Origin of the sequence: Barnesiella sp. WM24 (assembly GCF_004570975.1) — a bacterium.
Lineage (GTDB): Bacteria > Bacteroidota > Bacteroidia > Bacteroidales > Muribaculaceae > Muribaculum.
Genome location: NZ_SPPC01000008.1, coordinates 57,672 through 173,014, shown reverse-complemented (window position 1 = coordinate 173,014; position 115,343 = coordinate 57,672). Strand labels below are relative to the sequence as shown.

The 115,343-nt window shown below is 47.6% G+C and carries 93 protein-coding genes, 12 tRNA genes, 1 pseudogene and 1 riboswitch (2 of these 107 cut by a window edge); of the genes and pseudogenes, 64 read left to right on the top strand and 42 right to left on the bottom strand.

What is annotated here, in order from left to right; genetic code table 11:
- Positions 1-433: the final stretch of an NAD(+) synthase gene (locus E4T81_RS10360; protein ID WP_256371514.1), read on the top strand. The gene continues 1,463 nt to the left of window position 1, outside the view; the window shows 433 of its 1,896 coding nt (coding positions 1,464-1,896); its start codon lies off the left edge, out of view; its stop codon occupies positions 431-433.
- 1 nt (position 434) lies between these two features.
- Here the strand turns inward: E4T81_RS10360 and E4T81_RS10355 are convergent, their stop codons facing one another.
- Both E4T81_RS10355 and E4T81_RS10350 read right to left on the bottom strand, forming a co-directional pair.
- Positions 435-1,838 (bottom strand): sodium:alanine symporter family protein, encoded by a 1,404-nt coding sequence (locus E4T81_RS10355; protein ID WP_135044223.1) that lies wholly within the window; start codon positions 1,836-1,838, stop codon positions 435-437.
- Entirely contained in the window at positions 1,813-6,402 is a 4,590-nt protein-coding gene (locus E4T81_RS10350) for a translocation/assembly module TamB (protein ID WP_135044221.1), read from the bottom strand. Before E4T81_RS10350 ends, E4T81_RS10355 begins: the two co-directional genes overlap by 26 nt.
- A gap of 168 nt (positions 6,403-6,570) precedes the next feature.
- Between E4T81_RS10350 and tsaD the strand changes: the two genes are divergently transcribed.
- The 17 genes from tsaD (at position 6,571) to E4T81_RS10265 (ending at position 26,634) form a co-directional block, all read left to right on the top strand.
- The gene (gene tsaD, locus E4T81_RS10345; protein ID WP_135044219.1) at positions 6,571-7,587 is read left to right on the top strand and encodes a tRNA (adenosine(37)-N6)-threonylcarbamoyltransferase complex transferase subunit TsaD; all 1,017 of its coding nucleotides are present in this window, start codon (positions 6,571-6,573) and stop codon (positions 7,585-7,587) included.
- A gap of 19 nt (positions 7,588-7,606) precedes the next feature.
- Entirely contained in the window at positions 7,607-8,854 is a 1,248-nt protein-coding gene (locus E4T81_RS10340; protein ID WP_135044217.1) for a CinA family nicotinamide mononucleotide deamidase-related protein, read from the top strand.
- Between the two features lie 120 nt (positions 8,855-8,974).
- Positions 8,975-9,045: transfer RNA gene (locus E4T81_RS10335), tRNA-Cys, on the top strand.
- 11 nt (positions 9,046-9,056) lie between these two features.
- A tRNA-Lys gene (locus E4T81_RS10330) sits at positions 9,057-9,129 on the top strand.
- Between the two features lie 212 nt (positions 9,130-9,341).
- Positions 9,342-10,331, top strand: a complete 990-nt coding sequence (locus tag E4T81_RS10325) for a DUF6043 family protein (protein ID WP_135044215.1) — start codon at positions 9,342-9,344, stop codon at positions 10,329-10,331.
- Between the two features lie 375 nt (positions 10,332-10,706).
- On the top strand, positions 10,707-11,024 hold the full coding sequence (locus E4T81_RS10320) for a helix-turn-helix domain-containing protein (protein ID WP_160631494.1): 318 nt from the start codon (positions 10,707-10,709) through the stop codon (positions 11,022-11,024).
- Positions 11,005-12,378, top strand: a complete 1,374-nt coding sequence (locus E4T81_RS10315) for a DUF3987 domain-containing protein (RefSeq protein WP_245207057.1) — start codon at positions 11,005-11,007, stop codon at positions 12,376-12,378. Before E4T81_RS10320 ends, E4T81_RS10315 begins: the two co-directional genes overlap by 20 nt.
- 89 nt (positions 12,379-12,467) lie before the next feature.
- Positions 12,468-13,553, top strand: a complete 1,086-nt coding sequence (locus tag E4T81_RS10310) for a DUF6371 domain-containing protein (RefSeq protein WP_135044211.1) — start codon at positions 12,468-12,470, stop codon at positions 13,551-13,553.
- A complete protein-coding gene (locus E4T81_RS10305; RefSeq protein WP_135044209.1) occupies positions 13,550-14,029 on the top strand; it encodes a DUF3408 domain-containing protein in 480 nt (159 codons plus the stop codon). Before E4T81_RS10310 ends, E4T81_RS10305 begins: the two co-directional genes overlap by 4 nt.
- A gap of 178 nt (positions 14,030-14,207) precedes the next feature.
- Positions 14,208-14,594 carry a hypothetical protein gene (locus E4T81_RS10300; protein ID WP_135044207.1) on the top strand — a complete coding sequence of 129 codons (387 nt, stop codon included), beginning with the start codon at positions 14,208-14,210 and terminating at the stop codon, positions 14,592-14,594.
- On the top strand, positions 14,575-15,531 hold the full coding sequence (locus tag E4T81_RS10295; RefSeq protein WP_135044205.1) for a relaxase/mobilization nuclease domain-containing protein: 957 nt from the start codon (positions 14,575-14,577) through the stop codon (positions 15,529-15,531). The genes E4T81_RS10300 and E4T81_RS10295 overlap by 20 nt, the downstream gene beginning before the upstream one ends.
- A gap of 2 nt (positions 15,532-15,533) precedes the next feature.
- Complete coding sequence (locus E4T81_RS10290; protein ID WP_135044203.1) at positions 15,534-16,268, top strand: hypothetical protein; 735 nt, start codon at positions 15,534-15,536, stop codon at positions 16,266-16,268.
- 614 nt (positions 16,269-16,882) lie between these two features.
- Positions 16,883-20,047 carry a helicase-related protein gene (locus E4T81_RS10285; RefSeq protein WP_135044201.1) on the top strand — a complete coding sequence of 1,055 codons (3,165 nt, stop codon included), beginning with the start codon at positions 16,883-16,885 and terminating at the stop codon, positions 20,045-20,047.
- A 2-nt stretch (positions 20,048-20,049) separates the two neighbouring features.
- Positions 20,050-20,892 (top strand): hypothetical protein, encoded by an 843-nt coding sequence (locus E4T81_RS10280; RefSeq protein WP_135044199.1) that lies wholly within the window; start codon positions 20,050-20,052, stop codon positions 20,890-20,892.
- The gene (locus E4T81_RS10275; protein WP_135044197.1) at positions 20,892-21,575 is read left to right on the top strand and encodes a DUF4391 domain-containing protein; all 684 of its coding nucleotides are present in this window, start codon (positions 20,892-20,894) and stop codon (positions 21,573-21,575) included. The genes E4T81_RS10280 and E4T81_RS10275 overlap by 1 nt, the downstream gene beginning before the upstream one ends.
- A gap of 14 nt (positions 21,576-21,589) precedes the next feature.
- On the top strand, positions 21,590-23,590 hold the full coding sequence (locus E4T81_RS10270; RefSeq protein ID WP_135044195.1) for a site-specific DNA-methyltransferase: 2,001 nt from the start codon (positions 21,590-21,592) through the stop codon (positions 23,588-23,590).
- The gene (locus tag E4T81_RS10265; protein ID WP_135044194.1) at positions 23,587-26,634 is read left to right on the top strand and encodes a type III restriction-modification system endonuclease; all 3,048 of its coding nucleotides are present in this window, start codon (positions 23,587-23,589) and stop codon (positions 26,632-26,634) included. The genes E4T81_RS10270 and E4T81_RS10265 overlap by 4 nt, the downstream gene beginning before the upstream one ends.
- A gap of 307 nt (positions 26,635-26,941) precedes the next feature.
- On the opposite strand, the gene E4T81_RS10260 is transcribed toward E4T81_RS10265, so the two are convergent.
- From E4T81_RS10260 to E4T81_RS10245, 4 genes are all read right to left on the bottom strand, one after another.
- Entirely contained in the window at positions 26,942-27,223 is a 282-nt protein-coding gene (locus tag E4T81_RS10260; RefSeq protein ID WP_135044192.1) for a hypothetical protein, read from the bottom strand.
- A gap of 18 nt (positions 27,224-27,241) precedes the next feature.
- The gene (locus E4T81_RS10255; protein WP_135044190.1) at positions 27,242-28,264 is read right to left on the bottom strand and encodes a nucleotidyl transferase AbiEii/AbiGii toxin family protein; all 1,023 of its coding nucleotides are present in this window, start codon (positions 28,262-28,264) and stop codon (positions 27,242-27,244) included.
- Positions 28,248-28,859 carry a DUF6088 family protein gene (locus E4T81_RS10250; protein WP_135044188.1) on the bottom strand — a complete coding sequence of 204 codons (612 nt, stop codon included), beginning with the start codon at positions 28,857-28,859 and terminating at the stop codon, positions 28,248-28,250. Before E4T81_RS10250 ends, E4T81_RS10255 begins: the two co-directional genes overlap by 17 nt.
- Before the next feature lie 245 nt (positions 28,860-29,104).
- Entirely contained in the window at positions 29,105-30,490 is a 1,386-nt protein-coding gene (locus E4T81_RS10245) for a site-specific integrase (protein ID WP_135044186.1), read from the bottom strand.
- Between the two features lie 401 nt (positions 30,491-30,891).
- On the opposite strand from E4T81_RS10245, the gene E4T81_RS10240 reads away from it, so the two are divergent.
- The 5 genes from E4T81_RS10240 (at position 30,892) to E4T81_RS10220 (ending at position 36,075) form a co-directional block, all read left to right on the top strand.
- On the top strand, positions 30,892-32,211 hold the full coding sequence (locus tag E4T81_RS10240; protein ID WP_135044184.1) for a hypothetical protein: 1,320 nt from the start codon (positions 30,892-30,894) through the stop codon (positions 32,209-32,211).
- Positions 32,208-32,939, top strand: a complete 732-nt coding sequence (locus E4T81_RS10235; protein ID WP_135044182.1) for a hypothetical protein — start codon at positions 32,208-32,210, stop codon at positions 32,937-32,939. Before E4T81_RS10240 ends, E4T81_RS10235 begins: the two co-directional genes overlap by 4 nt.
- 408 nt (positions 32,940-33,347) lie before the next feature.
- Positions 33,348-34,982 carry a hypothetical protein gene (locus E4T81_RS10230; protein ID WP_135044180.1) on the top strand — a complete coding sequence of 545 codons (1,635 nt, stop codon included), beginning with the start codon at positions 33,348-33,350 and terminating at the stop codon, positions 34,980-34,982.
- Positions 34,979-35,185 carry a hypothetical protein gene (locus E4T81_RS10225; protein WP_135044178.1) on the top strand — a complete coding sequence of 69 codons (207 nt, stop codon included), beginning with the start codon at positions 34,979-34,981 and terminating at the stop codon, positions 35,183-35,185. Before E4T81_RS10230 ends, E4T81_RS10225 begins: the two co-directional genes overlap by 4 nt.
- A complete protein-coding gene (locus tag E4T81_RS10220) occupies positions 35,182-36,075 on the top strand; it encodes a hypothetical protein (RefSeq protein ID WP_135044176.1) in 894 nt (297 codons plus the stop codon). The genes E4T81_RS10225 and E4T81_RS10220 overlap by 4 nt, the downstream gene beginning before the upstream one ends.
- 37 nt (positions 36,076-36,112) lie before the next feature.
- Here E4T81_RS10220 and E4T81_RS10215 read toward each other — a convergent pair.
- Together E4T81_RS10215 and E4T81_RS10210 are read right to left on the bottom strand one after the other, a co-directional pair.
- Positions 36,113-36,186 (bottom strand) — tRNA-Arg (locus E4T81_RS10215).
- A gap of 29 nt (positions 36,187-36,215) precedes the next feature.
- Positions 36,216-36,289 (bottom strand) — tRNA-Arg (locus E4T81_RS10210).
- A 170-nt stretch (positions 36,290-36,459) separates the two neighbouring features.
- Between E4T81_RS10210 and E4T81_RS10205 the strand changes: the two genes are divergently transcribed.
- The 3 genes from E4T81_RS10205 (at position 36,460) to E4T81_RS10195 (ending at position 36,764) form a co-directional block, all read left to right on the top strand.
- Positions 36,460-36,532: transfer RNA gene (locus tag E4T81_RS10205), tRNA-Gly, on the top strand.
- Positions 36,533-36,583: 51 nt separating this feature from the next.
- Positions 36,584-36,656, top strand: a tRNA-Gly gene (locus tag E4T81_RS10200).
- A 24-nt stretch (positions 36,657-36,680) separates the two neighbouring features.
- Positions 36,681-36,764: transfer RNA gene (locus E4T81_RS10195), tRNA-Leu, on the top strand.
- Positions 36,765-37,077: 313 nt separating this feature from the next.
- Here the strand turns inward: E4T81_RS10195 and E4T81_RS10190 are convergent.
- The 3 genes from E4T81_RS10190 to E4T81_RS10180 all read right to left on the bottom strand — a co-directional run bounded on the left by E4T81_RS10190 (position 37,078) and on the right by E4T81_RS10180 (position 39,493).
- Positions 37,078-37,539 carry a DIP1984 family protein gene (locus tag E4T81_RS10190; protein WP_135044174.1) on the bottom strand — a complete coding sequence of 154 codons (462 nt, stop codon included), beginning with the start codon at positions 37,537-37,539 and terminating at the stop codon, positions 37,078-37,080.
- A 152-nt stretch (positions 37,540-37,691) separates the two neighbouring features.
- Positions 37,692-38,297 carry a peptide chain release factor H gene (gene prfH, locus E4T81_RS10185; RefSeq protein WP_135044172.1) on the bottom strand — a complete coding sequence of 202 codons (606 nt, stop codon included), beginning with the start codon at positions 38,295-38,297 and terminating at the stop codon, positions 37,692-37,694.
- Entirely contained in the window at positions 38,294-39,493 is a 1,200-nt protein-coding gene (locus E4T81_RS10180) for an RtcB family protein (RefSeq protein WP_135044170.1), read from the bottom strand. The genes prfH and E4T81_RS10180 overlap by 4 nt, the downstream gene beginning before the upstream one ends.
- Positions 39,494-39,588: 95 nt before the next feature.
- Between E4T81_RS10180 and E4T81_RS10175 the strand changes: the two genes are divergently transcribed.
- On the top strand, positions 39,589-40,617 hold the full coding sequence (locus E4T81_RS10175; RefSeq protein WP_135044168.1) for a YafY family protein: 1,029 nt from the start codon (positions 39,589-39,591) through the stop codon (positions 40,615-40,617).
- Between the two features lie 405 nt (positions 40,618-41,022).
- Positions 41,023-42,276 (top strand): RtcB family protein, encoded by a 1,254-nt coding sequence (locus E4T81_RS10170; RefSeq protein WP_135044166.1) that lies wholly within the window; start codon positions 41,023-41,025, stop codon positions 42,274-42,276.
- A gap of 26 nt (positions 42,277-42,302) precedes the next feature.
- On the opposite strand, the gene E4T81_RS10165 is transcribed toward E4T81_RS10170, so the two are convergent.
- Positions 42,303-42,686 carry a nuclear transport factor 2 family protein gene (locus tag E4T81_RS10165; protein WP_135044164.1) on the bottom strand — a complete coding sequence of 128 codons (384 nt, stop codon included), beginning with the start codon at positions 42,684-42,686 and terminating at the stop codon, positions 42,303-42,305.
- Positions 42,687-42,879: 193 nt separating this feature from the next.
- Here E4T81_RS10165 and E4T81_RS10160 point away from each other — a divergent pair, with 193 nt between their 5' ends.
- The gene (locus E4T81_RS10160) at positions 42,880-43,254 is read left to right on the top strand and encodes a helix-turn-helix domain-containing protein (protein ID WP_245207056.1); all 375 of its coding nucleotides are present in this window, start codon (positions 42,880-42,882) and stop codon (positions 43,252-43,254) included.
- Positions 43,255-43,358: 104 nt separating this feature from the next.
- On the opposite strand, the pseudogene E4T81_RS10155 reads toward E4T81_RS10160, so the two are convergent.
- The 3 genes and pseudogenes from E4T81_RS10155 to E4T81_RS10145 all read right to left on the bottom strand — a co-directional run.
- Positions 43,359-43,850 (bottom strand): annotated as a pseudogene (locus E4T81_RS10155) (efflux RND transporter permease subunit); the annotation flags it as partial.
- A gap of 107 nt (positions 43,851-43,957) precedes the next feature.
- Positions 43,958-44,044: transfer RNA gene (locus E4T81_RS10150), tRNA-Ser, on the bottom strand.
- A 120-nt stretch (positions 44,045-44,164) separates the two neighbouring features.
- Positions 44,165-44,241 (bottom strand) — tRNA-Met (locus tag E4T81_RS10145).
- A 141-nt stretch (positions 44,242-44,382) separates the two neighbouring features.
- Positions 44,383-44,490: riboswitch (TPP riboswitch) on the top strand.
- A gap of 13 nt (positions 44,491-44,503) precedes the next feature.
- Here E4T81_RS10145 and E4T81_RS10140 point away from each other — a divergent pair.
- The 4 genes from E4T81_RS10140 to E4T81_RS10125 all read left to right on the top strand — a co-directional run bounded on the left by E4T81_RS10140 (position 44,504) and on the right by E4T81_RS10125 (position 49,259).
- On the top strand, positions 44,504-46,732 hold the full coding sequence (locus E4T81_RS10140; protein ID WP_135044364.1) for a TonB-dependent receptor: 2,229 nt from the start codon (positions 44,504-44,506) through the stop codon (positions 46,730-46,732).
- Between the two features lie 4 nt (positions 46,733-46,736).
- Complete coding sequence (gene pnuC, locus E4T81_RS10135; protein ID WP_245207055.1) at positions 46,737-47,363, top strand: nicotinamide riboside transporter PnuC; 627 nt, start codon at positions 46,737-46,739, stop codon at positions 47,361-47,363.
- A 114-nt stretch (positions 47,364-47,477) separates the two neighbouring features.
- The gene (locus E4T81_RS10130) at positions 47,478-48,374 is read left to right on the top strand and encodes a methyltransferase domain-containing protein (RefSeq protein WP_135044160.1); all 897 of its coding nucleotides are present in this window, start codon (positions 47,478-47,480) and stop codon (positions 48,372-48,374) included.
- A 366-nt stretch (positions 48,375-48,740) separates the two neighbouring features.
- Entirely contained in the window at positions 48,741-49,259 is a 519-nt protein-coding gene (locus E4T81_RS10125) for a hypothetical protein (RefSeq protein ID WP_135044158.1), read from the top strand.
- 152 nt (positions 49,260-49,411) lie between these two features.
- On the opposite strand, the gene E4T81_RS10120 is transcribed toward E4T81_RS10125, so the two are convergent.
- Together E4T81_RS10120 and E4T81_RS10115 are read right to left on the bottom strand one after the other, a co-directional pair.
- Positions 49,412-50,233 (bottom strand): outer membrane beta-barrel protein, encoded by an 822-nt coding sequence (locus tag E4T81_RS10120; RefSeq protein ID WP_135044156.1) that lies wholly within the window; start codon positions 50,231-50,233, stop codon positions 49,412-49,414.
- Positions 50,234-50,728: 495 nt separating this feature from the next.
- Positions 50,729-50,802: transfer RNA gene (locus tag E4T81_RS10115), tRNA-Arg, on the bottom strand.
- Positions 50,803-50,982: 180 nt separating this feature from the next.
- Here E4T81_RS10115 and E4T81_RS10110 point away from each other — a divergent pair.
- The gene (locus E4T81_RS10110; RefSeq protein ID WP_135044154.1) at positions 50,983-52,002 is read left to right on the top strand and encodes a porin; all 1,020 of its coding nucleotides are present in this window, start codon (positions 50,983-50,985) and stop codon (positions 52,000-52,002) included.
- Positions 52,003-52,006: 4 nt separating this feature from the next.
- A complete protein-coding gene (locus E4T81_RS10105) occupies positions 52,007-52,429 on the top strand; it encodes a Fur family transcriptional regulator (RefSeq protein ID WP_135044152.1) in 423 nt (140 codons plus the stop codon).
- A 69-nt stretch (positions 52,430-52,498) separates the two neighbouring features.
- Here the strand turns inward: E4T81_RS10105 and E4T81_RS10100 are convergent, their stop codons facing one another.
- On the bottom strand, positions 52,499-54,940 hold the full coding sequence (locus E4T81_RS10100; protein WP_135044150.1) for a TIM-barrel domain-containing protein: 2,442 nt from the start codon (positions 54,938-54,940) through the stop codon (positions 52,499-52,501).
- A 172-nt stretch (positions 54,941-55,112) separates the two neighbouring features.
- Between E4T81_RS10100 and E4T81_RS10095 the strand changes: the two genes are divergently transcribed.
- The 4 genes from E4T81_RS10095 (at position 55,113) to E4T81_RS10080 (ending at position 59,289) form a co-directional block, all read left to right on the top strand.
- Positions 55,113-55,988: a nucleoside phosphorylase gene (locus E4T81_RS10095; protein WP_135044148.1), complete on the top strand. Its 876-nt coding sequence runs from the start codon at positions 55,113-55,115 to the stop codon at positions 55,986-55,988.
- Between the two features lie 177 nt (positions 55,989-56,165).
- Positions 56,166-57,530, top strand: coding sequence for a histidine--tRNA ligase (gene hisS / locus E4T81_RS10090; protein ID WP_135044146.1), 1,365 nt, complete (start codon positions 56,166-56,168; stop codon positions 57,528-57,530).
- 32 nt (positions 57,531-57,562) lie between these two features.
- Entirely contained in the window at positions 57,563-58,018 is a 456-nt protein-coding gene (locus E4T81_RS10085) for a LexA family transcriptional regulator (protein WP_135044144.1), read from the top strand.
- A gap of 8 nt (positions 58,019-58,026) precedes the next feature.
- Positions 58,027-59,289, top strand: coding sequence for a Y-family DNA polymerase (locus tag E4T81_RS10080; protein WP_135044141.1), 1,263 nt, complete (start codon positions 58,027-58,029; stop codon positions 59,287-59,289).
- 55 nt (positions 59,290-59,344) lie between these two features.
- Here the strand turns inward: E4T81_RS10080 and E4T81_RS10075 are convergent, their stop codons facing one another.
- The 5 genes from E4T81_RS10075 to E4T81_RS10055 all read right to left on the bottom strand — a co-directional run bounded on the left by E4T81_RS10075 (position 59,345) and on the right by E4T81_RS10055 (position 65,739).
- Positions 59,345-60,202 (bottom strand): RNA polymerase sigma factor RpoD/SigA, encoded by an 858-nt coding sequence (locus E4T81_RS10075; RefSeq protein WP_135044139.1) that lies wholly within the window; start codon positions 60,200-60,202, stop codon positions 59,345-59,347.
- Positions 60,203-60,429: 227 nt separating this feature from the next.
- Positions 60,430-61,959, bottom strand: a complete 1,530-nt coding sequence (locus E4T81_RS10070; RefSeq protein WP_135044137.1) for a Do family serine endopeptidase — start codon at positions 61,957-61,959, stop codon at positions 60,430-60,432.
- A 260-nt stretch (positions 61,960-62,219) separates the two neighbouring features.
- Positions 62,220-63,152 carry a ribose-phosphate pyrophosphokinase gene (locus E4T81_RS10065; RefSeq protein WP_135044135.1) on the bottom strand — a complete coding sequence of 311 codons (933 nt, stop codon included), beginning with the start codon at positions 63,150-63,152 and terminating at the stop codon, positions 62,220-62,222.
- A gap of 38 nt (positions 63,153-63,190) precedes the next feature.
- Positions 63,191-64,942, bottom strand: coding sequence for an alpha-amylase family glycosyl hydrolase (locus tag E4T81_RS10060; RefSeq protein ID WP_135044133.1), 1,752 nt, complete (start codon positions 64,940-64,942; stop codon positions 63,191-63,193).
- 17 nt (positions 64,943-64,959) lie between these two features.
- Positions 64,960-65,739: a patatin-like phospholipase family protein gene (locus E4T81_RS10055; RefSeq protein WP_167761838.1), complete on the bottom strand. Its 780-nt coding sequence runs from the start codon at positions 65,737-65,739 to the stop codon at positions 64,960-64,962.
- A gap of 234 nt (positions 65,740-65,973) precedes the next feature.
- On the opposite strand from E4T81_RS10055, the gene dnaN reads away from it, so the two are divergent.
- The 6 genes from dnaN to rlmB are packed head-to-tail and all read left to right on the top strand — an operon-like array spanning position 65,974 to position 72,478.
- Positions 65,974-67,104: a DNA polymerase III subunit beta gene (dnaN, locus tag E4T81_RS10050; protein WP_135044129.1), complete on the top strand. Its 1,131-nt coding sequence runs from the start codon at positions 65,974-65,976 to the stop codon at positions 67,102-67,104.
- A 15-nt stretch (positions 67,105-67,119) separates the two neighbouring features.
- The gene (locus tag E4T81_RS10045; protein ID WP_135044127.1) at positions 67,120-67,881 is read left to right on the top strand and encodes a 3'-5' exonuclease; all 762 of its coding nucleotides are present in this window, start codon (positions 67,120-67,122) and stop codon (positions 67,879-67,881) included.
- A gap of 21 nt (positions 67,882-67,902) precedes the next feature.
- Complete coding sequence (gene coaBC / locus E4T81_RS10040; protein WP_135044125.1) at positions 67,903-69,099, top strand: bifunctional phosphopantothenoylcysteine decarboxylase/phosphopantothenate--cysteine ligase CoaBC; 1,197 nt, start codon at positions 67,903-67,905, stop codon at positions 69,097-69,099.
- Positions 69,096-70,013 carry a DUF4835 family protein gene (locus E4T81_RS10035; RefSeq protein ID WP_135044123.1) on the top strand — a complete coding sequence of 306 codons (918 nt, stop codon included), beginning with the start codon at positions 69,096-69,098 and terminating at the stop codon, positions 70,011-70,013. Before coaBC ends, E4T81_RS10035 begins: the two co-directional genes overlap by 4 nt.
- A 15-nt stretch (positions 70,014-70,028) precedes the next feature.
- Positions 70,029-71,696, top strand: coding sequence for a DNA repair protein RecN (gene recN / locus E4T81_RS10030; RefSeq protein WP_135044121.1), 1,668 nt, complete (start codon positions 70,029-70,031; stop codon positions 71,694-71,696).
- Between the two features lie 26 nt (positions 71,697-71,722).
- The gene (rlmB, locus tag E4T81_RS10025) at positions 71,723-72,478 is read left to right on the top strand and encodes a 23S rRNA (guanosine(2251)-2'-O)-methyltransferase RlmB (RefSeq protein ID WP_135044119.1); all 756 of its coding nucleotides are present in this window, start codon (positions 71,723-71,725) and stop codon (positions 72,476-72,478) included.
- An 87-nt stretch (positions 72,479-72,565) separates the two neighbouring features.
- Here the strand turns inward: rlmB and E4T81_RS10020 are convergent, their stop codons facing one another.
- Together E4T81_RS10020 and E4T81_RS10015 are read right to left on the bottom strand one after the other, a co-directional pair.
- Positions 72,566-73,342, bottom strand: a complete 777-nt coding sequence (locus E4T81_RS10020) for an ABC transporter ATP-binding protein (protein WP_135044117.1) — start codon at positions 73,340-73,342, stop codon at positions 72,566-72,568.
- On the bottom strand, positions 73,339-74,088 hold the full coding sequence (locus E4T81_RS10015) for an ABC transporter permease (RefSeq protein ID WP_135044115.1): 750 nt from the start codon (positions 74,086-74,088) through the stop codon (positions 73,339-73,341). Before E4T81_RS10015 ends, E4T81_RS10020 begins: the two co-directional genes overlap by 4 nt.
- Positions 74,089-74,241: 153 nt before the next feature.
- Between E4T81_RS10015 and udk the strand changes: the two genes are divergently transcribed.
- Together udk and lptB are read left to right on the top strand one after the other, a co-directional pair.
- The gene (gene udk, locus E4T81_RS10010; RefSeq protein ID WP_135044113.1) at positions 74,242-74,880 is read left to right on the top strand and encodes a uridine kinase; all 639 of its coding nucleotides are present in this window, start codon (positions 74,242-74,244) and stop codon (positions 74,878-74,880) included.
- Positions 74,881-74,998: 118 nt separating this feature from the next.
- Positions 74,999-75,736: an LPS export ABC transporter ATP-binding protein gene (lptB, locus tag E4T81_RS10005; protein ID WP_245207059.1), complete on the top strand. Its 738-nt coding sequence runs from the start codon at positions 74,999-75,001 to the stop codon at positions 75,734-75,736.
- On the opposite strand, the gene E4T81_RS10000 is transcribed toward lptB, so the two are convergent.
- The 7 genes from E4T81_RS10000 to ilvA form a co-directional block, all read right to left on the bottom strand.
- Positions 75,708-76,568, bottom strand: coding sequence for a CPBP family intramembrane glutamic endopeptidase (locus tag E4T81_RS10000; RefSeq protein ID WP_135044111.1), 861 nt, complete (start codon positions 76,566-76,568; stop codon positions 75,708-75,710). The genes lptB and E4T81_RS10000 overlap by 29 nt on opposite strands.
- 68 nt (positions 76,569-76,636) lie before the next feature.
- Positions 76,637-78,004, bottom strand: a complete 1,368-nt coding sequence (locus tag E4T81_RS09995) for a TrpB-like pyridoxal phosphate-dependent enzyme (RefSeq protein WP_135044109.1) — start codon at positions 78,002-78,004, stop codon at positions 76,637-76,639.
- 42 nt (positions 78,005-78,046) lie between these two features.
- Positions 78,047-78,340: a PG0541 family transporter-associated protein gene (locus E4T81_RS09990; RefSeq protein WP_135044107.1), complete on the bottom strand. Its 294-nt coding sequence runs from the start codon at positions 78,338-78,340 to the stop codon at positions 78,047-78,049.
- Positions 78,341-78,352: 12 nt separating this feature from the next.
- Positions 78,353-81,484 (bottom strand): efflux RND transporter permease subunit, encoded by a 3,132-nt coding sequence (locus E4T81_RS09985; protein ID WP_135044105.1) that lies wholly within the window; start codon positions 81,482-81,484, stop codon positions 78,353-78,355.
- 21 nt (positions 81,485-81,505) lie between these two features.
- The gene (locus E4T81_RS09980; protein ID WP_371683045.1) at positions 81,506-82,549 is read right to left on the bottom strand and encodes an efflux RND transporter periplasmic adaptor subunit; all 1,044 of its coding nucleotides are present in this window, start codon (positions 82,547-82,549) and stop codon (positions 81,506-81,508) included.
- Positions 82,550-82,574: 25 nt separating this feature from the next.
- On the bottom strand, positions 82,575-84,044 hold the full coding sequence (locus E4T81_RS09975) for a TolC family protein (RefSeq protein WP_135044103.1): 1,470 nt from the start codon (positions 84,042-84,044) through the stop codon (positions 82,575-82,577).
- Positions 84,045-84,183: 139 nt separating this feature from the next.
- Entirely contained in the window at positions 84,184-85,380 is a 1,197-nt protein-coding gene (gene ilvA, locus E4T81_RS09970; protein ID WP_135044356.1) for a threonine ammonia-lyase, read from the bottom strand.
- Between the two features lie 131 nt (positions 85,381-85,511).
- Here ilvA and pyrE point away from each other — a divergent pair, with 131 nt between their 5' ends.
- From pyrE to E4T81_RS09935, 7 genes are all read left to right on the top strand, one after another.
- Positions 85,512-86,162, top strand: coding sequence for an orotate phosphoribosyltransferase (gene pyrE / locus E4T81_RS09965; RefSeq protein ID WP_135044101.1), 651 nt, complete (start codon positions 85,512-85,514; stop codon positions 86,160-86,162).
- 17 nt (positions 86,163-86,179) lie between these two features.
- Positions 86,180-86,605 (top strand): hypothetical protein, encoded by a 426-nt coding sequence (locus tag E4T81_RS09960; protein WP_135044099.1) that lies wholly within the window; start codon positions 86,180-86,182, stop codon positions 86,603-86,605.
- Positions 86,606-86,644: 39 nt separating this feature from the next.
- Entirely contained in the window at positions 86,645-87,988 is a 1,344-nt protein-coding gene (argH, locus tag E4T81_RS09955) for an argininosuccinate lyase (protein WP_135044097.1), read from the top strand.
- Between the two features lie 3 nt (positions 87,989-87,991).
- Positions 87,992-89,008, top strand: coding sequence for an aldo/keto reductase (locus E4T81_RS09950; protein ID WP_245207054.1), 1,017 nt, complete (start codon positions 87,992-87,994; stop codon positions 89,006-89,008).
- Complete coding sequence (locus tag E4T81_RS09945) at positions 89,005-89,499, top strand: hypothetical protein (protein ID WP_135044095.1); 495 nt, start codon at positions 89,005-89,007, stop codon at positions 89,497-89,499. The genes E4T81_RS09950 and E4T81_RS09945 overlap by 4 nt, the downstream gene beginning before the upstream one ends.
- A 113-nt stretch (positions 89,500-89,612) precedes the next feature.
- Positions 89,613-89,696 (top strand) — tRNA-Leu (locus tag E4T81_RS09940).
- Between the two features lie 57 nt (positions 89,697-89,753).
- Positions 89,754-90,509, top strand: a complete 756-nt coding sequence (locus E4T81_RS09935) for a lipopolysaccharide kinase InaA family protein (protein WP_135044093.1) — start codon at positions 89,754-89,756, stop codon at positions 90,507-90,509.
- Here the strand turns inward: E4T81_RS09935 and E4T81_RS09930 are convergent.
- From E4T81_RS09930 to E4T81_RS09885, 10 genes are all read right to left on the bottom strand, one after another.
- Positions 90,489-91,175: a hypothetical protein gene (locus E4T81_RS09930; RefSeq protein WP_135044091.1), complete on the bottom strand. Its 687-nt coding sequence runs from the start codon at positions 91,173-91,175 to the stop codon at positions 90,489-90,491. The genes E4T81_RS09935 and E4T81_RS09930 overlap by 21 nt on opposite strands.
- Positions 91,176-91,257: 82 nt before the next feature.
- Positions 91,258-92,709 carry a family 43 glycosylhydrolase gene (locus E4T81_RS09925; RefSeq protein ID WP_371683044.1) on the bottom strand — a complete coding sequence of 484 codons (1,452 nt, stop codon included), beginning with the start codon at positions 92,707-92,709 and terminating at the stop codon, positions 91,258-91,260.
- 5 nt (positions 92,710-92,714) lie between these two features.
- Positions 92,715-93,413 (bottom strand): acetylxylan esterase, encoded by a 699-nt coding sequence (locus E4T81_RS09920; RefSeq protein ID WP_135044087.1) that lies wholly within the window; start codon positions 93,411-93,413, stop codon positions 92,715-92,717.
- 94 nt (positions 93,414-93,507) lie between these two features.
- Positions 93,508-94,749 carry a carboxypeptidase-like regulatory domain-containing protein gene (locus E4T81_RS09915; protein ID WP_135044085.1) on the bottom strand — a complete coding sequence of 414 codons (1,242 nt, stop codon included), beginning with the start codon at positions 94,747-94,749 and terminating at the stop codon, positions 93,508-93,510.
- Positions 94,750-94,971: 222 nt separating this feature from the next.
- Positions 94,972-95,046: transfer RNA gene (locus E4T81_RS09910), tRNA-Pro, on the bottom strand.
- Between the two features lie 59 nt (positions 95,047-95,105).
- Complete coding sequence (gene carB, locus E4T81_RS09905; RefSeq protein ID WP_135044083.1) at positions 95,106-98,336, bottom strand: carbamoyl-phosphate synthase (glutamine-hydrolyzing) large subunit; 3,231 nt, start codon at positions 98,334-98,336, stop codon at positions 95,106-95,108.
- A gap of 21 nt (positions 98,337-98,357) precedes the next feature.
- Positions 98,358-99,428, bottom strand: a complete 1,071-nt coding sequence (gene carA / locus E4T81_RS09900) for a glutamine-hydrolyzing carbamoyl-phosphate synthase small subunit (RefSeq protein ID WP_135044081.1) — start codon at positions 99,426-99,428, stop codon at positions 98,358-98,360.
- A gap of 169 nt (positions 99,429-99,597) precedes the next feature.
- On the bottom strand, positions 99,598-101,376 hold the full coding sequence (locus E4T81_RS09895) for a HAMP domain-containing sensor histidine kinase (RefSeq protein ID WP_167761836.1): 1,779 nt from the start codon (positions 101,374-101,376) through the stop codon (positions 99,598-99,600).
- 322 nt (positions 101,377-101,698) lie between these two features.
- The gene (locus E4T81_RS09890; protein WP_135044077.1) at positions 101,699-102,445 is read right to left on the bottom strand and encodes a nitroreductase family protein; all 747 of its coding nucleotides are present in this window, start codon (positions 102,443-102,445) and stop codon (positions 101,699-101,701) included.
- Positions 102,446-102,500: 55 nt separating this feature from the next.
- Positions 102,501-104,090, bottom strand: coding sequence for a DUF6377 domain-containing protein (locus E4T81_RS09885; protein WP_135044075.1), 1,590 nt, complete (start codon positions 104,088-104,090; stop codon positions 102,501-102,503).
- Between the two features lie 365 nt (positions 104,091-104,455).
- Between E4T81_RS09885 and E4T81_RS09880 the strand changes: the two genes are divergently transcribed.
- From E4T81_RS09880 to E4T81_RS09835, 10 genes are all read left to right on the top strand, one after another.
- Positions 104,456-105,310 carry an NgoPII family restriction endonuclease gene (locus E4T81_RS09880; RefSeq protein WP_135044073.1) on the top strand — a complete coding sequence of 285 codons (855 nt, stop codon included), beginning with the start codon at positions 104,456-104,458 and terminating at the stop codon, positions 105,308-105,310.
- Positions 105,310-106,320: a DNA cytosine methyltransferase gene (locus E4T81_RS09875; protein ID WP_135044071.1), complete on the top strand. Its 1,011-nt coding sequence runs from the start codon at positions 105,310-105,312 to the stop codon at positions 106,318-106,320. The genes E4T81_RS09880 and E4T81_RS09875 overlap by 1 nt, the downstream gene beginning before the upstream one ends.
- A gap of 133 nt (positions 106,321-106,453) precedes the next feature.
- The gene (locus E4T81_RS09870) at positions 106,454-107,332 is read left to right on the top strand and encodes a helix-turn-helix domain-containing protein (RefSeq protein WP_135044070.1); all 879 of its coding nucleotides are present in this window, start codon (positions 106,454-106,456) and stop codon (positions 107,330-107,332) included.
- 61 nt (positions 107,333-107,393) lie between these two features.
- Complete coding sequence (locus E4T81_RS09865) at positions 107,394-109,322, top strand: LptF/LptG family permease (protein ID WP_209308181.1); 1,929 nt, start codon at positions 107,394-107,396, stop codon at positions 109,320-109,322.
- Positions 109,323-109,329: 7 nt separating this feature from the next.
- Complete coding sequence (locus tag E4T81_RS09860) at positions 109,330-110,550, top strand: bifunctional 3,4-dihydroxy-2-butanone-4-phosphate synthase/GTP cyclohydrolase II (RefSeq protein ID WP_135044068.1); 1,221 nt, start codon at positions 109,330-109,332, stop codon at positions 110,548-110,550.
- 322 nt (positions 110,551-110,872) lie between these two features.
- The gene (locus E4T81_RS09855) at positions 110,873-111,148 is read left to right on the top strand and encodes a co-chaperone GroES (protein ID WP_135044066.1); all 276 of its coding nucleotides are present in this window, start codon (positions 110,873-110,875) and stop codon (positions 111,146-111,148) included.
- Between the two features lie 19 nt (positions 111,149-111,167).
- The gene (gene groL, locus E4T81_RS09850; RefSeq protein ID WP_135044064.1) at positions 111,168-112,805 is read left to right on the top strand and encodes a chaperonin GroEL; all 1,638 of its coding nucleotides are present in this window, start codon (positions 111,168-111,170) and stop codon (positions 112,803-112,805) included.
- A 106-nt stretch (positions 112,806-112,911) separates the two neighbouring features.
- The gene (ligA, locus tag E4T81_RS09845) at positions 112,912-114,927 is read left to right on the top strand and encodes an NAD-dependent DNA ligase LigA (protein ID WP_135044062.1); all 2,016 of its coding nucleotides are present in this window, start codon (positions 112,912-112,914) and stop codon (positions 114,925-114,927) included.
- A 38-nt stretch (positions 114,928-114,965) separates the two neighbouring features.
- Positions 114,966-115,286 carry a metal-sulfur cluster assembly factor gene (locus E4T81_RS09840; protein WP_135044060.1) on the top strand — a complete coding sequence of 107 codons (321 nt, stop codon included), beginning with the start codon at positions 114,966-114,968 and terminating at the stop codon, positions 115,284-115,286.
- On the top strand, positions 115,252-115,343 hold the beginning of the coding sequence (locus E4T81_RS09835; RefSeq protein ID WP_245207053.1) for a UDP-2,3-diacylglucosamine diphosphatase. It continues 727 nt past the right edge of the window; the window shows 92 of its 819 coding nt (coding positions 1-92); it begins with the start codon at positions 115,252-115,254; the stop codon falls past the right edge of the window. The genes E4T81_RS09840 and E4T81_RS09835 overlap by 35 nt, the downstream gene beginning before the upstream one ends.

Here is a 115,343-nt window from a genome sequence, read left to right as displayed (position 1 = left end):
CCTTGTAAGGTGGTTTGCCTTGAATTCCGCGACCGAAAGCGAGCGTGATACACTTCTTGATATAGTTGACACCCCCATCAGCCCTGAGTTGATTCCGGCTGACGAACAAGGCAACATAAAGCAGAAGACTGAAGACCTGGTAGGTCCCTACGAACTGCATGATTTCTTCCTGTATTATACACTTCGCTATGGATTTTCACCACGGCGCATATTTAAAATGGCTTGCAAGGCATTTGACGGAGTGTATGACCGGGAGACAATCAAACACTGGATCACTACATTCTTCCGCCGTTTCTTCAACCAGCAGTTCAAGAGGTCATGCCTGCCCGATGGACCAAAAGTGGGAAGCGTGTGTCTTTCGCCAAGAGGCGACTGGAGAATGCCATCTGACGCGTCGTCGCGCCTATGGCTTGACGAGTGTGAGAAACTTTGATTCAATCCCAACATTCTGTCTTGTCGGCAATCCGGGGTATTGTGGTGCTATGATACACCGGATTGTAGCCTTTGGTGCGTTGAGACGTGTAATCATCGAGCAGTATAATGGCATATTTGCCAAGAAACGCCAAAGCAGTGAGATTGCATAGAGTCATGAGTCCCATGAACACATCGGCAAGCCCCCATACAAACTCCAGCGAAGTCACAGCCCCGACCATTACCATTGCTCCCACGACAAGGCGATATATTATAATCAACGGTCGTGAATCGTATATGAAACGGAGATTTGTCTCACCATAGTAATAATTGGACACTATGCTTGTAAAGGCGAAGAAAAACACTGCTATGGCAACAAATGTCGACCCTGCCTTACCCACCTCTCCTTCAAGCGCAAGCTGTGTAAGCTGAATTCCCGACACCCCACTGTCAAAGATACCGCTACACAGTATTATAAATGCAGTACAAGTGCATATCAGTATTGTATCGGTAAATACGGCGAATGCCTGTATAAGTCCTTGCTTGACAGGATGACTAACCGACGCGGTGGCTGCGACATTAGGAGCAGATCCCTCTCCTGCCTCATTACTGAATAGTCCTCGCTTTATTCCCATCATAAGAGCAGAACCGACACCTCCGCCAAGCATCGCACTACCATGAAAAGCATCGTGAAATATCATCGCGATTATTGACGGAATACGGTCAATACTTATAATTATGACCGTCAGTGCAAGCAAAATATATAATACTGCCATCACCGGCACCACAACCTCACTGAATTTTGATATGCGCTGAATGCCACCCCAGATGATAACTACGGTCATGATTGTCAATATGATGCCGACCCATACCGGGGAGAAACCGAATGACATCTTTGCTGCAGCCGCTATGGTATTGGATTGTACAGAATTAAACGCCAGACCGAAGGTAAGTGTTATCAGCACGGCAAACAATACAGCAAACCAACGTTTGCCAAGACCTTTCTGTATATAGTATGCCGGACCGCCACGAAACGAATCGGCGCCGCGCTCCTTATACAACTGAGCCAACGTTGACTCGATAAAAGCCGTCGATGCTCCCAACAACGCTATTACCCACATCCAGAACACCGACCCGGCTCCTCCTATGGCAATAGCAGTAGCTACTCCGGCGAGGTTTCCTGTGCCGACACGACTGGCGATTGAAACGGCAAACGCCTGAAATGAACTGATGCTGTGACGGGCGTCGGAATGTTCAGAACCGGTGTGTTCACGCTTTCCTGATGAACAAAGAAGCCTGATCATCTCACAGAACATACGGAACTGTACACCTTTAGTGCGGATTGTAAACCAAATGGCGGCAAAAAGTAATACGACAATAAGGACATAGGTCCAAAGAATGTCATTGATTGTGTTTAGAAATGTCATTGTCAATGTCTGCTTTTATTGAGTCAGCAGGCGCGGTGGTGTCGACAGGATTTTTATCTTTTTTCTTGCGCAAACGCTTCAAGAATGAAAATATATCATCAAAATCACGCCTGAACATTACCCCTACTCCTTGGGTTGTAAGAGCTGACTTTACATAATAGTTCTGGTCGTTGTAACGGTTGTATGCTTTAAGCCGGATGTTGCCCGACTTGTTTAATAAGTATTCAAGATCGAAATCCCCGATAAATGAATTATTGTTTAACGCATTGTCCCTATATCCGAAATTACCGTTAAACAGCAATCGGTTGTTCAGGAGATAGCTCGACAGGGCGAGATCCACTTCCATGTCACTGAAGTCGCCTTTGTCACTTCTTATATTGGGGGCGATGCTCCAGTTTTCGCTTAACTGCCCGAGCATCGAGCTTAACTGAGACGATATGGTTGACGACGCCACTGACACAAGTTCATTGCCTTTTGTCGTCGAAGCCATGTAATCGGGTGTGTAGAAACGATTGAGAGCAAGCAGATATATTATCTGCCTGTTCATCATCTCATCAGTGCTGACGATACTCTTTACTTTTCGATATGTGTCTTGTGTCAAGGTCGGAAATTCCAAATCAAAACTTATGTCAGGCTGCTGCATGTCGCCTGTCACTTTCAATAACGCATGAACCGGCACATTTGTGCGGTTTAGCTCGCGGTCTTGCAGGAATGACTCATCAAGGTCACTTAGATTGGCATTTACCGCGTAGACCGCCTCTATATTAAGCATAGCAGCAAGAGGGTCGCCATGAAACGAGATTGAGCTGCCCGGCTTTATCGTAAAATCCTTGAGGATTATGTCCTGAAGTGTAAAATTGTAACTGCCGTGGGTGAGCGTATATGTTCCAAACATCCTCATGTCTTCATCGGCAGAATTATATTCTATACGAAGATTGCCGTTGCCGCGCGCCTTGATGCGGTCACCGCCTACAGGATCCATAACCAAGACAAGCTCGCCATCAGGCGTGGCATTTACCTGCAGGTTAATGCGATAAAGAGTCGGGGTGCTTTCCTCTTGCTTGAGACGCGCGTAGTATTCCTTCAGCCTGTTTATTGCCGCTTTCTGAGGATTCTCGACCGATAGCAGAAGGTCGCCTTTCATCTCTTCGCGATCATGGAATGTCATGAACGTATACTCATCGGCAGCCTCTGAGTCAGACAGCACAAAAGTAAATACCGATTGCGGTGCGGTCGCCATGTCGACATTAATATCTATGAAGCCGGGGATTCCCTTTACATGAGCCACTCCGTTGCAGAATATGTGGCCATACCAGTCGGGACTCAGTTTTTCATTTATATCGAAACACAAGAAATTGCGGGCATCAGTGACATTGAACTCAAATTCAGGCTCCTTAAAGCATTTGTGGGTCACCCACCCGTCAAGTTTAGCCTTGTTGCCATACATATCTCGCAGAATCACGTCATCAAAAGCAATACGACCCGGCGTAAGATGTATCGAATCGGAAGTCGTATAATAAGTATTGGTGAAATCAAGCTTCATCTTTAAATCCTGCGCATAGATGTCACCGGTCATATCGATAAGCTTGAATGTGCCAAACAATCTCGCGTCACCTGAGGCATATCCGCTAATCTCCGATGTGAACGCTTCCATATAAGGCTTCATAAATCCGACATCAAGTTTATCAGCCTTAAACCGGAAATCAAGTGATTGTGCGACAGGATATATCGCTCCGTCTACATAGGAAGTGGCTCCGTTTGGCTGTGTTATGACAGCATCTATTGTTACGGCCTTAGTGTCATTATCCCACTCGCTTTTTATCGAGGCATCGCCAAGCAAGGAATGATTGTAGCTCAAATTCTTAACATCAAGTCCCGGAGTCGAAAGACGTGGCGCTTTGCTAAACAGGTCGGATGCAAAAAATGTGCCGGTAGCGACACCTCCAAACATTACATTGTTAATATCAAGTGTCTCAAATACATAGTCAAGACTTACCTCATTCAAGTCAAGACACAACACATCAAGCGCACTGGACGACGCCACACCCGTAATTCGTATAAATTGCCCGGGACGGCTTATGTCTATATCGTTGACAAGCAAATGCTTGTCAGCCCATATGACGCTTGCCGGATGGACAGTCCAGGCGGTGTCGTTAAGCACTATGCGGCTTTCTTTTATGTCGACATCAACATTGTATCCACCGTCGGTTGCAGCTCGTGACAGCAAGGAAGAGAGATCAATAGTCCCGCTGAATTCCTTTTCTCGATCAATATCCCACATAATGCGCGTGTCAACACGATCTGCCATTCCATGGCCATAAATATTAAGAGTAGCATTACCTTTTTTTGTCGGATATAGAGTGGTGACAAACAGGTCGGCTTTATGTTCAGCGCCATCAACAGCAATCTGCAATTTTGTGTTATCGATAAACTTATCATTCTGCAACAGATAAGGCGCGTCAATATCAAGCTGCACAGTACGGTCGACAGTATTCATCGCGGCATTAAGGCTGACATCATGCAGTATCTTTGCCGGTGACTTAAAAAAGTCAAGCCAGGCATTAGTCACTTCGTTGCCCTTTATATCAAGATTAAAGTCAAAATCAGCCAAATACTTTATGTCTGGCTCTTTTTTTGACAATCGGTCAGAAGGAAACATCACAGGCATTACTTCAGCAAACATCTCTTTCGCCGCCGGCACAATGTCTTTAAACTTATAGGAGCCTTTAAGCTGCGCATCAAAAATATCGGAATGCACAAGAATGTATTGTGGGGTTGTACTTCCCGATGACATAATTACAAAATGAGGCAGCTCTATCCCTTTATCGTCTTTGTTAACAAACTTGAAACGATTTATTTCCGCCCTGCCATCCATATTCTCCGGATGACCGCCCCTCATGTCAACCGATATATCAGCCGACATGCGATATTCCTCATATTTGTCAGTAAGGTTGAGCGCATATGGGCTGAAATCGCGCAGCGTGGCATTTATGTCAAAAACCTTATCCTGAGAAGCAAGGTCGGCATTACCTTCAATCAGGAGCCTTACATTGTCATCGTCAACAGCCACCTTCCCTGAAAGCCTTTTACCGTCGACATCAACTTCTGCCTTGATATTGTTATAGTTGTAATTTTTATAGTCAAATTCGTCGATTACGGCATTTATTGCTCCACTCAGCGACTTCCCGACAATCTCTGTGTCGGCGTTTATGTGGGCGGTAAGAACCCCGAGCCTGTTGTCGCCTGTAATATGTCCAAGCTGAAGATTTTCCACAACGACCTCTCCATCAAGGTGACGTGGCGAATGGTCGCCGGTGCTTGAATACGTGGCGTTCATGTCAATATTGCCTGCCGATGTAAGTATCGTGCCATTATAAAATGCAGTACCCATATTACCTGCAGCTTCCCCCGCCATTCTTACTTTGCCGAGATTCTCAAGCATCTTGACAACATGAGGCGGGACTGACGTGAAAGCCGTGATAAAACCACTTGCCTGCTTCCCTTCGACATCGAGCGTCAGTGATTCAATTTCGGCATCGGCCTCCTTGATTGACGGCAAGCCCTTTACATGACCTTTCACTTCCAGATTGAAAAGTCCGTCGGATGAGCGCAGCATACACTTGACTATATTGAAATTATTTATGCTGCCTGCTATATCAATGCGGGTGTCTATGTGCTGGTCAAATTTAGCCAAAAGCGGCTCCATTGACTTGAAATCAGACGGCGTGATCACTGTGCCGTCGAGGACTCTCAAGTCTATAGGTAACGTCATCAGATTTGACGACAGGTCATCCCAACCATCATATTTTAACTCGACATCACCCAAAAGCAGACGTGACTGAGGCAGTTCAAGACTGAAATCCCGAATGGCAAGCATCGAATCGGAAACCATGAATACACCGCCTAACGCATCAAGCGACAAGCCGGCTTTCTCTCGCAAGGCAAGCCGGTGAAGCTTGACTACATAATCATCATTTTTAATCCGTGGCAACAATAGGTCGGCACGCAAGCCTGACAACGAAATGTGATTTGGGTCAAACCGCCCGCTGAGTTCCGGTTGATTTCCTACGTCATATCTAAGCGCGCTCTGGCGGATGACAATATTATTGATTCGGAGATCATAAGTCGTAGGAGGCTTGTTTTTATCCTTAGGAGATAGACGGTCGATAATCGGCTGAATATTTAATGGGGCGCCTGCCGAATCACGATAGAGACGCGCGTCAAGGCCTATGATTTCAGCATACGAGAACACTACCCTACGCTCAAAAATCAGCTTGCTTAACACGACGCCTGCACCAAGCCTGTCAACACGCAATACAGTGTCTTCAGGAGAGACTGTTACAGACACATCTTTTAGAAGCACCTTGTTGAACGGGCTGACTGTCAATTCGCCTATTGCTACATCGGCACCCAGCAACTTAGCCAATTCATGTTCAGCCACTTTACCCACCTCTCGCTGTACAGCACCTATCGACAATACCACATACAAGACAACCGGTATAAAAACGGCTATTGCAAGAATGGATACTGTTAATGCACGTAGTATATTGTAGACTCTGGTCATTTATGGCTCTGAAATTATTTGCAAATTTACCATAAATCTACGGAAATATGTAATTTTGCATAATAATTAATATAATCAAGAGGTTAAAATTAATGAACGTAAAAACAAGTTTTTTATTCAATAGTTTTACTCTTAATCATGTCGTATAATCTTACCCCTAAGTAATCTATGAGTGTAATAATACTTGGAATCGAATCATCCTGCGACGACACTTCTGCCGCTGTAATCCGTGACGGCATTCTTGCCAGCAATGTAATAGCCGGGCAGAAAGTACATGAAGAATATGGCGGCGTCGTTCCGGAACTCGCATCCCGCGCCCATCAGCAAAACATCGTGCCGGTTGTAGATGCCGCGCTTAAACGTGCGGGAGTCAATAAATCCGACTTGTCGGCTATAGCATTCACAAGAGGCCCGGGGCTGTTAGGCTCTCTCCTCGTGGGGACATCTTTTGCCAAGGGGCTTTCGCTCGGACTTGACATCCCCATCATAGATGTCAATCACCTGCATGGCCACATATTGTCACACTTTATACGAAAGGAGGCAAATGATGTCGTCCCGGAATTCCCTTACATATGCCTGCTTGTATCGGGCGGCAACTCTCAGATAATCCTTGTGAAAAGCCCTTCTGACATGGAAGTGCTTGGACAGACAATTGACGATGCGGCAGGAGAAGCCTTCGACAAGTGTGCTAAAGTGATGGGACTTCCCTACCCCGGCGGCCCCCACATTGACCGCCTGGCATCGGAAGGAGACCCTCACAGATTTAAATTTTCAAAGCCACGTATATCAGGGCTGGATTACAGTTTCAGTGGGCTCAAGACCTCATTTTTATACACTTTGCGCGACAATATAGCCTCTGACCCCGATTTTATAGAGAAAAACAAAGCTGACCTTGCAGCTTCTCTACAAGCCACAATAATAGACATCCTGCTCACAAAGCTGAAAAAGGCGGTGGAACAGACAGGTGTGCGCACAGTTGCAATCGGCGGCGGCGTATCGGCCAATTCCGGTGTCAGAAATGCCGTGGCTGATTATTGCAAGCAGAAGGGACTTACAGCATTCATTCCTGAACGCGCATTTACCACTGACAATGCGGCAATGGTCGCAATCGCAGGATATTTCAAGTATCTTGACAACCAATTCTGTGAATATGATGCTGCGCCTTACGCAAGAGTGCAGGTATGATGGTTTCAAACTATAGATTATGAATATCTCAATTATAGCAATCGGGACAGAGCTCCTTATCGGTCAGGTAATAGACACTAATTCGGGTGATATAGCACGCCGATTCGCTCCTCATGGATGGAGAGTCAACGATGTGCAGGTAGTCGATGACGATGCCTACCAGATAACGCGCGCAATAGATCGCGCGTTTGAATCAAGCGACGTAGTGATTACCACAGGTGGACTTGGACCCACAAAAGACGATATAACCAAAACGACATTATGCGGCTACTTCGGCGGAGAAATGCGCGAAGACCCGTCGGTACTTGAAAACATCAAACGTGTATTTGCCGGCAGAGGACTTACGCTTAATGCGCTCACATCTCTACAGGCAGTTGTCCCGACTTCATGCAAAGTCATACAAAACACAGTCGGCACAGCGCCGATAATGTGGTTTGAGAAAGACGGGAAAGTGCTTGTGTCAATGCCGGGTGTGCCCTTTGAGACTCGCGAGATGCTCGATTCGGCAGTCCTGCCGGCATTACTCGACAGCTACAAAAGCGAAATAAACATTGAACACCGCTGCGTACTCGTCACCGGCTACACCGAGTCACTTCTCGCCATGACCATATCAGACTGGGAAGACTCACTCCCTCCCTATCTGCATCTTGCCTATTTACCAAAGCCGGGATTGGTGAGACTACGCATTGATGGCATGCACCACGACAAAAACTTCCTTAAAGAAGAAATTGACAAGCGACATGCTGAACTATGCGACATGCTTGGCGACCATGTGCTGTGCAAAAGCGACACCCCAATTGAAGCGCTACTTATCGAAGAACTCCGCTCCCGCAATCTTACCATCGCCACGGCAGAGAGCTGCACCGGAGGCAACATAGCTCATCTGATCACGTCAGTTGCCGGATGCTCCGATTCATTCAACGGCAGTGTCGTCGCTTATAGCAATCAAGTCAAAGAACACCTGCTCGGAGTGTCTCGCGCCACAATTGAAAAATGCGGAGCTGTAAGCGAAGAAGTAGTCTCGGAAATGGTCGAAGGCGCCTGCAAGGCCATAGGCACAGATTGTGCGATAGCGACTTCCGGAATCGCAGGTCCGGGAGGAGCGACTCCCGGCAAGCCCGTAGGGACAGTATGCATCGGAATCAAAACTCCTGCCGGTACATATAGCCAAACCTACCACTTTGCAGGCTCAAGAGAACGCGTAATTGAACGCGCATCAATGACAGCGATAATAAAAGCGATTGAATATATTCGCAGTAATTCATAAAAACCGCACAACCCAACACCCTAACCCACAGCATAATACAATTTTTCAATGCAAAAACTTTACTAAATATTTGCAAAATAAAAATATTGCTACTAACTTTGCACTCGCTAACCAAAACAAGGTTCCTTGGCCGAGTGGTTAGGCACCGGTCTGCAAAACCGTTTACAGCAGTTCGAATCTGCTAGGAACCTCAAAATAGGATGATTCGCTAGCTCAGCTGGTAGAGCACAACACTTTTAATGTTGGGGTCCTGGGTTCGAGCCCCAGGCGGATCACTTGAAATTAAACCCAAACATCTATATATCAGATGTTTGGGTTTTCTTATTTTTGAAGATTGTCCACAAATTGTCCACCAAATGAAGAGCTGCGCTGATGTGGACAAAAATTTTTCGATGTTGAGTGTTAAATTTTCTCAAACATTATGGCCGGGGTGCTTGTTTTGTATTTCGGTGCGAATTTTTCGTGCTGCAACAACTATCCCCCATTTATGAACAACGAGGAAAAAATTGAACACGCAAAAGGGCTTCTCCGCGAATGGAAAGCCACACACCACGAGGAATACTGCAACTTCACCGACTGGATGCATGACCGCGAAGGCCCCGGATTCATCGCGGTATTCAACCATGCCAAGGCTTTCATGCCGCAATTTGAGACAGCCGTGCTGCTGCATCTTAAAGATGACAGCTCGAATGATGTGGGCCATCTGGAAAAGATGCTTGTCGAGGGAGGCATGGAGAACCATCTGCTGGCTGGGCTGAATACTCCCCATATACCCGGCAACATTTTCCTGCCGATGTTGGCATGGATGTTCTACGGGCGCAGCTTCGAGTGTATGGTGGAGTACGGAGAAGACCTTATCAGAAATCCCAAGACTAATTTTCTTATACGCTTGGGAGCGAAACACCATATCAAGTGGATAATCAAGAGCAGCATAGCATTGAAAGGCCGAACAGAAGAGGACTGGGCTAACTTTGTCGAGGAACAGCGCGAGATGGGCAGCGAACCTAACGTTACAGCCAAGACCATCGCCAAGTTGAAGACAGCTTCGGAAGAAATACGGGAATTTGTAAAACCCGCAGGAAAGAAAGGTGCTCCGGGCAGAGCCGCCCGTCGTCGCCCGTTAACCGAGCTTTTGCCCAATGGCGACAATTATCTCTTTGACTGCATCGACAACCATGTGAAGATACGCAATAGCGGCAAGGATTTCGCCATGCTATTTATCGTGCTTAACGAGGGGCAGGCGTTGGCGAGAACCAATATCGTCGAGTTTCATTCCGCTCTCTCCGAAAGATACAAGGATAATCCCGGAATACCAATCCCAACCCCGCGCAGCATACAGGAGGGTCACAAGAGCTATATGGAGCTTACCGAGTACAAGGGCAACAAAATCCGAATGTTCGAGCGGCCGGAGTATATTTCCGAATATAATGACATCCGGGAGAAGCTGAGTGTAGCCGATTATATGTTTGCCGACTGACATAAGCGCTCGACCAAAACCATAATGCAGAAGCCATCTGACAATTTTGTCGGGTGGCTTTTGTCGTTTTTGGCAGTTTGGTTTACCCCTATTTCAGACAAATTTCTTCGTTTTATTTCGTTACGAACCAAAACGAATTTAACCCACTATCTATCAGCGTTATACATTTGCAAGGACACGAGATTTGTGCTTTCTTTGCACCGCTGTAACGCTGAAAACGCATAGTGGTAACGAGGCTCAACGGGGAAAAATAGACCGGTCGCCCCCAACGCCTCAATACGATTGCCGATGCGTCAGGCTGAACAGCCTTTGACTGCATTTAACTGTTGTCGGTGCGGTCAATGTCTTAACCCAGACGACGCGAATAAAATCAACATGACAGGTTTATCCGAACTTTTGCAGGAAGGAGTGGCTGGGCTTACACTGGCCATCCCTCTGTGCGACCTCAAGGAATTTGCCGACTATATAGTAGCAAAGACCAAGGAGGAACTGCTGCCTACGTTGAAGGCGGCGGACACAGATCCGCTTATTCCCCGTTTGGAAGTGATGCGGATGCTTGGTGTATGCGCCAACACCCTTAGAAACTGGCGTAGGAGCAAATATCTTGAAGCCGTGCTTGTGGGCGCGAAAGTGTATTACCGCACGTCGGCTGTTAACAAAGTCCTTAATGAGTATGGAAAAGAGCGTATCTGACAGAAAAGGTATCGACCCGATGCTCGTGCTCGGCAAGGCTGTTGACATGAGCGTGAAGATTAAAGGCGGCGATTTCCCTTTGGGTGCCATGCCTATGAAGATTCAGCGTATCGTGCGGGAGGCGAACGAGTGCTATGGTTACCCGGTGGATTATCTGGCAGGAGCTATGCTTGTGGCTGTCGGGCTGGGTATCGGCAATACCCATTTCGCCCGGCTCAAAGGGAAATGGGATGAGAGCGCGATTCTTTTCATGGCTCTTGTCGGCAGACCCGGTGCCTGTAAGTCGCATCCGCTGAATTTCGCCATACGTCCGTTCACGGAGCTGGACGGTAAGGCAACACGCGCATACGTCAAGGAGTGCGAGGAATTTGAGCGTCAGCGCGAACTGCCGATGAAGGAGCGTACAGACCCGCACCCTGTGGCCCCGGTATGCAAACGTTTTCTTATTTCTGACGCCACTCCGGAAGCCATGCTGCTTATTCACTCGCAGAATCTGCGTGGCATACTTATGTGGAATGACGAGCTTGCAGGATGGTTCAAGAACTTCAACCGCTACAACAAAGGCTCCGACGAGGAATATTGGCTCAAACTGTTCAATGCCAATCCGTCGTTCTCCGACCGCAAGGGCGTGAAAAACTCGGTTTATATCAGCCGTCCTTTTATCTCGGTTGTAGGCACTATACAGAACGGCATATTGAATGAGCTGGCTCAGGGAAGTCGCACCTCAAATGGTTTCATTGACCGTCTGCTGTTCGTTATGCCCGGCAATCAGGACAAGCAGCCGTGGAGCGACCGAGAACCGTCGTTCGACATCGAAGCGGCATGGGCTGACATCATCGGCAGACTTGTGGCGATGCCCTACGAAACCGATGATGACGGCAATATCGTCGCCGGTATTCTGTCTTTCTCACCTGAGGCAAAATCGCGACTTTACGAATGGCAACGTCAGAACACTGAGGAATGTAACCGGGAGGAAAGTGACGCTCTGAAAGGTGTCTATAACAAGTTTGATTTCCATGCCATACGCTTTTGTCTAATAATGCAAATGGCGCGCTGGGCCTGTGGTGAAGCTGACAAATCGGAAATAGATCTTGTATCGGTTGAAAATGCCATATCACTTGTGGATTATTTCAAGACAACCGCCACAAGAGTACAGGGCATTATCCGCGAGCTGTCGCTGTCGGAGCTGCAAAGAGCCGTGATGTCGGCTCTACCCGATGAGTTCACAACTGAGCAGGGTGTGGAAATCGCCGCCGACAATTCTATGCCGGAGCGCACTTTCAAGGATTTTATCAGGCGTTTCACCGGGATTCACTTTCAGAAAATACGTCATGGAATTTATGGCAAGATATGACTGTAAACCTGCATTTTCTGCACTTTCGGCTTTTTCTGCCTCCAAAATGCGGATAATGCAGATAGTGCGAACCGATTTTTTGAGAATCTATGAATAATACACACCGATTCATTCTCCAGCCATACAAAGGAGTGGCTACACGGCACACCTGCCCCGCCTGTCACAAGAAACGTTGTTTCAGCCGGTATATCGACACCGATAAACAAATTTCGTTTCCTGATGATGTCGGCAGGTGTGACCACGAACTGAGCTGCGGCTATCATCTTACGCCGAAGGAATATTTCGAGCGTAATCCACAGGCGAAGCCCTTGCACTGCGATTTTGCAACTCCGTCAGCATGGCGAGCCAAGCCGACCGAGCAGCGAAAGCTGACATCCTTTATTGCGGCAGAGACTGTTTCACAGACTCTGCACGGATATGAGAAGAACAATCTCTATCTGTTCCTCCGCTCCAAGTTCGGAGCAGAGGACGCGCTCCGACTAATGAAGGATTATCGCGTAGGCACATCGAAACACTGGCCGGGGTCATGCGTGTTCTGGCAGACCGATGCCAATGGAGACACCCGCACAGGAAAGGTCATGCTCTATAATGCCGACAGCGGCAAGCGTGTCAAAAAGCCTTTCAATCATGTGACATGGGTTCACTCGTTGCTACGGTTGCCCGACTTCAATCTGCGTCAGTGCTTTTTCGGCGAACACCTCTTGCCGATGAACCGAGACAAACCGGTTGCCATTGTCGAGAGCGAGAAGACCGCTCTTGTGGCGGCGTATTATCTGCCGGAATATGTGTGGCTGGCGACAGGTGGTAAAAACGGTTGCTTCAATGCCGACGCACTTCGTGTTCTCCGTGGCTGTCAGGTTATCCTGTATCCCGATATTGGCGCGACAGACCAGTGGCGGCAGAAACTGAGATTGCTACGTAGTCTCGGTATCGAGGCAAGCATCTTCAACTTCCTTGAAGAAGTTGCCACCGATGACGAGCGAACAGCCGGACTCGACATAGCAGATTATCTGCTGCAAATCGAGCCTGACCAAGCGATACTGCAATCAATGATACGCTGTAATCCGATTTTGCAGAAACTCATAGATGATCTGCAACTCACTCTTGTGTCAGTTGAACGGTACAACCCGGATACTGATACTATTCACAAACCCTCAAAAACTGATAAATCATGACAGCAAAAAAATCTCCGTCAACAACCGCATCCAAGTCAACCGAGTTGACCAATGCCCCCGATGTATCCGAATCTAAAGTATCAACCATCAAACCACAAATTATTATGCAACCAGATAATTCCATCAACTCAACTACCGCTGTCAATTCTGTTAACAGCACCACTCCTGCCAATACAGACAATCTGTTCGACAACGAGCAGACGGCAACAGACACTACCGAGCCACCTAAGCAACAGCGCATCAGCAAGCAGCAGCGCAAATCGGATTACGCCGATTTCAAGGCAGCCTATCTCACGCCGGCAAAGCTGGAGAAGCGTCACCCTGTCAACATCGAGGACAGCGTATGGGCGAAGCTTGAACGCATCGCCCGTATCCTCGGCGACCGTGACACCACCGTAGGCAGCTACATCAACGCCGTCCTCTTGGAGCATCTGAATCTCTATGCCGACGACATCGAAATATGGCGCAAGCTCTGAGATGATAATGTCGGGATACCACTGCACCCGGTACACCGTGGGGCAGCTTCCCGGTAGTGAATTGGGAAGGCAAGGATATGTTTCGGGATTTCTTTTTCTCCGAAAACGACTCCCAAAACTGCGCAGCATAAGCCGCTCTTTGCCACCCCAATTCACCTAAACCACAACAATGTCTACTATGAATAAACCAACTGTCAGAAAGGGTGGTCGTCCCTCTAAACCGACCGATGAGAAGCGCACCCATGTGGTGACAATCAAACTGAACGATGCAGAATACTCCGACCTTCTGGAGCGGTCAAAAGCCGCCGGAGTAAAGATGGCGGAGTATGTCAGACACAGCGCGTTCCGGCTCACTATCGTCAGTCGCCTGAGCGAGATTGAAAAGGAAATCGCCAAAGGAATACTAAATCTCAGTTCCGATTTCAATCAGGCAATGACCTGTTTTCATCAGCTCAAACTCCGCAGGGCTGCAAATAAATTAGCCGCTGTCGTCGATAAGATGTTTGACATTCTCAAAAAATTAAGACCCAATAAAGAGACTGATTATGTTTGCAAGAATACTTAAAAGCGGCACGTTTCACGATGTCGTGGGGTATGTGACGCGCCAGTTCCACAACCCCGAAGAATATACGCCAGACACATGGCGCATCATCGGAAGCGATAATATCTTCACCTCCGACTATGCGAAAATGGTGCAGTCGTTTGAAGCGATACATGGATTTATGCCCGGCAAGGAGAATCCGGCAGGACATATTTCCATCAGTTTTGACAACGCCGATGCGCAAAAACTGACCGATGAATTCATGGCTCAGCTCGCAAAAGAGTACATGGAAGGCATGGGAATCAATAACACCCAGTATCTTGTCGTGCGCCATCTGGAAACCGAACATCCGCATTTCCATATCGTCTATAACCGTGTGGATATGTCAGGCAAGGCAGTCAACGAGCGCAACAATTTCAGGCGCAGCGACCGTGTTGTAAAGGCCATCAAGGACAAATACAGACTCACATACTCGCCGCTGAAACAGAAATACGAGGACAGAATTCCGGTATTCAAGGAGCGGATCAGTCAGGCGATTTATTGCTGTAAGTCATGGGATGAGTTCTCGCGCCGCCTCGCCTGTGCCGGAATTGAGGTAAAATTTCATGACGATCACAACACAGGCAAACACATCGGCGTGAAATTTACAGACGGCGATATAACGGTCAACGGGTCTAAAATCGACCGTGCGTTCACATATCGTCGCCTGAACAACCTCTTTGAGTTCAACCGCAGGCAGGGGCAACAACAGTCTGATTACGCTCCGACGTGCCCCAAGGTAACCGTCGAATATACCCCGACGCAAAAGTCCTCACTTGTGGAAGATGTGATTGAAGCCACCGTAGGGGCAATCGGAAATCTGTTCACTCTCGGCCCCGGCTTCGACCCGGAGGAACAGGCGTTTCAAAACGCCATCAAGAAAGAAGAAGCCAAACGTAAACGCAAATCAAGAAGAATCTGAATATGTCAAAGCTATATGATGACGTCAAGAAACAAGGTGAGCAGATTGACGACCTGCAAAAGACAGTTACCAACCACAGCACACGCATCGAGACCCTCGAAACCAAGGCGAAGGCAACGCCGCCACAAGCACAGGCGATGCCGTCTGAGGTCAAGGTTGTGCTTCCGGACAATATCGCAACAAAGGAGAATATCGTCGGAGTGGTAAACAAGGCTCTACATCTTATGACTGACTATGTGGCAGAGGTTGTGACAAAACTATATACAGAAAATCCACCTCAAAAATCGCCTAATCCTGCCTCGGAAATATCAGATGAACAGATAGAAAAAATTGCACAGAAAGCAGCCGACAAAGCAGTCAACAAGCGTTACGAGAAATTAGATGCAACCGCAGATACCGCGATGCACCGCATCTACAATCTTGTGAACGGCGCAGTTTGGGCGGCAATCCCCAAGTGGTCATACATCATATTCATAATCGCAGTCCTCGCCGCCGGAGGATTCGGCTACGGATTCTTCTACATGCTCAACAAAAACTCCAAACTGGAGAATGTAGAATGGCTCTACCGCTACGAGCGTGGACTTAACCGCGACATGAATGTGGTGATACACCGTGAACGCCTAATGCTCCACGGCAACCCACACGAAGTTGACAGCATGAAATCGCTAATCCGCCATCACGAGCAGAGAACCCAAGCCGACACCACATTTGTAAACTATTATCCCTCCAATCCCTAATCTAGATCAATGCCACTGACAACTTCCGCAGCCGTCAGTGGCATTTTCTCTTTTAATCAGCTCACAGCCTTATGTTTCTCAGCATATTCGATTGCCATCTCAATATTTTTCGCTAATTTTGCCGTATAGAACCCCGCGATGTGTGGTGCCTCAGAGGAGGATTAACACCGGGAAATCGGCTTGCCGCTTGCGCTGCAAGAATTGGGAGGTTCGTTACATACGAAAGGCGTTTACCTGACGCTTTATTTCTTGGCTCTAAGAAACTACCACTTTCAAAATCATAGTCAAGGATGAAGCAATAGTGGACGCCCCTTGGGTACGTTTATGTACTTCCAACTCATTTCAATCTGAAATGGGGTGGAATAATTGCATATACATACTTCGCGGGGTGATTCTACCATTGCTCGTTCTACTATGATGGGCTGTGGTAGGCCTCTTAGAGCGGGATGAGCAGGGTGTGGCTCCCCGTTTTTCGTTATTATTAACCAAATATTTTGCCATTTGGAGTCAGTGGCTGCGAGAGCGATTGACCCACAGTGCAACCTCAACTCATTGATAATGTAAATCAGACACTGCGCGATGATTTGATAACTACTATCAAATCGGGGTGCCGTATGTCTATTGCCGCCGCGAGTTTTTCAATCTACGCCTTTCAGGAGCTTCGTGAGCAGCTGAAAGATGTCGATGAGTTGCGTTTTATATTCACATCGCCCTCTTTTATTACTGAAAAAGCCGACAAACAGCGACGGGAATTTTATATTCCTCGCCTTAACCGAGAGCGAGACCTGTTCGGTTCGGAATTTGAGATAAAACTCCGCAACGAACTTTCGCTCAAAGCAGTCGCCAAAGAGTGCGCCGAGTGGATAAGGCGAAAAGCCTGCTTCAAATCCAACCGTACCAACGAGAACATGATGGGCTTCATCAACGTTGATGAAACCAATTATATGCCGATAACCGGCTTCACGACAGTTGACCTTGGTTGTGAAAGAGGCAATAATGCCTATCAGTTCGTACAGCGTACCGAAGCGCCTTTATCGCAATTCTACCTCAATCTTTTCGACCAAGTCTGGAACGACAATGAAAAGCTGCAGATTGTGACGGAGGAGGTGCTCGACAACATCACGAACGCTTACAAAGAAAACTCCCCTGAATTTATCTACTTTGTTACACTCTACAATATCTTCAACGAGTTTCTTGAAGATATTTCTGAGGACGTATTGCCTAACGAAGCCACCGGCTTCAAGTCGAGTGTCATTTGGAATAAACTCTACAATTTCCAACGTGATGCGGCTCTTGCCATCATCAATAAGTTGGAAAAATATAACGGCTGTATCCTTGCCGACGCCGTGGGTCTCGGCAAGACTTTTACCGCTCTTTCGGTCATTAAGTATTACGAGAACCGAAACAAGTCTGTTCTCGTTTTATGCCCGAAAAAATTGTATGAGAACTGGGTCGCTTTCCGAGCCAACTATCGAAACAATCCTATTGCCGCTGACCGTTTGCGTTATGATATACTTTTTCACTCCGACTTATCAAGAGACAAGGGTAAGAGTGCTGGAGGACTTGATCTCAATTATATAAATTGGGGTAACTATGATCTTGTCGTTATCGACGAAAGCCATAATTTCCGTAATGGTGGAAAAATCTCTACTAACGAAGATACAGGAGAAGAACGCGAGAACCGCTTCCTCCGCCTTATGAACCGTGTTATTAAGCCTGGAGTAAAAACCAAAGTGCTTATGCTTTCGGCTACTCCTGTAAACAATCGTTTCAACGACCTCAAAAATCAGCTATCATTAGCATACGAGGGAGATAGTGAAAATATCAATGGACTGCTCGACACCGACAATACCATTGAAGATATTTTCCGTATGGCTCAAGCTGTTTATAATAAATGGGCTAAACTTGACCTGGATGAACGAACCACTGAGCGACTGCTTTCTGATTTGAGTTTCGACTTCTTCAAAGTTCTTGATGCAGTAACTATTGCACGGAGCCGCAAACATATAGTAAAATATTACGACACAACGGATATAGGTACATTCCCTGATAGATTATCACCGATTTCTCGCCGACCTCCGCTTACCGACCTTGACAAGAATAAGACGGTGACATTTAAGGAGATTGCTCAACTACTTGACGATTTGAACCTCGCTATTTATACACCATCGTTGTTCATTCAGCCGAGCGCAAAGGATAAGTACACGCTCAAATTCGAGGGCAATGGTAAAATCTCAGTTGACGGACGCGAAAAAGGCTTGCGTAAACTGATGGCGATAAATATGCTCAAACGTCTTGAAAGTTCGGTTAATTCTTTTCGTCTTACGATTGAGCGAATTAACAACTTTATCGCCAACTCTATTGCAGCCATTGATAACTTCGACCGTAATTCCGGCTCAGGTCTTATTGACATAACCGAATTTAGCGATGATTTTGACAACGAAGACTCAGAGAACGACCCCTTTGTTGGCCGGAAGTCGCGCATAGACATTGTCGATATGGATTATGTTTCGTGGCGACGTTGTCTTAAAGACGACCACGAAAAGTTATCATTGCTTCTCGCAATGCTTGAGCCAATAACTCCAGCTCACGATAGCAAACTTCAGCAATTATTTTCCGACCTATCCGATAAGTTTGCAAATCCACTAAATTCTGGCAATAAGAAAGCTCTGATTTTCACAGCGTTTGCCGACACCGCCGAATATCTTTATCGTGAACTCGCACCGCGCATCAAAGAAGACTTCGGACTTAATGTTGCACTCGTTACCGGAAATACCGATGGACGATGGACACTTTCTCGCCGCGATGTCAGCTTCAATAATGTGCTGACTTTCTTCTCTCCGCGCTCGAAAGACCGCGATGTTCTTTATCCCGGTTGTACTGATACTATTGATGTACTTATAGCCACCGACTGCATTTCCGAGGGTCAGAACCTTCAGGATTGCGATTACCTCGTTAACTACGATATTCATTGGAATCCTGTCCGCATAATTCAGCGTTTCGGACGTATCGATCGTATCGGCTCACAAAACTCCGAAATCCAACTTGTCAACTATTGGCCCAATGTTGACCTTGACGAATACATCAAGCTCAAAGGGCGAGTTGAAAGTCGAATGAAAGCCACAGTCCTTACATCTACCGGCGACGGTAACCTGCTCTCTCCTGAAGAAAAAGGCGACCTTGAATATCGTCGTCAGCAACTCAAAAAGTTGCAGACCGAAGTTGTCGATATTGAAGATATGGACACCGGCATCAACATTATGGATTTAGGCTTGAACGAGTTCCGCCTTGACTTGTTGACATACATTAAAGAACATCCCGAAATCAAGCGGACCCCTAACGGTATGAGTGCCGTTGTTGCCGCTTTCGAGGAGCTTCCTCCCGGTGTTATTTTCATACTGAAAAATCGTCGCCAAGAGGTCAATATCGGAAAGACCAATCAGCTTCATCCATTCTATATGGTTTACATATCAACCGACGGAGAAGTTATTGTAGAACATCTCGCTCCGAAGCGATTGCTTGACACTCTCCGAATGGCTTGCAAAGGCAAGACAGAACCACTTGCGGAACTTTGTCGTCAGTTAAATGCAGAAACTGACGATGGACGCGATATGTCGGCTTACACCGAACTCTTGCATCTCGCTATTGAGAGTATTGTTTCTGTCAAAGAAGAAAGCGATATCGCTTCACTGTTTTCCGATGGCGAATCTTCATTTCTACGCAATGAAATTGTCGGTCTTGATGATTTTGAGTTGATAACCTTTTTAATCGTGAGGTAAAAATGAGACTTTTTTCAGAGCCTGAAAATAAAATCATAAAGGAATTGGTCGATGCCAAATCAAGAGGCATTGATGCTATTCAACATTTACAGGCTGCGAAAATTCTAAGAAAACAATTTGATTTTTTTGCGCTAAAATGGACCGTTGGAAGAGCACCATCTATTTCAATTTATACTCGCCATACTGAGGATAGCTCAAAAATAGAAGAATATAGTAAATTATATTTCAAAGTTGCTGACTTTATATATTTTCTAAAAGAATTAGAATCCTTTGGATTTATTGCTATTCAGACTATTACAAAAAAACAGGAACGTGAATATAGTTTACTTTATGACCGCAATAAGTATAAATATGATGACAACAAAAATGAGTTCATTCCTATAAATGAGCATCCTATTGATACTTCAGATTTTATTAAAGGTGATACACCTCCTTTTGAAGAAGTGTCCCCCGGTGTCTATACTTTATTGCAGGTTGATAGACATGAGATAAATCTTGATTTTGCTAATGATTTGGAAAAATACGGTTTGGGCATTATTTATCCCTTGCCTTTAGCCGTGGACTATGTCAATCATAATTTCCAAACATTAGAACAGCGTCTATTAAAAAAACAATTCTATACTGCTTTATGGGCTGCAATTTTAGGAGGGGTATCTGCTATTGCAGCTCTTGGAGCATTAATTTACACACTTGCAACGGATAACAAGCCGACAACAATAGATAGGCTGGACCTTGAAAGAATTGAAACTGCGATTAAGTCCAATCACATTTCAGAGCCTATTGAAATTATAACTAACGACACGATAGTTGTCAAGCAAGTTCAACCTGCACAAAAGAAAAAGTGATGAACAATCCGCTCCAATTCCCGACATCCACAATCGTTGACAGGCTGATACCTAAGGCGCAGTTTGTCAAGGCGAGTAGTACGCCTACGGCTATTCGGACTCTCCTTGCTGAGGAGTTTGAGCAGATTCGTTTACTCTATGTCCTTCGACCTGATACAGTCAACGTTGCTGATGGCAGCGAAGTAAAGGAGATTGATGTGTTCTTGTTTCGGTGCAAGACCGACCATTACTCTATCAATCCTTTCTGCGGCATAGACGACCTTATACCTCGCCATACGATATACATAATAGAATACGGCAACCATACCGACTTGCTTATGCAGCATAAACGGCGTTCAGTTGTTGCCGGAACCGTAAAATGGTCTCGCGAAGTTAGCAAATTTCTTTGTGACATCGACCTCGCCTCTCGACCTCTGCAAATCGAGGGGCAAAATCTCGACCGCGTTTATTTCAACTTCTTTAGTCAAATGTCAGGCTACAAGATTGACAATTCAGCTGCTATTACAGAGGTTAAAGAACTTGAAACACGCCTCGCAAAGATGAGGCGTAAAGCCGAGAACATACAAAAAAGAGTGAGAAACGAGAAGCAGTTCAACCGCCAGATTGAACTTAACTCGCAGGCTCGCGCTCTTAAACGTCAAATTGCTGAGTTGGAATCCCAACTCTCAAACAATAGGAAATAATTTAACACCAATATATGAATCCTGAAAAATTGCCACTGCAAAGTGCCGATGGAGCGCAGATTAATCTTGATAAGTTATATCAGATTGCTCCCTCGTGCTTTACCGAGGCTCGCGGATCCGACGGCAAAGTGCGTCGAGTCGTCAATTTCGACGTATTGCGCCAGTTACTCGGTGATGCTGCCGCCGACACAGGCGAAGAATTTTATCAATTCACTTGGCCCGGCAAAGCCGAAGCCCGACGTGAAGCAGCCCGCTCAATCCGCAAAACCCTCCGACCTATTCCCGAAGATAGTGTAGATTGGGACACTACCCAAAATCTCTATATTGAGGGTGATAACCTCGAAGTCCTGAAACTTCTTCAAAAGTCTTATATGGGTAAGGTCAAAATGATTTACATTGACCCTCCATATAATACTGGCAAAGACTTCGTTTATCACGATGACTTTGCCACTACTTCCGCCGATCACGACCTCGCAGAAGGTAATACTGATGAACTTGGCAATCGCTATCGTAGAAATACTGACTCTAACGGACGCTTTCATTCCGAATGGTGTTCGATGATTTTCTCCCGACTTACTATTGCTCATACTCTTTTGGCAGATGATGGTGTAATTTTCATCTCTATTGATAGTCACGAGTTAATCAATTTGAAGAAAATTTGTGACCAAATTTTCGGAGAACGTAATTTTATCGAGATTTTTAATTGGGCTAAGACTGAAACACCTGAAAATCTCTCAAAGAAGGCTAAACAAATCATAGAGTACGTTCTTTGTTATCAAAAAAACAAAGACTCCGTCAAATTTTCAGGGATAAAGAAAACATCTGTTAGTTCAAATGGCTTGTTAAATCAACCCAATGGAGTAAAAACATTAGTATTTCCAGCTAATAAAGTACTTACATCTATTCCTAATCAAGTTATTCCGGCTGGAATGTACGGAACTGATTCATATGACGTTGAGCTTCTTGAAGAAACCGAGGTAAAAGATGGCTTATTTGTTAAACCCGTTTCACTTCGTGCCAAATTCAAATGGCAACAGGAATATCTTGAAGAAGAAATGCGGAACGGAACTATCATAAAGATTCCGACGCTCAAATTCAGTCCTTCCTATGAAAAGACAGAGTATGATGCGGAAGTCCCTTCAAATCTTATCAATTCTAAAGTAAATGTTGACACCAATGAGGTTGCGGGTAATTATCAAGTAGAACTTTTTGGTAAAAAAGTATTCAATTACCCGAAACCAGTTAGTTTAGTAAAATACCTTTTAGGGTTTAGAGATATATCCAATGATGATGAAATTATCGTCATGGATTTTTTCTCAGGTTCAGGTACTACTGCGGAAGCTGTAATGCAGTTATCTTTAGAGATAACTAATAAACCTGTTAAATACATTCTCGTTCAACTTCAAGAAGATTTACAAAAGTCATTAGTATCAGCTAATACTCCAAGCGAAAAAGAAATAATACAAAATGCTATTGACTTATGCAATGAAAATAAAATGCCTTGCTACATCACCGAGGTTGCGAAAGAACGTATCCGTCGTGCCGGGCGTAAGATAAAGGAAGAAGCGAGACTGCAAGGGCAAAACCTTGACACCGGCTTCCGTGTATTCCGCGTTGATGAAAGCAATATGGAAGACGTTTATTTCCAACCATCCGCTCTCAGTCAGGATAAACTCGACTTGCTGTTAGACAACGTAAAACATGACCGCACTGACCTCGACCTGCTGTTTGGAGCAATGCTTGACTGGGGCGTTCAGTTGTCTCTCCCGATGTCGAAAACCACCATTGACGGCTGCAACGTCTATACCGTCAATGAGGGCGACCTTGTGGCTTGCTTCGCTGAAAATATCACTGAAAACGTAATAGCCCATATTGCTGATCAATCTCCGCTTCGAGTCCTTTTCCGCGACAGTTGCTTCAAAACTGATGCTGATAAAATCAACATCTTTGAACAGTTTAAGCAACGCTTAGGCTGGAGTGATGAAGAAGCGATGAAAAATATTCGTGTGATATGAAACTGAGATATAAACATCAACGTTTTCAGACTGAAGCGGCGCGTGCTGTAACCAACTCTTTTAAGGGTCAGCCTTTCATTGACCCGGCGGAGTTTCTGCATGATGTAGGACAAGGACGAATCAACTACGGAGAACATGGCTTTGCCAATGCGCCGCTTTTGATTGACCGCACACAATTGACTGAAAATGTACGCGCAGTGCAACTAGCACAAGGGTTGAACCCGATTGAATATTTCGAGGGTGACGATGTTACGCTCACTGTCGAGATGGAAACCGGAACAGGCAAGACCTACACTTACATTAAAACGATGTATGAACTTAACAAGCTATATGGCTGGACTAAGTTCATTATCGTTGTGCCCTCGGTTGCTATCCGCGAGGGCGTCCTTAAATCGTTCCAGACAATGGACGACCACTTTGGCGACGAGTATGGGAAACGCATGCAATATTTCGTTTACAACTCAAAGCAACTTTCCAAGATTGACGCCTTCGCCACCGACAGCGGAATGCACTGCATGATTATCAACACTCAGGCGTTCAACAGTTCTTTCGATGATACCGCCAATAACGCAGCGTCAAGAATTATCTTTGACCGGCGCGATGAATTTGGGTCTCGTCGCCCCATTGATGTAATTGCCAAGACTCACCCGATTATGATAATCGACGAGCCGCAGAGTGTTCTCGGTGCAAATAAGAATAACCGCACACGTCAAGGCTTGCGCCTGTTTGACCCTCTTATGCTATTGCTTTATTCAGCGACTCACCGAGAGGGCGACATCTACAATATGGTGTTCCGGCTTGACGCAATCGACGCTTATAACCGTAAACTCGTCAAGAAGATAGAGGTTAAGGGTATTTCGCAGGTCGGCTCTACTGCCACCAATGGCTTCCTTTGTCTTGAAGAAATCGTTATTGGTAAAGGCAATCCTCAGGCTCGTATTTCTTTTGACAGCAAAACTGCTTCCGGAACAAAACAGGTTACGCGACTTGTCGGTGAAGGTTATGATCTGTTTGAACAGAGCGGTGGTCTTGCTGAGTACCGCGACCGCTGTATTGTGAAACGAATTGACGGGCGCGCCGGAACTGTTGAACTGCTCAACGGCACCATCCTTTCAGAGGGTACTATGACAGGTAATGTTCATGAAGATGCAATTCGCCGTGAGCAGATACGAGAAACTATCCGCAGCCATTTCGAGCGCGAGCGTATGCTGTTCTCAAAAGGAATAAAAGTGCTTTCGCTTTTCTTCATTGATAAGGTGGAAAATTACCGCGTTTATGGCTCCGGCAATTCTGTCTCGCTCGGCAGGTTTGCCGAAATCTTCGAGCAAGAGTATATTAACGTGCTGAATGAGAATATTGATATATTCTCGCCCGAATATACTCTCTATCTGCAAAGCCATCCGGCCTCGACCGTACACGCAGGTTATTTCTCTCAGGATAAAAAGGGGAAAATGACCGATACAAAAGAGACAACTGAAAAAGGGCGCGATGAAGCCCTGCGCGCCTACGACCTGATTATGAGAAATAAGGAGCGGCTGCTGTCATTCGACGAGCCAGTGCGTTTCATCTTCTCACACTCCGCTCTGAAAGAGGGGTGGGATAATCCGAATGTTTTTCAAATTTGTACGCTGAAAGACAGCGATAATCTGACAAAAAAACGTCAGGAAGTTGGTCGCGGTATGCGTTTGTGCGTAAATAAAAACGGAGAGCGTCAAGACCAAGATGTTCTCGGCGAGCATGTTTTCGACACCAATATCCTTACTGTCATTGCCTCCGAGAGTTACGAGAAGTTTGCAAAGCAACTTCAACAAGAAATTGCAGAAGCAGTGGCTTATCGCCCAACGGTTGTAACTGCAGCATTATTTGAGGGTCGCATTTTATCTGATGCAAACGGAAACTCAGTTAAGATTACATCTGAACTTGCGCGGGATATACACGAAGAACTTATCAGTCAAGGATATGTCAAAAAGGGTGCACTTACTCCCAAATATCATGATGACAAGCGTAACGGTACACTTGATTTCGGAGATGATTTAGCAAATATGTCAGTTGCTATTGCTAAGGTTCTTGACAGTGTATTCGACCCGAAAGCTGCAGCTCCCTCTAATGGGCGTAAACGCCGCATCGGCAATTTTGACGCTGACAAATTCGCTAATTCCCGGTTCAAGGGACTGTGGGAGCAGATAAACGTCCGCTCGGTCTATACGGTTGATTTCAGTTCTGATGAACTGATTGAAAAGAGCATTGAGCAAATTGACTTACATCTTAATGTAACTGAAATTCACATTCAAGTTACAACCGGCGCGATGGAGAATATTCGGGACCGTGAAGCGTTGGAATCCGCATCAGCAATGACACAAGGCAAGACTATTCGCAAATCGGTTCACGAAGCTGTAAGCAAGTCGGTAAAATATGATCTCGTTGGCGACTTAGTACGCGAAACAGGACTTACCCGAAACACTATCATTCGGATATTAAAAGGTATATCTCCGGGAAAATTCTTGCTTTTCCGAGTTAATCCTGAAGAATTTATTATCAAGGTCGCTTCGATAATAAATGACTGCAAGGCTATTGCTGTTATTAAGAAAATAACATATTCTCCCACCGACCAGACTTTCGATACCGACCTGTTCACGGTTGATGAAGTCAGAGGCGTTGTCGGGGATAATGCAATGGAAAGCGAAAAGTCGCTCTACGACCTTGTCGTTATCGACAGCAAGGGCACCGAAATGGATTTTGCCAAACAGCTTGAAAGCAATAGTGATGTCGAAGTTTATACCAAACTCCCTCGCGGGTTTTATATTAACACCCCTATGGGGCAATATAATCCTGACTGGGCTATCGTCTTTCGAGAGGGCAGCGTGAAACACGTCTATTTCATTGCCGAAACCAAAGGCTCAATGCGCGAGGTTGATCTGCGCGAAACCGAGAAGTCAAAAATCGCCTGCGCTCGCCGCCACTTTGCGTCACTATCAAATTCTACCGTTAAATATGATGTCGTAAAGAGTTACCAAGATTTATACAATATAGTCAATAACCAATGATATAGGATTACCATATTAGATTAAAGGAGCAATTTGACAGTTATGACGTGGTGTCCGACTGCTATGACCGCATACAAGACGAATAGACCCGCTTCAAGACCGACTCAACGATATGGAGGACAGACAGGATATGTATGGTGACCTGCAAGATGAATTAGATGACCTCTATGAAGATTTGGACAATGCGGAAATAGACCGTGACGATGATTGGTTAGATGAACAATAGTCAGATTTCATAGGTTTGATTCGGGCTTCATATATGCCCAGACAAACCTAAACCTATATATGGAGGCTGGGCAAAAGAAACTTATCTCGTAGCCTTGTCAGAGAGCTGGTTTATATCCAACATCAATTTGCTAAGGATTGTTTTCGCTTTGTCGTAATCTTTGGATACGAACAACTCATAGCTCAAATCGGCCCAATCCTTGGCGACTTCTTTCTCTTCTTCGGTATTATTTGACCAAACGATATCCAGTTTTGCCAATTCCACCAAAAATTTGGATGAGTTTTCCAGCGTAGGATTGTCATTATACTTCCTAACAGCATCTGCAACTTTTGTACGTTGTTCTATATCTTTAATGTTATTCATAGAGATATCAATATCATGTTATCTGGTTGACTTGAAATGCTTTTGCAGTTGTTCCAGTCTGGTGATTAGTGATTCAAAGTCCAGCTTTTCGCCGTAGATCATCGAGGTTTTCATTGCTTCGTAGTCCAGTCGCATCTTTTCTCGCAAATCTCCTGTGGGGCAAAATGTGATTGTTGACGGGTGGTTGAGTTCATAATTGACACCACCGACATGATAGAATCGCTGACGGTGTGCAATGATTTCGTGATATAGATCCATGTCTGACAGTGCGGCTTCCGCAAATTGTGTATCCATTAGCCGTTCCAAATCGTATAGGTGTCGGCTCATGCGCTCGGTGCGGGGATTCTTTCGCTGATATTCTTCGTTTAGCAGAAACGCTTTTTCAAGAAATGTGCGCGTTGGCATTATAGTCGGAATGTCGGCAATGGTCTCATCGTCAATTTGAGGAAACGCCTCTCCAACAAGAGAAGATATGCGCTTGACTTCGTAAGGCTCTTTCATCGAAAGACAACTTATCTCAATCTTGACAACGGGGCGAACATAGGCATCGGAGCTAACCTTAACCGGGTAATGAATTTCAATGATTACCGGGTCGCTATCGTGGTCGATTGGTGAGCCATCCTTTTTTGTCGTTATCGGTACAACCCGACATTCGCTCAATCCGGCTTCATTGAGTTTCGTTGTCAATTCCTCTGTAAATTCACCAAGGATATAATCGCGATTGGCAATACGCAGATTCTTGACCTGATTGTTCGTGGATGCTTTGGCACATTCTTTACCCAAAACATCGAGATAGAAGTCACGATATAGTGCGATGTCGATATCTTCCGAAAAGCGGTCTATCAAGTTCCATCCTTTACTGAGGCTTGTACCTCCCTTAAAGAACATATATTTAGACGGCGAAAGAGAAAACAGCACTTTCAGAATGGCAGTTACCCACCAGTCTTTTTCAACTGCACCTTCGCTGATATTCTTTTCGGTTGCTATGATGTAAGCCGACTGTTGGCGGTCTGCATCCGAAGCGTCAATCCATCTGCTCATTTCGTTTGATTTTTTCTTTTGTTTCGATTACTATTTTTCTGATCCAGCGTGGAGCATGGGCTATATCCTCAAGCCAAGTGTCGTCCTCTGGATTGTCCTTCAATACTCCATAAGCAATATCAAGAGTTTCATTGTCAATGTTATACTGCTTGATGGATTTTAGTGCAAGCACTAATATAGGCATAATTTTACCCTTATAGGCAAATGTTGACGGCACACTATGTTTAAGCGTCAAAGTCCTTCGGCCAATCTTTATTTTTCGAGGAGTACCTGATGTAAGATATACGGCGTTCATTGGAACCTGTGTTGAAAAGCCGAGATAGTTCTCGGCAGTAGCTCCTGTTGGCAATAATTGTGCATCATCACGTTTTGCTATGGTTTGCGCAATTTCGCCGATTGTAGGCATCACAGGTCCAAACCTTGACATCTTTGGCTTGACATATATCCCGGTTGCGACTCTGACGAGTTTTCCGGCATTACACAGTTCCGATAAAATATTGGAGGCGTAATGGGTATCAATGGGCAAAAAACTATCCGGCAAGAAGATTGTCCCCTTCCTGCTACGATTGACTTTTGATATTATGGCCTGTTTCATTTTTGCGGATTACAGAAGGATAATAAACGCTTTATTATCCTTTTTATGCAGCACAAAGTTAGTGTTTTATTTCCAATTATACAAGTAATTACATCGTGGTATTTATAATCTTACATATAACAATAAAACAAACTGTGATTTCACAATTAAGTTTGGTTTAATTCGGGCTATATATACCCAAGTTAAACCAAACCAATATATATAGTGTGGCTGGTGAAAAGAAAACTTCTTCTTTTGCACAGCTATCATTTCAATCGTGATGCGCGGGTGAGGCGGTCTTCTTTGATATAGCGGCTAAGTGATGCTTCCGTGGTGTGACCGGTGGCGGCGCAGATTACATCGCGGTCGTTTCCTCGTAGTCGCATATTGGTAGCGAAAGAACGTCGAGCTGTATGGCAGCTTACCATCTGCCAACGCTGATAAATGTCTTTCTTGCGTCCGGCTCTTCCGTTACCTACATCTGCGGTGTAGGCTTTGGTGACATATCCAGCCAATGTGCTTTCCGGGTTCGCCTCATAAACCGCCTTCATAATATCCTTCAGTGCGTCATTGAACTTCTGGTTGCTTATTACACGCGGCATTTCTTTACCGTCATTGTAAAGGTCGAGAATCGATTGAGCCTCCGGCAGTATTTTGACGACCGATGTCTTATCAGTCTTGTTAGCCTTGAATTGAAAATAACGCTCACCATCTTCAGTCACTTGAATAGAATTGTAGTTGAGCTGTTCGAGGTCTGAATGGCGCACACCGGTCCAGCACATCAGCACAAACATATTGCGCACGGTCTGCAGATGTTCAGTCGGCAACTCCTGTTTTGCTATCAATGCGATTTCACTTTCAAGCAGGGCAATACTCTCTGATTCTTCTTTCAGTTTCTCACAGCGTAAAAACTCCTCTGCCATACACTGTATGCGCATAGGCTGGTCACGGATGACAGTCTTTATAACCTTGATATGGTCACCGATAGTATTCAGTTTCAATCCCTCGCCATATGCAAATGTAAGATACTCGGAATAGAACGACTTATTGAGTTCATCAAATCGAATATCGGTGATATGCTTCTTATTCATAAAGTCGCGGATATAGCGGCGGAGATGCTTGTAGTGCTGTATGGTTTTTAGTCCGATTGGTTTGCCATGCCATGTTCGGGCTGGAGCAGCATCAATAAAGACATCAAGAGCCACAATGAAGGATTCTTCACGCTGACGGAGCATTGCTTCAAGTTCTTCTTTTTTGCGCCGCTGTTCAGCCTCACGTTGAGCTCTCTTCCGTTCCTGTGCTTCTTCCTGTGCCTTTTTCAAAGCTGCCTGTTCTTGAATCTGCTCACGCTGTGCGACCGAGACAATTGCTTTCTCCAGCTTTTTCTTTGTCGGATTAGGCTGGGATAAAACCAAGTCAATGGTTGCGGTGATTTCATCCAGTTTATCGCAAAGATACTTACCTTCACCGGAGCGAAACTTATTCCACTTTGAAGTAGAGGAAACCGCATCGCTCCATTGCTTGATGTCAACCTCTACAAACGATTTCAAAAGCAGATTTTCCCCGTCGCTTTGGCGACGGGTATATAGAAAGGCATTGCCGGAAGCGGCCTTTGTGCGAAGAAAAAATTTGGTATATGCGTTCTTTGCCATTATAAACTCGTGTGTCTAAGTTTATTATTCAAACGCAAAGGTAATGCGCATTGTTGCTGAGTTGATACTTATTTGATACTTTTCTTTGGCAGTCTATGGCACTTTTTGCGACTTTCTGAAATTGTTAAAATATATAACCGCTTAGTATCTCGATAATTAGAAAATTGGAGTTTCACGAAATATCATAAAAGTTGCCCTTCCAAGGCAACACAAAGAAAGAGCTAAGTCGCTAAGATTTAGCTCTTTCTTCTTTTCTAGCCTGCGCACAAATGTTAAAAATTGTATATTTGCCACAATCCCACAGATTATAATGGCGCTGGCATTATTCAAATATAATTCATTTGACACTTCAGAAATCGATTATTTTTTGTAAATTGCGATATTACTGATAATAAACCTGCATGAAACCAATCTGGCTCAAAATTTGTGTGGCGTGCGTCCTGATTTCTTCAATCGGTAGAATGGCTAATTCCTTTACGGATGTGCTGATTGCTGTCGGCGCAATTGCCCTTGTCGCGTTGGTTATATGGCTTTTCGAGACCGGGAGATTAAGGATTAGCGAGCGTCTTGGCAAGGTATTGAAGAAAATAGGTGCTTTCATATTGGTGGCGGTCGGCATAGCCTACCTCGTAGCTATGTTCATTTTTGTTACATACAAAGTGGCGACGGAGGGAGATTGGCAGGGAATCATGCTATTGGGTATCGCATCCGTGGCATTCGGTATTTCATGGTATATCAGCCGTTGGCGCAGACGGTGGGTGAAGTTTCTAAAGACATTTATGCCAAAAGACAAAATACACCACGGTGACTGGAAGATACGAGAAAAGTATTTCCAGACATTTGACTATGCCACCAATGCCCAGTATGGACTGCGAACCGCTGACGGCATTTTTGACGGACAGGCGAGAGTGTGGCTCAACCCGTCGGACGTCGATAAAGATGCTTCCGCACGATTGGATACGTTTGAGGCGATATTGGCAAGGCGTGGCATTAAAGCCAACTGCGCTCTGACACACATCCCCGGATGTATCTACGCCGATATAGTTGCTGAAACCAAATACAGATCAATGAACAGCGACAAACAGGCAGCGTTCCGCGACGCGTTCCACGAACTTGACGGCATGAACTATCAGGGTGAATATTATGCCGAGTATCACGGAGAGTTGGGTATAATCTTTTTTGAAGGCAACGCCGGAAATGTCATAATCCGTGCTATAAGGACTGAGCCGAGAGAAGAATATTATATTGACAACGATTGCGGATTTCAATCGGAAGAAGCCCATTATTTCATTGAGCGCGGTGTCGATTGGACCGAGGGTACATACTCGTTGATTTCAGCCAAGAAGTTTTTCGCGCTTTGGCGTGAACGGCTTGAATATAACGACAAAGACGACGCATATTCTTTCTTTGAACAGGCATCGCTGATGTATTTCGCTGCGGTAGCCAATGGCGACAAGAAAGAACAGACCAATAGCCGATGGGACATTGAAAACGCCGCCAAATTTCTCATAATTCATGATGAAAAGGAAACAATGATTGACCTACTTATGGGGATGATTTATGAAGAAACTATGTATTGGGCGGCACGGCTGTTTAGCGACGTACTTCCCGCTGAGACTCATGATGCGGCAATTAGGTTAGTCGAAAACTGCGACAATCCTGTGATTGTCTCGCGCACCAAAAGACTAATAGCACAATGGAAGAAAGGAGGTAAGCAATGAACCGGATATTATCTGATTATCTTGCAATTTGCAGTAAATTCCGGACTGAAGGGCTAAGCAAGCCGGAAAGGAAACAACGGTATGCAATGCTATCTGAATGGAATAAAAAGGAGTATGACAATGAGCATACTGCCATAGGAGAAATTCAAGATTTTTGGACTAAGCATAGTAAAATTTGTTGGAACAATCAGTTTATCAACAAGGTTATATGTCCTCAAATTGCCATAGATTTGGAGAATGGCGGTTTTGAGGGGCTAAAATTCTTGTTCCATTGCTTTTGCGGTCATGAGGATTCTTATCTGAACACCAATAGTCCGCTTGAACTGTTCTGTAAGTTTTGTAAATATAAATACGAGCCGTTTCAACTTGCAGATATGCTGCTTGAACATGATGAGGATAATGTTGATGCGCTCAGATACAAATATCATGCACTCAAGTATTTTCTTGAGTTTTCCATCCATGAAATGCCGACGGGCATATTAAATGGCATGAATGGAGCAGGTATAACGGATATTCCGGCAATGCTGAAAGATATAGATGAATTTGAGTGTCTATCAAAAAGATTAGACATGCCACTTTGTGAAACTCTGATCAACGATTGCCGCAGATTCTATCCGGCATACAAAGATTATCTCCAAAGTCTCCGTCGTTATAAAAACTTTGAGGAATATCTGAATATGAACAACATCCAATACCAATCATACACTTCACGTTATGACTATGAATAGGTGGCAGAAGATATTTGTGTGTTATTACCGTTTTCAGGAGCGTATCGGAAATGGTGATATGCCCGTATTCATTTCTATGGGCATGATGTTATTCGCATTGTATCTTTATTTATTCAGTATTACAACAGTTGTTTTATTCTCATTTGGTAATATTATAGGCTCATCTGTATTGTTCGGGCTAAAAAGCCTGACACTATTCAATATCATGTTATGTTGCTTGACGGGAACTATATTTTATCTAAAGTATCTTCGCGGCGACAGATTAAACGAAACGCTGTCTATTGAAATTTCAAGAACTGACAAGTTTTATGCGGCTGTATTCCTCATTGGCGGCATTTTCAGCATCTGTTGCGTTTTTATTTTCATGTGGGCAGTTAATAACGGATTCATATTGGAAGGAGGAAAGCAATGAAACTGACCGATAAACGATTTTGGATTTATGAGATTGCCACTGCGCTATGCCTGTCGGCTTTCTCTCTCACGTTCTATTCCGATAGTATATTCTGCATTTTATTGATATTGCTGTCAAACGCTCTGGCTGTGGCTATAGGGTTGCATTGGTCTAAGAATATTGGCGTTTTATACACATGGCTTTTGGTTTGGGGTGCAGCTATTGGAGCCTATCTTGTAGATGTTACCTTGATGGTTATATTCAATATGACAATACATGAGCCATATCCGTTGATTGTAGTCCAAATATATCTCTTGCCAAGTTTCATTCTTTTCAGCGGGGTATTGTGTTTTGCCGGTTGGATTATCATGAGCCAGACATACAAGCGAACTGCGTTCAAGGTCATCTCTACAGCATTACTGTCGATAATAGGCGCAATCGGGGCTGCCGCCAATATCAATATCGGAAAGAATGTAATACCGTTTGTCATTTTCATCGGGTTAGCTATCGTCGGATGTGTGCTTTTCCTTAAATCGCTAAAAGACATCCAAGGCAAAAGCCCGGTGGATAGATGGAAACTTCGTAAGGCAAAATATGAAGCATGGCGAGATCGCAAGACGAATCAAGTTTCGCTTTCCGGTAATGATTATCTCTATGGACTAAGGCAGATTTTCCCCTTTATGGTGGCAGGGCTATTCATTCTTTCGTGCACCCTATTCGGATTGTTTTCACCGGATCAATCAAATGAATGGAAGGCAAAGGGGCTTGTGGGGGATGTGTCGAACCTATACATCTACGATGATGGCAAAGGCATTGCTATAAGCTCATTGCGTTACATGGATCATCCCGATACGGCGACAGTTTATCTCACTGAAAACGGTGGACGCAAATGGGATCTGTTTATCGAATTGCCCGGCTATGGCAAAGCCTTCAATACAGTCAGGATTAATGATGATGTATATTGCGCTATTCAACATAATTCAGCTTACGAGATAGAAAGGATAAACCATGAAGGCTCCAACTGGTGGTCTGATTATAAGTTTGCAAAGCTACCCATCCTTTTTGCGAATAATGACAGCCTTTGTTTCGCTGCAAACGGAATATTTTATAGGACGGACAGGTATCTCAAGGAAACAGACTCGATTGGATGCTATTCGTTACAACCTGCGAACAAGGGACTTGCCGTAGTGCAAAACCACATCTTCGGTTTCACGCTTTACCAATCTTCCGGCGGTTATCGTCTATATGATTTCACAGCCGATTCATATATCGCTGATTTCAGTTGCAAGGGTGATGTCAGCCTTATCAAATCATCGGACAATACCTGTGTCATACTGACCCAAACCGGAGGAGAATTAGAATCATATTTACTTGACTGTGCGACCGGAATCATGACAAAAACCGGACAATTTGATTTCGGCATGATGGAGGCATTACGGGGCGAAGGCGGCGTCTTATATAGTCTTGTGACGAAACGCCCGAACACCGACAGCTACATCCTTTACAGCTTTGACGCCGGAAAAACATGGAATACGCAGTGTATAAACGAATCCAATATCCGGGCATACTGTATTCACAACGGCTATCTGTATTTCTACAATCAATTCATGCATACAATATGCAGGCAAAAACTTGAAATCAAGAATCCATGAAGCGGTGGCAGAAAATATCAGGTTGTGTAATCTTCGGATTAGGAGCAGTCATAGAATTGCTCTTATGGACTTTTGCAATTACCGACTGGGAAGACACTCCTTGGTATAGTTGCATAAGCAGTCTTTCAAGCGCCATGTGGATAAACTACCTTGTGGCACTCGGACTGTTCGTTTACTTGTGGAAGAAAGGAGGCAAGCAATGAAACTGATTTATCGGGCGAAATGGGTAATTGTAGCATTGTTTGCGATTACGTTCTTCTTTTCTTTCGCTGTTCTTTTTGCGGGAGGGACTACCAAGATTAACTGGTGTCTGTTGGTCGCAAATATATTGCTGATATTCGCACAGACGGCAAATGTGGTGTTTGCGTTTATGAACAAACATAAAAAGACCGGGATTGCATTGCTTGTTTTTCTACTCATGAGTATAGGCTTCGTTCTCGTTGTCGGATTGATTATTGTTGCCACTTATCTGATGGGATATAGTGTGGCGACAAGAGATCAACAGCTTAAGTACAGAGATAATATAATCGAGCGCATAGACTCTTTCCGTGCGGCAAACGGACATTTGCCCGAATCGATGTCGGAAGTGGGCTTCAAGCAGACAGGCGGTGGAGGATATTATTACAAAGGAATTATATTTGACTATATCAAGTTAAACAACAAAGAATACGTTGTCGAATATATCTCTGAGGATGGTGTTCTCACGCAGTACCATGATCACTGCTGGACTGAAGAACCAGATATTTGCCTGATAGAAATGCCTGTAAACGCGGACACGATAGCTGCAATAAACAGAATTTCAAAATTTGAACAGGATTACAATGTCCCTCCATTGATAGACAGCATATCCTTTAATCAGTCTCGGATATGTCCGATTGGCGATTATACCGGACAGCCCGATTCTATCGCATATATTAGTTATCTATACAAAGATGGCAGTATTCGATGCGAGGGTTGGGTTGCATACTTTGATGACCCGGAAGATGATTTCAGCAACCCATTCGGCGAATGGAAATACTACGATCAGAAAGGCAACTGCTATCGTAAGTTTTGGAATTATAAAGAAAACGACAGATACAGCCGGGGTGGATAAACAAATAAGTCGACTGAGACATCAGCCGACTTATTTGTGACTCCTACAGGATTCAAACCTGTAACCTTCTGATCCGTAGTCAGATGCTCTATTCAGTTGAGCTAAGGAGCCAATAAAAACTCTCTATTTCATAAAATCTGTGACTCCTACAGGATTCAAACCTGTAACCTTCTGATCCGTAGTCAGATGCTCTATTCAGTTGAGCTAAGGAGCCGTTATTTGTTGTTTGCGGTTGCAAAGTTAGACATTCTATTTTATATACGCAAGAAAAAAGTGAAAAATTTGCACAAAACATTTTTTTTGAAAATTTCTTTGGAAAAATTTTGTCAGTATAAAAATAATGCCTACCTTTGCATCGCAAACGAGAAAACACGGTTGCCCAACGCGAAAATAGCTCAGTTGGTAGAGCACAACCTTGCCAAGGTTGGGGTCGCGGGTTCGAGTCCCGTTTTTCGCTCAAGTACATTAAAATACTTTCAAGCTACGCTGAAGTTTAATTTTCATCAATGCGAAAATAGCTCAGTTGGTAGAGCACAACCTTGCCAAGGTTGGGGTCGCGGGTTCGAGTCCCGTTTTTCGCTCAAATTCAGTAAGCTTGAATTTTCGTCCGGGTGGTGGAATTGGTAGACACGCTACTTTGAGGGGGTAGTGGCCGTTGGGCTGTGTGAGTTCGAATCTCATCTCGGACACCCTGAAAATCCCAAGTATTTGAAATCAAATACTTGGGATTTTTCGTTTAATCAACGCGCGTGTCAGCGGCTGTAAAAAAATCCGGCGACAGTAGGCAAGACGCCTGCCGATGCGTGGTAATGCGTAGTGAATGTTCATGCTTGAACATATGCCCCATACACGTGTACTCTATGCCGGCAGTGCATTTTGCAAAAAAAATACCGCTGCCCTGCGGCTCATGATTAAAAAATTTTGCATCGCCACAGACATCTTCCGCCACAGTCGCCGGATTATCATCTTATATCGGGTCGGTTGCAAAACCCGATTGTAGTGTTACATCTCTTCTATCAAATCAGTCATCCAGCCAATAGACTGGATTTTGAGATCCAGCTGGCGCAGCTGTGACGCGCACCTGTCATAGAGTTTACGGAACTCTCCGGCATCTACGGTCCTGACATATCTGATCTCGCTCCTGTTATACCTGTCCTCCCGCTCTGTAAGATGTTTAAGGCTGTCAGCAAGAGTCGTGACACGCAATTTTAGCGTATCGCGTTCGGCAAGCAATGATGTAATATTTCTGCCATCCACTTCCGTGCGGGTGTTGGTGATGTTTATACAATATATGAGGCGGCGCAGCGAATCAAGCGTTTTGTCAAGTTCGGCAATCACTTCTTCAGGGGTCTCTATGGGAGTGTCACCCTCCTGAATCTTGATACAGTCGTCAAGGCGCACCTTCAATTGGCGCACCTTGTCCATAAGCGCCGCCCGCCGGCTTAATGCTTCAGCTAATTTCATAACCTTGTATATTAAATAAAGATTAATGACACAATGTCAATATCCAAAACACATACGCAGAACAGAGGGTTCATACATACATTCAGTGCGCGCCACACTGCCAAGCCACCACGCAGGCACCCAGGGTCAGGTGTGTATTAAAGTATTAGAAATCATAATGGCCCGGAAAACTTTTTTACGGGGTTGCCTCGTTCGAGACGGTCGTGGTTGCTCCATTGCCGTGACTGCGATTCTGCAATAGCTTTGTCATTTTGCCGGCGCAGTTTCAGCAAGAGTCTTTCACGGGCAAGCGTCTTGTTTTGCGATTGCGAGCGCTCATCAGAGCATTTCACCGACAAGCCCGATGGAGTATGGATCGCACGGACTGAGGTCTCTACTTTGTTGACATTCTGACCGCCTTTACCTCCTGAACGGCACGTTTCATAAACGATGTCTGATTCATTAATCCGTGGCAGTTCCACATCATCAAAGAAGTGTATGCCGACAAACCAGTTACTCCGCTTGTGTCCCGGACGATATGGGTTAGTTGTCGACCGCCAGAGTATGGTACCCTCCCACTCTTGTTTAAAAGAATGAGGAATCACTTCTTCGGCTACTAACGTCATCGACATGAAGCATCCATCTTCTTGATTGTGAGGCTCACAATCGGCGAGCTGCAACACCGGAATCGCGTTGATAAGCTCACGCGCCACGAGCGCGACAGCCCTCGCACACTCGACAGGGCCCCGCCCGGCTGTTATCTGTATATATTTTTTCATTCTCCGTTGTCTTTAATGTTGAGTTTAGGTTTAATCATTGAAATAATCTCGGCTGTCGGTCGGATAAGCTCGAGTATTTCTTCCGCAGGCTTATAAGCCATAGGCGATTCGTCAAGAGTCCCCTTCCCTACCGATGATGAATATATGCCGGTCATTGCGCTCTCATAATCGCTCATGGATATTTGCTTTTTTGCCTGAGCACGGCTCATTATACGCCCGGCACCGTGGGGTGCAGTGTTGAGCCAGCGCTCATTACCTTTGCCTCGGCAGATGGCTATGCCATCGCGCATGTTAAACGGAATGGCGATTTTCTTGTCCTCGGAGGCATCGATTGCGCCCTTGCGCAATATCGGTTGGTCATCAATAAGCGATATGTAATTGTGGGTGGTGAATATTGATTCAACACATTTTGCCTTGCAGAGCTTTTTCAGTATAGTGAAGATGCGGTCACGTATTACCTGATGATTGTAGAGTGCATATGCCTGAGTTATAATCATATCGGAGAGATAGCCGCGCAAAGCGTCACCCCAAAGATAACCGATGTATTTGGCTCGCTTGGGATTCTGCGCGACATTATGCCAATAGTTTGCCACTTTGACTCCGAGATTACGGGAACCGCAATGAATCGTCAGCCAACCGTCACCTGATACGGCATCCTCGCCATATTCGATGAAATGGTTGCCGCCGCCGAGAGAGCCGAGGCTCTTGTAGAAGACGCCCTCCTGAAGTTTGACGCGGCGGCAGAAGTCTGTGATGAAACGTGCATCTATACGAGGCGCTTCGTTTATAAGGTCGGGGGCGGCGGAACGGGATTTCAGATACTGTGAATTGAGGGAGCGAAACAACTCCTTTTCATTGAGAGAGTTTTTTGAGCAAATCTCATTGCCCGTAGGGATTACCTCACGTATACGATGATCAAGCAGCGCAAAGTCATCGGCATCGACATTACATGAAAGACGATGCATGGAGACTGTGCAACCAATGTCGACACCGACATGGTCGGGATTGACATACATTCCTATCGGATAGGCTGTGCCGACATTGCATGAACTACCGGCGTGAACGTCGGGCATCTGCACTATCGCGATGCCCTCCATCGCCGGATGATCGCACAGCTCTCCGAGCCATGCGAGAGCTGACTCTTCTATATTATAGGTAAAGATTTCGGCCGTGGTCGTTTTTCCTTTTATAATCATGTGTGGTTATATTTTTGCTGTAAAGTTGGAGCGCAGGTGCGCAATTGATTTGCGCACAGAAGAAAATTTTACTATTTTCGTAAAAAAATCTGATTATGCCACTGAATCGCTCCACTCTTATACGCATTTCCACAATCGACAAGTGTCTTCAAAACCATTATCGCCGATGGACCATCAATGACCTGATTGATGCCTGCACCGATGCACTTGCAGAATATGAGGGACGGAGCAACCCGGTCAGCCGCCGCACATTTCAGAACGACCTTGCCCTGATGCGCAGTGACCGCCTCGGCTATAACGCGCCTATCGTAGTGCGCGATAACAAGTACTATGAGTATGAAGACCCCGATTACAGCATAACCCACCTGCCGCTTAACGATGAAGGGCTTGACGCCCTTAACTCGGCGCTCGACATCCTACGGCAACTTCAAGGATTTCCGCAGCTTGCATCGTCAATCGACACCATCAGCAAACTTAACGAGCAGATTTCGCGCCACACCGGGTCATCCGTCCCCGCAATGGACATGGAGCATGTCGCAGGCTACAAAGGCGCGCAATTCATTGGGGTAATCTATGACGCAGTGCGCAAGCAGCAGACCATAACCATAGAATACCAGTCCTTCAAGGCACGTCAGCCGGAGACATGGGTGGTATATCCCTACCTGCTGAAAGAGTATCGCAACCGCTGGTTTCTTATCTGCGAGAAGGCTACCAACCGCGCTCCGCAAGTCAATATATTCGCCCTCGACCGCATTCATTCAGTCGACATAGACAAGAAACACCCTTTCAGAAAATGTGTTGACTTTGACCCGGAGCATTTCTTTGATGATACAATCGGAGTAACCAAAGGAATCCATGACAGAGCTCGGCGGGTAGTAATTAAAATTGACCGCAATCAGGCTCCCTACGTTGAGTCAAAACCATTCCATAAATCGCAGAAGGTAGAGCAACGTTTTCGCGACGGCAGCATCCAGCTATCGCTAAAAGTAGTGATTAATAACGAGCTTGAACGTCTCATCCTCGGTTACGGAGGTCATGCCGAAGTCATAGCCCCGCCAGAGTTCCGAGACCGAATTGCCGAGAGCGTAAAGATAGCAGCCCGCCGTTATAATGATGTGAAGTAATAGCTGCTTTTTTATGCCAAATATCCTTCATGTGTCAATGCCGATATATTCTTTTGCTCGACTTCAGAATTCAATATATTTTAATTGGTCAAAATCATCGAATGCATCCCAATAGTATATCCTTCTTCGATTATATAACATAACTATTGCCTCCGGGAAAATCCTTTGGCTGAATAGTTACAATATTTATACTGTACTGCAATATGCTTCACCCTGGTGAAACTTTGCGGTCTTGATAAAATTTTATGTTTTGTTTTTAGTGCGCAGAATGGTTGCGCAGCGGCTATCTAACTTTGCGGTCAATCCGAGTGACAAGCCACCGCTTACCGACCTGAGGCCGACCACGCTCTCGGCTGACTCGCGAGGACTCCGTCATTGCATCAGAATTATAAAAATTACAGAATTATGAAGACCTTAGAAGGACATGACGTGAAGATATTCACAGATAATGTTGAAGAAAGCGCTCTGGAACAGATCAAGCAACTGCTGTCGATTGACGTGTTTTCCGACAAGAAAATACGCATCATGCCCGACGTACACGCCGGCGCCGGATGTGTAATCGGGTTCACAGGCGACCTCGGCGACAAGGTTATCCCCAACATTGTCGGCGTCGACATCGGCTGCGGCATGCGCGTTCTTAACCTCGGCAAACTCAATGAAATTGATTATCACACATTCCACGAGCATATACTTGGCAACGTGCCTTCCGGCATGTGGGTACGTGAAGAGAAACGCGGTTTCAAGCCGCTTGTCGGCGAGGAGATGGAAATCTACCGCGAGGCCAAGCAGCTTGTGACTGAACTTTACTGCTACCGTGATATTAAAGACTCCGGGCGCATCAACAAGGCAATCGGCTCGCTTGGAGGCGGCAACCATTTCATCGAACTTGACAAGGATGAAGAAGGTAATGTGTACCTTGTGGTTCACACCGGTTCTCGCAACCTTGGCAAGCAGGTTGCCGACATATATCAGGCAAAAGCCGTGAAGCATCTTACTGCCGGCGCCGACGAGTTTGAAGAGAGAATCAAGCACATTATCGAGGAATACAAGGCGGCAGGACGCCGCTCCGAGCTACAGAGCGTCATCAAGAAAATGCGCAAGGAATACACCGAGGCTGAACCATCGCTACCTTCCGCACTATGCTATGTCGAGGGTGACGCCCGAGAGCATTATCTTCATGACATGCGGCTTTGCCAGCGATGGGCAGTGCTAAACCGTAAGCTTATATCTCTCCTGCTTTTGCGCTTTTTTGAGGGCGTGGAAGTAAAAGAGGAATTTGAATCAATCCACAACTACATAAGCGATGAAAATATAATCCGCAAAGGTGCAATCTCGGCAGCCGGGGGCGAACGTTGCATAATCCCTCTGAACATGCGCGACGGGTCGTTGCTTTGTACCGGGAAGGGTAATCCCGACTGGAACTGCTCAGCGCCCCACGGGGCAGGACGTGTATTGAGCCGAAGCCAGGCATACGCGAAAATCACGATGGAAGACTTCGCGGCATCCATGAAGGGAATCTACTCGGAATCGGTCAACGAGTTTACGCGTGACGAGTCGCCTATGGTCTATAAACCGGCAGAGGAAATCATTGCCAACATAGGCGACACCGTCAACATCAACACCATAATCCGCCCAATCTTCAATTTCAAAGCATCATAAGAGACTGGATTTCGGATTTTACAGTGTCACTCTTTAATTGTGTCAGAGTTCTGGTTGTAGGCTTTTGCCACGCACTTCCATTCGCCGTCGAGTTTGAGCATCAGGAGGAAGTCGGTGAAGTCGATGGATCCGCCCCACCCCTCTTCGAGGACGCGTACGACCGCCACGGTCTCCTCAACGGCAAGAACGTCGATTCGGGCTTTGAACTCCGCTCCGGCACCGACAGTATCGACATTGTGGTAGAACTGATCTATAGAGCCGCGCTCAACGGTGCCGTTCAGTATGCCGAACAGCACGGCATCGTCGGTGAACAGAGTCTTTGCATACTCGCTGTTGCCCTCGGCGACACTCTTTACAAACTTCTCGGCTGCACGAGCCACTGCTTCATATTCCTTGATTTCGTTTCGCATATCTATATGTATTTATTTGATTTTCTTTGCCAAGGCAAAGCGCCAAGGCGATAACTGAATGCAAAGTTACAATGGTAATACCTCTAAATCAAGTACCGAAAAATTATTCATATACCGAATAATTTTTCGGTACTTGGAAATTAGGCAGTTATTGACTAACTTTACATTCGGAAAGAAAATAAAAACTGAAACGATGGCATACGAAAAGAAAATACCCGTGGATCTGGACTGTCCGTTAAGGCTCACAATGAGTCTTATCGAGTCGAAATGGAAGTCATGTATCCTTGATGAACTGAGAGACGGTGAGCCACAGCGACCAAGCGAAATTCACAAATGTCTGCCCGAGGCGGCACCCCGCGTGCTTGACATTCAGCTAAAAGAGATGGTTGAAGACGGACTCGTAACGAAGACAATCTACCCGGAACTCCCTCCCCGCTCAGAATATAAAATAACCGAGCTCGGACTATCACTGCTACCAATCATCGACCTGATGCTTAAATGGGGCGAGGAGCACTTCGATATTTTCGAGCGAAAATACGGAGAAAAGATAGCAAAACGCCCCCTTTAAATCATAGACACAGCCTCAAGTTTTACTGAAACACAAAGCGCGAAGCAGGATTTTGCCGGACAGTGTCAAAACCGGACGTATCTCTAATCATTTATATTACATGACTATTTGTTTTTCTTAGAAATAACGGCGATAGGAAGTATTAAAAATACTGCGACAAGGGACATGACAAGACCTCCCATTGTGCCGATGGCGAGAGGATACCAAAATGACTCCTTCGACTCTCCGACGATAAAAGGCAGGAAACCGAGGATGGTAGACAGCACCGTCAGTAGTATTGGCACGATCTTTATGCGTAAGGCATTGACATAAAGCTTACGAGGCGACACCTTCGTATATTGCCTCCGTAAGGTATTGAATTCATTGAGTATGTAGATGGCGGCGTTGACTGTTATGCCGGAAAGGAGAATGAAAGAAGCAAATCCCCCTTGGTCAAAATTAAGATGTAGGAGATAGAATATAAGGAACACTCCTATAAAGGAGACCGGAATCATGAAGATTATTGCGAAAGGCTGGCGCAATGAATTGAAAAGTATCGAAGAAGTGAAGAAGATGATGCCGATTACCAGCAGAAGAAGCAAATATTTAGCCGAGTCGTCTTACCGCCACAACTAACAGCTATAAATAAGGGAGCGAGCAAAATAAAAGCCTGCAAACTTGATAGTTACAGGCCTTTTCTGGTGATGTACGTGGGGTACATTCGCGGAAAGACAGGGATTCGAACCCTGGGTACCCGTAAGGGTACAACGGTTTTCGAGACCGTCCCGATCGACCACTCCGGCATCTTTCCTCATGTCGATTTGCGGATGCAAAATTAATAATTGTTTTGAATGTGGTCAAGAATTTTCACATAAAATATCGACCTAAAACAAAAAAGATGCAACAGGCAACCTGTTGCATCTTTTGTTGCTGGTAGCGGGATCGAGAATTGAACTCGAGACCTCCGGGTTATGAATCCGACGCTCTAACCAACTGAGCTATCCCGCCATTACCGTTTTGCGAGTGCAAAGTTATGCATTTATATTTAAACCGCCAAACATTTTCGCATTTTTCTTCAACGCTTTTTTATGTTAGTACACATTTTTTGCATCTGACGATATTTTTATGTAATTTCGCGGCGAGTTAAGTAATAGATTTTAGGGGTGCTACAGGTGGCGTTGCCACTTACGGCTGAGATTATACCCTTTGAACCTGATCCGGGTAATACCGGCGTAGAGAAAACATCAATATGAACAAGCAGCTGCTTTTCATGGCAATGTGTGGCGTATCGTCATGCACATTCCACATACATGCCGTCTCTGAGAGCGAGGCGGCAATCGATTCACTTTTAGGTGTCACGCTTCCCGAGATTGAGATTTCGGCAAACCGTGCCAATGAGAATACTCCTGTCGCATACAATGTGATACGCAAGAAAGAAATCGAGAAAAACAATGACGGGCGTGACCTGCCCTTTCTTCTTTCGATGACCCCGTCGGTAATATCAACGTCAGATGCAGGAGCCGGTGTTGGCTACAGCGGCATCAGGGTACGCGGCACCGACGCCTCCCGCATAAATGTCATGACCAACGGAATCCCCGTCAACGATGCCGAGAGCCATAATGTCTACTGGGTCAACATGCCCGACTTCGCATCGTCAGTGCAGGACATCCAGATACAGCGGGGCGCCGGCACAAGCGTAAACGGAGCAGGCGCATTCGGGGCATCTATCAACATGGTCACCGACTCGCCCTCAAGCGATGCCTACGGTGAATTTTCCGGGGCCTACGGCATGTACAACACCCATAAAGCCACTTTGCGTGCGGGGTCAGGATTACTTGGCGGTCACTGGACAATCGACGCCAGGATAAGCAATATCGGGTCAGACGGATATATCGACCGTGCTTCGTCCAAGCTGTGGAGCTACTTCGGACAGGTGGGCTACGTCAACGGCAACACGACTTTGAGGCTCATCGCGTTTGGAGGCAACGAAGAGACCTATATGGCGTGGGACTATGCCTCCAAAGAAGATATGGAAAAGTATGGCAGACGCTACAATCCATGTGGAAAATACACCGACAGCGACGGCAACACGGCATATTACCCCGACCAAAAAGACCATTTCACCCAACATCACTTCCAACTCCACTTCTGGCAGACGATAAATGAACGATGGCGCCTGAACGCTGCGCTGTTTTACACAAAAGGCGACGGACACTACGACCAGCTGAAAACCGGACGCACATTGATTGAATATGGCTTGTCCCCATATATAAACGCCGATGGAGAAGAGATAAAAAAGAGCGACCTTATCAGGCTGAAATTCAATGACAATGACTTTGGCGGAATGACCGCGACCGCCAACTATAACCACGGCAATATAGATGTCACTCTCGGCGGCTCGGCAAGCCTGTTCAACGGCGACCACTTCGGACGCATCAAATGGGTGCGCAATTATATCGGCCCGATTAATCCGCTTCAGGAGTATTACCGCAACACCGGCGATAAATTTGACGCAAATATATATGTGCGCGCCAACGTTGCCGTCACCGACCTCCTGTCGGCATTTGCCGACTTACAGTATCGTCATCTTGACTACAAGCTCTCCGGCGTAAGCGACAACTTCGACTACACCACCGGCTCTATGGCAGCGCTTGACATTCATAAGAAATATGACTTCTTTAACCCCAAGCTTGGATTAAGTTTCAACGACGGGCGCCATAACAGAGCATTTGCATCCTGGAGCGTGGCTCATCGCGAACCCGTGCGCGACAACTTCACCGACGGCGACCGCAACCATGACCCCAAAGCGGAGCGCATGTTTGACTATGAAATAGGATACACTTACTCTCACCGGATGTTCACCCTTGGAGTCAACCTGTATTACATGGACTACAAAGACCAGCTTGTACTGACCGGACAGCTCTCCGACACAGGCAACCCACTGAGCGTAAACGCGCCACGCAGCTACCGGGCCGGCATCGAGCTGCAGGGAGGGCTTATGCCGTGCCGATGGTTTGACTGGCAGATAAACGCCACGCTGTCACGCAACAGGATAAAAGACTTTACCGAATATATCTATGAGGATGAGTGGACCAACCCTATAGGAGTTTACATCGGCTCTACCCCGATAGCCTTTTCTCCGTCATTCACCCTTAACAATGCTTTTAACTTCCACTATCGCCGCATTGAAGCCACGCTTCAGAGCCACTACGTAAGCAGCCAGTATCTAAGCAACGCCCATTCGCGCGAGCAGATGCTCGACGCTTATTTTGTAAGCAACCTGCATCTGGGCTACAATTTCGGAAAGATTGCCGGTCTTAAAGAATTACGCGCAGGCTTCTCCATCTACAACCTGTTTAATGAAAAATATGAAAGCAACGGATATGCCGGGGCTGGATATTATGTCGATGAAAATGGAGAGAAAGTCATCTACCGCTACAGCGGATATGCCGCCCAGGCTCCGGTCAACGTGCTTGCATCGGTCACTGTAAGATTCTAAAGAAATGACGATGGAAGCTGTCACCGACTTTTTCACGCTCGACCGCTGCCTTGAGATAGCGGGGTTCCTGATAGGACTGCTATATCTTTACTGGGAGTATCATGCCGACCCTAAGATGTGGTTTGCCAACATTGCCATGCCCACAATATCTTTCTGGGTCTATTACCGCGCAGGACTGTATGCCGACTTCGCCATGAACATCTACTACTTCGTGATAGCCATATATGGCTACATCGCGTGGACCATGCACAGAGGCAGAGGCGGAAATACCCGTAAAAAGGAGCTTCCCATAAGCCACATCAACGGCAGACGGCTTGCGGGATGCGTTGCCGCCTTTGCAGTGACTTATGTCATAATAGCCTTCTGGCTTGCAAGATACACTGACAGCACCGTGCCTTATTGTGACGCGTTCACCACCTCGCTCAGCATAGTGGCGATGTGGATGCTCGCGCGCAAATATATAGAGCAGTGGATCGCGTGGATACTGGTTGACGCCGTGTGTGTCGGGCTATACCTTTATAAGGACCGCCCGTTTTACGCAATTCTGTATGCCTGCTATACGGTAATCGCATTGTTTGGTTATGCCAAATGGAAGCGGCTCATGAAGCAGCCGGTTGACTCCGCCGACTGACGATATGTGCGGTTATAGTTTGACGGTCACACTATTTTCCTTAAATTTGTAAAACAAACTCATTATAACCGCACTGCCTCCCTCTCATGCGAGGCACCAAACACTCAATTCCCAATGACACCCGACGAACGCAATTCTTTTAAGAAATGGCTAAAAGGAATACCCTACGAAATCTCATTCTGGAAAAGCTACTATAGTCACCGTCGCAGCCTTAAAGCCCTCGACTCATGGAGCGATTACGGAAAGGAATGTAGGCTTGACGACTTTGATATTATCGAGTTTGCCGCGTCATGCTCCTCCACCCCGCTCTTCATTGACCTCGGATGTGCGCTCAGCTACACTTTCGGGACAGAATTTCGCGGCATCCCGGTGCGCGTAGACCGGGTCGACCCTCTCGCTTCTTTTTACAATCGCATCCTTGAGCGTCACGCCCCTGAAAAACCACGTATACGGTTCGGAATGCTTGAAAGCGTCTCGGTTGCCTATAAGGAAGGAAGCGTGGATCTGATTCATGTGCGCAACGCATTGGATCACAGCGCCAACCCGACACTTGGCATCATGGAATGTTTGAAATGTCTTCGCGTCGGCGGCATACTGTATCTCAACCACCATCACAATGAAGCCCTGCGCGAAAACTATCGCGGCTTCCACCAATACAATGTCGACATCGACGGCGACAAGCTTGTGATATGGAACAACGACAACCGCTATGACATCAACGAAATGCTGTCGGGGATAGCCACAGTCAGGTGCAGTGTAGCCGCCAACGGTCACATCGTCGGCATAATAACCAAGAATGCCGACCTTGACAGCGACAGCACTCCCGACACAGAGGCGCGCATGTCGGAAATGCTTGTCATGACCTTGGATACAATCAACTCCTTCTCTTTTGCCCTGAAATATAAAGCTGCGATGATTGTTGCCTCTATAGCTCATCCGGTCATGAGGCGCATACCTCGCAATCTCGTTGACAAGCTGAAACATTCACTGCGCAAAAAAAGAACGGCATAAGCATTATTTAACATTAGTGTGCTTAAATCCCGCCCACTAAAGACATAAATTTGCCGATGAAGGTCGTAATGGCTTTCCTTGCAACATTTTAATACAGTCGCTTATGGGATTTATTTTTGTTATTTTTTGTGCTATCGCCTGGCTTGGGCAGGCTCTCTACGATGGTGCCGACATCAGTTAACCTTAAATTGACCTGATTATGTTTGGTATAGTTTTATGGGTGATTATAATATTGTTTATAGTCATATGCTCGTGTCCGGGCTTTCTCACATTCTTTTTCTGTGTAGCATTGCCCGTAGGAATCCTTGTATATTACATCTCCGCCAAAATCCTCGAAAAGTTTAACCGATAAAAAAACATTCCGCCATGTCATTCTGGAATATCCTGGGCGAACTTGCCATCTTTAACATGATCCGCAACCTGCTCTCCCAAAAGAAGAAACAGCAGTCACTACCCTACCCTCACAGCAAAGTCCCCGACCATGACCCGATGCGTGAAGCCCGCATGGAACAATTGGACAATGAATACGTCATCGCCTCAAAACCCGCTGCCGGGCGTTACGAGACAACTGAATATATACCTCTAAATGATACTGATGATTTACAGGATTACGACGCCTGCGACTTGCAAGACCGCATAAACGACCTTGAAAGTCAACTCGATGACTGCGACTACGAGTCGGAATACTACGACCACATTCAGGACGAGATTGACATGCTTCAGGACCAACTCGATGAAATCGAAGATCTCCGGAATATTTATGACGATGAACTTGACGACGAGTTGGACGAATGGGATGACTTGCAGGATGACGAAATAGACGATTTCGACTATCAGGATCTCGGACTATATGACGACACATACCGCGACGAAGAAGACTGGTAAACATCGCCCCACCCCTGCCGCCCACAAGAATCGCAAATCTTACCATCCGACAATACTACTCCCGGCACAATGGCAAACCACTTTACCGGGAGTATAATATCAGTAGCACAGAGCCCCAATATATTAGGCTCATTTGGCTATTTTCCAAATCCTTAGAAAGCGTAGCCTAAACGTAGTTGGAAATTATTTGAAAAAAAGTTTCCTTGCTCTCGTTTATCACCCTTACCAATTGAAACTTTCTTGTCCCCTCCTTCAAAAATAGGGATGAAACCACGTTGCCATGTGAAATCAATATTGAAATGACCAAACCAATATCCGGCACCAACATTTATTCCGACATCATATTTGCGCATGTTGTCAATATCTCCGATTTTGACCTCGGCTTCATTTTCTTTGAAGTCATTGCGATTGCCATATTTAGAAGTAGACACGATATGATCAGACGTATACGTTTTATAATTTCCTGAAAAATCGTAACTTGCATAAGCTCCGAGATGGACATCTAAAGCCATGCGTTGGAGGAATGTGTACTTATACCCTATAGTGATAGGCGAAAGTTGTACATTGTAGCATGAAAGCGTCCCTTGTGCAGTTTTCTTATGATAGTCAGAGCCTCCGGAAACCTGACTCTTACCAGAACGCACCCATTCAGCATTTGTCTGGTAACCTCTCTTCCCTAAGTCAAGACTCATGCCCCAATAAAGAGGATGAGAACCAAAAGACTTGTTAAAGCCAAAAGAAACAACATAGCCTGAAGTATTTTTGAAACTCCCGCTCCAATCACCATCATCCCATATTGCCTCCTGTGTCCCTTTTGCATTACCAACCACACCGTTAAATCCGATGCCGGCTCGTAGAATCCATACTGCTTTTCCCGAATTGAAGTTGGGTAGTTCAAGAGTTTTCCCAAATCCTTTTCCATACATTGTCGTTACTGACAAGAGAAGCGACAGAAAAAATAAAATTTTCTTCATAATTGGTTTGCACGGTCTCCAGTTCCTAAAAACCTTTTTTAGATGCAGAAGCGTGGAACTGTATGCCACATCCTAAAGTGAAGGTGCTAGGAAAACCTTTGAGAACAGATATGGGATAACAGCCCCACGCTATGCGCGGGAACCGTCTGCCAACTCTTGTTCTCGTGGTCAAAGTTTCCTAGGCTTTTCACTTACAAGATGAAGACATAACGCTTCTTTTTTTACTAATGTCACGACAAGGCTTCCCCTGTCAAATGCAAAATTAAAAAATATATTGCTAATTAACAATAGGTATCACAAAAAACAGTAAGTAACGTTAACTGAAGTCGGTTTATGCGTAAAGACACAGCATATCATCGCGGATTGCTTGCCGTTTCTGTATTTAAACATTCTGATTTTTTTATCATCTTTAGACTCGTTTAGGAGCCGACTTTTACAGTCGCTTGCGGACACAAAAAGGGACACTGAAACAAGAATGTTCTGTGTCCCTTTATGTGATCCGGATGCGACTCGAACGCATGACCGTCTGCTTAGAAGGCAGATGCTCTATCCAGCTGAGCTACCGGACCGACCTTAATGAGAGCGCAAAGTTACGAGTTTTTATTGACTTTAACAAATAACTCTGCCATTGTTAGCAAAAAATTTATCAAAAATTTAACATCGGATAGATTAACGCATTTGATATTTGTTGCTATTTTTGTGCCGCAAAATATCATTACAACCGATTATCCACACATTTATATCGTATTATGAGATTTACTGAAATTCGAGTTTTTATCGTGTTGCTCCTCGCAGTGCTGCCGGCTATAAGATCAAATGCAGAAGAGAAGACCGATTACACTCCCCACATTCATGGAACAGTCAGAACCCGATTTGAGGTCGCCACAGAGTCAGGCAAATACCGCTTTCAAGTGCGTAACGCCCGTGTAAGCCTTGACGGAAAGATAGCTCCCTCTATCGATTATTATATAAACACCGACCTCTGCGACCGGGGCTCGATGAAGATACTTGATGTATGGGCACGCATATATGCCACCAAAGAGTTAGGGTTTCAGGCAGGACAATTCAGGATGCCCTTTGGAGTTGACCCGTTTCGCGGACCAAACACATACTTTTTCGCCAACCGTTCCTTCATCGGCAAGCAGGTGTGCAATGTAAGGGCAGTCGGAGCGAAAGCGATGTACACGTTGCCAGGCATTCCCCTGTCAGCAGAGGCAGGAGTGTTCAGCCCCACAACCATAGGCAACCATGCGGGATGGAATTCAAGTCTCGCATTTGCTGCAAAGCTCACCTACTCCATTGACAACGTAAAACTCGCCACCGGATTCCAATCAATAATCCCTGACTCAATACGCACCAACCTTATAGACGCGGCTGTCACCTGGAGCGCCGGACGATGGACTGTGGAAGGAGAATATATGTACAAACACTACACCTCCGACAGCCACAAGCCCTGCCACGCCTACAACATCTTTGCCGACTACCGGATGCCAATCAAGGCAGGCGTATTCAACCAGCTTTCGTTTCAAGGACGCTTCGACGGCATGACCGACCACAGCAACGCCCTGCGCGATGAAAACGGCAATCTTACGACAACCGACCCGTCACGAAACCGCGTCACCGTAGGAGCCACTATCAGCTATATAAAAAGCAAGAACCTTTTCCTGCATCTGCGTGCCAACTACGAAAAATACTTCTATAGCGGCAACGTAGCCACCACGCCCGACTCTGGCGACAAGGCTCTTATTGAACTTGTGTTAAGATTTTGACAGCATGGACACGATTGAAGCCACACTAACTCACCACGGAGTAAGACCTACGGCTGTAAGAATACTGATTTACAAGGCGCTAATGCAATTTCACGACACCTTCAGCATGAACGACGTAGAAATTGCCACTGACACCATTGACAAATCAACCATATTCCGCACACTGACCCTTTTCGCCGACCATCACCTCCTTCATGAAATCGAGGATGGCAGCGGCTCGAAAAAATATTGTCTGTGTCACAATGACCACGAGTGCAGCGTGGAAGAGCTGCACTGCCATTTCTACTGCGAGACATGCAAAAAGACATTCTGTCTTGACCGGTCCCACATCCCTCCGGTAAGCACCCCTAAAGGATTCATGGCACGTCATGCCGAATACATCATCAAAGGCACCTGCCCGGCATGTTCAGCAAAGAATCACGCCTAAGAAATAAAGCGGGAGCAGGTCACCCAAGACCCGCTCCCGCAAAAACTATCTATAAGGCTAATTCCATAGTCAGAATTTTTGAGTCACCTCCTTGCCTGAATAGCGTATAGTCGCCGTCTTATCGCTTCCGGCAATCTTCACGCGGAATATGCGGTCGCCTATCATCCCGGGATAAGACCCATTGCGGTCGCCTACGGTCAGCTGACCGCTCTTGTCATCCCATTTAAACTTTATCTCGCTATAGGCGCCTTTCTCGTAATTATAATTGTCAAATTCATCCTCATAAAGAGTAAACGTGCCATCGGCACCAGGATATACATGTATCTCAAGATCATCCCACGGCTTTTCAGTAGCATACTGAACGTCGGGACCGACAGGAATAATCGACCCCGCCTTCACATATACCGGGATTGTGCCTATGTCAGAAACCTTTTCAACAGTCTTTCCTCCGCGATGCCTTTCACCGGTGGCAAAATCCCACCAGGCAGTCCCTGCAGGCAGATACACCTGAACCGTCACAGGCTTCATGAAATCCACATCGACATCAGCCGCATTTGTATCAAAGTGCTCCTTCCGGTCCCAGCCCGTATTCTCATCGGTAGTCGTAATCAGTTCAGGAGTGTAGCAAGCCTTGACAATAGGAGCGATAAGCAGATTGTCGCCAAACATATACTCGTCAGCCATATTCCACACTTTCTTATCTCCCGGGAAGTCCATCGGCAGAGCCTTCATCATCGAACCGCCATGAGCCGTGACATTCCAAGAAGTCGAGTATATGTAAGGCAACAGCGAGTAGCGCAGACGTATGGCATCGGCAACCGCATCAAACACCGGGTCGCCTTTCTCGCCGAAATAATATATCTCACGCTTTATGTCGGCACCGTGGCTTCTCATCATGGGCGTGAACACACCCATCTGCATCCATCTTACAAACAATTCACGAAAAAGCGGATTTTTTACAGCCGACTCGGGACCGGCGTTGTTATAGGCGCTGCAGAAGAAGCCGCCGAGGTCACTGTTGACATTCGGGTTACCTGTCAACGAGAAATTAAGCATGGCGGGAATCTGATTGCGCAGGTTCTGCCAGCTTGAAGTGACGTCACCCGTCCACACATTACATCCGTAGCGCTGCTGACCCGTATAGCCCGAACGCGTCAGGATAAACACTCTCTTGGTCGAGTCAACCGCGCGCTGATGGTCATACACCCCGCCGACCGTCATAAGCGGATAAGCGTTCCTTACTTTTCTGAACGACCCGAGATATGTGGGTGTGTCAAAGTCTTCCTTCGTGGGATTAAAATGGTCAGGTTCGGTAGAGTCCATCCACCAGCCGTCGATTCCGAAATCATGCAGGCGGCTCAGATTTTTCCAATAAATGTCACGAGCCTCCGGGCTATAGGCATCATACACCCTCACACCCGACGGATAATCCATGCGCGGAGGCCATATGTGGGATATGCCCGACTGAGGCCACGTCTCGATATTAAACAGCAGCCCCTTTTCCGCAAGCTCGCGGTAAGGTTTTGTCTGCGGTCCGAAAGATGACCATATGGATATAATCATCCGGGCGTTCATCCCGTGTATGTCATCAACCATCTTCTGCGGGTTGGCAAAATCCGGACTCATGAACTCCATCGCGTTCCAAAGGTAATTGTTGCCCCAGTATTGCCAGTCCTGAATTATACCATCGAGCGGGACGCCTATTTCTCGATATTTCTTCACGACACCGGCAATCTCATCCTGCGACTTATATCGTTCCCTGCTCTGCCAGAATCCATAAGTCCACAGAGGAAACATGGGGACATCGCCGGTAAGATTCCTTATTCCGGCAATCACGCCATCCATGTCGCCACCATATATAAAATAATAGTCTATTGCCTGCGCCACCTCCGACTCAAATGCAGTCACTCCGTCGCGGTCAATAAAGTCGACAGGCGAATAATTGTCCCATATCACACCATAGCCTTTGACCGACACAAACACCGGCACTCCATCCTCCACGTTGCCCGGCATCAGCTTTCTGTTGACTCCTCTCTGTGAAAGTTTGCCATTCTCAAGATTTCCAAGACCGTAGACCGGCTCATCTTTTTCAAGCATGAATGACTGCCTGACCTTATAAGCCTTATCGCCACAATCATCTATGCCGGAAACAGCCATCCCCGCCTCTTTCAGAAGACATCCCGAACCGGGAGCATAAAAAGCCACGTCGCCGGTAGATGTATTGACATCCACCCGCAGGCGCGACGACTGCAATCTCACAATCTTTCCGCTCTCCTTCACCGTGAATTCAACCGCGGCAGGCTTCGCTATTACAGAATAGCTTCCGTCATCCTGACGGGAATTGCGGTCATGCTTCAGGATCCTCACTGCCGAAGGCGTGTAATACTCAACCTCGACGTCAATAGAGTCAATCGTAGCCTTTATCCCGCCGGGAGTCCTGACAAAAGCGGCGGCAGACACCCCAAAGGAGACAAACGCCAACATAAATAGCGTGATTAACTGTTTTTTCATGTTCTTAAAAATTTCCATTTAACCTTATTTATTAAAATCTGTACAAATCTGTTTCACAAATTTAGTAAATTCGCAAAAGTAGAACAAATAAAAATTTTAACATTTTGCCAACACGCCACCGTGTTTCAACGTTTAAATAACAAGCGACTTAACTTTTATAAACTATAACGACATGGATAAACGACATATCGAATCATCAGAGATGATTATAAATCCCGACGGCACCATCTTTCACTTGCACCTGCACCCCTCACAGCTCTGTGACCGCATAATCCTTGTAGGCGATCCCGGACGTGTTGACATGGTGGCGTCATTCTTTGACACCAAGACTTTTGAAGTATCATCACGGGAATTTCACACAATCGGAGGCACATACAAAGGGAAACCCATAATGTGTCTGAGCCACGGAATAGGGCCCGACAATATCGACATCGTGATGAACGAGCTTGACGCGCTTGCCAACGTGGACTTCGAGACACGCGAGGTAAAGCCGGAACACCGCACACTCACACTTGTAAGAATAGGAACCTCCGGAGCCCTGCAGCCCGAGCTAATACTCGGCACACCGGTGATTGCCGAGCGATCAATCGGATTTGACGGAGTGCTCAACTACTACGCCGGCCGTAACGATGTCGCCGACCTCAACTTTGAACGCGCATTCTGCGAGGCTGTCAACTGGAGCAGCCTGCTTGCGGCTCCTTATGTAGTGAAATCCAACCATGAGCTTGTCGAGCAGATAGGACGCGACGACATGGTGCGCGGATGCACCATCAGCGCCGTAGGATTTTACGGTCCGCAAGGCCGTGAGCTGCGTCTCCCGCTTGCCAACCCCGACCTCAACAAGATGATCGAGGCTTTCCGCTACGAAGGACACCCCGTCACCAACTACGAGATGGAGAGCGCCCCCCTTCAAGGACTCGCCCTGCTTATGGGTCACCGTGCGATGACCGTATGCTCCATCATCGCCAACAGGGTCAACACCACCGCGTCACCCAACTACAAGACCGCCGTGCGTGACCTCATCCGGACAGTCCTCGACCGCATCTGACCCCACCAATATCAACCATCACAACCAAATACTTCCCCGCCGTCCAATCTGACAGCGGGGAAGCTAATCTTCACACAAATCTTCACAGGCACTCTGTGCTACATTATTTGACGTTTCTGCCGCCTCTTTCGTTTCTTTGTTGTATCTTTGCAAAAGAAAAATTTACTTGCAATAATTATGGCACAGAAACCGTCGATTCCAAAAGGCACGCGCGACTTCTCTCCTGTCGAGATGGCTCGCCGCAACTATATATTTGATACTATCCGTGAAGTGTTTCATCTATTTGGCTTCAAGCAGATAGAGACACCCTCTATGGAAAACCTGTCGACCCTGATGGGAAAATATGGCGAAGAGGGCGACAAACTGCTTTTCAAGATTCTCAACTCCGGCGACTACCTTCGCGGCGTCGACCGCTCGCTTCTTGAAGGCGAGGCATCGGGCAAACTCACTTCTCAGCTTTCAGAAAAAGGGTTGCGCTACGACCTGACTGTGCCATTTGCCCGTTACGTAGTGCAGCACCGCGCCGACTTGCAATTTCCTTTCAAGCGCTTCCAGATACAGCCTGTGTGGCGTGCTGACCGTCCGCAGAAAGGCAGATACCGCGAATTTTACCAGTGTGACGCCGACATAGTAGGCTCCGACTCGCTCATCAACGAGGTCGAGCTTCTGCAGCTTATCGACGAGGTGTTCAGCCGCCTGAAAATCAACATCGCCATAAAGCTCAACAACCGCAAGGTGCTTGCCGGGATAGCAGAGCTTATCGGTGCGCCTGAAAAAATCGTAGACATCACGGTGGCAATAGACAAGATTGACAAAATCGGCATTGAAAACGTAAACGCAGAGCTACGCGAACGCGGGCTGGACGAAGCGGCAATCGAGTCGCTGCAGCCGATACTTGCCATCGACGGCACGCTCGAAGAGCGCCTTGCCAAACTTGACGAGATACTTGCCTCTTCCGAGACAGGCAAAAAGGGTGTCGAGGAATTGCGCTATGTCGTAAACGAGACTATGAAACTCGGACTTAATGCAGAGCTTGACCTCGACGTATCGCTTGCCCGCGGACTAAACTACTACACCGGAACAATAATCGAGGTGAAGGCAAAAGATGTACAGATAGGGTCAATCACCGGCGGAGGCCGCTACGACAACCTTACCGGAGTATTCGGCCTGCCGGGAGTTTCAGGCGTCGGCATATCATTTGGCGCCGACCGCATCTATGACGTGCTCAACGCTCTTGACCTCTATCCCGAAAACGCCTCGGCGGCAACTACGGTCATCTTCACAAACTTCGGCGAGCAGGAGACCATCGCCTCAATGAAGGTCATCAAGCAACTGAGAGCCAACGGCATCACAGCCGAGATATATCCCGATTGCAGCAAAATGAAGAAGCAGATGGCATATGCCAACGCCCTTGCCATACCATTTGTCGCCATCATCGGAGAGACCGAGCTTGCCGAAAACAAAGTGACCCTTAAAGACATGACCTCAGGTGAACAGGAGACACTCGACATCGAAGGACTTGTAAACCGACTGAAACAGTAACAGAAACAATACACAACAAGGAGAAAAATCTGATGACCGACAGTCAGCAGAACTGTGACCTACACATATATAAAATCGACACAGGCTCGACATTAAGACTGCCATATGCCGACGGTGGAATCAAAGCCGGATTTCCATCGCCGGCACAAGACCGTCTTAACGAGTCCATTGACCTCAACAGCGAGATAGTAAGTCATCCCGCCTCAACTTTCTATGGGCGTGTAGCCGGCGACTCCATGATAGAGGAAGGTATCGATGACGGTGACATTCTTGTCATCGACCGCTCGCTTGAACCGCTCAACGGCGACCTCGCGGTGTGTTGCATAGACGGTGAATTTACCGTAAAACGCCTGAAAGTGGAGCGTCACCGCATACTTCTCATGCCGTCCAACCGCCACTACCGCCCTATCGAGGTAAAAGAAGATGATGATTTCACTGTGTGGGGCATAGTCACCCACACCATCAAGAAAAACAGGAGAAGGAGATAGCCGCCGCGATGATCGGACTCGTAGACTGCAATAATTTCTTCGTATCGTGTGAGCGCGTTTTCCGTCCCGAGCTGCGTTCGCGTCCGGTCATTGTCCTCAGCAACAATGACGGATGTGTAGTGGCGATGTCCAACGAGGCAAAAGCGCTCGGGATTAAACGCGGTGTGCCCCTGTTCAAGATACGCGACATCGTGCAAGCCAACGACATAGTGTCATTTTCCGGCAACCACCGCCTTTACGGCGACATGTCACGACGGGTGATGGCAACGCTTAATTCCATAGCCGACGACATCGAGATATCATCAGTCGACGAAGCTTTCATAAGCCTTGACAGCATTGAAGAAAATCTGGCGGAATATGGCAGAACGCTCGTAAAGAAAGTAAAACGCGATATAGGTATCCCCGTATCGGTAGGCATCGCGCCCAACCGCACCCTCGCCAAAGTCGCCGCACGGTTTGCAAAGAAATATCCGGGCTATAAGGGTGCATGTGTCATAGACACAGAAGAAAAGGCGCGGAAAGCGCTGTCCATGACGGCTATAGGAGATGTGTGGGGAATCGGACCACGCATTGCCAGGCGTCTTGGAGAAGCAGGGATAGTCAATGCCCTGCAGTTTGCCGAAATGCCTGAAGAGACTGTGACATCGCGCTACAATATAATGCTTCAGCGCACATGGAGCGAGCTAAACGGAAACAGATGCATTGAGACCGACACTGAGCGTCCGGCACAAAAGACCCTTACCATATCACGCACATTTGCCACCGACTTCTACGAATACCGCGACCTGGAGGATGCGGTGACCCGCTTTGCCGCCAATGTCGGTGAACGCCTGCGACGAAAGGGTCTTTTCTGTGACGAACTGACTGTGTTCATCGCCACAAACCGCCACCGCACTGACCATCCGCAATACTCCAACTGCGCGCAACGGACACTGCAGGAAGCTACAGATGACTCGATAAGCATATGCAAGGAAGCAAAAGCGGCACTGAAAGCTATATTCCGCCCCGGCTACGGATATAAGCGCGCAGGCGTGACAGCCACGCGGATAGTCGATCGCGAACATCTACAGCCCACCCTCTTTGAAGACCGCGAAGAAAAAGAGCGACGGGCAAAACTGATGGCGACAATCGACAGCATAAACGGTGGCGGCGTAGAACGCATACACCTCGCCTCATCGCCCGACATCTCGTCATGTACTCGACATGAACGGGTCTCACGCCTGTACACTCAACGCATGAGCGACATTATAGAAATCAACTGCCACCGATAAAAAAAAGCCGCGAGACTGCAAGCAGCCCCGCGGTAAAATAAACCGGGAAATAAAATCAACCCAGATATGTCTTGAGCAATTTGCTCTTTTGCCCTTTAAGCCGACGTATCGCCTTTTCCTTAATCTGGCGTACACGCTCTCGGGTCAAGTCAAATTTAGCACCAATCTCTTCCAGAGTCATCTCTTGGCAACCTATGCCGAAGAACATCTTCAAAATCTCGCGCTCGCGCTCATGAAGCTGACGAAGCGCGCGCTCAACCTCTTTTGAGAGCGACTCCTGGGTAAGAGTGGCATCAGCCATTGGAGAGTCATCGTTGGTAAGCACGTCAAGAAGACTGTTGTCCTCTCCCTCGACAAAAGGAGCGTCGACAGAAATGTGACGTCCCTGCACCTTCAATGTGTCGGCAATCTTTTCAACCGGCACATCAAGTGCATCGGCAAGCTCCTCGGCCGACGGGCGACGCTCATTTTCCTGCTCAAACTTGGACAGAGCCTTTCCTATCTTATTGAGCGAGCCTACCTGATTCAACGGGAGGCGCACAATACGTGACTGCTCTGCAAGAGCCTGAAGAATAGACTGGCGAATCCACCACACGGCATAAGAAATGAACTTGAAACCACGTGTCTCGTCAAACTTCTGCGCCGCCTTGATAAGTCCAAGGTTACCTTCATTAATCAGGTCAGGGAGTGAAAGACCCTGATTCTGGTACTGTTTTGCCACAGAAACGACAAAACGCAAATTGGCGCGAGTCAGTTTTTCAAGAGCCACCTGGTCGCCCTGCCTTATACGCTGGGCAAGCTCTACCTCCTCTTCCACAGTGATAAGATCCTCACGACCAATCTCTTGCAGATATTTATCGAGCGATGCACTCTCTCGATTGGTGATTGACTTTGTAATTTTTAATTGTCTCATCTGTTATTACACAAGATTTTAAACATACAAAGGTACAAAATTTTATTCAAACCCTGCATCTTCGCAGCCATGTTTTTTATATGATATTATGATAATACAACGTATTTACATGTCAAATAATTGCCACATTATGCTTTTTCAAGATTAAATATACTCCATTAAACAAATCGGGCATCCCTGTCAACAAGTGACGGGACGCCCGGTTTTATCAATCCTTACAGAGCTGATCAGTCAGAGAGATCAACTGCATAATATACTTTACGACCGGTAGGATATATACCTGTGATAAACATCACCTTGTCGCTGTCATTACTCTTCATGATAGCCTCATATATCTTTTCAACGTCATCCTGGCTCTTCACGCGGGCATTGTTGATGTCAAGGATTATAAATCCGTCTTTAATGCCGGCTTCCTTGAACTTACCGTCGCGCAGACCGCTAACCTGCACTCCGGCAGTCAACCGATGCTCTTTCAACTGCTCCTTTGTAAGCGACTTGAACGCACATCCAAGCGAAGTCACGTCCTTGGCCTTCGTCACCTTAGTGTCGCCCTGGCTGTTGCGCAGCGTCACCTCAGTTGTGTATGCCTTGTTGTCACGTATGTATTTCACCTTAATCTTGTCACCGGGACGATACTTGTTGATAGCCTCCTGCATCTGCGCGGAGTTGTGAACCTGATTGTCACCGATACCCACAATTACGTCATCGACCTGTATACCCGCTTCCATTGCGGCGCCACGTTCAACCAGCTCCATGACAAGTATACCGTCATTTACAGCCGTAATGCCTTTCTCCTTGACGAGCTGCGGGGTAAGCTCTTGGAACATCACTCCGAGGACTGCCCTTTGCACGGCACCATACTGTTTAATGTCAGTCACGATTTTTGTCACGATAGATGTCGGAATCGCGAATGAATAGCCGGCATAGTTTCCTGTCTGTGAATAAATGGCGGTATTTATACCGATGAGCTCACCGTTGATGTTTACCAGCGCGCCGCCCGAGTTGCCGGGATTTACGGCTGCATCAGTCTGGATATAGCTCTCGATGCCCATCGCACGCCCGTTGGTGGCGCTTGATATGCTTCGTGCCTTTGCGCTTACAATGCCGGTGGTCACAGTCGAGGTGAATCCGAAAGGATTGCCTACCGCGAGCACCCACTCCCCTACCTTCAGCGCATCGCTGTCGCCGATAGGAATGACCGGAAGGTCTTCTGCCTCTATTTTTATAAGAGCCACGTCGGTCGACGGGTCGGTGCCTATTACTTTGGCATTGAATGTGCGGTTATCGTTCAGGGTTATCTCAAGACGTTCCGCGCCGTCAATCACGTGATTGTTAGTGACGATATATCCGTCCTTGCTGATTATCACACCGGAGCCGAGTCCCAGCTGCTGCTCTGACTTCCCTTTCTGCTCCGGCTGCTGCTGACGACGCCCTCCGGGTGAGCCGAAGAAAAAATCAAACATGTCAAACGGCGAAGACTGGTAGCCGTTGCCATATCCGCCACGCGGAGTGGCATAACTCTTTATACTCACCACTCCGTTGATGGTGCTTTCAGCCGCATGGGTGAAATCGGTAGGCGGCGTCACCCCATGAGCCACAGTATAAAGCCGGCCTCCACTGTCGAGGGTCCCACTTGTCGCCAAAACGGCTGAAGAATCGTGCTTGTCAGAAAAAGTGTTGACGGCTACAACCGTCATGGCGGAGCTCACCATAGCCACTCCACAAGCCATTAATGCGATTTTGCTATACAAATTCATAATATGAAGATTGGTAAGTTAATTGTTAAATTTTTAAATTTCCACTGTTAAATTTTAACTCTTCTACTCTATGACGCAAAAATAACGCATTATTTTAATCGGTGTATCATAAAAAAGCCCGACTTAAATCTATTTAATATTAGACCCCTGATTATTAAGTGAAATTGACAATAAATATGTGAAATTAGTTAAAACAAACAGGCGTCCCGTTCATTATTCAATGACGGAACGCCGTTAATATAGTTTGTTGAAGAATGATTCTAAATCAGATACTGCGAAGAGATTGACTGATTTTCGTGGACACGGCGTATAGTGTCGGCAAACAGACGCGCCACGGAAAGGATAGTACATTTCTTGCAGTTGCCCTTGTAGGGAATGCTGTTGGTAAACATCATCTCCACAATGCCGCTTTCATTAACGCGGTCGCTTGCAGGATCGCTCATTATCGCATGAGAGCAAAGTGCCCTTACGCTCTTTGCGCCCTTCTCTATCATAAGGTCGGCAGCCTTGGTGATTGTACCGGCTGTATCAACCATGTCATCGATAAGGATTACATTCTTGTCTTTCACATCGCCGATAAGAGTCATCGAGGCAACGACATTAGCCTTTGCTCTCTGCTTGTGGCACAATACCAGAGGCACATCAAAATACTTGGCGTAGTTGTTGGCACGCTTCGCACCGCCCACGTCGGGTGTCGCAATCACCATGTCATCAAGATGGAGCGACTCGATATAGGGGATAAACACCGATGATGCGTAAAGGTGGTCGACAGGCACATTAAAGAAGCCCTGAATCTGGTCGGCATGAAGATCCATGGCGATCACACGGTCGACTCCCGCTGCGCTAAGAAGATCGGCGACAAGCTTTGCAGCGATTGACACACGCGGCTTATCCTTTCGGTCCTGGCGAGCCCAGCCGAAATAAGGCATCACTGCGATTATCGACGCAGCCGATGCACGTTTTGCTGCATCAATCATGAGAAGAAGCTCCATAAGATTATCGCTGTTGGGGAAGGTAGACTGTACAAGATACACCTCGCAACCGCGAATAGACTCTTCAAAAGAGACTTCAAACTCACCATCGGCAAAATGCTGTATATTCATTTTGCCAAGTTCGACACCGAGATCCTTACAAATCTCTTCTGCCATATACTGTGACTTTGTTCCGGCAAAGACCTTAAATGGAGGTAACATTAAGCAAGAAATTTTAGTTTTTGAAATTTTGTGCAAAGTTATCGCTTTTTAGCATTATTCCGCCTATCGGGAAGCGATTTTTTATCTTGAGGAAGCACATTTTTATGCTTTATCTTCCACACGACTGCATCATTCGGACCGACTTCAGTCACAAACGGGCTGTCGGGAGAAAGCGTTTTCCTCATCATATCCTTGGACAGCAGCTCTGTAGCCACACAGTCACCTTTCGGAAGGCTGAGCACATCAAATGCATGACCTGGAATGTTGATGTGCAGATTACACGGCTCGCCGCTGAAATTGACAGCAACAACGAGTGTCTCATCGGCATAACTGCGCAGGAACACATACTGACGGTGAGGATTAAGTGTAGGATTGTCGTAGTTGACATACATCAGGTCAAAAAATCTTCCCGCCGAGATAGCCTTTTCCGTGTTACACATTCGCAGAATCGTGCGATACTTGTCACGCAGCCAGCGTTCATTGCCGGTGAGCAGGTCGTCATTACACTTCCCGCCGTTAAACCATCGCCTCACAGTAGGGATGCTCCAGTAATCAAATATTGTGGTGCGTCCATCATATCCGCTGAAGCCCTCAGCATCGAGAGCCTGTTCGCCAAGTTCCTGACCTGCATATATCATCATTGGGCCGGTACTGAAAAAAGCACTGATCACGAGCGACGGTATCACGAGCGACGGATCGCCGGCATAATACTTTGACCCAAATCTTTGCTCGTCATGATTTTCAAGGAAATTAAGCATTTTGTCGCCTATGCCGTCAACCGTCTGCCAGCAATTGGTGAGCTGCGCCGCCGATACATTGTGACATTGAATACCGCGCAGCGTGTCATACAGATTCACCTTATCATAAAGGTAATCAAATTTTCCGTATGTTATGAAATCGCGGTAAAGAGCCACATCATAAATCTCGGCGATGAAAATCACATGGGGATAACGCTCTTTCACGTTAGTCACCGCCCACTGCCAGAACTCTACCGGCACCATATGGGCCATGTCGCAGCGGAAACCGTCTATGCCCTTCTCCGCCCAGTACAGCAAAATATCGAGCATCTGAAACCACGTGCGCGGTATCGGATAAAAATGACGGGAGCCGTCGCCGTAGTCCACGCCATAATTCAGCTTTACTGTCTCATACCAGTCATTTTTCGACGGGAAAGCGGTAAAGCAGTCGTTGCCCGACGCTTTTGCCGGAAACTCCACATAAGCATCCTTCCCCTCTCCAAGGTCAATCCCGGGAGCAAAAAGCTGGTGAGGTATATAATAGAAGTTATTGTTGCGCTCAAAAAAGCGGTTACGGTCGTCACCCACTCCAAAGTCTTCAACCCCGCGGGGCTTGGCATCGGAAAGATACTGCCGCGACACATGATTTGGCACAAAGTCGATTATCACCCCCATGCCGTTGTCATGAGTCCTGTCGACAAGAGCTTCAAATTCATCGATACGCTCATTGACATTCACCGCGATGTCAGGGTCAACGTCATAATAGTCCTTTATGGCATAGGGCGAGCCCGCCTTGCCTTTGACCACATAGGGATTGTCGCGGCGTATTCCATAACGTGAATAGTCAGTCTGATTGGAATGTTCGATTATACCTGTATACCACACATGGGTTATGCCCATGTCCTTTATCTTCCTCAACACAGTCGAGGTTATGTCATTCATCTTACCGGAGCCGTTCTGCTGTATTGTCCCGTTTGGCACACAATGGTCGTTCATGTTGGCAAACAGACGCGGCAGCATCTGGTAGATTACTGTCTTATCATTGTTCATCATGTTGATTTTAGATTCACTTACTTTTTCACAATCCCACTGTTAAGGAGCGCCTCTTTTGCAGATTTGTAGCCGCTCTTGAACATACGCTCCTTCTCTTTCATGTTAAACACCCTCAGGTCGGCAATCGAGTCGGTCGACACGACAAGGTCACACATGTTCATGTCACCGACAGCATTAGTACGCGCCATCAGATGATAGGTGCGCAGAGCCACATCCATTATTGTACCGCTGTAAGTCTTCTGCTTTGAAACAGGGCTTACATTAACACCTATCAGGTAATCACATTCATCCCTGAGCGCCCACGACGGCAGATTGTGTAACACTCCCCCGTCGACATAATGACGCCCGTCAATCTTGACCGGCTTGAAGATGATAGGCATCGCACACGACGCCATCACTCTCTCGGTTATAAGCCCCTCTCTCCACTGGACAGGGACACAATTGTCAAGGTCGGTGGCACAGATTACAAGCGGGATAGGACACTGCTCCATCATGTCGACTTTAAGGTTTTTCTTGAGAAACGCCTTAAAGCCGTTCATCTTGAAAAAGCCGTCCTTAGGCACACTTATCTCGGCAAAATCAGAAAACTTCTGGGTGAAAAACAGCTTCATTATGTCAAGCGGAGAAAGTCCGGAGCAGTAAAGCGACGCTGCGATAGAGCCGGCGCTCACTCCGGCTATTATATCAGGTTTTACACCAAGCTCTTCCATTGCATATAAGGCCCCTACGTGGGCAAACCCACGCGCTCCGCCTCCGCTTAACGCAACACCAAGCTTATATGGTTTTCTTTTTGTCAAAATATAAATGCTTTCAATTAAATCACAAAATTATAACATTTTCCCGACAAAAGACAAACCCCGGACATTTTTTTAACACGTGCCGCTCAAAAATTACGACTCGATGCCGGACCGATTTTGACTTCCATTTTGAGTTTCCCGACGAAAGCGGGGAAGTTAATTGGCAAATTTTGGTGATAAGTGAGAATAAATTGCTATTTTTGTAAGTTAAAAGAAAAACCAAATCACGCAATCATGAAATTTAATGTCTCCAGCAAGACGCTATACAGCTACGTTTCGGCTGTCAGCAAAGTAATTAACTCCAAGAACGCCTTGACGGTGCTCAACAACTTCCTGTTTGAGCTAAACGACAACACCCTTACAATCACTGCCTCCGACCTTGAGAACACGCTTGTGGCAAGCCTTGAGGTTATGGATGCCGACGGTGAAGGCAAGTTTTGTGTAGATGCCCGCCGCATAGTCGACCTGCTGAAGGAGATGCCTGACCAGGGCATGGAATTTATCATCAACGACGACAACCTGTCGGTGGAGATAAAATACAGCAACGGTAATTACTCTTTCATAGCCTTGAACGGCAACGAATATCCGGCAAACGAGGACACTGACGCAACCGAAGGCGTATTCACGTTCACCTACCCTGCCGACCAGTTACTTAAAGGCATCGACAATACCCTCTTTGCCGTAGGCAACGACGACTTGCGTCCGCAGATGATGGGTATCCTATGGGACATCAAGCCCGACTCGATCACTTTTGTAGCCACCGACACCCGCAAGCTCGTGCGTTACCGCAACTCAGTAGGAGAGCCGGGATTTGAAGGCTCGTTCATACTCCCCGTAAAGCCGGCGACAGTAATCAAGAATGTATTTGCCAAGGAAAGCGAAATCAAGGTGACTGTAGCGCCTAAGAGCGTGACTTTCGAGAGCGCCGCCTACAAGTTCAACTGCCGCTTCATCAAGGGCTCGTTTCCTGACTACAACCGTGTTATTCCGGCAAACAATCCTTATGTCATCACAGTTGACCGTCACTCGTTCCTTAATGCGGTGCGTCGCGTAGGCGTATTTGTAGACCAGGGCCACGGACTTGTCAAGTTCAAGATTGAAAGCGACAAGATGACACTCCGCGCCACCGACAACAACTTCTGCACGTCGGCACGCGAGGAAGTAGCCTGCGACTTCACCGGCAATGAGATGGTAATCGGATTCAGCGCCCCCTACCTTATTGAAATCTCAAGCACAATCTCGACCGACGACCTTGTAATCAAGCTGTCGGATCCGAGCCGTCCGGGCGTGTTCCTTCCCTCCGATGAAAAAGAAGGCGACGAGCTTCTGATGCTCCTCATGCCCATGACTGTTACCGACTTCTAAAATCCACACTTCAGAATGGAACTTGCACTCAGAAACCCTATAGTGTTTTTTGACCTTGAGACCACGGGCACAAACGTGCTACGCGACAAGATTGTAGAAATTTCCTACATCAAGGTTATGCCTTCAGGAGAGGAAATCGAACGCACACTCCGCATAAACCCCGGGATGCCGATACCGCCGGAGTCGACAGCAATCCATCATATCACTGACGAGGATGTGAAAGATTGCCCGACATTCAAGCAGGTGGCAAAGGAACTTGCCCAGGTATTTCTTGGCTGCGACATAGCCGGATTCAACTCCAACCGCTTCGATGTGCCGCTTCTGGTTCAGGAATTTTCCCACGCCGGAGTCACCATCGACCTTGCCCGTCACAAATTTGTCGACGTGCAAAATATATTTCACAAGATGGAACAGCGCACACTTGTGGCAGCCTACAAGTTTTATTGCGGCAAGGACCTCACCGAGGCACATTCAGCCAACGCTGATACCCGTGCCACTTACGAGGTGCTGAAAGCCCAGCTTGACCGCTACCCTACACTGAAAAATGATGTAGCTTTCCTGTCGGAATTTTCGTCAATGAACAAGAATGCCGACCTGATGGGGCGCATCATCTTCAACGAGGCGGGAAAAGAAGTGTTCAACTTCGGCAAATACAAAGGCGAGGAAGTGGAAAAGGTATTCCGCACCGACCCGGGATATTACAGCTGGATGATGCAGGGTGAGTTTGCTGAAAACACAAAGAAGGTAATAACCCGCATCAGAATGCGTTTAAGATAATAGCAACAATACCTGACAACAATGCTAAAAGGCAAACATATCATACTCGGAATATCAGGCGGAATAGCCGCTTACAAATCAGCATCTCTGCTACGCCTTTTCATCAAGGCGGGAGCGGAGGTGCAGGTTGTGATGACCCCTTCCGGCAAAGAGTTCATAACGCCGGTCACTCTGTCGGCACTGAGCGGCAAGCCTGTGGTAAGTGAATTTTTCACAGCCAATACAGGCGAGTGGCACAGTCACGTAGACCTCGGGCTATGGGCCGATGCAATGGTCATAGCGCCGGCAACCGCATCGACCATCGCCAAGATGGCAAACGGCGTCGCCGACAACATGCTCATCACAACTTACCTCTCGGCAAAAGCGCCCGTGTTTGTGGCCCCGGCAATGGACCTTGACATGTTTGCCCACCCGACCACCACACGCAATCTCAATCTGCTGCGCTCTTACGGCAACACAATTATCGAGCCCGCCTCAGGCGAACTTGCAAGTCATCTCGTCGGGAAAGGCAGAATGGAAGAGCCTGAAAACATTTTCAAGGTGCTTGACGACTTTTTCAGCCGGCGCGACGAGCTGAAAGGCAAAAACCTGCTTGTTACCGCTGGCCCTACCTACGAGAAAATCGATCCGGTAAGATTTATCGGAAACTACAGCACCGGGAAGATGGGCTATGCCATTGCCGATGAGGCGGCGAGCCGTGGAGCCGAGGTTGTGATTGTAAGCGGTCCGGTGGACATAGCCCCGAGCCATCCGTCGGTAAAGGTCGTCAAAGTGGAATCGGCGCGCGAGATGCTCGCGGCATGTGAGGAAGAATTTCCTTCGGTCGACTGCGCGGTGATGTGTGCGGCGGTAGCTGACTATGCGCCGGCAGAATGTGCCGAGTCCAAAATAAAGCGGGAAGATAGCGAGCCGCCTGTCATCCATCTTGTCAAGAACCCCGACATAGCAAAAGCGCTCGGACAGAAAAAGCGTGACGGACAGAAACTCATAGGCTTTGCGCTGGAGACCGACCACGAGTTTGACAACGCCATGAAAAAGCTACGGTCCAAAAATCTTGACATGATTGTGCTAAACTCGCTTCGCGACAAAGGAGCCGGATTTGGCACCGACACCAATAAAATCACCATTTTCACCGCCGACGGCAAAGAGACAGCCTTCGCCCTGAAAAGCAAGCGCGAGGTAGCCGCCGACATAATCGACTCGATTATCAACCTATGAGATTACACACATTAACAACCGGCATATTGCTTTTGCTGTCATCTGCCGTGATGCCCGGGCTATCAGCCCAGGAGCTCAACTGCCAGGTGACGGTAGACTACTCGCAGGTACAGGGCACCAATACATCGATATTCAAGACCCTCGAAAGCGCGATTGCCGACTATGTAAACACACGCAAGTGGACAAATGCCCAGTTTTCTCCGGCAGAGAAGATTGAGTGCAAGATGTTTTTCACCATCAAGAGCTACGAGGAGCCGGCAATGAGCGGCGACCTGCAGGTGCAGTCGTCACGTCCGGTGTACAACTCTTCCTACACTACTACGCTCCTGAATTTCAAAGACAATAAAATCGAATTTGAATATCAGGAAGGTGAGCCGCTCATCTTTTCAGAAAACTCGATGGAAAGCAACCTCACCGCAATCATAAACTTTTATGTCTACCTGATACTTGGCATCGACTTTGACACCTTTTCACCCAAAGGCGGCGACCCTTACTTTCAGCTCGCCCGCAATGTGGTGCAGATGGCACAGTCAACCGGCGAGAGCGGATGGAAAGCATTTGAGGACAACCGCAACCGTAACGCTGTGCTCGGCACATTTACCGAACAGCCTACAGCGGGACTCCGCAGTCTCCTTTACGAATATCATCGCACAGGACTTGACGAGATGTCGATGAGCCCTGACAAAGGGAGAGCCAAAATCACGTCGACGCTTGACTATGTGAAGGCTGTCTATGAGACTCAGCCGATGGCTGTCGGGGTGTCCATGTTCAAGGACGCGAAGCTCGATGAGCTCGTCAACATATATACCAAAGCCCCCGAAGAGGAGCGCAAGCGTGTTTATGAGCTGTTATACTCGATTTATCCTACGGAGACGCAGCGCCTTGACATGATAAAACGTGGAGTCAACAAATAACTAACAATTCAAGCAATGCTCAAGTCACTACACATATCCAACTACGCGCTTATCGACACTGTCGACATCAGCTTTCACCACGGGTTCAATATCATCACCGGTGAGACAGGTGCCGGAAAGTCAATAATGCTCGGTGCTTTGTCACTGATTCTTGGCGGCAGGGCCGACCTGAAAGCTGTAAGAGATTCAGGCAAGAAGTCGGTAATCGAGGCATCGTTTGAAGTCAACAAATATCCGAAGCTGAAAGAGTATTGCCTTGACAATGACATCGAGTGGGACGACACGCTCTGCATATTGCGACGCGAGATTGCTCCTGCGGGAAGGTCACGTGCATTTATCAATGACTCCCCCGTGACACTTGACCTTCTGTCACACGTGGCGATGCAGCTTGTCGACATACATTCTCAACACCAGAACCAACTGCTCACATCGGGTGACTTTCAGCTGAGGGTAATCGACAATCTTGCCGGCAACGGGGAGCTGCTGTCGGAATATCACAGGCGCTACGCGTCTTACCGCAATGCGCTCAAACGCCTCCACGACACAAAGAAATTGCTTGAGCAAAACCGCAACGACGAGGATTTCACGCGCTTCCAGCTTGAACAGCTTGACGAACTCGGACTTACCGACGGTGAACAAGAGCAGCTTGAGCATGACCGCGACATATTGTCAAACATAACCGACATAAAGACCACTATAAGCGGAGCCCTCGACGCCCTCTCCGAGGGCACACACAATGCTCTCGCATCACTTGCCGAGACAAGCGACTACTGCGAGGAACTGACCCGCTATCTGGAGGATTCCGACAATATCGGAGAGAGGCTTGAGACAGTGCGCATCGAACTGCGCGACATCGCCGAGACCCTCACAGCCTACGATCAGGAATTTCAAGCCGACCCGGAAGAGCTTGAGGCTATCGAGTCACGCCTGAACACCATATATTCGCTACAGCAGAAACACCGCGTGTCGACCGTGGCGGAGCTTATAGCCCTGCGTGAGGAACTGCGGGAAAAGCTTGACCGGCTTGAAAACAGCTCGTTTACAATCGAGGAGCTTGAAAAGGAGGCGCGACGGGCAAAAAACGCGGCAAAACAGCTCGCGGCAGAGCTATCTCAACGACGCGTCGAGGAGGCGGCTCGATTTGAGGAGACACTGAGGCAGCAGGCTATGCCTCTCGGAATGAAAAACTTGCGCACTCAGGTAAAAGTGACTCCGGGCGAACTGACTCCGACGGGCATGGACAAGATTGAATTTTTATTTGCATTCAATAAAAATCAGCCGCTCATGCCTGTAAGCGGTACAGCCTCAGGCGGTGAAATATCCCGACTCATGCTGTCGATAAAAGCAATCATTGCCACAAAGATGCAACTGCCGTCGATAATCTTTGACGAAGTTGACACAGGAGTGTCGGGCGACGTGGCAAACCGCATGGGAGTAATGATGAAAGACATCTCAAGAAATATACAGGTGATAACCATAACCCACCTGCCGCAGGTAGCGGCTAAAGGCAACGCCCACTTCAAAGTCTACAAGGAGGATGACGACGACGCCACCCACACCCGCCTGCGCGAACTCTCTGCGACCGACCGCGTTGACGAGCTTGCCCTGATGCTAAGCGGGTCGACCGTAGATGAAGCGGCAAGAGCCAATGCCCGTTCGCTGCTTAACATGCAACAAGATTAAAATAACAATTTACTAATATAACCAATATGGATTCAAGCGACTATATATTTGGCATACGTGCCGTCATGGAGGCTATCGAAGCCGGCAAGGACATAGACAAGATTCTTATCAAAAAAGACCTGAACGGAGAACTCGCATCGGAGCTTTTCGGCATGATTCGCGCCAATAAATTGCTTTCTCAGCGTGTCCCGGTAGAAAAGCTGAATAAAATCACGCGTAAAAACCATCAAGGCGTAATAGCCATCCTCTCGGCTGTCACCTACCACCGCCTCGACCATCTGGTGCCGGCTCTATATGAAGAAGGCGTGTTACCCTTTATCGTAGTGCTTGACGGCATTACCGACGTGCGTAATTTTGGCGCGATAGCCCGTACCTGCGAGTGTGCCGGAGTCGACGCCATTGTAATCCCTGAGCATGGAAGTGTGTCAGTGGGCGGCGACGCAATCAAGACATCGGCAGGAGCGCTTCATCATCTGCCGGTGTGTCGCGAACGCAACACAGCCGGAGCTGTAAGATTTCTTAAAGACAACGGTTACCGCATAGTAGCCGCCTCAGAGAAAGTCGACATCAATTACACTCAGGCCGACTACACCGTGCCTGTCGCAATAGTGATGGGAGCGGAAGATGTAGGCATCTCACCTGAGGTATTGAAACTTTGCGACACATTTGTGTCAATACCGCAGTTCGGACACATCGGTTCACTCAACGTGTCAGTAGCCGCAGGCGTAATCATGTATGAAGTTGTACGCCAGCGCCTTAATGCCGACATGGAAGTAATCTGACCATACTCCTAACAGTAAAATACAGCAGATCGTCAATAGACATAACAAGATGGTGCATCAGATTAAAAATACTTGATGCACCATTTTCTATTTCACAGGATGTTCGTTGCTGATTACGTATTCTTTCACTTTCTGGAACAGGTCGGTTGCAAACACGAAGTGACTCAGCGCCTCGTTTGTAGTCTGATAAATCAGATCCTTGTTGCCTACCCACTCGCGATGACCCTTATTAATAAATATGATATTCTCCCCTATGCCAAGCACAGAGTTCATGTCATGGGTGTTTATGACAGTGGTTATCTGATATTCATGGGTAATGTCACTCAGCAATTCGTCGATAAGAATAGAAGTCTTGGGGTCAAGTCCTGAGTTAGGCTCGTCGCAGAAAAGATATTTCGGATTAAGCGCTATCGCACGTGCGATAGCCACTCGCTTCTGCATACCGCCTGAAATTTCGCTCGGATATTTATCATCGGCTCCTTTGAGCCCCACACGCTCAAGGCAGAACCGCGCACGCTCCCTGCGTTCAGCCCATGACATTTTAGTGTACATCATAAGCGGAAACTCGACATTGCCAAGCACAGTCTCGGAGTCAAACAGAGCCGACCCCTGGAAAAGCATGCCTATCTCTGTGCGCAGATGCTGCACCTCGTCACGATTCATTGACAGCAAGTCACGACCGTCATATAAAATCTGCCCCTTTTCGGGACGCACAAGTCCCACAAGCGACTTCATCATGACAGTCTTTCCCGATCCCGACTGACCGATTATAAGATTAGTTTTCCCTGTTTCAAAAGTCGCGGAGACACCCTTGAGCACCTTTACTCCGTCAAACGACTTCTCAATATCCTTGACTTCAATCATTGCAAAAGGAGTTTAGTAAGTATCACGTCAAAAAGCAGAATAAGAATCGAGCTTGCCACTACGGCATTGGTCGATGCCTTGCCGACATCAAGCGCGCCACCCTTCACGTAATAACCGTAATAAGACGCGACAGAAGTGATGATGACCGAAAATACAAGAGCCTTGATAATCGTGTACCACACATACCACTCGATAAACATCGTCTGTATACCATATATATAGCGCGACACCGGAATCATGTCGGTGAACGCCGCGATAATCCATCCGCCAAACAGGCCTGTGGCTATTGAAAAAATGACGAGTACAGGTATAAACGCCATAAACGCGAGAATCTTCGGCAGCACAAGAAACTGAGCCGAGTTAATACCCATAATCTCAAGGGCGTCAATCTGCTCCGTGACACGCATTGTACCTATCTCGGAGGCTATATTGGACCCTACCTTACCCGAAAGGATAAGACACAACACAGCAGAGCTGAATTCAAGAAGAAGGATGTCGCGCGTCGCGAGACCGGTAGAGTAAGCCGGCATAATCGGCGATGTCATGTTAATCTGCATCTGGATACATATCACCGCACCGATAAAAATCGAGATGACAATAGTGAGAGGTATCGAATCGATGCCAAGCTTGCCGATTTCCTGTATAAACTTGCGCCCGAACACGCGCCATTTCTGCGGAAGGGAAAATACCCTGTGCATGAATATGCAATATTTGCCGAAGGTTTCTAATGATGATTCAATAAACATATACTCGATATTGCGTTAAAGTCACACCGTCGCGACAAAGCGCCCCGGAATAATGTAACATCTGTATCGGTGCAAAGTTAAGGATTTTTCTTGTGTTGTAAGGGATTTTTTATTTACTTTGTGTGTCATAAAACTCTTAAACCATTGTCGAAAATGCTTGTAATTGGTATCGCCGGAGGCACAGGTTCCGGTAAGACAACCGTAGTCAACAAGATTATCAGCAGCCTTCCTGCAGGGGAAGTGGCTGTAATACCGCAGGATTCCTACTACAAGGACTCAAGCCACATACCGCCCGAGCTGCGATGCAACATAAACTTTGACGAGCCGGCATCAATCGAATGGCAGCTCCTCGAAAAGCATCTTGACATGCTCCGCAAGGGAGAAGCGATCGAGATGCCAACTTACAGCTATCTGACCTGCACGCGCCAGAAAGAGACGGTGCATATAGAGCCGCGCGATGTGGTAATCGTGGAAGGCATCCTTGTGCTCACCCAGCCGGCACTACGCGAGGCAATGGACATAAAAGTATTTGTCGACGCCGATGCCGACGACCGCCTCATCCGCGTGATAGCCCGCGACTGCATCGAGCGCGGAAGGACACCGCAGATGGTAATAGACCGCTATGAGGGGGTGCTGAAGCCCATGCACCAACAGTATATCGAGCCGTCAAAACGTCACGCCGACCTAATCATTCCTCAGGGAGGAAACAATAAAGTGGCAATCAACCTCCTCACAGACTACATCGCCAGCCGTCTCAGTCTTGCAGGAAACTGGCATCCTCTTATAAAATGATTCACTTATGGAAGAAACAATGAATAACCGGCAGCCGGGAGAGCTACCGGAAAACATGGGCGAGGAAACACTCGACAACGGCAATAATCCCGATTCAGGCAACCTGCATGAGGGAAATATGGTGCTCCGCACTGAAAATCTTGTCAAAAAATATGGCAAGCGCACCGTTGCCAACCACGTGTCCATCAATGTGACCCAGGGTGAAATCGTAGGGCTGCTCGGTCCCAACGGAGCGGGCAAGACCACCACGTTTTACATGACAGTAGGGCTTATCACCCCAAATGAAGGCGAGATTTATCTTAACGACCTCAATATCACCAAATATCCTGTATACAAGCGTGCGCAAAACGGCATCGGCTATCTTGCGCAAGAGCCGTCAGTGTTCCGCAAGCTCAGCGTTGAAAACAATATAAGGGCGGTGCTGGAAATGACAAATACGTCAAAGGAGTATCAGCGTGACAAACTTGAAAGCCTCATTTCGGAATTCCGACTTCAGAAAGTGCGCAAAAACCTCGGCGACCAGTTGTCGGGTGGCGAACGCCGCCGCACAGAGATAGCACGATGCCTTGCAATCAACCCCAAGTTCATAATGCTTGACGAGCCATTTGCAGGAGTCGACCCTATCGCCGTAGAAGACATCCAGTCGGTGGTGTATCACCTGAAAGAGAAAAACATCGGTATCCTTATCACTGACCACAACGCACAGGAGACGCTGCGTATCACCGACCGCGCCTATCTCCTCTTTGAGGGCAAGATTCTATTTCACGGCACTTCGGAAGAACTTGCCGAAAACCCTACTGTGCGCGAGAAATATCTTGGCAGGGACTTTATGTTCTATCGCAAGAAGTTCGACTGATAAGCCATATCACAGCAGCTGTAGCCACAGCGCTTAATATGGCGATTGTCACGTCGCCGACCCCGCCTCCGGTGCCGAATGTATTGACATCGGCACTGACCGAGCCCCGGTTGACAAGCCAGAAATTAATCACCACAAGCGAGTTGTTAAGCGCGTGGGCAAAAACAGATGCCCATATCGAACCGCTCCATAAGACAAGGTATCCGAAAAAGGCTCCCATCAGCAGGCGCGGGAAAAAACCGAAAAACTGCAGGTGTACCGCACTGAAAATGAAAGCCGCCGCCCACACTGCCGCATGACGGTTACGCATCACCGCAGCGAGAAGGGGCTGCAAGCCGCCACGGAAGAAAAGCTCCTCGGCAAATCCGGTAAGCACACCCATTATGAGAATCGACAAGATGAGGTCGCCCACAGAAGAACCACCCATTATGCTCTCGACCGTAGCTTTTGCGGAGTCCTCGCTGTTACGCAGGATACTTTCAAGCCCGCTCCATGCCTGAGGCAGATGAATCGACTCGTTCCAGGAGACTATGTTGTTCATTGCCGGGACAGAGACTACAGCGGCAAGAGTGATAAGAACAATCATTTTCAGGTTTATCCTGACATCAATCCCCATAAGCCTGCGTGGCGCTACCGCCACAATTACCATCGTAAGCAGTACAGGCAGAATAAACAGAAATATATCCTGCACGACAATCGCACAGCGCAGTCTCGGAAGCGTCGCTGTGCCAATAACGCTTATCAGCAATGAACCCAGTATCGTGGCAAGAACCCACCAGCACACAAACAAGAACAGACTTTTTCCCGGTGTCACTCTCAACTTTCTTTCCATATCTATCAATTAATAAAGCAGGAGGAGAGAGTAGCCCCACTCCTGCCTGCTTAAATTATTCTACGTAATCAGATTATTTTGTCAAGTGAAGCCACATTGGCATTCACTTCCTCATCAGTCACAAAGTAATTCTGGAGGTCGCCGGAGATGTAAGAGTCATAAGCCGCCATGTCAATCAATCCATGACCTGAAAGATTGAAAAGGATGACCGGCGATGTTCCTTCCTCCTTAGCCCTCTTTGCCTCTCGGATGGCAGTCGCTATGGCATGGGAGCTTTCCGGCGCCGGGATAATGCCCTCCGACTGGGCAAAAAGTGTTGCGGCGGCAAATGTCTCAAGCTGCGGTATATCCACCGCCTCTATGTAGCCATCCTCTTTAAGCTGGCTGACGATAGCGCCCGCGCCATGGTATCTGAGACCACCAGCATGGATATTTGCCGGGGCGAAATTATGACCGAGCGTGTACATCGGAATCAATGGCGTGTAGCCTGCCTCGTCACCGAAATCATATTGCATCACTCCGCGAGTAAGCTTGGGACATGACGACGGTTCCGCTGCAATAAAGCGGGTTGAACGGTCGCCCGAAAAATTATGACGCATAAACGGGAATGTTATACCTGAAAAGTTACTTCCGCCACCGAAGCAGCCGATAACCACGTCAGGATACTCTCCCGCCATCTCCATCTGCTTTTCTGCCTCAAGCCCTATCACTGTCTGATGCAATGCAACGTGGTTAAGCACAGACCCAAGCGTGTATTTGCAATTCGGGGTGGACATTGCAAGCTCCACAGCCTCGGAGATAGCAGTGCCGAGCGAACCCTGATAGTGAGGATTCTCGGTTATGATTTTTCGACCTGCCTTAGTCGACATACTCGGCGAGGCTATCACCTCGGCGCCGTAAGTCTGCATAATCGAGCGTCGGTAAGGCTTCTGATGATAAGACACCTTTACCATATAGACCGCAAGGTCAAGCCCGAAGTGACTTGCCGCAAGCGACAGCGCCGCGCCCCATTGTCCCGCGCCTGTCTCGGTAGTGATATTGGTCACCCCCTGCTTCTTTGCGTAATAAGCCTGAGGTATCGCGGAATTCAGTTTATGGGAGCCCACAGGGCTTACACTCTCATTTTTAAAATATATGTGGGCAGGAGTGTCAAGCAGCTTTTCAAGCCCTCTCGCACGTACAAGCGGAGTCGGTCGCCAGATACGGTACATATCCCTGACTTCTTCCGGGATACTTATCCACTTATCCGTGTCGTTAAACTCCTGACGTGACGCCTCCTCCGTAAAAAGCGGAAACAGGTCTTCAGCTTTCAACGGTTCCTTGGTGGCAGGATTAAGCAGCGGACGAGGCTTTACAGGCATCTCCGCCAGCACATTGTACCATGCCTCGGGGATGTCACGCTCCTGCAAAATAAACTTTTTTGAATCCGTAATCATAATAGTAATGCTTTTTCTGTAACTTTAATATACTTATAATAATTATATTGTCCTGTCTATTCGCCATGTAAACGCTCTCAGTCCGAGCTTTGGCGTAGCAAGATCCCATTCATGCAGTGTGTCAAGAATGATGTCCACGCGCGAATCCTCGACAATAGTAATAATCGCCGAAGCGAGAGAGGGCCAGGCGTGGGAGCCGAAATGCGGCTCCCCGTCCGATGTCCCTCTGCCCTGCACCTCCTGCCATGACGTGAATCCACGGCAGTTGTTGCGCTGCAGCATATCTATTATACGTTCATAATATGCCTGGTCAAAAGTTATCAATATAGCTTGCATGTCTCAGTTTGTCTAAGATTTAACAATACGGTTGTCGTCAACCACAATTTTCCGCATCTTCTTGCGGTTGCGTCTTACACCATTGTAGGCAAAGATACAATAAAGAGCCGGAACAAACAATAGGGTGAGTATCGTGGAGAATGTAAGACCGCCGATGACCGCAGTACCCATAGGACGCCACATCTCTGCTCCCTGACCTGTGCCACACGCCATCGGGACCATACCGAGGATGGTGGTGAGCGTAGTCATCACCACAGGACGAAGACGCGACTTACCACCCGTGATAACCGCCTTGGTAATCGACATGCCTCGTTCACGGTTGAGCGAGATGTAGTCGATAAGCACGATACCGTTTTTCACGACTATACCGATAAGCATAATCGCACCGATCATTGACATTATATTCAATGTGTGACCCGACAGCCAAAGGATTATGAACACACCCGCAAATGCAAAGAGGAGCGAGGTCATGATGATGCCCGGATAAGTATAGCTCTCAAACTGAGCCGCCATCACGATGTAGACAAGAATCACAATAAGCGCCGCAAGCATCAGCAGGTCACGGAATGAATCCTGCTGGTCCTCATAGCTACCGGCTATGTTTATACTGATACCCGACGGAAGCTCCATCTTGTCAATCTCGACCTGTGCCTTCTCCACAATTTCGCTCATAGGCACATCGGCAACCACCGCACTGACGGTGATGATACGCTGGCGGTCCTTACGCTCGATTGTAGGCGGTGTGAAGCGCTCGACGACTTCTCCCACATCCTTTATCCTCACAGCCTGTCCGGTCGGTGAATATATAAGGATGTTCTCAATATCCTGAAGAGAGGTACGCTTTTCGGGAGCATACATTACTTTTATGTCATATTCCTCTCCGTCCTCACGATAGAGAGAGGCGAGAGAACCGTTGATGCGGTTACGCAGATAAGTCGCGGCTGTCTGTAGATTAAGCCCGTACAAGGCAAGTTTCTCTCGGTCAAAATCCACTTGGTATTCAGGCTGGTAATCAGAGCGGGAGACGCGCACGTCGGCAGTTCCCTTTATACCCGACAACAGCCTTACAAGTCTCTGTGCAACGGTATCGGTCTCGGTAAAGTCATAGCCGTAGACTTCATAATCAAGCTGTGACTGACCGCCCATACCCATTCCGCCACCCACAGTGACCTGCGCCTTGCGGAACTCCGGATAGTGCAGCAGGTCCTTACGCATCAGCGCGGCAATCTCTGTAATGCCTCTTTCACGGTCACCCGGGTCAAGGAGGCGTATATTGGCGGAGATGATATGTGTGCCGTTATCGCGTAGTGAAGCGAACGTATTGTCACTCGAAGCCGAACCGGTAGTATAGTTCATCACCATAATCTCCGGATACTTCTCTCTCCACTCGGCATAAAGGCGCGTCATCGCATCTTTGGCAATCTCCACGCGTGTACCGATAGGGAGTTCAAGGTTGACCGACAGGCGCGCATCGTCAGCTACAGGGAAAAACTCTGTGCCCACGCTCTTCATCAAAAACAGCGAGCCGACAAAAGTGGCAAGACATATCACGATGGTGACAGTCTTGTGCCCGACCACCTTGGAAAGCAGCCACGCATAACCGCTGTCAAACGCATCGAGCGCCTTACGCACCGGCGTATAAAGCAGGATAAACATCTTTCCATGCTTGACATCCTTGCGTAAAAGCTGCGAGCAGAGCATCGGTGTGAGAGAAAGCGCACACACGGTCGAAATAATCATCATTATTGTCACCATCCATCCGAGCTGACGGAAGAGGACTCCTGTCATTCCCGTAACAAGCGTAAGCGGGAAAAACACGGCTATAAGTGTAAGCGTTGAGGCTATAACCGACACAGCGACCTCGTTAGTGCCATGAACGGCAGCCTGACGCGGGTCAGAACCGCGCTCGATGTGGGTGGTGACATTTTCAAGCACCACAATCGCGTCGTCGACCACCATACCGATTGAAATCGAGAGCGCCGACAGCGACACGATATTAAGCGAATTGCCCGTGACAGCAAGATAGATAAACGAGGCTATAAGCGAAATAGGTATAGTAATCGTGATGATGAGTGTGGCCCTCCATCGCCCGAGGAACGCAAACACGACTATTATCACAAACAAGAGAGCATAAAGCACAGTCTCGACAAGCGAGGCGATTGTGTTACGGATATTGTCGGAAGTGTCGACAATAACGCCAAGCTTTACGTCGGAGGGCAATCGACGTTGCAACGACGGAAGCATCTTCATCACTTCTTCCGAAATCTGCACTGAATTGGCTCCCGACTGCTTTTGCACGATAATCATCGCACCCTGCTCTCCATTGTTGAATGTCTCCTGTGCGCGCTCCTCCAAAGTATCCTCGATACGCGCCACATCACGCAGATAGATATTTTTTCCACCTTGTGAAGCCACAACAAGGTCCTTCAGATGGTCGGTAGACGAGAACTCACCCTGGACACGCAGGGAATAAGTATCACTACCGATGTCAAACGAGCCACCCGGAATATTTCGGTTTTCAGCGGCAATCAGCGCAGAGATAGTCTCTACCGAAAGATTATAAGCCTCGAGACGCTGCGGGTCGACATAAATGTGTACCTCACGTTTAGGCGCACCTGAAATCGAGACAGAACCGACACCGCTGATTCGCGCAAGCGGGTTTGCCACATTTTCATCCAGAATCTTGTAAAGACCCGGCATGCTCTCCTTTGCCTGAACCGAAAGCATCACGATAGGAATCATGTCGGAGCTGAACTTGAATATTATAGGATTTTCAGCGGCATCGGGGAGCTGGCTCTTCACCATGTCAAGCTTGTCACGGACATCATTGGTCAGCACATCAATATCCTCTCCATATTCAAATTCAAGAGTTATCACCGATATGTTTTCACGTGATTTTGAAGTGATGTGCTTCAGGTCGTTGACCGCATTAAGACTGTTTTCCAGCGGACGCGTCACATTCTGCTCTATGTCCGGAGCACTCGCACCCGCATAAGAGGTCATCACCATGATGGTATTGGTCTCGACATCGGGATAAAGGTCAATCGGCAATGTTGAAAGCGAGAACAGACCCAGGATGACCACGGCTACAAAACAGAGCGTGGTCATGATAGGGCGCTTTACCGCATTTGCATATAAACTCATTGTTACAGTATGATTGATTTATTACTTTTCATTTATCACATTCACTTCCATGCCGTTGGCAAGACGCGACTGACCGGAGATAACAACCTCCGAACCATTTTCCACGCCTGACAGAAGCTCATAGGTGTCGCCAAGGCGCTGACCCACTTTCACATTGTTGAACGAAACCTTGCCGTCTTTGTAGACATATACGAATTTCTCGCCCGACCCGGTCTGCTTCACGATTGCGCGGTCAGGCACCACTACACGGTTTTCTGTTCCGAAATTCATCACCACCCTTGCAAACATGCCCGGACGTATGCGCTCATCTCTGTTGGCAATATTTACCTCGACGGTAAAAGTGCGTGTAGCAGGGTCAATCGTAGGATGTATAAGCTCCACCACCCCTTCAAAGCGTTCGTCGCCATACACGTCGAGGTATACATCGACCTTCATGCCTTTATGTACTTTCGTGAACTCACTCTCGCTCACATTTATCAGTATTTTCACCGGCTGCAGCTGCTCCACGGTAAGGATAGGAAGCTGTGCGGTCATGTCGCCCGGGTCATAATTACGGGCAGTCACCACACCGGCAATCGGAGAGACGAGGAATGTGTTTTCAAGCTGGTTGTCATATTGACGGCGCGCCGCGTCAAGCTCGGTCTTCATCTGGTCGACAGCCTGCTTTGTGCCACCGCCTATGTTATACAGCTCGAGCGCACGGTTGTAGTCACGCTCCGTATTGTCGAGCCTGACCTTCAACTGGTCGATATTAACATCATCAAGCACGACAAGCCTCTGCCCTTTTGCCACTTTTGACCCGACATCGACAAGTATCGACTTTATGCGGTTAGGAGTAGAAGTGGTTATATTGTTGGTCTTATATGCCTCGACTGTCGCAGTATATGAAACAATCTGCCCCACCTCCTGCTCATGAACCTTTAATATCTCTACGTTGGGACGCTCATCGACATCCTCGGCAACGGCATCTTTATCACTTTTTCCGCCACAAGAAGAAAGCGTGGCAACCATCAACGCACCGAGCATAACAGTTGCTCCGGCGGTGCTGAATATTCTGACTGACATAATCTAAGTGTATGGATTGGTGTTATTATTCTGCTAAATTCTTATATTTTTCAAGGTCGGCATTTCCAAGCAGAAGCTCAAGCTCGCTGTTTGCGACAAGGTAATTATATATCGCCTGGTAATATACGAGCCTCGCCTGAGTAAGCGCGAGCTCGGAATCACGCAGGTCAAGGTAGCTCGCCGCACCGATTTCAAATGATTTTTCCATTATTTCATGAGCTTTCACAGCCTGGGCTACGCTTTCAGAGTTGCTTGCAATCTGCCTTACATTTTTCTGGATATTGTCAACGGCAAGCTCAACCTGCATCCTTATAGAACGCTCAAGGTTTTCACGCTGCCACGCCATCTCGTCGACCTGGATACGCGCCTGCTTAATCTTGTGATAACGCTGACCGCCCTCAAAAATCGGGAAGTTCAACGACAAGCCCACTACCGAATAGGGATCCCAGCGGAAATTACGGAGAGGATTACCATTGGAAGAGGATGTCCAGTTATAGCTTGCAGTAAGCGCAAGGGTCGGATACCATGACATCTTCTGTATTGACAGCGCATTGCGCAGTGTGCGAGTCTGAAGGTCAAGGCTGCGGAGGTCGGTATTCCCCTCGATAGAGCCGGTCTCAAGCGACAGTGTCTTCTCATACATGTCACCCTCATAATCAGACAACGAGGTAGAAGCCTCGATTACATTAGCGGCATCCACGCCCATGAGAATCGCCAGCTGCAGGCGTGCCTGCTTGATAGCGATTTCAGCCTGGAGCAGTTCCGGCTCGACATTTTTCACCTGTACCGACGAGCGCAGCACTTCATATTCAGAAGCCGTTCCTACCTGAAATTTCTTCTCATATATCTTATGATTAAATACTGCGTTGTCGTAATTCTCCTGAATCACCCGGTGGCTGTCCTCGGCAAGAAGAAGAGTATAATAAGCCGATTTTACTTGATTGACGAGAGAAAGTCGCGACGCTCTTGCAGCCTCGACATTCTGCAAAATCTGGCTGTCGCTCAATTTTAGCGACGCCCACAACTGAGGAGCAATCAACGGAAGCGATGCGCTGAAACCGACCTGATAGCTATTGTCAAGTCCCATCTTTATGCCACTGTTTTTACCGCCTCCCGACGCTCCGTCTGAAGCTCTTGACGAGGACCCGGCACCGGACTCTTCCCCGTCGCCGCCCGGATTTTCCGAACCGCCGCCCATCATAGAGCCGAAGCCGTCCATATTCATATATGCAACCTGCTTGGCAATCATGCGGTTATAATTGCCGCCGAAATTTATTGTCGGCAACAGCTGACCGATAGTCTCCTTCTTGGCATAATCCACGCGGGTGACCTCCATGTCAGCGACCTTTACCGACGGATTTTCCGACAGCGCGACCGCTATACATTGGTCAAGCGACAATGTAAGAGTGTCAGCAGGTAAGTCCTGAGCCATTGCAAGCGAACCAAAGCACAATCCAAGAACCGACAAACCGGAAACAACAATACGATATTTCATGTGATGTATTTTGTGATAATATTGAAACAAACTTACGATTTATATCCTCTCTGTGCAAATCATATATAAACAATATCCCAAAAAGGACAACAGATTATCCTTTTTGGAATATAAATTCTTCTAAAATCCAGATTTTATACTATTTCAGTATCTTATAACCCGCATCAAGGAGACCCTTGCGTATAATATCAATATGCTCATGATTACGGGTTTCCATAACGAGCCTCAACGAGCAACTCGTAATCGGGGTATCTACACTGATACGTTCATGAGTCACGGAGATAATATTACCGCCAAGCTCACCGATTACACGGCTCACATCGGCAAGCACACCTGGCTTGTCAAAGAGGTCGATATTGACCGCATAGTTTCGTCCGCTCTTTATGAGACCACGGTTGATGACACGACTCAAAATAGTGACATCGATGTTGCCGCCCGAGACAAGACACACAGTGCGCTTACCCTTTATGGGCACCTTATTGAACATCGCAGCGGCAACGGCAACCGCACCCGCACCCTCGGCGACAAGCTTTTCCTGCTCCATCATGGCAAGAATCGCGGCTGAAATCTCATCATCGCTGACGGTCACAATCTCATCGACATATTTGCGACACAGTTCAAAGGTGTTATTTCCGGGCTCCTTTACCGAAATACCGTCGGCTACGGTCGACACATTTGCAAGACACTCGATACGGTCATTTTTAAGCGACTCCACCATACTTGGCGCGCCGGCAGACTGAACTCCGTAGATTTTCACATCGGGGCGCACTGCCTTTATCGCAAACGCCACTCCTGATATGAGACCGCCGCCGCCGACCGGCACTATCACCGCCTCGACATCAGGCATCTCGTCAAGAATCTCAAGCCCGATAGTGCCCTGCCCTGCAATCACCAAGGGGTCATTAAAGGGATGCACGAAAGTATAGCCATGCTCGTCACGCATCTCAAGAGCGCGCTTATAAGCATCATCATACACTCCCGGCACGAGGCACACCTCGGCACCATACTTCTTTGTCGCCTCCACCTTGGAGATAGGGGCGCCTTCAGGCAGACATATTATCGACTTGATTCCATTAGCTTTTGCTCCGAGAGCCACTCCCTGGGCGTGGTTACCTGCCGAACAGGCTATTACACCGTGAGACTTTTCCTCGGGAGAAAGCTGCGAAATCTTATAATAGGCACCGCGCAGCTTAAACGAGCCGGTATGTTGCAGACACTCAGGTTTAAGATACACCTCGCTCTCGGGATTAATCTTAGGGGCGCTTATAAGCTCTGTGTGACGGACAACGCCTTTCAATACATGCGCCGCCCTGTATATGTCACTCAATGCAAGAATTTCTTCAGACATATTTCATTCAATTTACATTGCAAAAGTAGCAATTATTCTTTATAATTTACCATGTTTTTATTGGTAATTTGTCTCACATACACTATCTTTGCAGCGATTAATTCCAAATACAATTCAAGATGAAAAAGTTAGAAAGTCTCGTTGCCGAAAAATTATTAAAAATCTCAGCAATCAAATTGCAACCCGATATTCCTTTCGTTTGGGCTTCAGGCTGGAACTCACCTATATACACTGACAACCGCAAGACACTGTCATATCCCGAGCTGCGCAACTTTATCAAAGTGGAGCTCTGCCGCGTAATTATGGAAAACTTTGAGGCACCCGACGCAATCGCCGGAGTCGCCACAGGAGCAATCGCGCAAGGCGCGCTTGTAGCCGACACTCTCGGACTTCCCTATGTATATGTACGCTCGACCCCCAAAGACCACGGTCTTGAAAACCTTATAGAGGGTAACCTCAAGCCCGGACAGAAAGTAGTAGTGATTGAAGACCTCATCTCTACCGGAGGCAGCAGCCTCAAGGCAGTGGAGGCAATCCGTAACGCGGGCTGCGAAGTGGTCGGCATGGCTGCCATATTCACTTATGGATTCCCCGTGGCCGTAAAGCGCTTCAGCGAGGCAGGAGTAAAGCTGATCACACTCAGCAACTACAACTCAATGCTCGAAGCGGCTCTTGAGACCAACTATATCAAAGAGCAGGACCTTGACACTCTCCGCGAATGGCGCAAAGACCCCGCCAACTGGGTACCCAACGCTACTAATGCAGACTAATACACGCGAAATCATCTATGACGACATATTCAAGCAAGCCTGTTGATGTGGCAATGCCCGCATCAACAGTATTTGACCGCATAAGCAGCCTTGACACATTTCAGGAGCGCATCAACCAGCTTCCCGAGGAAGTAAAGGCCAAGATAGGATCGGTGACATTCACCGAAGACACTATAGTAATCAATGCAGCGCCTATGGGCGACATGACATTGAGAGTGACTGAACGCGTTCCGGCAAAGCGGCTTGCCCTTACTGCCGAGAATGCGCCGGTACCTATCGTCCTGTCAGTAAATCTAAATGAAAAGGATGCCGACACTACCGAGGTTATCACGTCAATCGACGTGGAAATGCCCGCGATGCTGCGTCCTATGGTAGGGCCCAAGCTACAGGAGGCAGCTGAAAAATTTGGCGACATGATTAAAAATCTCGCCTTCGTCAAATAGCAGACACCGCCTAAGCAAAAGAACCAAAAGACTGACTTCATGGCTTCAAAACTCTGGGAGAAATCCACTACTGTGGATCACAACGTAGAATCCTATACTGTAGGACGTGACCGCGAGATGGACCTCTATCTTGCACCCTATGATGTGCTCGGCTCGCTTGCCCACATAAAAATGCTTGAATCAATCGGACTGCTCACAGCCGATGAACTCGGCTCACTTACAGCCGAGCTCCGCAAGATTTATGACATAATCAGCAGAAACGAGTTCACTATAGAGGATGACATCGAGGATGTACACTCTCAGGTTGAGCTGATGCTTACCCGCCGCCTTGGTGACACCGGCAAGAAAATTCATTCCGGCCGCTCCCGTAACGACCAGGTGCTGGTCGACCTGAAACTGTTTATCAGGTCGAGAATAGAAGATGTGACCGAAGCGATGACACGCCTCTTTAACGCCCTGCTTGAACAGAGCGACCGCTATAAGGACGTGATTCTGCCCGGATATACCCATCTTCAGGTCGCGATGCCTTCTTCTTTCGGACTATGGTTTGGGGCTTATGCAGAGTCGCTCGCCGATGACTTGACTGTGTTGCTCGCAGCCTACGGGATAACCAACCGCAATCCTCTCGGCTCGGCGGCAGGCTACGGCTCGTCATTTCCCCTCAACCGCACCATGACAACCAACCTGCTCGGTTTTGACAGCATGGACTATAATGTCGTGTATGCGCAGATGGGACGTGGCAAGACAGAGCGCATAGTGGCTCAGGCTCTTGCAAGTGTGGCGGCAACTGTAGGCAAACTTGCCTATGACGCATGTCTTTTCAATTCACAAAACTTCGGATTCATCAAGCTTCCCGACGAGTTTACAACCGGGTCGTCGATAATGCCCCACAAGAAGAATCCCGATGTGTTTGAACTGACACGCGCCAAGTGCAACAAGCTACAGGCATTGCCATATGAGATTACACTCATAACCAACAACTTGCCCTCGGGATATTTCCGTGACCTGCAACTTGTAAAAGAAAATTTCCTGCCCGCTTTTGACGACATAATCTCGATTCTGGACATGGTCACCGCCATGGTATCTCAGATAACCGTAAACCGGTCAATCGTGGACGATGACCGTTACAGGCTGATGTTTTCGGTAGAGGAAGTGAATCGCCTTACCCTGGAGGGCATGCCGTTTCGCGACGCATACAAGAAGGTGGGTCTGGAGATAGAAGCCGGCAAATTTGATGTGGCAAAGGAAGTACACCACACCCACGAAGGATCAATCGGCAATCTCTGCAATGACAAGATAAGAGCGTTATATGACAAGACGCTTGCCGGATTTAACTTCGACACATATCACCGCGCCTTCGCGATGCTGCTTGATAAAAAGTGAGCCATGCAGTTAAAGCCGGAACCCCGTAAACAATATGTAGCCGACCCGTCACGATATGACGGAAGGATGCCTTACCGCCGGTGTGGGCGCTCCGGGCTTTGCCTTTCAGCGCTTTCGCTCGGATTCTGGTGGAATTTTGGCGAGGACGAGACATTTGCATCATGTCACGAGCGTGTCACATATGCCTTCGACCACGGCATAACAACCTTTGACCTCGCCAATAATTATGGGCCGCCGTTTGGCGCCGCCGAGGAGATGATGGGGCGCATCATTTCCCGCTCCATGCACACCCACCGCCGGGAAATGGTTATCACCAGCAAAGCAGGACATGACATGTGGGAAGGTCCCTGCGGCGACGGCTCGTCGCGCAAGATGCTCATGACCTCAATAGACGACTCGCTGACCCGCATGGGCATAGATTATGTCGACATATTTTATTCCCACCGCTACGACGGAGTGACACCTGTCGAGGAAACAATGCAGGCGCTCGTTGACATCGTAAGAGCCGGCAAGGCTCTTTACGTAGGACTGTCGAAATATCCCGCTGATAAACTCGCCGAGGCTCTCTCCTATCTGAGAGAGGCAAGAACTCCATGTATCGTCTATCAAGACAAGTCCAACATGCTTGTCAATAATCTCACCGACGAGCGGCGTGTACTCCTTGAATCATACGGCGTAGGCTACACAGCTTTCAGTCCGCTGCAGCAAGGATTGCTGACCGACAAGTATCTGAACGGGATTCCCGACTATTCACGCGCGGCAAACGGCAAGCACCTGAGCCACACTGATATAACGCCTGAACTCGTTGCTAAGCTGAAAAAGCTTGACGCGATAGCGGCCGACCGCAATCAATCGCTCGCCCAGATGGCTGTGGCTTGGCTTCTTGACGAGCCGATGACGGCTTCTGTTATTATCGGTCCGCGCACAATGGAACAATTGTCCACTCTTCTCCCTGCTGTAAGCGACACCCGCTTCAGCAATGATGAAAAAGAGGCAATCAACACAATCCTAAACACATGACGCGCTTTATTGCCAATATAATGATGGCGGCTGCACTCTTGATTGGAGCCGCTGCCTGCGGAGAGGTCAATGACGAGCGTATTCCGGCCGTGAGTGTAAATGTAGAGCTCAGCAATCCAGGTTATTGGGATATTTACGGTGTACACGGACTCGGACAGTCTCGTATATTCATCAAAAACGACCGCATACCCGCCGATTTCCCCTTCACGGCAATGACCTTTACAGGCTTTGGCGGCATATTGCTTGTAACCGACCTTTCCAACTCCCCTCTCGCCTACGACCTTGCCTGCCCGGTAGAGGTAAGTCCAACCGTAAGAGTCCGATTTAACCCGGACAACCTTGAAGCACGCTGTCCGGAATGTGGCTCGGTCTACAATGTATGTGAATATCAAGGGAGTGCCGTTTCAGGTGTAGCTTACGACAGAAAATACGGGCTCCGGCGTTACAGGGTACTGCCCGCTGTGACCGGCGGCTATAATATCGTATTTTAGTCCACACGTTCTCCAATATTGCCTTCTGCGTCCTAAAATCATCGTGTCACTCTTGCACAATCCGAAATTACTTGCTAACTTTGTCACGCCTAAAGGCCCTGCGGCGTAGAGCTGCCTGAATGGTGGAATGGTAGACACGAGGGACTTAAAATCCCTTGGCCATTACGGCTGTGCGGGTTCGAGTCCCGCTTCAGGTACAATCCCGGGGAAGTTGAGTCACTGCCGACACAACTTCCCTCTTTCATTATACAAGCATGAAAGTTATAGTAAACAAGGCTTATGACAGGTTGAACGATTATATATCGTCGATACCGGATGTGTTTGGAGAAAGCGGCATCGAGATATACCATAAACGCAATATCGTAAAGATATTGCGTCACAACGAAACCGACCTTGTCGTCAAACGCTATAAGCGCCCCAACCTCATTCAACGTGTAGCATACAGCACTTTCTGTAGCGGAAAGGCTATGCGCGCCTATAGCTTTGCCATGCGCATGCTTGAGATGGGAATATCAACTCCGGCGCCCATAGCATATATCGAAATCAAAAAGTCAGGATTGCTAAGCGACAGTTACTTTATTTCGGAGCGCACCTACGACCTGCCGTTATTCCCCCTGCTCGTAGAGACACAAGACTTTGACAGGACTCTTGCTCGTGAAGTAGCCCAGTTTATTGCCTCGCTTCATGAGAAAGGAGTGCTACATGGAGACCCTAACCTCACCAATATATTATATCACGCAGACGGCGCAAGTCAGCGGTTTACTCTCATTGACACCAACCGCACGAAATTCGGCACACCCGTTTCCAAGAAAGAATGTATGGCAAACATCATGCGCCTTACCCACAGGCGTGACCTGCTCGGATTTATTGCACGGGAATATGCCTTATTGCGGGGATGGGACACTCGGGAGACCGAAACAAAAGTGTTAGAGATGCTGAGCCGATTTGAGCGCAGGCGTGAAAGGAAATATAAACTCAAACGCCTTCTCTTACCATTCAAAAGAAAGTGACACGCCAAGACCGTTAAGAGTCACAGTATTGTCACTCCAGTAATTGTAATTATTGTTTGACGTAATAAGCTCATATACGACTCCGATGTTCACAGCCTGACGTGGATTTACAGTGCTGACCGGTACCCTCACTCCTATCGCCGGCTTACAATAAAACTGCGCGTCGCCCGTCATGCATCCATGTTGCAACCTAAGATAGCTGTTGCCCATAAGCCACAGCGCGCCAAGTTTTACATCGGCGAAGAATGAGACCCCTCCCGAATTACCAAAATTAAAGCGGAAATCGGAAAATACAGGAATCATCACCTTTGTATCGGCACTTGAATGACGCCAATAGACCGGACGGTCACTGTCATCAGAAGGGACATCGGTATTAGTCATGGCAACCTCCACTCCGACACCCGCTCCCATGAAAAACCAGGATGAATACTGAAATCCTTGAGAAGTAGTGACCCCGATGATATTGGCGCGGTTGTCGCCAAGTCCCGCCACTCCCGACAGCTCGATAAATCCTTTGTAATTCATAGAGCCTGAAATAGCCGGAGAGATGATTCCCGGAAGCTGATTGGCGATTTCATAATACTGCGCGTTCACGTGCTGAGAGGCGGCCAACAATGTGACACCGCCAATCACGGCAATAATCCGTTTTAAAGATTTAGTAATCATAAGTAGAGTGTTTTTACCAAAATATAACACCCCGCAACTTCACTTTGTTGCAGGGTGTTACATATTCACCTGTCAGTTCACGTCACGGCTTGCGGAAACGCCACTTACAATTGTCGGAATTGAAGTCATACTCTTCAAGCGTAGGAGTGCTGTCGGCAATTGATGTGAGCACCAGTACCCGATCACATCCCGGCACCTCTTTAGGCATTATGCGGAATGTTCCGTCGACAAGCTGCTCGATGCGCCATAGCTGTTCAGGACTACCCGTAAAATGCGGTACGGTAATCACCTCGGCGTCAGAAGTCGCGGCAAGAGCCCTGTCAGTACCTTCTATAGTAATCTTATAATATGGCGATGTGAGATAGCCTCCGGCCTCAGGCACGGCAGTAATAGTCCATTTCTGATGAGGACGAAACATGTAGTCACCTATACGCACATTTATATCCCCGTCGCTCCATGAGCCTTTCACATCATCAAGAGTCAGCGGCGTTAGAGGAAGCAGCGGCTCTGAAACAGGCTCCCAGAACCGGTGTTTACCGCCCTCCATGCGCTGAAAGTCAACACAAAGCTCAAGCGCATAGCCTCTGCGCTCCGACTCTATCTCGTAAGTTCCGTCAACAAACCGCTCACCTGCAACAGGCCATCCGTCATTCCATAGCAACGGATAAAATGCAAGCACACTCATGCCTCCACGGTTGAAATCGGCCTCAAAATGACATGACATTTTCTCAACGCCCTCATCTTCTATGTAACGGCCGAAGTGTCCTGCGCCGGTCATGTTGTCGCGAGCCGCGATTACCATCTTGCCGCCCCCTTTCAGCATATCCCTGCCGAGCTTGTCAAGATATGGTCCCGTCACATTACGTGACCTGCCCACTACTATATTATAAGTCGAGTTGGGACCGTCGCAACAAGTGCCGTGAGTTCCCAGCAGATAATACCATCCGTCACGATACATAAGGTCGGTAGCCTCACAGTCGATGGCGATATCTACCGGCTCGTTTCCCTCAATCCTTCCGCCTGTAACAGGATCAAGCTCCACAAGACGTATAAACCCGAAATATGTGCCATAGGAAAGCCATAGTCTCCCGTCAACAGGGTCAAGAAGAAGCCCGGCGTCAATTGCGTCACAGTCATCGCCATCTTCCGACCACGCCACTTCTACAGGTTCGGAATAGGCAAAGTCGGGCGACTCCGGGTCAAGAGTCTTATTCCACATCGTCAGTACAGAACCTTTGTGAGAACCGCCAAGACCGCCGCCTGTAGCGCTATAAGCAACAAGATAGCGGTCGCCTATTTTCACAGCGTCGGGTGCGGCACCTCTGCCCGGACGCACCGCGCCGCCATGCCACGACCAGCCGTCGTCAGAAATAAGTCCGCCGCCACCTGTACCAAACGTATAATACTTTCCATCACATTCCATCACCGTCGAAGGGTCATGTATATATGGTTCACCAATCTGCGCGGTCACAGCCAAAGCACCTGAAAGCATTGCCGCCACGCTTGACATCCTGAGTATAGTTTTGATATTCATCTCAATCATAGTTTTTCAATTGTATAATCAGTCACAGGCACACCGTTGCCATCGACAAAGCGCACACAGAAATCACTCATACCGGGACCATTTATTATTGCACCCCTTATAACATTACGTCCCTTTTTAAGGGTGATTCTCTTTGACATGGCGTCATCTGCAACCATGCGCCTGTCACCCGACAACAAGAGCACCTCCTCACCGTCAATCCACCACATTGACGCAGAGTTGGAGCCGACGGCAAGACGCACATCCTTTATCTCCTCCTTACAGTCGATGACAGTGACGGCCCAGAAAAGCACCCCATAGACAGGTTTGTCAAGATTGGATGCAAAGCGGAAGAGTTTCACATTAAACAGCTTGCTGTCAAGCGAGTGCCACCTCAGTCGCTTTCCGTCTACTTTTACGGAAGCTCCATCATCAGGCACATCGGTAAATTGCCCTTTGAAATAAGGAGTCGTGAATACTTCTCTCAAATAGCTGTCAGTAAACACTGTATTACTACGATTGGGCTTTTCAATCGGCTCCAGTAGAAGCCATCTTCTGATAAACCCCTCTTTGTCAGGCACCGAATCCTCGGCAACCGTTTGTCCGAAATAATTATTCATTGTTCCGGGCAATGCCGGTTTTGCCGCAAAGCCTGAAATTCCGGTCATTACAAGCAGGAAAAACGCTTGCAATGACTTCATGTGAAAATGTGTCATGGTTACCTCTGTTTTTAACTAAAATATTATTACACAAAGATAATAATTAACAGTCAATTCACAAAAGGCATCCATAAAAAGCCACGCGAGAAAATCACCGGCTATTATAACTGTTGTTATAAGTACCTCCACCAGAGCCTACTCTGGCAGCAAGTCCTTTCAGACGCTTCAATATCCGCTGTTTAAGAGTAAGCGGAGTGAGGTCCAAGCCTGCAAGCCGACGGTCGGGCTCGGTAGCTATACGCAGACCGTCATGATCTATATTGCCAACCCTGGCAATCAGACCGGCTATATCGGGTTGTAATTCCGGCACTTCATCGGGGAGCGGCAACAGACCGAAATCAATCTGATTGAAACTGAATTTTTCCCACTCTTTAGCTTCTTTCAGACTTACATATTCTTTGTCGGCAAAATAAATCTCGGCATATGTAGACACAAAAAACGGTTCGTCACGGCGGTTGAACTGAAACATATCGCGTCCCCTGCCGTTTGACTCTATATTGACCGAAATTCCTGTCAGGCCACTTGCCGACAAGTAATCTGACACCAGAGCGTCAGTAAACCGGTATCTGACCTTTACACACTCAAAATCAATATTGTTTCTGAAGAAAAGCGACATATCGGGCATCCAGTGCCGACTTACAGTATCGGCAAGCACATTCACATCCAGCGACACATCATTGCCTTTCTTACGCCAAGTCTCAGTAGGGCTGTACTTGCCAAACACTGTGTCGACAGCATTGCAGGAATCAATCAACCGCGGCGGAACCGGCACCCGGTCAACCACGCCTACCCAGTCAGACCATGAAAAATGCTGGTTGAAACGGTCGCTTACGCTGTCCATGCCACTGCCGTTGGTGAAACGGTAATAAGACTTCGACGATAATACACGAGGCATACGCCATCCCTTAAACTTTTTCTTACCCCTTTGCGGCAACATGAAGTCAACCCACTTGTCACGATATAAAATTACGGTGTCAGTATAGGTGGACAGCGTAGAGTATTCCCTAACATAAGCAAGCATGTGCAACACTTCATTTCTGCGAGCGTCAACAACCACTTCCGGCAACTCACGCGACAGTTCCTTTAATCTGACCTCCGCCTCCGCCCCGCTGTCAATCACCCTCTCGGCATAGCCCAGGCATCTTACCGTGACGGGATAGGCTCCTGCCGGCACAAATGGCAATGCCCCTTTCGGCGAACATGTGCCAAGCATCCCGCCTTTTCTGTCAAATACCGATGCACCGCCAAGAGGTTCGCCCGATATAGAGTCGATGACTATGGTGCGCGTCTCACCTGCAAGCGCCTCTACCGACGTCCAACTGCCAACTGTCATAATAACCAAAATGACACACAGTCTTTTCAATCGGCATAATGTGATTCTGCAATCTCCTCGTTCCATTCCACGGTTTAAATTATCAACACAAAAGTAAGTAAAAGCTAATAATCCAAACCTAACAATAGTATTTTATAACATAATTAAATCATATTTAAAGGTTATAGTATAACAAAAGGTTGAATCTTAGAATTTAATCTAAAATTCAACCTTTTATTTAAGTCGGGGTGGCGGGATTCGAACTCGCGACCCCCTGCTCCCAAAGCAGGTGCGCTAACCGGACTGCGCTACGCCCCGATTGCTAAAAGCGAGGGCAAAGTTAGCACATTTTTTCTTAACCTGCAAATTATCGCAGATTAATATTCATCCCAGCTACGAATTTCGATATCATCAAGAGTGAGCCGGGTAAAGGCGTTGATAAACGCCGAGGCAAGACGGGCATTGGTCAACAACGGCACATTGAGGTCAATAGCCGCACGACGTATGCGATAACCGTTTGTAAGCTCAGTCTCCGACAGATTCTTGGGGATATTCACTACCAGATCCACTTCCTTATTATGGAGCAAGGTAAGCGCCTGAGGCTCCATGTCAGGCTGGCTCGGCCAGTAGACCTTTATCGCCGGTATTCCATTGTCGGTAAGGAACTGGTGGGTTCCTCCGGTAGCATACAGGCTATAGCCTGAATTGTGAAGCTCGTGGGCGGCGTCAAGCATTGCCGCTTTCTGTTTAGCCGTACCGGTAGAGAGCAATACGCCCTTTCCCTTTGAAGGAATACGCATTCCTACAGAAAGCATCGCCTTGAGGATAGCCTCGTCAGTGTCAGCACCGATACATCCCACCTCGCCGGTCGACGACATATCGACACCAAGCACAGGATCGGCGCCCTGCAGACGCGAGAATGAGAACTGCGATGCCTTTATGCCGACATAATCAAGGTCAAAGGCATTTTTATGAGGTTTCTCCACATCATGACCGAGCATCACGCGAGTGGCGATATCAATAAAGTTAAGCTTCAGCACCTTGCTGACAAACGGGAATGAACGCGAAGCCCTCAGGTTACATTCAATTACCTTGATGTCATTGTTTTTGGCAAGGAACTGAATATTAAACGGGCCTGAAATGTCGAGAGCCTTGGCTATCTTCTGGCTCACTTTCTTTATGCGGCGTATAGTCTCCACATAAAGTTTCTGCGGCGGGAACTGGATGGTGGCGTCACCGGAATGAACTCCGGCAAACTCGATATGCTCCGATATAGCATACACCTTAATCTCGCCATTCTGAGCCACGGCATCCATCTCAATCTCCTTGGCGTTCTGAATAAACTCAGTAACGACGACAGGATGCTGCTTGGAGACATTGGCGGCAAGACGCAGGAAGCGTTCAAGCTCTTCATTATTGCTGCACACATTCATCGCCGCTCCCGAAAGCACGTAGCTCGGACGCACAAGCACAGGAAATCCCACCTCATCGATAAACTTGTTGATGTCGTCAAACGAGGTCAGCTCGCGCCATCTCGGCTGGTCGACGCCTATACGGTCAAGCATCGCAGAAAATTTGTGACGGTCCTCGGCGTTGTCAATCGATTTAGCCGAAGTGCCGAGTATCGGGACACCGGCGTCGTCAAGACGAGTCGCAAGGTTGTTAGGTATCTGACCTCCTACCGACAGAATCACGCCGTGAGGCTGCTCAAGGTCGAGAATGTCCATGACGCGCTCATAAGTAAGCTCATCAAAATAGAGGCGGTCACACATGTCATAGTCAGTAGAGACCGTCTCCGGGTTATAGTTAATCATCACCGAGCGCCATCCCTCACGCTTTACGGTCATGAGAGCGTTGACCGAACACCAGTCAAACTCCACAGAGCTACCGATGCGGTAAGCACCCGAGCCAAGCACCACTATCGAACGATGGTCGTGAAGATACTCCACATCGTTGGCGGCTCCATTGTAAGTAAGATACAGATAATTGGTCATCGCGGGATATTCAGCGCCAAGAGTGTCAATCTGCTTGACAACAGGCACAATACCGAGTGATTTACGCATAGAGCGTATCTCAGCCACCGCACCCTCCACATCGGTCAGCGACTCTTTATATAAAGCTCGCGCAATCTGGAAGTCACTGAATCCCTGTTCCTTTGCCTGACGCAATAATGACACGGGCAACTGAGACGGCTCACTATAGGTCTCCATCTCGTCGGCAGTCATCACTATATTATACAGCTTGTGGAGAAACCACCTGTCAATCTTTGTAAGTTCATGGATACGCTCAACCGAATATCCGCCACGCATGGCCTTGGATATTACAAATATGCGCTTGTCAGTAGGATCAGTCAAGGCATGGTCAATATCAGCAATCTTCAGCTCCTTATTTTCAACGAAGCCATGCATGCCCTGCCCTATCATGCGCAGGCCCTTCTGGATAGCCTCCTCAAAAGTCCTTCCGATTGACATCACCTCACCTACCGACTTCATCGAAGAGCCGATTTCACGCTTCACACCGTGAAACTTACCGAGGTCCCAGCGCGGAATCTTGACAACGATATAATCAAGTGCCGGTTCAAAGAAAGCTGAAGTCTCCTTTGTCACAGAATTTTTAAGGTCAAACAGTCCGTATCCCAGACCGAGCTTTGCGGCGACAAAAGCAAGCGGATAGCCTGTAGCCTTCGACGCAAGCGCTGAAGAACGCGACAATCGGGCGTTGACCTCTATGACGCGGTAATCCATTGATGCGGGGTCAAAAGCATACTGCACATTACACTCACCGACAATTCCGATGTGGCGTATAATCTTTATGGCAAGCTTACGCAGATAGTGGTAATCCTCATTAGAGAGAGTCTGCGACGGAGCGACGACGATTGACTCACCGGTGTGGATGCCGAGCGGGTCAAAATTTTCCATGTTACATACAGTGATGCAATTGTCAAATCTGTCGCGCACCACTTCATACTCCACCTCTTTCCAGCCTTTAAGCGACTTCTCCACAAGCACCTGCGGAGAAAAAGCAAGAGCTTTCTCCACCAGAGCGACAAGCTGCTGCTCGTCATCACAGAAACCGCTGCCAAGTCCACCAAGCGCATAAGCCGCACGGACAATGACAGGATAACCGAGATTATTGGCGGCGGCAATCGCATCGTGAACGTTGCTCACAGCCTCGCTTTTAATTGTCTTTACATTTATCTGGTCAAGCTTCTTTACAAACAGTTCGCGATCCTCGGTATCCATAATTGCCCTCACGGGAGTACCGAGCACCTTTACGTCATACTTTTCAAGCACTCCGCTTTCATACAGCGCCACACCACAGTTAAGCGCCGTCTGTCCGCCAAATGCGAGCATGATTCCTTCGGGACGCTCCTTCTCAATCACCTTCTCTACGAAATAAGGTGTCACCGGAAGGAAGTAAATCTTGTCGGCAAAACCTTCAGATGTCTGTACCGTAGCGATATTGGGGTTGATAAGCACAGTCTCTATGCCCTCCTCTTTCATCGCCTTGAGAGCCTGAGAGCCGGAGTAGTCAAACTCACCGGCCTCGCCAATTTTCAAAGCTCCGCTACCGAGGAGCAACACTTTCTTTATTGAATCTTGATTCATATCTTGCTGTTTTGCCTGATGTTATAACATATTAATGAACTCATCGAAGAGAAATTCCGTGTCTTTCGGCCCGGAAGAAGCCTCTGGATGAAACTGCGCGGAGAAGAATGGTTTTGTCTTATGCCGTATACCCTCGTTAGTACCGTCATTCATATTGACAAACAACGGTTCCCACTCATCAGGAAGAGTCGCGCTGTCGACAGCAAATCCATGATTCTGAGAGGTGATATAGCATTTATCAGTACCGACGCGGCGCACAGGCTGATTATGACTGCGATGACCGTAAGAGAGTTTATAGGTCTTAGCCCCGGCTGCTTTTGACAGAAGCTGATTTCCCATGCAGATACCGCATATGGGCTTACCTATCTCGATAGCCTTTCTTATATTTTCAACAGTCTTTTCCGCCATATCGGGATTTCCGGGACCATTGGAGATAAACAATCCGTCGTAAGGAATCGACGTGAAATCATAATCCCAGGGCACGCGTATCACCTTTACCCCACGACGCGTGAGACAGCGTATGATATTGTGTTTCACGCCACAGTCGACCAGCACTACGGTCTTGGGACCTTCACCGTGAACCTCAACACGCTTACAGCTCACCTTGGCGACAAGATTTTCAGCGTTAGGGTCGTAAAACGGCACATCGTCAGCACCATCTACAATGATTTTGCCAAGCATAGACCCATGCTCGCGAAGATGCTTTGTGAGGGCACGGGTGTCAACCCCGTATATACCCGCGATTTTCTCTTCTTTAAGCCAGTCGGCAAGCGAACGGTCAGCCTGCCAGTGGCTATGGTCCCAGGAATAATCCTGTGCCACTATAGCCTTGCAATGGATGTGTTCGCTTTCGTAATACTCGCTTACATCATCCTTTTCCCGGCAAGGCGGGACTCCGTAATTACCAAGTATGGGGTAAGTGGTGACAAGAATCTGTCCCTCATAAGAAGGGTCGGTAAGGCTTTCCGGATATCCGGTCATCGCTGTGTTAAACACTACCTCACCTGCTGTCGATGAATCATAGCCGAATGACTTTCCTTCAAAGACTGTGCCGTCCTCAAGTATAAGTCTTGCTTTTTTTATCTCGCGCATACGATAGAAAATATGATGGTGGAATAATAATTATAACAATTCACAGGCTTTCTATCGTGAAAACCGTGCAAAGTTAGTAATTATTTCGGTATTGACTGTCACGATGCCACCAAAATTCTCAAATCAGCGTCATTTTAGCATCATTTCACCTTTAGGGAAGCGGTATATGTCAGTCAAGCAGAGGAAATACAAATATAAATTTACTACCGGTGGTATAGTCGGGATCAATCGTGACCACACCGCCAAGACGGTTGGCGACCGTGCGGCATATCGCCAATCCGAGTCCGCCGCCCTGCTTAAATTCGTCAAGCTTGGTGAAACGTTCAAATATAATGTCACGCTTGTCGGCAGGTATGCCATAACCCGTGTCGGTGACGGTGACCCTCATCTTCTTGCCTCCGGGCAGGATGTCACACTGCAGCGTGACCGTACCGCTGATTGTGAATTTAAACGCGTTATGAAGAAGATTGACAATGACAAGCTCCACCAAGTGGCGATACATCATACGCGGACGGTCATCGGCCAGAGGTATCATCACAAACTCCACGTCGTCATTGATTTTAGACTCCACCTGCCGCAAGGCGGTGCTGCAAAGCTCCGACATCACCACAGGCTGAGGCGTGTCGTCGGTCTCTCCCGAATCAAGGTTGGAAAGTTCGACCACATCTCCTATCAGTTTCAAAAGGTCATTGCTGTTACGCTCGATTATCGAGGCGTATTTTTTCATAGGACCGACGTTGGCATTGGCGAATACCTGGGCAAAACCGACAATGGCATTCAACGGAGTGCGTATCTCGTGATTTATATTCTGGATAAAAGTCGTCTTCATCTCACTCGCTTTTTCTGCCACATCCTTAGCCTTGGCAAGCTCTTGGCTCTTGGCTTCAAGCAACCTGCGATATTTCCTTATGCGGCGTATGTGTATCACCGCTACCGTAAGACCTCCGATTAAGAACAAAATCACTATGCCGGTGGCTATAATCACCTTCTTATACTCGCTCCAGAAAGTCTCCGGCACATTAATTATCTCCGATCCTGCTGGCAGAAGAGTCTCATCGATTTCAAGCTGTTCAAGTCGAGTACCGTCAAAAAGATATTTGCCGTCGACAAGACGCACCCCCATTACAGTCTTACCTCCCGACTGCAGATAATCAAGACACTCCTGTGCAAGCTCAGCACCGAGATTGTGGTAATCGGGCACATAGCCGCCAAGCACCCAGTGACCGAGACCGATTGAAGAAATCGTGAATGCCGGCAAGTCGATATTGGCATCGCGCAACACATAAGTAGTGCTTTTCAACACGAAATCATCCGAAGGCCCCACACGCCAGGTGCCACACAACAACACACAATGAGGCGACAGCCCGGCAAGGCGTCCGCTCACCTCAACAAGCGACTGCACCCTGCCGTCAAGGAAAGAAAATGAATATTCAGGATATTCTGCCATCTCCGACTTCACAAACGCCTGCATGTTCACTCCTCCGAAACTGTTGTCGGACAGAAATACAAGCTCACGGGTAAACGGGAACAGTTTTTTAACAAGTCCGATATTCTCATATAGGCGATATTGGTAAGCATAGCCGCCTACTATGTTAAAATCGGGAAAATCCTTTAGTATATCTTTTGACTCCGGCATCCACCTGTCCAAATCGACGGAATCGGGAGGAGTCAGTATAGTATTGCGGCTCACCATGCCACAGATTACCGGCATCTTCTTATATTCAGGATTTTCCTGTGAGAGAAACGCGCTCCATGCCTCTTGACCGAGCACTACCACCACTCCGGGCTCATTGTCGCCTGTATGCTTTACCAATATCGCCGCCATACGCTCTTTCCACGTCTTTGCCTCAGAATAGGCAAGACAGTTCAGACTCTCGACGACAATCTTGTCAGGGTCAGAGCCTAAGCGTTCAAAAGCATCCACAAATGCTGACAATGTAGACGCCATGGATTGAGTATCCGGATTATAAGAAGTAATGACAAGTACGCCTTTGCCTTGTCCGGCATTGGCTCCAAAGGGCAATAATACTAATAGCAACGACAATAACAAGTGCTGTAGCGCAATCTTGCAACCAAACAATCTAATTCGCCAATTTTTACGCATAGGATAACAATGATGCGCAAAATTAGTATTAATTTTACAAAAAGCGGCTTGTGTATTTGATTATTTTTGTTAATTAACACTTTTTGGTTAAAAAGAGAGCGTTATCTCCTTGGGTGAAAGACCCGATGCCGGCGCATGTGCAGACTCCGGCAACATCATTTGCTTGTCAGAACCTCACATCAAATCCCCTACGGCGCAATGCGTCAAGCGTATTGTATGACATCGCCTCCCGATAGTAAGATATAATGTGTTCCGCCCAGTCATTATCGGTCTTTGTGCCGGAACGCGTGGCGTTATATTTCGTTATTTCTTTATCATATGCCATCAAGTCAGGCAACATACTGTCTTCCCTGTAACGATTCTTAAAAATCATCAGTTCTTTAGGCTGCTTGGGCTTTATATCAGGCATTTCCCTGGGCACTCCTATTGCAAGACCACACACGACAAACACCTTCGGCGGAAGCTTCATCAATCTTGCGATAGCGTCAGGCGCAGCCGTTCTGGCATATCCGATAGGGCATGTTCCGAGACCGCATGCCTCGGCAGCTGTAAGTGCATTCATCATCGCAAGAGTAGCATCCACCACCCCGACAATCACCCCGTCGGCGGTAAGCGGAAAGCCCGGCAATTCAATCGACTTGGCTTCGGCAATCTCGGTAATCTTATTATAATCGGCACAAAACAGAAAGAAATGACGACAAGTCTTAACCTGTTTCTGTCCGGTAAGTTCATAAATTTTCTCTTTAACCGACTGGTCATCCACATCAATCACAGAAAACTGCTGTCCGTTGTAGCTTGTAGGCGTGTTACGGATAGCCTCATAGATAAAATCCAAAGACTCGGCGGGAATATCCTCTCTCTCGTAGCGACGGATGCTGCGTCGTTCAAGTAATGTTGACTTTATATCTTTCATGTAGCGATGTGAATTAATCGATTCTGTTAATTAACATCCCTACCACTTAATTTGTTCACCCGAGAGACCCGATTTTCATTATATCCGATTCAAAATTCTCCCGGTCGATTGCCCGGTTCTTCAGTCGGTTGCGATAAGCATAGATTGTATGTACCGAATAGTTAAGCACTTGCGCTATCCTGATGCTTTCCTCCACCCCGAGCCTCATAAACGCCAGTATACGCAGGTCGGTGTTAAGCAGCTCGCCATCTTTCAGCACGATTATTTCATCGGGCTTCAGAAGCGAATTGACATCGGCGACAAATGTAGGATAAATATGAAGAAAGGCCCTGTCAAATGTATCGTAAAACTCCTGGCTCTGCTCTTCGACAAAACGCCCTGACTTGGTCATCTTGTAAAGGTCGTCGGCATGGCCGGTCGAGATCTTGCGCTCCGCAATCTTACAAAACTGGTTCAGCTTGTTCATGTATATCGTACACAGGTTCAGAAACTGGCTCATATACATCTCCTTCACGCGGTTGGCATTGGCAAGCACCATCTGGAGCTTCTCCATATGAGACATTTCCTTGCGCAATTTGACAAGAATAGCTATTACCGCGACAAGCAGAAGCGACATCGCCACTATCGCGAAGTAAAGCCTTCGCCGGCTAAGCGTCAAAGAATCCCGGTAAGCCGCGGCAATCACAGGCAGCGCCTCCGATGTCTGCAACATACGCATCGACGCATTACACTCGACAGCATAAGCGAGCGCGACCGACAGGTAATCATAGAACCGCCCTATCTCTTCCCGGTCATAAAGAGCGATGCCAAGCTCCTGCAGCGACACCATCTCGCGCGTGGCGCTCTGAATATCGGCGACAGCCGACTTTGCGAGATAAAAGAGATGAGAGTCAGTGTCTCCGCGATTTTTTGATATACGGCTTATTATGTGGGAAGCGCGAGCGGCTATATTTGTATTTCCCGGAATTGAGTCAAGAAGATCAAGCAACACCGCCCTTGCCTCCGAAGGCTTTCCGGTCAGGAAAAAGTATTCACCCTGGTTAAGCAGAAATTTTTCCGACCCGGCCGGCAGCTCGTCGACAAGCTGACGCTGTATCTCAATCGACTTGTCAAGCCAGCTGTCATACTCGTCACGGTAATTGACAAAAAAGGAAGCCTGATAGCTGTACATCTGTCGGCCTGATTCAAGAGCCACAAGACGCAACTCGGGATTCAACGAGTCGATAGGAATAGACTCAAACATCTCCACCGCCATTGCGCCAAGACCGGCAACCGGCAGCACGGCAATACGCTTGAGCCTGAAGTTCATTGCCATGTCACGCTCGCCGAGCCTGTTGGACAGCATTTCGCCTCGCTCATAGTTTACTATCGCAGAGTCTGTAAGATAACCGGTATAGCAGTCGCCAAGCTGCATTATCAAGTCAAGGCGGCGCACATCGCGACGAGGGAGCTCCACGATAAGACGATTGAGCGAATCAATCATAGAACTGCGGCGTTTCAGATATATATGACGACGGACAAGCTCATTGTCTACCCGCTCAAGCTCACTCTCCACATCCGGCGCATTAACATCAAGCGCAGCACCAAGCCTGAGGCCTGACACTGACAATATCGACAGCAAAAGGATAGCAACACACTTTTTCACAATTTCACCGGTTTATCATTTATTGGTTGTAAATATAGCCATTTTTCACGGAATATTGCCAAAGAAGCTCTATTTTTTTTGCTTTGCCATCTTCTTTGTTCATCTCCGCGACCAGCTCTATTACATTAGCAAGCTTAACTCAAACATGACAATACAGACAGTCCAAAACATGCTTTTCCCCCAAAGCAATACTTACAGACAGATAGTTACAGGCACCAACCAATGCATTATTTAATGGATTCTCAAAAAATACAAAGGGATGTTGTAACTTTCCCCATATAAAAATCGTGCTATATTGTAGAAATTTATTACTTTTACACCAAATCCAAAACAGTTTAAGATTTTAAATAACAGCAAAAGAAAATATGGGCGGCAATATACTGACAGCCATACAGGCAATTGTAAACAGGTCTTCACTCAAAGTGGCTGAAAATCGGCAGGAAAATATCCAGAATAGAGCGAACCAGATGGGGGCTGCCCTTGAGGATTATGTAAAGGATGCCTTTGCAAACTGCTTAGGACAAGACTATCAATCTATTCGGCAGGCTCACAATGAAACATTTTCCTATATCGGCAACAATACAAATCCACCGGATGCAATTCTTACCAACAGTGATGCTATTGAAATAAAGAAAATAAAAACCATTGGCGCCGCTCAACTCCAATTGAACAGCAGCTATCCCAAAAACAAGCTTCGCCGTGACAATCCAAAGATATGTAAAGCATGCCGCGATTGCGAAGAAGACTGGGAAGAGAAAGACATGCTTTACGTTGTTGGAGCAGTAGAGAACGAAGAATTACAAGACATATTCTTTGTATATGGTGACTTGTATTGCGACACCCATGAAATCTATGAAAAAGTAGAGAATGCAATAAAGGATGGCATCAAATTGATTGAAGAAGTGACAGTTGCAGAAACCGGTGAACTTGCAAGAATCAACAAGGTCGACCACCTTGGGATATCAGATCTTAGGGTACGTGGCATGTGGCTAATTGATACTCCATTTCAACTTTTTAAAGATTTGACAAAAGAAATAAAAGGCTACACGTTCAAACTGACCGCATTGATTCCCAAGTACAAGTACGATGAATTTGAAAACACTGATGAGTTTGAAAAATTCTGCATGAAGAATAGGGTATCAATATCTGATCAAAAGATAGCAGATCCGAAGAATCCAGCCAAATACATAAACTCCAAGCTTATTGTATATTATTATTAATGAACCTAATTAGTTTATTTTCCGGAGCCGGCGGTCTTGACAAAGGTTTTCACAATGCAGGCTTCCGCACGATTGTAGCAAACGAGTTTGACCCTAAAATCTGCCCGACATTCAGGGTCAATTTCCCTGATACGCATCTAATCGAAGGTGACATCAGAAACGTAAGAGATAACGAGTTTCCCAAACATGTTACAGGTATTATAGGGGGACCTCCTTGCCAGTCATGGAGCGAGGCAGGCAGCCTTAAAGGGATAAAGGATGCGCGTGGACAGCTGTTTTACGAGTATATCAGGATCTTGAAAACTGTTCAACCATTATTCTTTGTCGCAGAGAATGTCTCGGGTATGTTGGCTAAACGTCATTCCGAAGCCGTCATAGGCTTTTTGCAACTTTTTGACGAAGCGGGATATGACGTCAACCTCAAGATGCTTAATGCCAATGACTTTGATGTACCTGAAGACCGCGACCGCGTTTTCTATATCGGATTCCGTAAAGATCTAAATATTCACAACTTCGAGTATCCAGTTCCATGCACACACAAACCGACACTACGTGAATGCATATGGGACTTAAAAGATAATGCTATTCCCGCCCTTGAAAAGAATCGGACAAACGGGAACAGATGTGCTGTTCCCAACCATGAATATTTCATAGGTTCTTACTCTCCGATATTCATGTCACGCAATAGAGTGAGGAGTTGGGATGAGCCTGGTTTTACCGTCCAGGCGAGCGGTCGCCAGTGTCAGCTTCATCCTCAGGCACCAAAAATGATTAAAGTTGAAAAAAATGAACAAATCTTTGTCCCGGGTAAGGAACATCTGTATCGACGAATGTCAGTACGTGAGGTAGCCAGGATACAGACATTCCCTGACGACCACATATTCCTCTATACTGACGTCAACATGGGATATAAGATGATAGGCAATGCCGTGCCGATAAACCTTGCCTATCATGTGGCAATGAGTATCCGTGGTGCGCTTGACAGAAGTGGCGTAAACTATCAAGACTGAGAGCGCGACTTAATAATCTAAGTATTGCCATCAAGGATACTTGTCAACATTTTTCTGTCTAAATCCATTCTTATGTTGGCAACTCTCCTTATCTTTGTAATAGAAGTAACCGTAACACTGCGTAATTCACACCATGAGCATAACAACGATAGACCACATACCACCCTCTTCGGAAATTGCGGCTTATATCGATGACATAGCCGTGATTGACTCCCTTGATGACATCAAGGGGATGAAACTGCCGGCAAAAATTGACTTTATCCTGTCAATATTATGTGAAGACGGCTCTCTTTCCATAGATTACGACTCCACGAGCCGGCAATTGACCGGGCGCATGCTTATGATACTCAAGCCCGGACACGTATTGCGCAGCTACAAAGCCTCCGAAAACTTCAAGGGGCATTTCATTGTCGTAAGCACTAAATTTTTCGGTGACTCAATATCGACATTCTCCAAGATGCTTCCTTGTTTCACCCTGTTTCGCGACAATCCCGTAATCACTCTTTCTGCTGAAGACGCGGCAAGCCAGATAGAGCTTCGCGCCCTGCTCAGGCGCAAGGCTTACAGCGCCGGACACCAATATCGCGACAAAGTCATTCGCTCGGTAATCGAGGCCATGTTTTACGAGACGCTGGGGCTTTACAGCTCTTACCACAGTATCGACGCGGCAGCGATGACACGCAGAAGAGACGCGCTGTTTTACAAATTCCTGCAAGAGGTAGAGGCTAACTGCACCAAAGAACGCTCGGTAGCCTATTATGCGGGAAAGTTGTGTGTGTCGCCCAAACACCTGTCAGCCACAGTAAAAGATGCCAGCGGAAGGACCGCCGGCGAATGGATAGACTCTTACGTGATTCTTGAGGCAAAGCTGTTATTACAGAACACCGGACTCACCATCCAGGAAGTAAGCACCAAACTGAACTTCCCCAACCAGTCATTTTTCGGCAAATATTTCAAGCATCTGACAGGAATGTCGCCCCGCGCTTTCCGCGCCGGCGCATCAGCAACATAGCAATTAATTGCATGAATACATTAATTATTGTAACTTTGCCGGCTGAAAATCAATTAACCCGATGTTTAGAATAAAGCGACTATATCTGTTCATGCTCCAGAGCTTCCTGCCTCTGTTCATGATGACATTCTTTATATGCCTCTTCATCGTGTTGATGCAATTTCTATGGCGCTACATCGACGACCTCGTAGGCAAGGGGCTTGAAATGAGCGTAATCGGAGAACTGTTTTTCTATGCGGCATTGACAATGGTGCCGCTTGCGCTACCTCTCGCCATACTTCTTGCATCGCTCATGACATTCGGCAATCTTGGCGAGCAATTTGAGCTTACCGCTATGAAAGCGTCCGGTGTGTCGCTCATCCGCTCCATGCGCCCGCTCATAGTCCTTATGGTATTTGTGGCAATCGGCGCGTTTTTCTTCCAGAACAATGTGCTGCCTATCGCGCAGACAAAGATGTGGACCCTGCTCTACTCCATGAGACAGAAATCGCCTGAACTTGACATACCGGAAGGCGTGTTTTACGACCAGATACCGGGTTTTAACCTTTTTGTGGAGAAAAAAGACCAGGAAACAGGAGTATTGCATAACCTGCTTATATACAACGTAAGCAAGGGTTCCGACAATGCCACCATAATATATGCCGACTCAGGTAAGATGTCAATGACCGACGACAAGTCTCACCTTTTCCTAAAGCTCTGGCAAGGGGAACAGTTTGAGAACCTGCGCGAGCAAAGCGGCATATCGTCAAACAATGTGCCTTATCGCCGCGAGTCATTTGACGACAAAGAGGTGTTAATCACATTTGACGCCAACTTTAACCGCATGGATGAAAGCGGCATGCGTAACCAGTATGTCGGGAAAAATATCAAGGAGCTGCAGGCTACTATCGACTCCGTAAACGCGCGTGTCGACAGTGTGGGCGACATCTATGGAAAGGCCTTGCGTGAAATACCATACCTCGGGATAAGCTACTACACTACCGTCCGCACCCCCAATGGCATGGAACGACGTCAGCAGACCGAAGTCTCGCTTGACCGCCCCGTAGACATCGATTCAATATTCCGCGGGACCAATCCTGCATTTGCAAAATCCTACATAAACCAGGCGCTATCAAAAGCGCGACGCGCAAAGCAGGACTACGAGTTCAAATCATTTGCGATGAACGATGACCGCACCACAATACGCCGCCACGGAATCGAGATGATGAAAAAATTCACCCTGTCAGTGGCGTGTCTTGTGTTTTTCTTCATTGGCGCCCCGCTTGGAGCCATCATCCGCAAAGGAGGTCTCGGCATGCCTCTCGTAATCTCGGTAATACTGTTTATCATATATTACATTATTGACAACTCCGGCTACAAGCTTGCACGCGACGGACATGTCGAAGTGTGGGAAGGAATATGGCTGTCGACATTCGTATTGCTACCGTTGGGTATATTTCTCACCTACAAGGCGGTTAACGACTCTGCAGTGTTCAACAAGGACGCTTACGTCAACTTCTTCAGAAAACTGTTTGGCAAAGGCGAGACCCGCAACCTGACAGTAAAAGAAGTCGTAATCGATGAAGTCGACATCACCACCGCCAAGGAAAAAATCACGGCGCTGTCAAAGATGTGCCGCGAGTTCATAGACCGTTATCCGGGAAGAGAATCTTATGTCAATTATTGGCTGAACGGCTATGACCGACGCGAGATACACTCCATAAACGCGATGCTTGAACAGACAGTCGACTACATGGCAAACTCGCGAAACCGCGTCGTCATATTGAAGCTGATGGAACTCCCCGTAATGAGAAGCCTGTGGTTTTATCACCCCACCGACTATAAAGCGATCGGATGGTCTTTCATCGCAATATTCCCCGTAGGAATCCCCATCTACCTCTGGGGCACCCGTTGCCAGCGCAAGCTGAAAGAGGAACTTGAGCATATTATCACTACCGACAACGAACTTATAGCCCTCTTGGAGGTTAACACTAATGACATTAACACCTAAATCACATATGGACAAAATAAGACTTGACTCAATCGAAGACGCATTAAAGGATTTTCGTGAAGGAAAATTTGTAATCGTGGTTGATGACGAAGACAGGGAAAACGAGGGCGACCTGATTGTAGCCGCCGAAAAAATCACTCCCGAGCAAGTGAACTTCATGCTGAAACATGCCAGAGGTGTGCTCTGTGTGCCGCTCACCATCTCACGCTGCGAAGAGCTTGAGCTGCCCCATCAGGTCGACAACAATACATCAATGCTCGGGACTCCGTTTACAGTCACCGTCGACAAGCTCGAAGGATGCTCCACCGGTGTCAGCATCGAAGACCGCGCTGCGACGATACGCGCCCTTGCCGACCCCGCTTCCAAGCCGGAGACATTCGGCAGACCGGGTCACATCAATCCACTCTATGCCCAGGATAAAGGAGTGTTAAGACGCGCCGGACACACTGAAGCCGCCGTCGACCTGTCACGCCTCGCAGGTCTATACCCTGCAGCCGCGCTTATGGAGATAATGAGCGACGACGGAACAATGGCACGCCTGCCCGAGCTGAGAAAGCTCGCCGACGAATGGGGCATGAAACTCATATCAATAAAAGACCTGATTGCCTACAGGCTCAAGCAGGAGTCGCTTGTCGAGAAGGGTGTCGAAGTCGACATGCCCACGGAATACGGGCATTTCCGTCTGATTCCGTTCCGTCAGAAAAGCAACGGGCTTGAACATATCGCTATCATCAAAGGCGACATCACTTCAAGCGACGAGCCGGTGCTCGTAAGAGTACACTCATCATGTGCGACAGGCGACATATTCGGCTCGCAACGCTGCGACTGCGGCGAGCAGCTCCACCGCGCCTTGCAGATGATTGAAAAAGAAGGACGAGGCGCAGTAATCTATCTGAACCAGGAAGGCAGAGGCATAGGACTGATGGAGAAGATGAAGGCCTACAAGCTTCAGGAAGGCGGCATGGACACTGTAGACGCCAACATCTGCCTCGGACACCTCGCCGACGAACGCGACTATGGAGTCGGAGCCCAGATATTGCGTGAAATAGGCATACGCAAGATGAGGCTCATGACCAACAATCCCGTAAAGCGTGTAGGGCTTGAGGCCTACGGGCTTGAAATCACTGACAATGTGCCCATCGAGGTGAAACCTAACGAATATAACCTCCGCTACATGCGCACAAAAAAAGAGCGTATGGGTCACGACCTGCACGACCTACACATGTAAGCATCCGACACGGAAACCGATATAACGCAGTCTCATGTCAAAACCATTGACATGAGACTGTCTTTTTAACCGGCAGGCTTACAAAAAATGACAAACTGACATTTACGCGCCCTCACATGACATCACAACATTTATTTCACATTATTATATTATAGCCGATGAACCTGCGCGCAGTCACTATTGTTGAGATATATAGTGCAAAGCGGCAGGGTGACATTTTGTCAACCGTCATGTCAGAAAAAGGATTTGGCACAAAATATGCTATATCGTATAACAGAAAATAAAACTAAATAACATAATCAAACTTTAAATAACAACAGTCATGAATATCAAACCACTTGCCGACCGAGTGCTCATCAAGCCCACTCCAGCAGAGGAAAAGACCCTTTCAGGTATCATAATCCCCGATTCAGCCAAGGAGAAACCGCTTCGCGGCACAGCAATCGCCGTAGGCAACGGCACCAAAGATGAAGAGATGGTAGTAAAGGTAAATGATGTAGTGATGTTTGGCAAATACGCCGGAACAGAGATTGAACTTGACGGCGAGAAACTTCTCATCATGCGTCAATCTGACATTTTGGCAATCGTTACTGAATAATTAAAAGCATAACATAACCATGGCAAAAGAAATTAAATTTGACATCAAGGCTCGTGAAGAGCTGAAAAAAGGCGTTGACGCTCTCGCTGACGCCGTGAAAGTCACTCTTGGTCCGAAAGGCCGCAACGTGATTATCGAGAAGAAATTCGGCGCACCCCATATCACAAAAGACGGTGTGTCGGTAGCACGCGAAGTTGAGCTTGAAGACCCCTTCCAGAACATGGGCGCACAGCTCGTGAAGGAAGTAGCCTCCAAGACCGGTGACGATGCCGGCGACGGTACTACTACAGCTACCGTGCTTGCACAGGCAATTGTCAACGTCGGTCTTAAAAACGTTGCTGCAGGTGCCAACCCCATGGATATCAAGCGAGGCATAGACAAGGCTGTCGCTGCTGTCGTAGAGAGCATCAAGTCGCAGGCTGAGGAAGTAGGCGACGACCTCAAGAAAATCGAGGACGTGGCACGTGTATCGGCCAACAACGATGCCGAAATCGGCAAGCTCATCGCTGAGGCAATGCGCAAGGTAAAGAAAGAAGGTGTAATCACGGTTGACGAGGCTAAGGGCACAGAGACCACAGTGGACATCGTGGAAGGCATGCAGTTTGACCGCGGTTATATCTCTCCCTATTTCGTTACAAACACCGAGAAGATGGAGTGTGAGATGGATCATCCTTACGTACTCATCTACGATAAGAAGATTTCATCACTCAAAGAGATGCTCCCCATCCTTGAGGCAACAGCCCAGAGCGGACGTCCGCTGCTTATCATCGCTGAAGACGTTGACCAGGAAGCACTTGCCACCCTTGTTGTCAACCGTCTGCGCGGCTCACTGAAAATCTGTGCGGTTAAGGCTCCCGGATTTGGCGACCGCCGCAAAGAAATGCTTGAAGACATCGCAGTGCTTACCGGCGGCGTTGTCATCTCTCAGGAGAAGGGCATGAACCTTGAGACCGCATCAATCGACATGCTCGGTCAGGCAGAAAAAATCACTGTCAACAAAGAAAATACCACTATCGTCAACGGTGCCGGCTCAAAAGAGGCTATCGCACAGCGTGTGGCTCAGATTAAGGCTCAGATCGAGACCTCAACCAGCGACTACGACAAAGAAAAGCTTCATGAGCGTCTTGCCAAGCTCGCAGGCGGAGTTGCCGTGCTTCACATCGGCGCTCCCTCTGAAGTAGAGATGAAAGAAAAGAAGGACCGCGTCGACGACGCTCTCAGCGCAACCCGTGCGGCTATCGCCGAGGGTATCGTGCCCGGAGGCGGTGTAGCCTACATCCGCGCAATCGCAAGCCTTGATGGCCTATGCGGTGACAATGACGACGAATGCACCGGTGTCGCAATCATCAAGCGTGCAATCGAAGAGCCGCTTCGCCAGATTGTAGCTAACGCAGGTCTTGAAGGCGCTGTCGTGATACAAAAAATCAAGGATGGCTCAGGCGACTACGGATATAACGCACGCACCGGCGAATATGAGCACCTGTTCCAGACAGGCGTCATCGACCCGGCAAAGGTAACCCGTGTAGCACTTGAAAACGCAGCTTCAATTGCCGGAATGTTCCTCACCACAGAGTGTGTGATCGCCGACAAGAAAGAAGACAATCCCGCTCCCGCAATGCCCGCTCCGGGTATGGGAGGCATGGGCGGCATGATGTAAGCCGACACTGCTTAACATAAATGAGAAGGTCATTTCTGAATCAAGAAATGACCTTTTCTTCTTTTTTATAGCTATCTTTGCAATAGTAATTCATTTTCACTACGACATGGACCTACAACCCAAACAGCAGATTGAGCGGCTGCGTGACGAGCTGAATCGCCACAACTATAATTATTATGTGCTTAACTCGCCCGAGATTTCCGACCGCGACTTTGACATGATGATGAAGGAGCTCGAACAACTTGAGAAAGAGCATCCCGAATATGCCGACCCTCTGTCTCCGACCCAACGTGTCGGAAGCGACATCAACAAGGCGTTTACACAGCATCTTCACCAACGCCCCATGCTGTCGCTCGGCAACACTTACTCTATCGAAGAGGTCGATGAATTTGTGACGCGTACACGTGACGCGCTCATGGGACAGGATTTCACAATAGTAGGCGAGATGAAATATGACGGCACGTCCATCTCGCTCACCTATGAGCATGGCAGGCTCGTAAGAGCTGTAACACGCGGCGACGGTGAACGCGGGGATGTAGTGACCGACAATGTAAAGACAATAAAAAGCGTGCCCCTCACGCTTCAGGGGTCAGGATGGCCTGAGGAATTTGAGATACGCGGCGAGATTGTGTTGCCCTGGAAAGAATTTGACAGGCTGAACGCAGAACGCGAGTTTAATGAAGAGCCTCTTTTTGCCAATCCGCGCAACGCCGCGTCAGGCACATTAAAGATGCAGAATTCAGCCGAGGTGGCTCGCCGCGGACTTGACGCCGTGTTCTACTATCTGCTTGGCGACAACCTGCCTGCCGACAATCATTATGACAACATGATTGCGGCGAAAGAATGGGGATTCAAGGTCGCGCCTGTCATGTCCAAGCTTCACGGCATCGACGAGGTGGACCGATTTATCAACCATTGGGACACGGCACGAAAAGAATTGCCGGTTGCCACCGACGGTCTCGTGTTCAAGGTCAACGACCTGCGCCAGCAGCTTAACCTCGGTTACACGGCAAAGTCGCCCAGATGGGCGATAGCCTACAAATTTCAGGCTGAACGAGCGCTCACCCGATTGCAATCAGTGTCATTTGAGGTAGGCAGAATGGGCATAGTCACCCCCGTAGCCAATCTGGATCCGGTGCTTCTATCAGGGACAATCGTAAAACGCGCGTCACTTCACAACGAGGGTATCATAAGGTCGCTTGACATTCATGACCATGACATGCTGTATGTCGAAAAGGGTGGCGAAATCATCCCCAAGGTGACAGGAATCGATGTATCGGCACGACAGCCCGATGCAAACCCGATACAGTTTGTCACCCGCTGCCCGGTGTGTGACACCCCGCTTGTAAGAATCGAAGGAGAAGCGGCGTGGATGTGTCCCGACAAGGAGGGATGCGCGCCTCAGATATGTGGACGCCTGGAGCATTTCGTAGGGCGCCGCATGATGAATATCGAAGGTATCGGTGAAGAGATGGCTGTAATCCTTTACCGCAACGGATGGGTGAAGACACCCGCCGACCTGTACACCCTGAGCCGACACTCAAGAGACATGATGCTGCTTCCGGGAATGGGACCACGCACTGTCGAACGAATACTCGACGGCATCGAGGCGTCGAAGTCAGTGCCGTTTGAGCGCGTTGTATATGCCCTTTCAATACCCTATGTAGGAGAGACCGTGGCAAAAAAATTGGCACGCGCGGTGCGCGACATTGACTCGCTCATGAATGCCGATACCGAATCGCTGACCTTGATTGATGACATCGGGCCCCGCATAGCTGAAAGCATAATCACTTATTTCAGCAATCCCGACAACCGCGAAATGGTAGAGCAGCTGCGTGCTGCCGGAGTGCAGATGTCACTTCCCGAAGAAGATGAGTCATCGCGCACCGACCTGCTCAAAGGAAAGTCAATCGTAATAAGCGGAACATTCTCCCATCATTCCCGGGATGAATATAAAGAGATAATCGAACGAAACGGCGGCAAAAACGTAAGCGGCATCTCAAAGAAGACCGATTTTGTATTTGCCGGAGAAAACATGGGTCCGTCCAAGCTTGAAAAAGCACGCACCCTCGGCATTCCTATCATCAATGAAGAAGAATTTCTAAAAATGATTAATCAATAAATCATCCCAGACACCAACTTTAGACACTCTAAAAAATTATGACACCTGAAGAAAGACTCAAGATAGAAGAACGGGCTGTAACGCTGCTCAAGACAGTATATGACCCCGAAATACCCGTAGACATATATAATCTCGGACTTATTTACAAGATTGACCTCGATGATGAAGGCAACCTTACAGTCGACATGACCCTGACTGCGCCTAACTGTCCGGCCGCCGACTTTCTTGTAGAAGACTCGCGCATAAAGCTGGAAAGCATAGAAGGAGTGAAGAGCGTGACCATAAACATAGTCTTTGAACCGGAATGGAACAAAGACATGATGAGTGAAGAAGCGAAACTGGATCTTGGATTTCTATGACACTCCCATGAGCAGCCGCAAATATACATACTTTATTTCCGACCTGCATCTTGGAGC

Excerpts from the sequence above, each read along its gene's own strand:
- E4T81_RS10355 (WP_135044223.1), bottom strand. The coding sequence starts at position 1,838 with ATGACATTTCTAAACACAATCAATGACATTCTTTGGACCTATGTCCTT.
- E4T81_RS10350 (WP_135044221.1), bottom strand. The coding sequence starts at position 6,402 with ATGACCAGAGTCTACAATATACTACGTGCATTAACAGTATCCATTCTT.
- tsaD (WP_135044219.1), top strand. The coding sequence starts at position 6,571 with ATGAGTGTAATAATACTTGGAATCGAATCATCCTGCGACGACACTTCT.
- E4T81_RS10340 (WP_135044217.1), top strand. The coding sequence starts at position 7,607 with ATGAATATCTCAATTATAGCAATCGGGACAGAGCTCCTTATCGGTCAG.
- E4T81_RS10325 (WP_135044215.1), top strand. The coding sequence starts at position 9,342 with ATGAACAACGAGGAAAAAATTGAACACGCAAAAGGGCTTCTCCGCGAA.
- E4T81_RS10320 (WP_160631494.1), top strand. The coding sequence starts at position 10,707 with ATGACAGGTTTATCCGAACTTTTGCAGGAAGGAGTGGCTGGGCTTACA.
- E4T81_RS10315 (WP_245207057.1), top strand. The coding sequence starts at position 11,005 with ATGGAAAAGAGCGTATCTGACAGAAAAGGTATCGACCCGATGCTCGTG.
- E4T81_RS10310 (WP_135044211.1), top strand. The coding sequence starts at position 12,468 with ATGAATAATACACACCGATTCATTCTCCAGCCATACAAAGGAGTGGCT.
- E4T81_RS10305 (WP_135044209.1), top strand. The coding sequence starts at position 13,550 with ATGACAGCAAAAAAATCTCCGTCAACAACCGCATCCAAGTCAACCGAG.
- E4T81_RS10300 (WP_135044207.1), top strand. The coding sequence starts at position 14,208 with ATGAATAAACCAACTGTCAGAAAGGGTGGTCGTCCCTCTAAACCGACC.
- E4T81_RS10295 (WP_135044205.1), top strand. The coding sequence starts at position 14,575 with ATGTTTGCAAGAATACTTAAAAGCGGCACGTTTCACGATGTCGTGGGG.
- E4T81_RS10290 (WP_135044203.1), top strand. The coding sequence starts at position 15,534 with ATGTCAAAGCTATATGATGACGTCAAGAAACAAGGTGAGCAGATTGAC.
- E4T81_RS10285 (WP_135044201.1), top strand. The coding sequence starts at position 16,883 with ATGTCTATTGCCGCCGCGAGTTTTTCAATCTACGCCTTTCAGGAGCTT.
- E4T81_RS10280 (WP_135044199.1), top strand. The coding sequence starts at position 20,050 with ATGAGACTTTTTTCAGAGCCTGAAAATAAAATCATAAAGGAATTGGTC.
- E4T81_RS10275 (WP_135044197.1), top strand. The coding sequence starts at position 20,892 with ATGAACAATCCGCTCCAATTCCCGACATCCACAATCGTTGACAGGCTG.
- E4T81_RS10270 (WP_135044195.1), top strand. The coding sequence starts at position 21,590 with ATGAATCCTGAAAAATTGCCACTGCAAAGTGCCGATGGAGCGCAGATT.
- E4T81_RS10265 (WP_135044194.1), top strand. The coding sequence starts at position 23,587 with ATGAAACTGAGATATAAACATCAACGTTTTCAGACTGAAGCGGCGCGT.
- E4T81_RS10260 (WP_135044192.1), bottom strand. The coding sequence starts at position 27,223 with ATGAATAACATTAAAGATATAGAACAACGTACAAAAGTTGCAGATGCT.
- E4T81_RS10255 (WP_135044190.1), bottom strand. The coding sequence starts at position 28,264 with ATGAGCAGATGGATTGACGCTTCGGATGCAGACCGCCAACAGTCGGCT.
- E4T81_RS10250 (WP_135044188.1), bottom strand. The coding sequence starts at position 28,859 with ATGAAACAGGCCATAATATCAAAAGTCAATCGTAGCAGGAAGGGGACA.
- E4T81_RS10245 (WP_135044186.1), bottom strand. The coding sequence starts at position 30,490 with ATGGCAAAGAACGCATATACCAAATTTTTTCTTCGCACAAAGGCCGCT.
- E4T81_RS10240 (WP_135044184.1), top strand. The coding sequence starts at position 30,892 with ATGAAACCAATCTGGCTCAAAATTTGTGTGGCGTGCGTCCTGATTTCT.
- E4T81_RS10235 (WP_135044182.1), top strand. The coding sequence starts at position 32,208 with ATGAACCGGATATTATCTGATTATCTTGCAATTTGCAGTAAATTCCGG.
- E4T81_RS10230 (WP_135044180.1), top strand. The coding sequence starts at position 33,348 with ATGAAACTGACCGATAAACGATTTTGGATTTATGAGATTGCCACTGCG.
- E4T81_RS10225 (WP_135044178.1), top strand. The coding sequence starts at position 34,979 with ATGAAGCGGTGGCAGAAAATATCAGGTTGTGTAATCTTCGGATTAGGA.
- E4T81_RS10220 (WP_135044176.1), top strand. The coding sequence starts at position 35,182 with ATGAAACTGATTTATCGGGCGAAATGGGTAATTGTAGCATTGTTTGCG.
- E4T81_RS10190 (WP_135044174.1), bottom strand. The coding sequence starts at position 37,539 with ATGAAATTAGCTGAAGCATTAAGCCGGCGGGCGGCGCTTATGGACAAG.
- prfH (WP_135044172.1), bottom strand. The coding sequence starts at position 38,297 with ATGAAAAAATATATACAGATAACAGCCGGGCGGGGCCCTGTCGAGTGT.
- E4T81_RS10180 (WP_135044170.1), bottom strand. The coding sequence starts at position 39,493 with ATGATTATAAAAGGAAAAACGACCACGGCCGAAATCTTTACCTATAAT.
- E4T81_RS10175 (WP_135044168.1), top strand. The coding sequence starts at position 39,589 with ATGCCACTGAATCGCTCCACTCTTATACGCATTTCCACAATCGACAAG.
- E4T81_RS10170 (WP_135044166.1), top strand. The coding sequence starts at position 41,023 with ATGAAGACCTTAGAAGGACATGACGTGAAGATATTCACAGATAATGTT.
- E4T81_RS10165 (WP_135044164.1), bottom strand. The coding sequence starts at position 42,686 with ATGCGAAACGAAATCAAGGAATATGAAGCAGTGGCTCGTGCAGCCGAG.
- E4T81_RS10160 (WP_245207056.1), top strand. The coding sequence starts at position 42,880 with ATGGCATACGAAAAGAAAATACCCGTGGATCTGGACTGTCCGTTAAGG.
- E4T81_RS10140 (WP_135044364.1), top strand. The coding sequence starts at position 44,504 with ATGGCAATGTGTGGCGTATCGTCATGCACATTCCACATACATGCCGTC.
- pnuC (WP_245207055.1), top strand. The coding sequence starts at position 46,737 with ATGACGATGGAAGCTGTCACCGACTTTTTCACGCTCGACCGCTGCCTT.
- E4T81_RS10130 (WP_135044160.1), top strand. The coding sequence starts at position 47,478 with ATGACACCCGACGAACGCAATTCTTTTAAGAAATGGCTAAAAGGAATA.
- E4T81_RS10125 (WP_135044158.1), top strand. The coding sequence starts at position 48,741 with ATGTCATTCTGGAATATCCTGGGCGAACTTGCCATCTTTAACATGATC.
- E4T81_RS10120 (WP_135044156.1), bottom strand. The coding sequence starts at position 50,233 with ATGAAGAAAATTTTATTTTTTCTGTCGCTTCTCTTGTCAGTAACGACA.
- E4T81_RS10110 (WP_135044154.1), top strand. The coding sequence starts at position 50,983 with ATGAGATTTACTGAAATTCGAGTTTTTATCGTGTTGCTCCTCGCAGTG.
- E4T81_RS10105 (WP_135044152.1), top strand. The coding sequence starts at position 52,007 with ATGGACACGATTGAAGCCACACTAACTCACCACGGAGTAAGACCTACG.
- E4T81_RS10100 (WP_135044150.1), bottom strand. The coding sequence starts at position 54,940 with ATGAAAAAACAGTTAATCACGCTATTTATGTTGGCGTTTGTCTCCTTT.
- E4T81_RS10095 (WP_135044148.1), top strand. The coding sequence starts at position 55,113 with ATGGATAAACGACATATCGAATCATCAGAGATGATTATAAATCCCGAC.
- hisS (WP_135044146.1), top strand. The coding sequence starts at position 56,166 with ATGGCACAGAAACCGTCGATTCCAAAAGGCACGCGCGACTTCTCTCCT.
- E4T81_RS10085 (WP_135044144.1), top strand. The coding sequence starts at position 57,563 with ATGACCGACAGTCAGCAGAACTGTGACCTACACATATATAAAATCGAC.
- E4T81_RS10080 (WP_135044141.1), top strand. The coding sequence starts at position 58,027 with ATGATCGGACTCGTAGACTGCAATAATTTCTTCGTATCGTGTGAGCGC.
- E4T81_RS10075 (WP_135044139.1), bottom strand. The coding sequence starts at position 60,202 with ATGAGACAATTAAAAATTACAAAGTCAATCACCAATCGAGAGAGTGCA.
- E4T81_RS10070 (WP_135044137.1), bottom strand. The coding sequence starts at position 61,959 with ATGAATTTGTATAGCAAAATCGCATTAATGGCTTGTGGAGTGGCTATG.
- E4T81_RS10065 (WP_135044135.1), bottom strand. The coding sequence starts at position 63,152 with ATGTTACCTCCATTTAAGGTCTTTGCCGGAACAAAGTCACAGTATATG.
- E4T81_RS10060 (WP_135044133.1), bottom strand. The coding sequence starts at position 64,942 with ATGATGAACAATGATAAGACAGTAATCTACCAGATGCTGCCGCGTCTG.
- dnaN (WP_135044129.1), top strand. The coding sequence starts at position 65,974 with ATGAAATTTAATGTCTCCAGCAAGACGCTATACAGCTACGTTTCGGCT.
- E4T81_RS10045 (WP_135044127.1), top strand. The coding sequence starts at position 67,120 with ATGGAACTTGCACTCAGAAACCCTATAGTGTTTTTTGACCTTGAGACC.
- coaBC (WP_135044125.1), top strand. The coding sequence starts at position 67,903 with ATGCTAAAAGGCAAACATATCATACTCGGAATATCAGGCGGAATAGCC.
- E4T81_RS10035 (WP_135044123.1), top strand. The coding sequence starts at position 69,096 with ATGAGATTACACACATTAACAACCGGCATATTGCTTTTGCTGTCATCT.
- recN (WP_135044121.1), top strand. The coding sequence starts at position 70,029 with ATGCTCAAGTCACTACACATATCCAACTACGCGCTTATCGACACTGTC.
- rlmB (WP_135044119.1), top strand. The coding sequence starts at position 71,723 with ATGGATTCAAGCGACTATATATTTGGCATACGTGCCGTCATGGAGGCT.
- E4T81_RS10020 (WP_135044117.1), bottom strand. The coding sequence starts at position 73,342 with ATGATTGAAGTCAAGGATATTGAGAAGTCGTTTGACGGAGTAAAGGTG.
- E4T81_RS10015 (WP_135044115.1), bottom strand. The coding sequence starts at position 74,088 with ATGTTTATTGAATCATCATTAGAAACCTTCGGCAAATATTGCATATTC.
- udk (WP_135044113.1), top strand. The coding sequence starts at position 74,242 with ATGCTTGTAATTGGTATCGCCGGAGGCACAGGTTCCGGTAAGACAACC.
- lptB (WP_245207059.1), top strand. The coding sequence starts at position 74,999 with ATGGTGCTCCGCACTGAAAATCTTGTCAAAAAATATGGCAAGCGCACC.
- E4T81_RS10000 (WP_135044111.1), bottom strand. The coding sequence starts at position 76,568 with ATGGAAAGAAAGTTGAGAGTGACACCGGGAAAAAGTCTGTTCTTGTTT.
- E4T81_RS09995 (WP_135044109.1), bottom strand. The coding sequence starts at position 78,004 with ATGATTACGGATTCAAAAAAGTTTATTTTGCAGGAGCGTGACATCCCC.
- E4T81_RS09990 (WP_135044107.1), bottom strand. The coding sequence starts at position 78,340 with ATGCAAGCTATATTGATAACTTTTGACCAGGCATATTATGAACGTATA.
- E4T81_RS09985 (WP_135044105.1), bottom strand. The coding sequence starts at position 81,484 with ATGAGTTTATATGCAAATGCGGTAAAGCGCCCTATCATGACCACGCTC.
- E4T81_RS09980 (WP_371683045.1), bottom strand. The coding sequence starts at position 82,549 with ATGTCAGTCAGAATATTCAGCACCGCCGGAGCAACTGTTATGCTCGGT.
- E4T81_RS09975 (WP_135044103.1), bottom strand. The coding sequence starts at position 84,044 with ATGAAATATCGTATTGTTGTTTCCGGTTTGTCGGTTCTTGGATTGTGC.
- pyrE (WP_135044101.1), top strand. The coding sequence starts at position 85,512 with ATGAAAAAGTTAGAAAGTCTCGTTGCCGAAAAATTATTAAAAATCTCA.
- E4T81_RS09960 (WP_135044099.1), top strand. The coding sequence starts at position 86,180 with ATGACGACATATTCAAGCAAGCCTGTTGATGTGGCAATGCCCGCATCA.
- argH (WP_135044097.1), top strand. The coding sequence starts at position 86,645 with ATGGCTTCAAAACTCTGGGAGAAATCCACTACTGTGGATCACAACGTA.
- E4T81_RS09950 (WP_245207054.1), top strand. The coding sequence starts at position 87,992 with ATGCAGTTAAAGCCGGAACCCCGTAAACAATATGTAGCCGACCCGTCA.
- E4T81_RS09945 (WP_135044095.1), top strand. The coding sequence starts at position 89,005 with ATGACGCGCTTTATTGCCAATATAATGATGGCGGCTGCACTCTTGATT.
- E4T81_RS09935 (WP_135044093.1), top strand. The coding sequence starts at position 89,754 with ATGAAAGTTATAGTAAACAAGGCTTATGACAGGTTGAACGATTATATA.
- E4T81_RS09930 (WP_135044091.1), bottom strand. The coding sequence starts at position 91,175 with ATGATTACTAAATCTTTAAAACGGATTATTGCCGTGATTGGCGGTGTC.
- E4T81_RS09925 (WP_371683044.1), bottom strand. The coding sequence starts at position 92,709 with ATGAATATCAAAACTATACTCAGGATGTCAAGCGTGGCGGCAATGCTT.
- E4T81_RS09920 (WP_135044087.1), bottom strand. The coding sequence starts at position 93,413 with ATGACACATTTTCACATGAAGTCATTGCAAGCGTTTTTCCTGCTTGTA.
- E4T81_RS09915 (WP_135044085.1), bottom strand. The coding sequence starts at position 94,749 with ATGACAGTTGGCAGTTGGACGTCGGTAGAGGCGCTTGCAGGTGAGACG.
- carB (WP_135044083.1), bottom strand. The coding sequence starts at position 98,336 with ATGAATCAAGATTCAATAAAGAAAGTGTTGCTCCTCGGTAGCGGAGCT.
- carA (WP_135044081.1), bottom strand. The coding sequence starts at position 99,428 with ATGCGCGAGATAAAAAAAGCAAGACTTATACTTGAGGACGGCACAGTC.
- E4T81_RS09895 (WP_167761836.1), bottom strand. The coding sequence starts at position 101,376 with ATGGCGTCTACATTGTCAGCATTTGTGGATGCTTTTGAACGCTTAGGC.
- E4T81_RS09890 (WP_135044077.1), bottom strand. The coding sequence starts at position 102,445 with ATGAAAGATATAAAGTCAACATTACTTGAACGACGCAGCATCCGTCGC.
- E4T81_RS09880 (WP_135044073.1), top strand. The coding sequence starts at position 104,456 with ATGGGCGGCAATATACTGACAGCCATACAGGCAATTGTAAACAGGTCT.
- E4T81_RS09875 (WP_135044071.1), top strand. The coding sequence starts at position 105,310 with ATGAACCTAATTAGTTTATTTTCCGGAGCCGGCGGTCTTGACAAAGGT.
- E4T81_RS09870 (WP_135044070.1), top strand. The coding sequence starts at position 106,454 with ATGAGCATAACAACGATAGACCACATACCACCCTCTTCGGAAATTGCG.
- E4T81_RS09865 (WP_209308181.1), top strand. The coding sequence starts at position 107,394 with ATGTTTAGAATAAAGCGACTATATCTGTTCATGCTCCAGAGCTTCCTG.
- E4T81_RS09860 (WP_135044068.1), top strand. The coding sequence starts at position 109,330 with ATGGACAAAATAAGACTTGACTCAATCGAAGACGCATTAAAGGATTTT.
- E4T81_RS09855 (WP_135044066.1), top strand. The coding sequence starts at position 110,873 with ATGAATATCAAACCACTTGCCGACCGAGTGCTCATCAAGCCCACTCCA.
- groL (WP_135044064.1), top strand. The coding sequence starts at position 111,168 with ATGGCAAAAGAAATTAAATTTGACATCAAGGCTCGTGAAGAGCTGAAA.
- ligA (WP_135044062.1), top strand. The coding sequence starts at position 112,912 with ATGGACCTACAACCCAAACAGCAGATTGAGCGGCTGCGTGACGAGCTG.
- E4T81_RS09840 (WP_135044060.1), top strand. The coding sequence starts at position 114,966 with ATGACACCTGAAGAAAGACTCAAGATAGAAGAACGGGCTGTAACGCTG.